General features: G+C 52.7%; 113 protein-coding genes, 2 tRNA genes, 3 rRNA genes and 3 pseudogenes (1 of these 121 cut by a window edge). 66 read left to right on the top strand and 55 right to left on the bottom strand.

Features of this window, described 5'->3' with window-relative positions; translation table 11 throughout:
* From purB to sstT, 3 genes are all read right to left on the bottom strand, one after another.
* Positions 1-43, bottom strand: partial view of an adenylosuccinate lyase gene (gene purB, locus RSJ68_10665; protein ID WNU96864.1) — the start only. The gene continues 1328 nt to the left of window position 1, outside the view; the window shows 43 of its 1371 coding nt (coding positions 1-43); the start codon lies at positions 41-43; its stop codon lies beyond the left edge, outside the window.
* A 100-nt stretch (positions 44-143) separates the two neighbouring features.
* Positions 144-737 carry a YdcF family protein gene (locus RSJ68_10670; GenBank protein WNU96865.1) on the bottom strand — a complete coding sequence of 198 codons (594 nt, stop codon included), beginning with the start codon at positions 735-737 and terminating at the stop codon, positions 144-146.
* A 469-nt stretch (positions 738-1206) separates the two neighbouring features.
* Positions 1207-2430, bottom strand: a complete 1224-nt coding sequence (gene sstT, locus RSJ68_10675) for a serine/threonine transporter SstT (protein ID WNU96866.1) — start codon at positions 2428-2430, stop codon at positions 1207-1209.
* 299 nt (positions 2431-2729) lie between these two features.
* Between sstT and RSJ68_10680 the strand changes: the two genes are divergently transcribed.
* The 5 genes and pseudogenes from RSJ68_10680 (at position 2730) to RSJ68_10700 (ending at position 10833) form a co-directional block, all read left to right on the top strand.
* Positions 2730-4568 carry an autotransporter assembly complex family protein gene (locus RSJ68_10680; protein WNU96867.1) on the top strand — a complete coding sequence of 613 codons (1839 nt, stop codon included), beginning with the start codon at positions 2730-2732 and terminating at the stop codon, positions 4566-4568.
* A gap of 84 nt (positions 4569-4652) precedes the next feature.
* Positions 4653-5498, top strand: coding sequence for a mechanosensitive ion channel family protein (locus RSJ68_10685; GenBank protein ID WNU96868.1), 846 nt, complete (start codon positions 4653-4655; stop codon positions 5496-5498).
* Between the two features lie 188 nt (positions 5499-5686).
* On the top strand, positions 5687-6181 hold the full coding sequence (locus tag RSJ68_10690) for a heme-binding protein (GenBank protein ID WNU96869.1): 495 nt from the start codon (positions 5687-5689) through the stop codon (positions 6179-6181).
* A gap of 122 nt (positions 6182-6303) precedes the next feature.
* Positions 6304-6414: pseudogene (locus tag RSJ68_10695) on the top strand (IS5/IS1182 family transposase).
* A gap of 210 nt (positions 6415-6624) precedes the next feature.
* Positions 6625-10833 carry a translocation/assembly module TamB domain-containing protein gene (locus tag RSJ68_10700; protein WNU96870.1) on the top strand — a complete coding sequence of 1403 codons (4209 nt, stop codon included), beginning with the start codon at positions 6625-6627 and terminating at the stop codon, positions 10831-10833.
* 89 nt (positions 10834-10922) lie between these two features.
* Here RSJ68_10700 and RSJ68_10705 read toward each other — a convergent pair whose 3' ends face one another.
* Both RSJ68_10705 and RSJ68_10710 read right to left on the bottom strand, forming a co-directional pair.
* The gene (locus tag RSJ68_10705) at positions 10923-11552 is read right to left on the bottom strand and encodes a DUF533 domain-containing protein (GenBank protein WNU98396.1); all 630 of its coding nucleotides are present in this window, start codon (positions 11550-11552) and stop codon (positions 10923-10925) included.
* Between the two features lie 258 nt (positions 11553-11810).
* The gene (locus RSJ68_10710) at positions 11811-12779 is read right to left on the bottom strand and encodes an IS110 family transposase (GenBank protein WNU98397.1); all 969 of its coding nucleotides are present in this window, start codon (positions 12777-12779) and stop codon (positions 11811-11813) included.
* A 319-nt stretch (positions 12780-13098) separates the two neighbouring features.
* On the opposite strand from RSJ68_10710, the gene RSJ68_10715 reads away from it, so the two are divergent.
* The 27 genes from RSJ68_10715 to RSJ68_10845 all read left to right on the top strand — a co-directional run bounded on the left by RSJ68_10715 (position 13099) and on the right by RSJ68_10845 (position 40681).
* A complete protein-coding gene (locus tag RSJ68_10715) occupies positions 13099-13455 on the top strand; it encodes an NADH-quinone oxidoreductase subunit A (protein ID WNU96871.1) in 357 nt (118 codons plus the stop codon).
* Positions 13446-13928 (top strand): NADH-quinone oxidoreductase subunit B family protein, encoded by a 483-nt coding sequence (locus RSJ68_10720; protein WNU96872.1) that lies wholly within the window; start codon positions 13446-13448, stop codon positions 13926-13928. The genes RSJ68_10715 and RSJ68_10720 overlap by 10 nt, the downstream gene beginning before the upstream one ends.
* 13 nt (positions 13929-13941) lie before the next feature.
* The gene (locus RSJ68_10725) at positions 13942-14535 is read left to right on the top strand and encodes an NADH-quinone oxidoreductase subunit C (GenBank protein ID WNU96873.1); all 594 of its coding nucleotides are present in this window, start codon (positions 13942-13944) and stop codon (positions 14533-14535) included.
* A complete protein-coding gene (gene nuoD / locus RSJ68_10730) occupies positions 14525-15781 on the top strand; it encodes an NADH dehydrogenase (quinone) subunit D (GenBank protein ID WNU96874.1) in 1257 nt (418 codons plus the stop codon). Before RSJ68_10725 ends, nuoD begins: the two co-directional genes overlap by 11 nt.
* On the top strand, positions 15781-16254 hold the full coding sequence (gene nuoE, locus RSJ68_10735) for an NADH-quinone oxidoreductase subunit NuoE (GenBank protein WNU96875.1): 474 nt from the start codon (positions 15781-15783) through the stop codon (positions 16252-16254). The genes nuoD and nuoE overlap by 1 nt, the downstream gene beginning before the upstream one ends.
* A gap of 316 nt (positions 16255-16570) precedes the next feature.
* Complete coding sequence (gene nuoF, locus RSJ68_10740) at positions 16571-17866, top strand: NADH-quinone oxidoreductase subunit NuoF (protein WNU96876.1); 1296 nt, start codon at positions 16571-16573, stop codon at positions 17864-17866.
* Between the two features lie 194 nt (positions 17867-18060).
* On the top strand, positions 18061-18417 hold the full coding sequence (locus RSJ68_10745) for an endonuclease domain-containing protein (GenBank protein ID WNU96877.1): 357 nt from the start codon (positions 18061-18063) through the stop codon (positions 18415-18417).
* A 371-nt stretch (positions 18418-18788) separates the two neighbouring features.
* Positions 18789-21050: an NADH-quinone oxidoreductase subunit NuoG gene (nuoG, locus tag RSJ68_10750; protein ID WNU96878.1), complete on the top strand. Its 2262-nt coding sequence runs from the start codon at positions 18789-18791 to the stop codon at positions 21048-21050.
* A gap of 2 nt (positions 21051-21052) precedes the next feature.
* Positions 21053-22129, top strand: a complete 1077-nt coding sequence (gene nuoH / locus RSJ68_10755) for an NADH-quinone oxidoreductase subunit NuoH (protein WNU96879.1) — start codon at positions 21053-21055, stop codon at positions 22127-22129.
* Positions 22130-22208: 79 nt separating this feature from the next.
* Positions 22209-22688, top strand: coding sequence for an NADH-quinone oxidoreductase subunit NuoI (gene nuoI / locus RSJ68_10760; protein ID WNU96880.1), 480 nt, complete (start codon positions 22209-22211; stop codon positions 22686-22688).
* 11 nt (positions 22689-22699) lie between these two features.
* On the top strand, positions 22700-23371 hold the full coding sequence (locus tag RSJ68_10765) for an NADH-quinone oxidoreductase subunit J (protein ID WNU96881.1): 672 nt from the start codon (positions 22700-22702) through the stop codon (positions 23369-23371).
* A complete protein-coding gene (gene nuoK, locus RSJ68_10770; GenBank protein WNU96882.1) occupies positions 23368-23673 on the top strand; it encodes an NADH-quinone oxidoreductase subunit NuoK in 306 nt (101 codons plus the stop codon). The genes RSJ68_10765 and nuoK overlap by 4 nt, the downstream gene beginning before the upstream one ends.
* 2 nt (positions 23674-23675) lie before the next feature.
* Positions 23676-25700 (top strand): NADH-quinone oxidoreductase subunit L, encoded by a 2025-nt coding sequence (gene nuoL / locus RSJ68_10775; GenBank protein ID WNU96883.1) that lies wholly within the window; start codon positions 23676-23678, stop codon positions 25698-25700.
* 192 nt (positions 25701-25892) lie between these two features.
* The gene (locus tag RSJ68_10780; GenBank protein ID WNU96884.1) at positions 25893-26198 is read left to right on the top strand and encodes a chorismate mutase; all 306 of its coding nucleotides are present in this window, start codon (positions 25893-25895) and stop codon (positions 26196-26198) included.
* Between the two features lie 224 nt (positions 26199-26422).
* The gene (locus RSJ68_10785; protein WNU96885.1) at positions 26423-26743 is read left to right on the top strand and encodes a cupin; all 321 of its coding nucleotides are present in this window, start codon (positions 26423-26425) and stop codon (positions 26741-26743) included.
* Positions 26744-26983: 240 nt separating this feature from the next.
* Complete coding sequence (locus RSJ68_10790) at positions 26984-28480, top strand: NADH-quinone oxidoreductase subunit M (protein WNU96886.1); 1497 nt, start codon at positions 26984-26986, stop codon at positions 28478-28480.
* A 9-nt stretch (positions 28481-28489) separates the two neighbouring features.
* Entirely contained in the window at positions 28490-29965 is a 1476-nt protein-coding gene (nuoN, locus tag RSJ68_10795; protein WNU96887.1) for an NADH-quinone oxidoreductase subunit NuoN, read from the top strand.
* Between the two features lie 327 nt (positions 29966-30292).
* Positions 30293-30592, top strand: a complete 300-nt coding sequence (locus RSJ68_10800) for a DUF2818 family protein (protein WNU96888.1) — start codon at positions 30293-30295, stop codon at positions 30590-30592.
* Between the two features lie 396 nt (positions 30593-30988).
* Complete coding sequence (locus RSJ68_10805) at positions 30989-32419, top strand: YfcC family protein (GenBank protein WNU96889.1); 1431 nt, start codon at positions 30989-30991, stop codon at positions 32417-32419.
* 80 nt (positions 32420-32499) lie between these two features.
* Complete coding sequence (gene proB / locus RSJ68_10810) at positions 32500-33624, top strand: glutamate 5-kinase (protein ID WNU96890.1); 1125 nt, start codon at positions 32500-32502, stop codon at positions 33622-33624.
* A gap of 536 nt (positions 33625-34160) precedes the next feature.
* Positions 34161-35444: a deoxyribodipyrimidine photo-lyase gene (locus tag RSJ68_10815; GenBank protein WNU98398.1), complete on the top strand. Its 1284-nt coding sequence runs from the start codon at positions 34161-34163 to the stop codon at positions 35442-35444.
* A 123-nt stretch (positions 35445-35567) separates the two neighbouring features.
* Positions 35568-36713, top strand: a complete 1146-nt coding sequence (locus RSJ68_10820) for an FUSC family protein (protein WNU96891.1) — start codon at positions 35568-35570, stop codon at positions 36711-36713.
* 54 nt (positions 36714-36767) lie between these two features.
* Positions 36768-37217: a hypothetical protein gene (locus tag RSJ68_10825; protein ID WNU96892.1), complete on the top strand. Its 450-nt coding sequence runs from the start codon at positions 36768-36770 to the stop codon at positions 37215-37217.
* A gap of 80 nt (positions 37218-37297) precedes the next feature.
* Entirely contained in the window at positions 37298-38266 is a 969-nt protein-coding gene (locus RSJ68_10830) for a TerC family protein (protein ID WNU96893.1), read from the top strand.
* Between the two features lie 256 nt (positions 38267-38522).
* Positions 38523-39080: a ribosome recycling factor gene (gene frr, locus RSJ68_10835; GenBank protein WNU96894.1), complete on the top strand. Its 558-nt coding sequence runs from the start codon at positions 38523-38525 to the stop codon at positions 39078-39080.
* Between the two features lie 57 nt (positions 39081-39137).
* Positions 39138-39884, top strand: a complete 747-nt coding sequence (locus RSJ68_10840) for an isoprenyl transferase (protein WNU96895.1) — start codon at positions 39138-39140, stop codon at positions 39882-39884.
* A 2-nt stretch (positions 39885-39886) separates the two neighbouring features.
* Positions 39887-40681: a phosphatidate cytidylyltransferase gene (locus RSJ68_10845; GenBank protein WNU96896.1), complete on the top strand. Its 795-nt coding sequence runs from the start codon at positions 39887-39889 to the stop codon at positions 40679-40681.
* 24 nt (positions 40682-40705) lie between these two features.
* Here RSJ68_10845 and RSJ68_10850 read toward each other — a convergent pair whose 3' ends face one another.
* On the bottom strand, positions 40706-40912 hold the full coding sequence (locus RSJ68_10850; GenBank protein ID WNU96897.1) for a hypothetical protein: 207 nt from the start codon (positions 40910-40912) through the stop codon (positions 40706-40708).
* Between RSJ68_10850 and ispC the strand changes: the two genes are divergently transcribed.
* The 8 genes from ispC (at position 40906) to pdxA (ending at position 50817) form a co-directional block, all read left to right on the top strand.
* Positions 40906-42090 carry a 1-deoxy-D-xylulose-5-phosphate reductoisomerase gene (gene ispC / locus RSJ68_10855; GenBank protein WNU96898.1) on the top strand — a complete coding sequence of 395 codons (1185 nt, stop codon included), beginning with the start codon at positions 40906-40908 and terminating at the stop codon, positions 42088-42090. The two genes, RSJ68_10850 and ispC, sit on opposite strands and share 7 nt — an antisense overlap.
* A 211-nt stretch (positions 42091-42301) precedes the next feature.
* Positions 42302-43642 carry an RIP metalloprotease RseP gene (gene rseP, locus RSJ68_10860; protein ID WNU96899.1) on the top strand — a complete coding sequence of 447 codons (1341 nt, stop codon included), beginning with the start codon at positions 42302-42304 and terminating at the stop codon, positions 43640-43642.
* A 4-nt stretch (positions 43643-43646) separates the two neighbouring features.
* Complete coding sequence (bamA, locus tag RSJ68_10865) at positions 43647-46046, top strand: outer membrane protein assembly factor BamA (GenBank protein WNU96900.1); 2400 nt, start codon at positions 43647-43649, stop codon at positions 46044-46046.
* 213 nt (positions 46047-46259) lie between these two features.
* Positions 46260-46712, top strand: coding sequence for an OmpH family outer membrane protein (locus RSJ68_10870; protein ID WNU98399.1), 453 nt, complete (start codon positions 46260-46262; stop codon positions 46710-46712).
* Between the two features lie 197 nt (positions 46713-46909).
* Complete coding sequence (gene lpxD, locus RSJ68_10875) at positions 46910-47953, top strand: UDP-3-O-(3-hydroxymyristoyl)glucosamine N-acyltransferase (GenBank protein WNU96901.1); 1044 nt, start codon at positions 46910-46912, stop codon at positions 47951-47953.
* Positions 47954-48079: 126 nt separating this feature from the next.
* The gene (gene fabZ, locus RSJ68_10880) at positions 48080-48529 is read left to right on the top strand and encodes a 3-hydroxyacyl-ACP dehydratase FabZ (protein ID WNU96902.1); all 450 of its coding nucleotides are present in this window, start codon (positions 48080-48082) and stop codon (positions 48527-48529) included.
* An 86-nt stretch (positions 48530-48615) separates the two neighbouring features.
* Positions 48616-49392, top strand: coding sequence for an acyl-ACP--UDP-N-acetylglucosamine O-acyltransferase (gene lpxA / locus RSJ68_10885; protein ID WNU96903.1), 777 nt, complete (start codon positions 48616-48618; stop codon positions 49390-49392).
* A 414-nt stretch (positions 49393-49806) separates the two neighbouring features.
* A complete protein-coding gene (gene pdxA / locus RSJ68_10890) occupies positions 49807-50817 on the top strand; it encodes a 4-hydroxythreonine-4-phosphate dehydrogenase PdxA (GenBank protein WNU96904.1) in 1011 nt (336 codons plus the stop codon).
* A gap of 76 nt (positions 50818-50893) precedes the next feature.
* On the opposite strand, the gene RSJ68_10895 is transcribed toward pdxA, so the two are convergent.
* Complete coding sequence (locus RSJ68_10895; GenBank protein WNU96905.1) at positions 50894-51568, bottom strand: YdcF family protein; 675 nt, start codon at positions 51566-51568, stop codon at positions 50894-50896.
* 22 nt (positions 51569-51590) lie between these two features.
* A complete protein-coding gene (gene arsC, locus RSJ68_10900) occupies positions 51591-51950 on the bottom strand; it encodes an arsenate reductase (glutaredoxin) (protein ID WNU96906.1) in 360 nt (119 codons plus the stop codon).
* A 188-nt stretch (positions 51951-52138) separates the two neighbouring features.
* Here arsC and RSJ68_10905 point away from each other — a divergent pair, with 188 nt between their 5' ends.
* From RSJ68_10905 to ftsX, 3 genes are all read left to right on the top strand, one after another.
* Positions 52139-52621, top strand: a complete 483-nt coding sequence (locus RSJ68_10905) for a TlpA disulfide reductase family protein (GenBank protein WNU96907.1) — start codon at positions 52139-52141, stop codon at positions 52619-52621.
* Positions 52622-52954: 333 nt separating this feature from the next.
* Positions 52955-53605: a cell division ATP-binding protein FtsE gene (gene ftsE, locus RSJ68_10910; protein ID WNU96908.1), complete on the top strand. Its 651-nt coding sequence runs from the start codon at positions 52955-52957 to the stop codon at positions 53603-53605.
* Complete coding sequence (gene ftsX / locus RSJ68_10915) at positions 53602-54519, top strand: permease-like cell division protein FtsX (GenBank protein WNU96909.1); 918 nt, start codon at positions 53602-53604, stop codon at positions 54517-54519. The genes ftsE and ftsX overlap by 4 nt, the downstream gene beginning before the upstream one ends.
* Positions 54520-54656: 137 nt before the next feature.
* Here the strand turns inward: ftsX and RSJ68_10920 are convergent, their stop codons facing one another.
* The 10 genes from RSJ68_10920 to RSJ68_10965 form a co-directional block, all read right to left on the bottom strand.
* On the bottom strand, positions 54657-55652 hold the full coding sequence (locus RSJ68_10920) for a site-specific integrase (protein ID WNU98400.1): 996 nt from the start codon (positions 55650-55652) through the stop codon (positions 54657-54659).
* Complete coding sequence (locus RSJ68_10925) at positions 55535-55861, bottom strand: helix-turn-helix domain-containing protein (GenBank protein WNU96910.1); 327 nt, start codon at positions 55859-55861, stop codon at positions 55535-55537. The genes RSJ68_10920 and RSJ68_10925 overlap by 118 nt, the downstream gene beginning before the upstream one ends.
* Positions 55858-56124 carry a lipopolysaccharide heptosyltransferase gene (locus RSJ68_10930; GenBank protein WNU96911.1) on the bottom strand — a complete coding sequence of 89 codons (267 nt, stop codon included), beginning with the start codon at positions 56122-56124 and terminating at the stop codon, positions 55858-55860. Before RSJ68_10930 ends, RSJ68_10925 begins: the two co-directional genes overlap by 4 nt.
* 9 nt (positions 56125-56133) lie before the next feature.
* A complete protein-coding gene (locus tag RSJ68_10935; protein ID WNU96912.1) occupies positions 56134-56610 on the bottom strand; it encodes a hypothetical protein in 477 nt (158 codons plus the stop codon).
* The gene (locus RSJ68_10940; protein WNU96913.1) at positions 56594-57418 is read right to left on the bottom strand and encodes a conjugal transfer protein TraL; all 825 of its coding nucleotides are present in this window, start codon (positions 57416-57418) and stop codon (positions 56594-56596) included. The genes RSJ68_10935 and RSJ68_10940 overlap by 17 nt, the downstream gene beginning before the upstream one ends.
* 144 nt (positions 57419-57562) lie before the next feature.
* Positions 57563-58090, bottom strand: coding sequence for a TrbM/KikA/MpfK family conjugal transfer protein (locus RSJ68_10945; protein WNU96914.1), 528 nt, complete (start codon positions 58088-58090; stop codon positions 57563-57565).
* A gap of 110 nt (positions 58091-58200) precedes the next feature.
* The gene (locus RSJ68_10950; protein ID WNU96915.1) at positions 58201-58395 is read right to left on the bottom strand and encodes a hypothetical protein; all 195 of its coding nucleotides are present in this window, start codon (positions 58393-58395) and stop codon (positions 58201-58203) included.
* Positions 58396-58762: 367 nt separating this feature from the next.
* Positions 58763-59035, bottom strand: coding sequence for a type II toxin-antitoxin system RelE/ParE family toxin (locus tag RSJ68_10955; GenBank protein ID WNU96916.1), 273 nt, complete (start codon positions 59033-59035; stop codon positions 58763-58765).
* The gene (locus tag RSJ68_10960) at positions 59025-59219 is read right to left on the bottom strand and encodes a hypothetical protein (GenBank protein ID WNU96917.1); all 195 of its coding nucleotides are present in this window, start codon (positions 59217-59219) and stop codon (positions 59025-59027) included. The genes RSJ68_10955 and RSJ68_10960 overlap by 11 nt, the downstream gene beginning before the upstream one ends.
* Positions 59220-60204: 985 nt before the next feature.
* Positions 60205-60933 (bottom strand): XRE family transcriptional regulator, encoded by a 729-nt coding sequence (locus RSJ68_10965; protein WNU96918.1) that lies wholly within the window; start codon positions 60931-60933, stop codon positions 60205-60207.
* A gap of 32 nt (positions 60934-60965) precedes the next feature.
* On the opposite strand from RSJ68_10965, the gene RSJ68_10970 reads away from it, so the two are divergent.
* Together RSJ68_10970 and RSJ68_10975 are read left to right on the top strand one after the other, a co-directional pair.
* Positions 60966-61178, top strand: a complete 213-nt coding sequence (locus RSJ68_10970) for a helix-turn-helix transcriptional regulator (GenBank protein ID WNU96919.1) — start codon at positions 60966-60968, stop codon at positions 61176-61178.
* 15 nt (positions 61179-61193) lie between these two features.
* Positions 61194-61955: a hypothetical protein gene (locus tag RSJ68_10975; protein WNU96920.1), complete on the top strand. Its 762-nt coding sequence runs from the start codon at positions 61194-61196 to the stop codon at positions 61953-61955.
* Between the two features lie 69 nt (positions 61956-62024).
* Here RSJ68_10975 and RSJ68_10980 read toward each other — a convergent pair whose 3' ends face one another.
* Complete coding sequence (locus tag RSJ68_10980; GenBank protein WNU96921.1) at positions 62025-62180, bottom strand: hypothetical protein; 156 nt, start codon at positions 62178-62180, stop codon at positions 62025-62027.
* Between the two features lie 471 nt (positions 62181-62651).
* Positions 62652-63065, bottom strand: a complete 414-nt coding sequence (locus RSJ68_10985; GenBank protein WNU96922.1) for a hypothetical protein — start codon at positions 63063-63065, stop codon at positions 62652-62654.
* Positions 63066-63725: 660 nt separating this feature from the next.
* Between RSJ68_10985 and RSJ68_10990 the strand changes: the two genes are divergently transcribed.
* From RSJ68_10990 to RSJ68_11025, 8 genes are all read left to right on the top strand, one after another.
* The gene (locus RSJ68_10990) at positions 63726-63983 is read left to right on the top strand and encodes a hypothetical protein (protein ID WNU96923.1); all 258 of its coding nucleotides are present in this window, start codon (positions 63726-63728) and stop codon (positions 63981-63983) included.
* 68 nt (positions 63984-64051) lie between these two features.
* Positions 64052-64339, top strand: a complete 288-nt coding sequence (locus RSJ68_10995; GenBank protein WNU96924.1) for a hypothetical protein — start codon at positions 64052-64054, stop codon at positions 64337-64339.
* Between the two features lie 13 nt (positions 64340-64352).
* Positions 64353-64775 (top strand): antirestriction protein, encoded by a 423-nt coding sequence (locus tag RSJ68_11000; GenBank protein WNU96925.1) that lies wholly within the window; start codon positions 64353-64355, stop codon positions 64773-64775.
* Between the two features lie 47 nt (positions 64776-64822).
* Positions 64823-65056: a hypothetical protein gene (locus RSJ68_11005; GenBank protein WNU96926.1), complete on the top strand. Its 234-nt coding sequence runs from the start codon at positions 64823-64825 to the stop codon at positions 65054-65056.
* Between the two features lie 71 nt (positions 65057-65127).
* Positions 65128-65307, top strand: coding sequence for a hypothetical protein (locus RSJ68_11010; protein WNU96927.1), 180 nt, complete (start codon positions 65128-65130; stop codon positions 65305-65307).
* Between the two features lie 49 nt (positions 65308-65356).
* The gene (locus tag RSJ68_11015; GenBank protein ID WNU96928.1) at positions 65357-65683 is read left to right on the top strand and encodes a hypothetical protein; all 327 of its coding nucleotides are present in this window, start codon (positions 65357-65359) and stop codon (positions 65681-65683) included.
* A gap of 448 nt (positions 65684-66131) precedes the next feature.
* The gene (locus RSJ68_11020) at positions 66132-66386 is read left to right on the top strand and encodes a type II toxin-antitoxin system prevent-host-death family antitoxin (protein WNU96929.1); all 255 of its coding nucleotides are present in this window, start codon (positions 66132-66134) and stop codon (positions 66384-66386) included.
* Positions 66383-66637 carry a Txe/YoeB family addiction module toxin gene (locus RSJ68_11025; GenBank protein ID WNU96930.1) on the top strand — a complete coding sequence of 85 codons (255 nt, stop codon included), beginning with the start codon at positions 66383-66385 and terminating at the stop codon, positions 66635-66637. Before RSJ68_11020 ends, RSJ68_11025 begins: the two co-directional genes overlap by 4 nt.
* Before the next feature lie 184 nt (positions 66638-66821).
* Here RSJ68_11025 and RSJ68_11030 read toward each other — a convergent pair whose 3' ends face one another.
* The 20 genes from RSJ68_11030 to RSJ68_11125 form a co-directional block, all read right to left on the bottom strand.
* The gene (locus RSJ68_11030) at positions 66822-68414 is read right to left on the bottom strand and encodes a DNA cytosine methyltransferase (protein ID WNU96931.1); all 1593 of its coding nucleotides are present in this window, start codon (positions 68412-68414) and stop codon (positions 66822-66824) included.
* Between the two features lie 52 nt (positions 68415-68466).
* Positions 68467-68958, bottom strand: coding sequence for a hypothetical protein (locus RSJ68_11035; GenBank protein WNU96932.1), 492 nt, complete (start codon positions 68956-68958; stop codon positions 68467-68469).
* A gap of 17 nt (positions 68959-68975) precedes the next feature.
* Positions 68976-70082, bottom strand: coding sequence for a traS protein (locus RSJ68_11040; GenBank protein ID WNU96933.1), 1107 nt, complete (start codon positions 70080-70082; stop codon positions 68976-68978).
* Positions 70072-70653: a plasmid mobilization relaxosome protein MobC gene (gene mobC, locus RSJ68_11045; GenBank protein ID WNU96934.1), complete on the bottom strand. Its 582-nt coding sequence runs from the start codon at positions 70651-70653 to the stop codon at positions 70072-70074. The genes RSJ68_11040 and mobC overlap by 11 nt, the downstream gene beginning before the upstream one ends.
* 62 nt (positions 70654-70715) lie before the next feature.
* Positions 70716-72338, bottom strand: coding sequence for a phosphoribosyltransferase (locus tag RSJ68_11050; protein ID WNU96935.1), 1623 nt, complete (start codon positions 72336-72338; stop codon positions 70716-70718).
* 66 nt (positions 72339-72404) lie between these two features.
* Positions 72405-74810, bottom strand: coding sequence for an LPD7 domain-containing protein (locus RSJ68_11055; protein WNU96936.1), 2406 nt, complete (start codon positions 74808-74810; stop codon positions 72405-72407).
* Between the two features lie 64 nt (positions 74811-74874).
* Complete coding sequence (locus RSJ68_11060; GenBank protein ID WNU96937.1) at positions 74875-76914, bottom strand: type IV secretory system conjugative DNA transfer family protein; 2040 nt, start codon at positions 76912-76914, stop codon at positions 74875-74877.
* Between the two features lie 62 nt (positions 76915-76976).
* Positions 76977-77360: a single-stranded DNA-binding protein gene (gene ssb / locus RSJ68_11065; GenBank protein ID WNU96938.1), complete on the bottom strand. Its 384-nt coding sequence runs from the start codon at positions 77358-77360 to the stop codon at positions 76977-76979.
* 177 nt (positions 77361-77537) lie between these two features.
* The gene (locus RSJ68_11070) at positions 77538-78635 is read right to left on the bottom strand and encodes an ATPase, T2SS/T4P/T4SS family (protein WNU96939.1); all 1098 of its coding nucleotides are present in this window, start codon (positions 78633-78635) and stop codon (positions 77538-77540) included.
* Positions 78636-78680: 45 nt separating this feature from the next.
* Positions 78681-80003 (bottom strand): type IV secretion system protein VirB10, encoded by a 1323-nt coding sequence (gene virB10, locus RSJ68_11075; protein ID WNU96940.1) that lies wholly within the window; start codon positions 80001-80003, stop codon positions 78681-78683.
* A 3-nt stretch (positions 80004-80006) separates the two neighbouring features.
* Positions 80007-80834, bottom strand: coding sequence for a P-type conjugative transfer protein VirB9 (virB9, locus tag RSJ68_11080; protein WNU96941.1), 828 nt, complete (start codon positions 80832-80834; stop codon positions 80007-80009).
* Positions 80831-81577 (bottom strand): type IV secretion system protein, encoded by a 747-nt coding sequence (locus tag RSJ68_11085; protein ID WNU96942.1) that lies wholly within the window; start codon positions 81575-81577, stop codon positions 80831-80833. Before RSJ68_11085 ends, virB9 begins: the two co-directional genes overlap by 4 nt.
* Positions 81578-81763: 186 nt before the next feature.
* Positions 81764-82237 carry a hypothetical protein gene (locus tag RSJ68_11090; protein ID WNU96943.1) on the bottom strand — a complete coding sequence of 158 codons (474 nt, stop codon included), beginning with the start codon at positions 82235-82237 and terminating at the stop codon, positions 81764-81766.
* An 11-nt stretch (positions 82238-82248) separates the two neighbouring features.
* Positions 82249-82689, bottom strand: a complete 441-nt coding sequence (locus tag RSJ68_11095; GenBank protein ID WNU96944.1) for a hypothetical protein — start codon at positions 82687-82689, stop codon at positions 82249-82251.
* Positions 82690-82710: 21 nt separating this feature from the next.
* A complete protein-coding gene (locus RSJ68_11100) occupies positions 82711-83685 on the bottom strand; it encodes a type IV secretion system protein (GenBank protein ID WNU96945.1) in 975 nt (324 codons plus the stop codon).
* A gap of 70 nt (positions 83686-83755) precedes the next feature.
* Positions 83756-84418, bottom strand: coding sequence for a type IV secretion system protein (locus tag RSJ68_11105; GenBank protein ID WNU96946.1), 663 nt, complete (start codon positions 84416-84418; stop codon positions 83756-83758).
* A 91-nt stretch (positions 84419-84509) separates the two neighbouring features.
* Positions 84510-86927: a conjugal transfer protein gene (locus RSJ68_11110; GenBank protein ID WNU96947.1), complete on the bottom strand. Its 2418-nt coding sequence runs from the start codon at positions 86925-86927 to the stop codon at positions 84510-84512.
* Positions 86869-87270, bottom strand: coding sequence for a VirB3 family type IV secretion system protein (locus RSJ68_11115; protein WNU96948.1), 402 nt, complete (start codon positions 87268-87270; stop codon positions 86869-86871). The genes RSJ68_11110 and RSJ68_11115 overlap by 59 nt, the downstream gene beginning before the upstream one ends.
* Positions 87271-87279: 9 nt before the next feature.
* Positions 87280-87630, bottom strand: coding sequence for a TrbC/VirB2 family protein (locus RSJ68_11120; protein WNU96949.1), 351 nt, complete (start codon positions 87628-87630; stop codon positions 87280-87282).
* A 70-nt stretch (positions 87631-87700) separates the two neighbouring features.
* Positions 87701-88318, bottom strand: coding sequence for a lytic transglycosylase domain-containing protein (locus RSJ68_11125; protein ID WNU96950.1), 618 nt, complete (start codon positions 88316-88318; stop codon positions 87701-87703).
* Between the two features lie 258 nt (positions 88319-88576).
* Between RSJ68_11125 and mutS the strand changes: the two genes are divergently transcribed.
* Together mutS and RSJ68_11135 are read left to right on the top strand one after the other, a co-directional pair.
* Positions 88577-91198 (top strand): DNA mismatch repair protein MutS, encoded by a 2622-nt coding sequence (mutS, locus tag RSJ68_11130; protein WNU96951.1) that lies wholly within the window; start codon positions 88577-88579, stop codon positions 91196-91198.
* Between the two features lie 993 nt (positions 91199-92191).
* Positions 92192-92728 carry a C40 family peptidase gene (locus RSJ68_11135; GenBank protein WNU96952.1) on the top strand — a complete coding sequence of 179 codons (537 nt, stop codon included), beginning with the start codon at positions 92192-92194 and terminating at the stop codon, positions 92726-92728.
* Between the two features lie 192 nt (positions 92729-92920).
* Here the strand turns inward: RSJ68_11135 and RSJ68_11140 are convergent, their stop codons facing one another.
* From RSJ68_11140 to RSJ68_11155, 4 genes are all read right to left on the bottom strand, one after another.
* Entirely contained in the window at positions 92921-93457 is a 537-nt protein-coding gene (locus tag RSJ68_11140) for a porin family protein (protein WNU96953.1), read from the bottom strand.
* A gap of 542 nt (positions 93458-93999) precedes the next feature.
* Positions 94000-94449, bottom strand: a complete 450-nt coding sequence (locus tag RSJ68_11145; GenBank protein WNU98401.1) for a DUF4149 domain-containing protein — start codon at positions 94447-94449, stop codon at positions 94000-94002.
* Between the two features lie 389 nt (positions 94450-94838).
* Positions 94839-96071 (bottom strand): PilT/PilU family type 4a pilus ATPase, encoded by a 1233-nt coding sequence (locus RSJ68_11150; GenBank protein ID WNU96954.1) that lies wholly within the window; start codon positions 96069-96071, stop codon positions 94839-94841.
* 171 nt (positions 96072-96242) lie between these two features.
* A complete protein-coding gene (locus RSJ68_11155; protein WNU96955.1) occupies positions 96243-97289 on the bottom strand; it encodes a type IV pilus twitching motility protein PilT in 1047 nt (348 codons plus the stop codon).
* 179 nt (positions 97290-97468) lie between these two features.
* On the opposite strand from RSJ68_11155, the gene RSJ68_11160 reads away from it, so the two are divergent.
* Together RSJ68_11160 and RSJ68_11165 are read left to right on the top strand one after the other, a co-directional pair.
* The gene (locus RSJ68_11160) at positions 97469-98176 is read left to right on the top strand and encodes a YggS family pyridoxal phosphate-dependent enzyme (protein ID WNU96956.1); all 708 of its coding nucleotides are present in this window, start codon (positions 97469-97471) and stop codon (positions 98174-98176) included.
* 53 nt (positions 98177-98229) lie between these two features.
* Positions 98230-98571, top strand: a complete 342-nt coding sequence (locus RSJ68_11165) for an RNA-binding protein (GenBank protein ID WNU96957.1) — start codon at positions 98230-98232, stop codon at positions 98569-98571.
* Between the two features lie 73 nt (positions 98572-98644).
* Here the strand turns inward: RSJ68_11165 and RSJ68_11170 are convergent, their stop codons facing one another.
* The 10 genes and pseudogenes from RSJ68_11170 to RSJ68_11215 form a co-directional block, all read right to left on the bottom strand.
* Entirely contained in the window at positions 98645-99607 is a 963-nt protein-coding gene (locus RSJ68_11170; protein WNU96958.1) for an IS110 family transposase, read from the bottom strand.
* Between the two features lie 508 nt (positions 99608-100115).
* A complete protein-coding gene (locus RSJ68_11175) occupies positions 100116-101288 on the bottom strand; it encodes a zonular occludens toxin domain-containing protein (protein ID WNU96959.1) in 1173 nt (390 codons plus the stop codon).
* Between the two features lie 2 nt (positions 101289-101290).
* Positions 101291-101572 (bottom strand): DUF2523 family protein, encoded by a 282-nt coding sequence (locus tag RSJ68_11180; protein ID WNU96960.1) that lies wholly within the window; start codon positions 101570-101572, stop codon positions 101291-101293.
* An 8-nt stretch (positions 101573-101580) separates the two neighbouring features.
* Positions 101581-102414 carry an IgG-binding virulence factor TspB family protein gene (locus RSJ68_11185; GenBank protein ID WNU98402.1) on the bottom strand — a complete coding sequence of 278 codons (834 nt, stop codon included), beginning with the start codon at positions 102412-102414 and terminating at the stop codon, positions 101581-101583.
* Positions 102395-103252, bottom strand: a complete 858-nt coding sequence (locus RSJ68_11190; GenBank protein ID WNU96961.1) for a hypothetical protein — start codon at positions 103250-103252, stop codon at positions 102395-102397. The genes RSJ68_11185 and RSJ68_11190 overlap by 20 nt, the downstream gene beginning before the upstream one ends.
* A 378-nt stretch (positions 103253-103630) precedes the next feature.
* Complete coding sequence (locus RSJ68_11195) at positions 103631-103942, bottom strand: hypothetical protein (protein ID WNU96962.1); 312 nt, start codon at positions 103940-103942, stop codon at positions 103631-103633.
* Between the two features lie 15 nt (positions 103943-103957).
* Positions 103958-104200 carry a hypothetical protein gene (locus tag RSJ68_11200; GenBank protein ID WNU96963.1) on the bottom strand — a complete coding sequence of 81 codons (243 nt, stop codon included), beginning with the start codon at positions 104198-104200 and terminating at the stop codon, positions 103958-103960.
* A gap of 170 nt (positions 104201-104370) precedes the next feature.
* The gene (locus RSJ68_11205) at positions 104371-104568 is read right to left on the bottom strand and encodes a hypothetical protein (GenBank protein WNU96964.1); all 198 of its coding nucleotides are present in this window, start codon (positions 104566-104568) and stop codon (positions 104371-104373) included.
* Positions 104569-104572: 4 nt separating this feature from the next.
* Positions 104573-104863 carry a hypothetical protein gene (locus RSJ68_11210; GenBank protein WNU96965.1) on the bottom strand — a complete coding sequence of 97 codons (291 nt, stop codon included), beginning with the start codon at positions 104861-104863 and terminating at the stop codon, positions 104573-104575.
* A gap of 45 nt (positions 104864-104908) precedes the next feature.
* Positions 104909-106257 (bottom strand): annotated as a pseudogene (locus tag RSJ68_11215) (replication initiation factor domain-containing protein).
* A gap of 258 nt (positions 106258-106515) precedes the next feature.
* Here RSJ68_11215 and proC point away from each other — a divergent pair.
* The 9 genes from proC to RSJ68_11260 all read left to right on the top strand — a co-directional run bounded on the left by proC (position 106516) and on the right by RSJ68_11260 (position 114923).
* A complete protein-coding gene (proC, locus tag RSJ68_11220) occupies positions 106516-107313 on the top strand; it encodes a pyrroline-5-carboxylate reductase (GenBank protein ID WNU96966.1) in 798 nt (265 codons plus the stop codon).
* A 2-nt stretch (positions 107314-107315) separates the two neighbouring features.
* Entirely contained in the window at positions 107316-107870 is a 555-nt protein-coding gene (locus tag RSJ68_11225) for a YggT family protein (protein ID WNU96967.1), read from the top strand.
* A gap of 193 nt (positions 107871-108063) precedes the next feature.
* Complete coding sequence (gene dksA / locus RSJ68_11230) at positions 108064-108480, top strand: RNA polymerase-binding protein DksA (GenBank protein WNU96968.1); 417 nt, start codon at positions 108064-108066, stop codon at positions 108478-108480.
* A 465-nt stretch (positions 108481-108945) separates the two neighbouring features.
* A 16S ribosomal RNA gene (locus RSJ68_11235) occupies positions 108946-110486 on the top strand.
* A gap of 101 nt (positions 110487-110587) precedes the next feature.
* Positions 110588-110664: transfer RNA gene (locus RSJ68_11240), tRNA-Ile, on the top strand.
* Between the two features lie 5 nt (positions 110665-110669).
* A tRNA-Ala gene (locus tag RSJ68_11245) sits at positions 110670-110745 on the top strand.
* A 431-nt stretch (positions 110746-111176) separates the two neighbouring features.
* Positions 111177-114068: ribosomal RNA gene (locus RSJ68_11250) — 23S ribosomal RNA — on the top strand.
* A gap of 93 nt (positions 114069-114161) precedes the next feature.
* Positions 114162-114275, top strand: a 5S ribosomal RNA gene (gene rrf, locus RSJ68_11255).
* Together the 16S, 23S and 5S rRNA genes with 2 tRNA genes alongside form the textbook arrangement of a ribosomal RNA operon.
* A gap of 348 nt (positions 114276-114623) precedes the next feature.
* Positions 114624-114923, top strand: coding sequence for a helix-hairpin-helix domain-containing protein (locus RSJ68_11260; GenBank protein WNU96969.1), 300 nt, complete (start codon positions 114624-114626; stop codon positions 114921-114923).
* 173 nt (positions 114924-115096) lie between these two features.
* Here the strand turns inward: RSJ68_11260 and RSJ68_11265 are convergent.
* Positions 115097-115237, bottom strand: a pseudogene (locus RSJ68_11265) (IS481 family transposase).
* Positions 115238-115343: the final 106 nt, after the last annotated feature.

Here is a 115343-nt window from a genome sequence, read left to right on the forward strand (position 1 = left end):
AGCGGCCGTCTAGGGGGGAAAGTGCAGCGATAGGGTTGATCATGTCGGAGTCCTGTCGGTAGGTCGGTCAAACGGTTAAATCAAACAGTCAAATTGTTTGCAATTATACATGATTTGACCCGGCAACTTCGGGTCGTCTGAAACTACAACCTTCCCTTCAAAGCGTTTTTGACAAACGCCGCCGACTCGCGCAATACCGTGAAACCATAGCCGCCGTAAGGCTCGGAACAAAACGGCGCGGCATACACCTGAATATCGTGTCCCTGCCACTGCTTGTCCGCCATCATCCGCGCCCGCGCCAAATGAAAACCGGCGCTGACAATGACGACGCGCGGGCTGTTTTCGATAAACTTTCGGCTGAACACGATGTTTTCAAACGTATTGCCCGCTTCCCGTTCCTGAATAATGTCTGCTTTCGATACACCCATTTTCTCCGCAATCATCTGCATATTGCCCGCAGAGGACTGCAAATCACGGCTGACTCCGCCCGTCATCACCAGCTTTTTCACCTTGCGGGCACGATACAGCTCGACAGCCGCTTCAACGCGCGCCACCAAACAAGGATTCAGACGACCTTTTTCATAAGCACGGGTCGAAAGCACAACCGCAGCATCCGCCGGACGCACCGTATCCGCATCCAACCGCGACACCTGAAAATCGCGCCACATGATCCACAGCGGCAAAAGCGCGGCGGTAAGGAACAAAACCAATATAAAAACGAGGACTTTTTTGAACATCCGAATCCTAAAATGATGAAAGTAGTTGGAACGCGGCTGTACGGGCAGGTTCCGATTATTCCTTAATTTTACGAAATTCATACAGCAAAAGGTCGTCTGAAAACAGGATTTTCAGACGACCTTTTATTTAGGTTTAGGTTATCTTTCTGTCGTAGCGGAAAGCTTGTGTGGCGTAAGAGGGTGGGAGTGCATGTCAGGGACCTATATCTGATTCAAAAATCCGACCTGCCTAAACTGCACAGTATATCGGTTTAAAATAGAAACCGCTCATGCCGTCATTCCCGCGCAGGCGGGAATCCAAAAGTTTGGCATTACGGCAACCTCCAAACATTTCTGAAAACTGAATGTCTGGATTCCCGCCTGCGCGGGAATGACGGTATGGGTATATGAATTCGATTTAATAGTATAGAAAAAAGGTCGTCTGAAATTTCAGACGACCTTTTTGACTTTTTGCGAAACAACCGAATCTTTAGTCTTTGCGGCGGCTGCCTAAGTCGGCGGCGGCGGTAAAGAGTACGTCGGTGGAGGAGTTGAGGGCGGTTTCGGCGGAGTCTTGGATAACGCCGATAATCATGCCGACGCCGACGACGCGCATGGCGAAGTCGTTGTCGATGCCCAAGAGGCTGCAGGCGACGGGGATCAGCAGCAGCGAGCCGCCGGCAACGCCGGATGCGCCGCATGCGCCGACGGTGGCGACGAGGCTCAGGAGCAGGGCGGTGGGGTAATCGACGACGATGCCTTTGGTGTGGGCAGCCGCCATGGCTAAGACGGTGATGGTAATCGCTGCACCTGCCATGTTGATGGTTGCGCCCAGCGGGATGGAGACGGAGTAGGTGTCTTCATGCAAGCCGAGTTTTTTCGCCAATGCCATGTTGACGGGGATGTTGGCGGCGGAGGAGCGGGTGAAGAAGGCGTAGAGTCCGCTTTCGCGCAGGCAGGTGAAGACCAGTTCGTAGGGGTTTTTGCGGGTTTGCGACCAGACGATGAGCGGGTTCACAACGAGGGCGATAAATGCCATGCTGCCGAGCAGGACGGCCAGCAGGCGTCCGTAGCTGAGGAAGGCTGAAAAGCCGGTTTCGGCAACGGTTTGGGAGACCAGTCCGAAAATGCCCAAGGGGGCGAAACGGATAACCCATTGCACGACGGTGGTCACGGCGTCGGAGAGGTCGGAGACGACTTGGCGGGTGGTGTCGGAGCCGTGGTGGCGCAATGCGGAACCTAAAACCAACGCCCATGCGAGAATGCCGATATAGTTGGCTTGTGCAATGGCGTTAATCGGGTTGGACACGAGCTTCATCAAAAGCTCTTTGAGGACTTGGACGATGCCGGAGGGCGGTGCGAGGGTGGAGGCGGCGACGTCTTTAAACACCAGCGCGGTTGGGAATGCCATACTGGCGGCAACGGCGACGGCGGCTGCGGCAAATGTGCCGACGAGATACAGAATAATGATGGGTTTGATTTTGGCTTCGCCGCCTTTGCGGTATTGCACCAGCGCGGCGGTTACTAAGACAAACACCAATACGGGGGCAACGGCTTTCAATGCGCCGACGAACAATTCGCCGAGCAGCCCTGCGCCTAAACCTGCTTTCGGGGAGATGGTACCGACCAATACGCCCAACATCAAACCGATGATGATTTGCGGTACGAGTCCGATACGATTGACTGCGTTTAGCAGTGGATTACCACTTGCCATGATACGTCCTCTTACTTTATGTGTTAAGAAACGTTGCATTTTAAAAGAAAATATCAATTATTGCGCAGGTTTACATATCAAATCGATTGTTGTGGCGGAAAATGCTTGATTTTTTAGAGAATTGGGCAGTTTGTGCTGTATTTTTCGGATTGGAGGGAGTTAATGTGTTTTGCTTCTGTCGCACAGAGGCAGGCGCATCCGCCTTTTCAGACGACCCCTCCGTCTCGGGCAGGTTTTAAACCCGATTGAAAATAATGGTAGAATTTAGAACCCTTCTGCCGTTGAAACATTTTTTTGCCATGACCAGACTGACTTCGCCCATTTTGATTGTTTCACTCGCCCTTGCCTACGGACACGCAGCCGCAGCCGATCTGCCGCGTGCCGAAGACTACGAACCGATTCCCGGTTTCAAGCAGGGCGGGCAATCCGAGCAGGCTGACAAAGTAGGCAAACTGACGCCCAAGTTTCCCGTCAAAATCGAAACCAAAAACAGCGAAGTCAAATCCATGCTCGAAGAATACCTGCCGCTGATTACCCAGCAGCAGGACGAAGAGTTGGACAAAGAGCAGGTCGGCTTCCTCGCCGAAGAAGCGCCCGACAACGTCAAAACCATGCTCAAAACCAAAGGCTATTTCAACGGCAGCGTCAATGTCCAAGACAACGGTTCGAGCTACACCGTCGCCGTCAATCCCGGCCCGCGCACCAAAATCGACAACGTCAGCGTCGCCATCCTCGGCGACATCCTTTCAGACGACAACCTTGCCGAGTATTACCAAAAAGCCATGCTCAACTGGCAGCAGCCCGTTGGCGAATACTTTGACCAAGACGGCTGGAGCGGCAGCAAAACCTCCGTCCTCAGCGCAGTAACCCGCAAAAAATACCCGCTTGCCAAACTCAGCAACACCCAAGCCACCGTCAATCCCAACAACAACACCGCCGATCTGAACGTTACCGTCGAAAGCAACCGCCCCATTTATTTCGGCGACTTTGAAATCACCGGTACCCGCCGTTATCCCGAAAACGTCGTTGCCGGCCTGGCACGCTTCAAACCCGGCGCGCCCTACGACCTCGACCTCTTGCTCGACTTCCAACAAGCGCTCGAACAAAACGGACATTACTCCGGCGCATCCGTTCAAGCCGACTTCGACCGCCTCCAAGGCGATCGTGTGCCCGTCAAAGTCAACGTTACCGAAGTCAAACGCCACAAACTCGAAACCGGTATCCGCTACGATTCCGAATACGGCCTCGGCGGACGCATCGGTTACGACTACTACAACCTCTTCAACAAAGGCTACATCGGCTCCGTCGTTTGGGACATGGACAAATACGAAACCACCCTCGCCGCCGGTATCAGCCAGCCGCGCAACAGCGAAGGCAAATATTGGACGACCAACACGTCCTACAACCGCTCGACCACCCAAAACCTTGAAAAACGCGCCCTGACCAGCGGCATTTGGCGCGTGCGTGACCGCAACGGCATCGAATCGCGCCTCGGTATCGAATTCATCACCGAAGACCGCAAAGTACCCGATACCAATTACGACCTCGGCCGCAGCCACGCCACCATGCTGACCGCCTCGTGGAAACGCCAAAACATCGAAACCGAGCTGCGTCCCGAAAACGGCTACTACCTCGACGGCAAAATCGGCGTAACACTGGGCAAGCTCCTTTCTTCCACCGCCATGGCGCGCGCCACCGCCCGCGCAGGCTATTTCTACACACCTGAAAACAAAAAACTCGGCACCTTCATCGTCCGCGGACAAGCAGGCTACGTTTACGCCCGCGAAGGTGAAAACGTGCCTTCCAGCTTAATGTTCCGCACCGGTGGCGCCTCTTCCGTACGCGGTTACGAACTCGACAGCATCGGTTTGGAAGGCCCGAAAAATTCCGTCCTCCCCGATAGGGCATTACTGGTCGGCAGCCTCGAATACCAGTTCCCGATTACCAAAAGCGTATCCGGCGCCGTCTTCCATGATATCGGCGACGTTACCAGCAACTTCAAAAACATGAGTATGCAACACGGTACCGGCGTCGGCGTGCGCTGGTTCAGCCCCGTCGCCCCGTTCTCCTTCGACGTCGCCTACGGACACCAAGACAAGAAAATACGCTGGCACATCAGCTTGGGCACAAGGTTTTAAGGTCGTCTGAAAATGTGGGCAGGCTTGCTGCAAAACCAATCAATATCCAAATTTCCAACCATTCTTTAACCATAAATAAAAATCATGAATTTCGATTTTGAAAACCTCTCTTCATTCTCAGGCTGGGAACGTCTCGTTGAAACCGGCATGGCATTCGGTACCAACCTCGTTGCTGCTCTGGCGATTTTCTTTGTCGGCAGATGGATAGCCTCCCGCCTCGTTATTTTGATGAAAGCCGCGCTGACCCGCGCCAAAGTGGACAGGACGCTGGTAAGCTTTCTGGGCAATGTAGCCAATATCGGTCTGTTAATCCTGATCATCATTGCCGCGCTGGGCAAACTGGGCATCCCGACCACGTCGGTTACCGCCTTAATCGGCGGTGCGGGTTTGGCGGTGGCTTTGTCGCTGAAAGACCAACTGTCGAACTTTGCCGCCGGCGCGCTGATTATCCTGTTCCGTCCGTTTAAAGTCGGCGACTACATCAAGGTCAACGGCTTCGAAGGCACGGTGAGCGAAATTAAAATGGTGCAGACTGCGCTGAGTACGCCGGACAACGAAGAAATCATCCTGCCCAACAGCGTCGTCATGAGCAACAGTATCGTGAACCGTTCTTCCATGCCGCTGTGCCGCGTGCAGGTGGTGGTCGGCGTCGATTACGCCTGCGATTTGAAGGCCGCCAAAGCCGCCGTTTTGAAAGCCGCCACCGAGCATCCTTTGTGCGTACAGACCCAAGGCAAAGAGGCAGTAACATATATTACCAACTTGGCCGACAGTGCCATCGAAATCACGCTTTGGGCGTGGACGAACGAAGCCGATTTGGGCGCGTTCCGCTTCGGGCTGAACGAGCAGGTAGTGGAAAACCTGCGTGCCGCCAATATCAATATTCCTTTCCCGCAGCGCGATGTGCATATCATCCAGCAGCAGGGGTAAGGGTAAGTTTCGGATTGGCGAATCCGACCTGCTGAAACCGTAGGCATACGGTGTTTGAAACCCAAAAGCCCATCCGAGGTCGTCTGAAAACCTGTATTATGGTTTTCAGACGACCTTTATTGTTCCCGCCGACAGGCATACAATCAAAAGTGCAGTACCTTTCATTGATTCAATACAAGGAGACAGTTATGCGCGGCATAAAATCAGTTGCATTGTTGTGTACTTTGGCATTGGGTGCGCCGGCGTTTTCGGCGGGTTTGACCAAAACACTACCGGGCGATTTGACGACGGCTCAGGCGCAGGCGGTGGTACAGGCTTCGATGAAAAAGGCGCGTGAAATCAAGGTGCCGATGAATATCGCGGTTATGGACGCGGGCGGTAATTTGAAGGCGTTTGCGCGTATGGACGATGCGTTTATCGGCAGCATTGATATTGCGCAGAAAAAGGCGAAAACGGCGCGTTATTTCAATATGTCCACCCGCGATTTGGGCAAGGCTTCGCAGCCGGGCGGTGAGCTTTACGGCATTGAGGTGACCAACGACGGTTTGGTGATTTTTCCCGGCGGTGTGCTGCTGGTGGATAAAAACGGCGTTATCGTCGGCAGCGTCGGCGTGAGCGGCGGAACGGTCGATGAAGACGAAAGCGTCGCGAAAGCAGGTGCGGCGGTATTGTCGGGCAGGTAAAGCCGCAGCTTAAGGCAACCCGACGTATTTCTTTTCATTGATTTGCGTTGGGTTGCTGAAATACGCAGAGGTCGTCTGAAAATGCGGGTCTAAACTCCCACAGTCTTTTCAGACGACCTTTTTATAGTGGATTAAATTTAAATCAGGACAAGGCGACGAAGCCGCAGACAGTACAGATAGTACGGCAAGGCGAGGCAACGCCGTACTGGTTTAAAGTTAATCCACTATACATTTGTTGGCATTTTACCGCTTTGAGCATGACATTCGGGCATATGGGGTCGTCTGAAACCTGAAATGCTGTCTTTCCCAAGCACAATTCGCCGCAATGGGATATGATTATCCTTTTTCAGACGGCCTGTCCTTAATATAGGTCGTCTGAAAAGTTGATTCCGTCGGGTGCGGCGGAGTCCTGAGAAGCCGTTAAGTCATACAAGAAAGTCAAGATGTCCGAAACAGCAGTCCAAGAAACCCAAGAAACGCCAAACAGTGTGCCTACGTCGTCTGAAACACAACCCACCCCGCCCAAGCGCAAGAGACGCTGGTTGCGGGGTCTGCTGCTGACATTGGTGGTGCTGGTGTGCGCGCTGGCGGGCTTTATCGGCTGGCTGGTGGGGACGGAATCGGGTTTGCGTTTCGGTTTGTACAAGATTCCGTCGTGGTTTGGCGTGAAGATTGCGTCGGAAACGCTGGAAGGTACGCTGGTTAAGGGTTTCCACGGCGATAAGTGGATGATTGAAACGGATGGGGCGGATGTGAAAATCAGCGCGTTCCGTTTTGATTGGAAGCCGTCCGAGCTGTTTCAGCGCAGCCTGCACATTACTGAAATTGTAGCGGCCGATATTGCGGTCGTGCCGAAGCCGACGCCGCCGAAAGAGGAAAAGCCGTCCAAAGGGCTGCCTGAGAGCATTGATTTGCCCGTGTTGGTGTTTATCGACCGTTTTGCGACGGGTAGGCTCAGCGTAGGCCAAAATTTTGACAATCAGACTGTCTATCTCAACCATCTGAATGTGGCATACCATTACGATCAGAAAGAACACCGCTTGGATTTGAAAACCCTCGAGACGCCGTGGAGCAATTCGACGGGTTCGGCGGTGGTTGGGCTGGAGAAGCCGTTTGCGCTCGATACGACGGTTCGGACGAAGGGCGAGCTGGAAGGTAGGACAATAGACAGTGCGGCGCAGCTGCGGGGAAGCTTGCAGGACGTGCAGACCGAAATTCTGCTGGACGGCGACGATGTGCATTTGTCGGCGAAATCTACGGTGCATCCGTTTGCCGCTTCGTTGGACAAGATGATCGGCGAGGTGCTGGTCAAGGGTTTCAACATCAATCCGACCGCTTTCCTGCCGTCGTTGCCCAAGGCAAACCTGACGTTTGACGCGACCGTCGTGCCTTCGTTTACGCACGGTATCGCGCTGGACGGTTCGCTCGACTTGGAAAACAAGGCGGCGGGTTTCGCCGATGACAAAGCCATTCCGGTGCGCAATATTCTGGCGGACTTCACGATTAACGACAACGGCGTAGTAACTGTCCAAGAGTCTGAAATCGGGCTGTTGGAGGAAGGTTCGTTCAATGTCGCCGGTACGGTCGATACGGTGAAAAACGCGCTGGCGCTCAAGATTAATGTGAACAACCTCGTTTCAGACGACCTCGTCCGCACCAATGTTGCCGGTCAGTGGAACGGATTTATCGGCGTCAACGGCGAAACCGCCTCGCCCGCTGTCGACTGGAATCTCGAAAGCGGCAACGCGCAACTTTCCGGCCTGCTGTCCTTCGTTACCGACAGACAACACGGTCAACGCACCCTCAAACTCGACCGCGTCCGCGTCGCGCCGCAAAACGGCGGCGAACTGACGGCGCAAGGTTCGCTCGAACTCTTCAAAGACCGCCTGCTCAAGCTCGATGTTTCCAGCAAGGCGTTCAATCCTTCCCGCCTAGACTCAAAACTGCCCGCCGGCAGCGTCAACGGTACCATCAATCTTTCAGGCGAACTGGCGAAAGAAAAATTCGCCGGCAAAATGCAGTTTGCGCCGAGTACGTTAAACAACGTCCCCCTCAACGGCAAAGCCGACGTCGTTTACGAATCCGGACACCTCCCGCGCGCGCTGACCGACCTGCGTTTGGGCAACAATATCGTTAAAACCAACGGCAGCTTCGGCAAAAAAGGCGACCGCCTCAATATCGACATCACCGCTCCCGACCTTTCCCGTTTCGGTTTCGGACTGGGCGGGCTGCTCAATACGCGCGGCTACATTTCAGGCGACCTCAAAGGCGGGCTGAAAACCTACGAAGCCGACCTCTCCGGCGAAGCGCGCGCGCTGCGTGTCGGCGAAGCCGTCAACATCCGCATGCTTGACTTCAAACTCAAAGGCACGCCCGACATCAACCGTCCGCTTGCCGCCGACATCAAAGGCAGCCACATCGCCCTTTCCGGCGGCGCGACCGTCATCGATGCGGTCAACCTGTCCCTCAGCGGCACGGGTGCGCAACACCGCATACACGGCAGCAGCAGCATGGCGTTGGACGGCAAACCTTACAAACTCGAAGTCAACGCGGCGGGCGGTCTGAACAAAGACTTCAATCAGTGGAAAGGCAGCGTGGACACGCTCGACATCGGCGGCGCGTTCAACCTAAAACTGCAAAACCGCATGAACCTCGAAGCAGGCGCGGAGCGCGTTTCCATGAGCGCGGCGCGCTGGAGCGCGATGGGCGGCAGCCTCAACCTGCAAAACTTCGTTTGGGACAAAAAGACCGGCATTGCCAGCAAGGGCAGTGCGCAAAACCTGCACATCACCGAGCTGCAAAATTTCGTCAAAATCCCCGTCGAACACAACTTGGTACTCGGCGGCGATTGGGATTTGGCGTACAGTCAAAACGCCCGCGGCTTCCTCAACATCAACCGCCAAAGCGGCGACATCATTCTGCCGAACAAAGACTTGAAAAAACAAATGCCCTTGGGTTTGAGCGCGCTCGCCCTGCGCACCCGTTTCCAAAACGGCCGCATCGACAGCACGCTTGAAGGCAATACCCGTTTCGGAAGCGTCAACGCCGATTTGGGCATCAGCCAGCAGTTTGGGAGCAAAATCGCCAACGCGCCGGTAAGCGGTAAAATCAATCTCAACATCCCCGACTTGGGCGCAATCAAACCCTTCCTGCCCGCCACCGCACAAAACATTACGGGTCGTCTGAACGCCGCCGCCACCATAGGGGGGCGTATCGGCGCACCTACCGTTGCCGCTATCCTGAAAGGCAACAGCAACTACGGCTCCGCCGATGGTACGGTAAACATCGGACAGGGTGCCGGCCTAGACGCCTCGCCTTTGAGCGGCAAACTCAATCTCAACGTTGCAGAACTAGAAGTCTTCCGCAATTTCCTACCCGTCGGACAAACCGTCAAAGGTCGTCTGAACGCCGCTGTCAGCCTTGGCGGACGCGTCGGCGATCCTCAGTTTTCCGGTACGCTCAACGGCGAAAACCTCTACTACCGCAACCAGACCCAAGGCCTTATCCTCGACAACGGCGTTTTACGTTCCCATTTGCAGGGACAACGCTGGATAATCGACAGCCTGAAGTTCCATAAAGGCGGCACGCTCGAACTCAAAGGGGCAGTCAATATTGCGAATTCCGACCCCGATGTTGATGTTGACGTGGTTTTCAACAAATACGACACCTTGTCCCGCCCAAACCGCCGTTTACGCCTTTCCGGCAGCGCGAAAGTGCTATACAACCGGGCCAGAGGCCTTATTCTCAACGGAACCTTAGACAGCGATTACGGTATGTTCGGTTCGCAAAAATCCTCTATGCCCACATTGGATGACGATGTCGTAGTGTTGGGCGAAGAGAAAAAACAAACCTCCGCCGTAACGCCCATCAGCCTAAACCTCATGCTCAATCTCAACGACAACATCCGTTTCGTCGGCTACGGAGCGGACGTAACCATAGGCGGCAGGCTGAACATCACTTCCCGACCGGGTGAAACCGTCCAAGGCGTCGGTACTGTCCGTGTTGTTAAAGGCCGTTACAAAGCCTACGGACAAGACCTCGACATCACCAAAGGTACGGTTTCTTTCGTCGGCCCGCTCAACAACCCCAACTTGAACATCCGCGCCGAACGCCGCCTTTCCCCCGTCGGTGCGGGCGTAGAAGTCCTCGGCAGCCTCTCCAATCCGCGCGTAACCCTTGTTGCCAAAGAGGCGATGAGTGAGAAAGACAAGCTCTCCTGGCTCATTCTCAACCGCGCCAGCAGCGGCAGCGACGGCGACAATGCCGCACTTTCCGCAGCAGCAGGCGCGCTCCTTGCCGGACAAGTCAACGACAGGCTCGGACTGGTGGACGATTTGGGCATCACCAGCCAACGCAGCCGCAATGCCCAAACCGGCGAGCTCAATCCCGCCGAACAGATGCTTACTGTCGGCAAACAAATCACCGGCAATCTCTACGCAGGTTACGAATATGGGATTTCGAGTGCCGAACAGTCTGTCAAACTGGTCTACCAGCTCACAAGGGCGATCCAAGCCGTTGCCCGCATCGGCAGCCGTTCTTCCGGCGGCGAGTTGAAATATACTATCCGTTTCGACAGGCTCTTCCGTTCGGATTATGAAGACGACCGCAAAATCGAAGAAGCGGAAAAGCAAAAAGCCGCGCAAATGCAATAATGCTTATAGAAATGAAAAGGTCGTCTGAAAACCCTAAATTGTGGTTTTCAGACGACCTTTTTTGTATTTGGTTCTGCCTACTTATTTTATTATTGAGCCAAGTCAAGCTGTTTTTCCAAATTTTCCACCAGATGGTCGTCTAAGTTCAAGGCTTGCGACAGCCGGCTTAAAAATACGATTTCTTTACGGGATAAATCGGCACACACCAATCTTGCCGCCAGATAGGTTTCCGCGGCCAAAGCTTCATCATTACCGACGGCTGCGGCGATTTCCTCGACTGTTGCCGGCCTTTCATATTCGGCGGCAAGCCAGGCTGCTGTTTCAGGATCCGAGCCGCTTTCACGCGCTATAGACTGTTTTTCTGCTTCATCAATCAAGCCGTCTGATGCAGCCGCTGCAATCATGGTGCGCAGGATGGTGCGGCTGTGGTTTTCGGCAGTTTGTCCGACAGGTTCAAATGCCTGTTTCGGCAATGGCGGTTGGTTGCGGTTTTGCTGCCAGTTTTGATAGCCTTTGTAGGCAATATAACCCAATGCGGCAGCCGAGCCTGCTTTAGCCAGTTTTTGGGTATTTTTTCTTTTCATCAGCATAGAAGCAAGCCCTGCTATCAAAGCGCCGCTGCCGAAAGAATTAAATTTAAATGGGGTGTCATGGGATGCGGAGCGGTTGTTTTTCTGCATCGTCCCTAAAATTTGATTGAGTAGGTTATTGAAATTCATCATAGTAATCCTTTTGTCGTAAGTTTATGAATAATATGGCCATTTACAGTAAAAACAAGATGTGGTGATGTTAAAGCATGCAAATGGTTTGTACAGGACCGGATTTCCTAAAAAAGTCGTCTGAAAATCATATCGGACAGATTTGCCTGGGAAACTGTAAAAAAGGTTTGATGAAGGGATGGCGCAAGAAATTTCTAGGAACAAAATAAGTAGCAACTGTATTTTTCACCCCGTCGGGCAAAAATACAAAAACTCAAATCAAGCCGTTCGGATACCGTTTTCGGTGGTACCGTTTTCGGCAAAATAATCACGCATCCGGGCATTCAATATCGTCAACAGTTTGCGCATACATGCCGTAACGGCAACCTTATACGGCTTACCCTTGGACAGCAGGCGCTGATAGAAATCCCGAATAAGCGGTTCAAAACGTGTCGCTACCACGGTAGCCATATACAGCGCCTTACGCACCGCAGACCTTCCGCCGAAGCAGCGGCTTTTGAATTTGGTTTCACCACTCTCCCTCGGGTGCGGGGCAATGCCGACCAAACTCGCTATCCGTTTGTGGCTCAACCGCCCCAATTCGGGCAGCATCGCCATCAGCGTAGCCGTCGTTATCGAACCGATACCTTTGATTTGCTCTGCCACTTGGGCTTTGCCGTCAAAATGCGTGTGGGTGTGGTCGTCGATTTGTTTGTCCAATTCGTCAATCAGCCGGTCAAAATGGGCAATCAGTTGTTTGACGCTTTCGACTTGCGTTTCATGAACCTGATGCAGACGGTTTTTCTCGGCAGTCCGCATATCCACCAGTTGGTTGCGGCGGTTAACCAATGCTTCCAACACTTCTTCCGCTTCGGTGGGCGGGTGGTAGAGCATGGTTTGCCAACCTTCTTTCTGCGTCATCATCTGTGCGAAGAAGGCGAGCATTTGGGCATCTTTGGCATCGGTTTTGGTCAGCGACTGCGATTGGGCAAACTGATGCGTCTGACGCGGGTTGGCGATGATCACGGCCATACCTGCGCGGTGGATGGCTTTGGCGGCGGGGATTTCGAGACCGCCGGTGCTTTCCATCACAACGAGGGCGACGTTGTGCTTTTTAAGGTATTCGATAGTATGGGCGATACCTTTCGGGTTGTTGGTTTCGGTTTTGGTTTTAGACAAAGACGAAACGGCGATGACGAAGTTTCGTTTGGCGATGTCGATGCCTGCGTAATTGTGTTGGGTACTCATCATAAACCTGCCTTGCATTCGGTTGTGTTGTCTGGCAACTGTCCGGTTGTGTCGATGGGTTGCCCGACCGCTCCCTAAGCTACTCAACGGTTGTTTGCCTTGGGTGTGTACGGATGGCGGCCGGGCGGTTTGTTGCTATGATACGGGAGTTCCGATATACAAGGTGTAATAAATATAAATAAGAATCGTTATCATAAACTTATTGAATTTATTAAGATTTTTTTGCAGGTTGGCCGACATTTACCTTTTAATGGATTTTGAAATTCGATAAAATAGCAGGATATTAAGATTTGTCTGTCAACCAGTTAGGCATAAACCCATGTTGGCCAGTTACTTTCCCGTCCTCGTATTCATCCTCGTCGGCCTTGCGGCCGGCGTGCTGTTTATCCTGCTCGGCACGATTTTAGGTCCGAAACACCACTACGCCGAAAAAGACGCGGCTTACGAATGCGGTTTCGAAGCCTTTGAAAACGCCAGGATGAAGTTTGACGTGCGTTATTATCTCGTCGCCATCCTGTTCATCCTCTTCGATTTGGAGGTTGCGTTTATGCTGCCGTGGGCGGTGGTGTTCAAAGATTTGGGCGCATACGGCTTCTGGTCTATGCTGGTGTTTATCGTCGTTCTGACGGTAGGCTTTGTTTACGAATGGAAAAAAGGTGCGCTGGAATGGGAATAGAAGGCGTTTTGAAAAAAGGTTTCATCACCACCAGCGCGGATACGGTGCTGAACTATATGCGTACCGGTTCGCTGTGGCCGGTTACTTTCGGTTTGGCCTGCTGCGCCGTGGAAATGATGCACGCGGGTATGGCGCGTTACGACCTTGACCGTTTCGGCATTATTTTCCGTCCGTCACCCCGTCAGGCCGACCTGATGATTGTGGCGGGTACGCTGACCAATAAAATGGCGCCCGCCCTGCGCCGCGTGTACGACCAGCTCGCCGAGCCGCGTTGGGTATTGTCTATGGGGTCGTGTGCCAACGGCGGCGGCTACTATCATTATTCTTATTCCGTCGTGCGCGGTGCCGACCGTGTTGTGCCGGTAGACGTTTATGTGCCGGGTTGCCCGCCGACTGCGGAAGCCCTGATTTACGGCCTGATGCAGCTCCAACAAAAAATCAAGCGCACTTCCACCATCGCGCGGGACGAGTAGGGGAGGGAACGATATGGCAAGCATCCACAAATTATACGAAACCGTCAGCCGCGTTTTGGGCAATCAGGCAAGCAAAGTTATTTCCGCTTTGGGCGAGGTTACCGTCGAGTGTCTGCCCGAACACTATATTTCAGTGATGACTACGTTGCGCGACCATGAAGAACTGCATTTCGAGCTTTTGGTCGATTTGTGCGGCGTCGATTACAGCACTTACAAAAATGAAGCATGGCAGGGCAAACGCTTCGCTGTTGTCAGCCAGCTTCTTTCCGTTAAAAACAATCAGCGCATCCGCGTGCGCGTCTGGGTTTCAGACGACGATTTCCCCGTGGTCGAATCCGTGGTTCCCGTTTATAACAGCGCAGATTGGTATGAGCGTGAAGCCTTCGATTTGTACGGCATCATGTTCAACAACCATCCCGATCTGCGCCGCATCCTGACCGATTACGGCTTCGTCGGACATCCTTTCCGCAAAGACTTCCCGATTTCCGGCTATGTGGAAATGCGTTATGACGAAGAACAAAAACGCGTGATTTACCAACCTGTTACCATCGAGCCGCGCGAAATCACGCCGCGTATCGTCCGTGAGGAGAACTACGGTGGCCAATAAATTAAGAAACTACACCATCAACTTCGGCCCGCAACACCCTGCGGCGCACGGCGTATTGCGCATGATCTTGGAGCTGGACGGCGAACAAATCGTCCGTGCCGACCCGCATATCGGCCTCTTGCACCGAGGTACCGAAAAACTGGCGGAAACCAAAACCTATCTGCAAGCCCTGCCCTATATGGACCGCTTGGACTACGTTTCCATGATGGTCAACGAACAGGCATATTGCTTGGCAGTAGAAAAACTTGCCGGAATTGATGTGCCTATCCGCGCCCAATACATCCGCGTCATGTTTGCCGAAGTAACGCGCATCCTCAATCACCTGATGGGCATCGGTTCGCATGCCTTCGACATCGGCGCGATGACCGCCATCCTCTACGCCTTCCGCGACCGCGAAGAGCTGATGGACTTGTACGAAGCCGTGTCCGGCGCGCGTATGCACGCCGCCTACTTCCGTCCCGGCGGCGTTTACCGCGACCTGCCCGACTTCATGCCCAAATACGAGAGCAGCAAATTTCGCAACGCCAAGGTATTGAAGCAACTCAACGAATCCCGCGAAGGCACCATGCTCGACTTCATCGATGCCTTCTGCGAACGCTTCCCGAAAAACATCGACACACTCGAAACCCTCCTGACCGACAACCGCATCTGGAAACAACGTACCGTCGGCATCGGCGTCGTCTCCCCCGAGCGCGCCATGCAAAAAGGCTTTACCGGCGTGATGTTGCGCGGTTCGGGCGTGGAGTGGGACGTGCGTAAGAAACAGCCGTATGAAGTGTACGACCAAATGGATTTCGACATCCCCGTCGGCGTCAACGGCGACTGCTACGACCGCTACCTCTGCCGCATGGAAGAAATGCGCCAATCCGTACGCATCATCAAACAATGCGCCAACTGGCTGCGCGTCAATCCCGGCCCGGTCATCACCACAAACCACAAATTCGCCCCGCCCAAACGAACCGAAATGAAAACAGGCATGGAAGACCTGATTCACCATTTCAAACTCTTTACCGAGGGTATGCACGTTCCCGAGGGCGAGACCTACACCGCTGTCGAACACCCGAAAGGCGAGTTCGGCGTTTACATCATTTCAGACGGCGCGAACAAACCCTACCGCCTGAAAATCCGCGCACCCGGCTTCGCTCACCTGCAAGGCATGGACGAAATGGCAAAAGGCCACATGCTCGCCGACGTTGTTGCCATCATCGGTACGCAGGACATCGTATTCGGGGAGGTTGACCGATAATGTTATCCGCAGAATCCTTAAAACAAATCGACATCGAGTTGGCGAAATATCCCGCCGACCAACGCCGTTCCGCCATCATGGGCGCGTTGCGTATCGCCCAAACCGAAAAAGGCTGGCTCGCCCCCGAAACCATCGCCTTTGTTGCCGACTACATCGGCATCACGCCGGCGCAGGCATATGAAGTCGCCACTTTCTACAATATGTATGACCTCGAGCCTGTCGGCAAATACAAACTGACCGTCTGCACCAACCTTCCCTGCGCCCTGCGCGGCGGCATGGATACCGGCGAATACCTGAAGAAAAAACTCGGTATCGGCTACGGCGAAACCACGCCTGACGGCAAATTTACCCTTGTCGAAGGCGAATGCATGGGCGCATGCGGCGATGCCCCCGTTATGCTGGTAAACAACCACAGCATGTGCAGCTTTATGACTGAAGAGGCGATTGAGAAGAAACTGGCGGAGTTGGAGTAGGTCGTCTGAAACGACGATTTAAACGTAGGTCGGATACTTGTATCCGACAGAGTGGGTAAAAAGGCAAAATGTCGGATTCAAGAATCCGACCTACGGAAATACCGAAATGCCGTCATTCCCGCGCAGGCGGGAATGACGGCAGACAAGCAAAGTGATCGAGATCCAACAAAAACGATTAAAGGTCGTCTGAAAATATCGATTTGATAAACCAATAGATTTCATTTCAGACGACGTTACAAGCCGATACACAAAGACATCTTAAAGGTCGTCTGAAACAGCGGCCGCAACCGATACGAAAACGAACAGGCACACCAAAATGGCTATTTACCAATCAGGCGTGATTTTTGACCAAGTGGATACCGCCAATCCCGATTGCTGGACATTGGACGAATACGTCAAACGCGGCGGTTACAGCGCCCTGCGTAGAATCCTGTCCGAAAACATCTCGCAAACCGACGTGATTGACGAAGTCAAAACCTCCGGCTTGCGCGGGCGCGGCGGTGCGGGCTTTCCGACCGGCTTGAAATGGAGCTTTATGCCCCGTTCCTTCCCCGGCGAAAAATACGTCGTCTGCAACACCGACGAAGGCGAACCGGGTACGTTCAAAGACCGCGACATCATCATGTTTAACCCCCATGCCCTGATTGAAGGCATGATTATCGCCGGTTACGCGATGGGCGCGAAAGCGGGCTATAACTACATTCACGGCGAAATTTTCGAAGGTTATCAACGTTTTGAAGCTGCACTCGACCAAGCGCGCGCCGCAGGTTTTTTGGGTAAGAATATTTTAGGTTCGGACTTCGAATTCGAACTCTTCGCCCACCACGGCTACGGCGCATATATCTGCGGCGAAGAGACCGCATTGCTCGAATCGCTGGAAGGCAAAAAAGGCCAGCCGCGCTTCAAACCGCCGTTCCCCGCCTCGTTCGGCCTGTACGGCAAGCCGACCACCATCAACAATACCGAAACCTTCGCCTCCGTACCGTTTATCGTCCGCGACGGCGGTCAGGCGTTTGCCGACAAAGGCATTCCGAATGCCGGCGGAACCAAACTGTTCTGCATCTCCGGCCACGTCGAACGTCCGGGTAATTATGAAGTGCCGTTAGGCACGCCGTTTGCCGAAATCCTGAAAATGGCGGGCGGTATGCGCGGCGGCAAAAAACTTAAAGCCGTTATCCCCGGCGGTTCGTCCGCGCCCGTATTGCCTGCCGACATTATGATGCAGACCAATATGGACTACGACTCGATTTCCAAAGCCGGCTCGATGCTCGGTTCCGGCGCGATTATTGTGATGGACGAAGACGTGTGCATGGTCAAAGCCCTCGAACGCTTAAGCTATTTCTACTACGACGAATCCTGCGGCCAATGCACCCCCTGCCGCGAAGGCACCGGCTGGCTCTACCGCATCGTCCACCGCATCGTAGAAGGCAAAGGCCGCATGGAAGACTTGGATTTGCTCGATTCCGTCGGCAACCAAATGGCAGGCCGCACCATCTGCGCCCTCGCCGATGCCGCCGTCTTCCCCGTCCGCAGCTTTACCAAGCATTTCCGTGATGAATTTGTGCATTACATTGAACACGGCGGACCGATGAAGCCGAATAAGTGGTGTTGAGGTTTCAGACGACCTGCGACCTGCGTATCGGTGGTGTTTGGGATTCTCACCAGCAAATTAATTCCCTCTCCCGCTCGCGGGGGAGGGTTAGGGTGGGGGTGGTGCTTGGAATATTTTGAAACAGATTTTTATACGGGCAAGATTCAGACGGCCTCCGTATAGGTCGTCTGAAAAAGGTTGAGGCCAACCCGGCTATGCGGTACAGCACAAGAAATACGGCATTAAAACAGAATGTCCGTAATCTGAAGCAGAATATGACTTTGGCCGAGCAGAAATTGTGGGGTCACTTGCGCGGCAAACGGGTGAACGGAATAAAATTCCGACGCCAACAGACAATAGGCGGATATATCGTCGATTTTGTCAGTATGGAGCATCGTTTGATTATTGAATTGGACGGTGGACAACATTCGGAACAGATTGAGTATGACGAGCAGCGGACGGCGTTTTTGAATGCTCAAGGTTATCGGGTGTTGCGGTTTTGGAATAATGAAGTTTTGCAGCAAACCGAAGCAGTACTGGAAAAGATTATCGAAATGTGCGGCGGAAAATAGGACAGCCGCAATGTTGTAAAGCCACCCCCATCCTAGCCTTCCCCCGCCGGACGGGGGAAGGGACAGACGGTAGCAGATTTGAATGTTTCGGGTTGATTCCTGAAATAAAGCAAATATAAAACATGATATTGAAAGACATTGCGGCGGAATCTGCCACTATATGTTCTGACAGAAACCTGTTTCCTCTCCCGTCAGGCGGGAGAGGGTGGGGGATAGGTTGTACTAGAATTTGGATTTTTTAAAATTAAGAAACGCCCATCCTAAAAATAAACAAGCAATAAACTTAATACTTTAAAGGCCGTCTGAAGCCCATTTTTCAGACGACCTCCATAAAAGATTATTTATCAAATACCCGTAACTAGGAACGAACCATGTTACAAATCGAAATCGACGGCAAACAGGTATCTGTGGAGCAGGGTGCGACGGTGATTGAAGCCGCGCACAAGCTCGGTACTTATATCCCGCATTTCTGTTACCACAAAAAACTTTCCATCGCCGCCAACTGCCGTATGTGTTTGGTGGATGTGGAAAAAGCCCCCAAACCTCTGCCCGCCTGTGCCACGCCGGTTACAGACGGCATGATTGTGCGTACGCATTCGGCAAAAGCCCGAGAGGCGCAGGAAGGCGTGATGGAGTTCCTGCTCATCAACCATCCGCTCGACTGTCCGACCTGCGACCAAGGCGGCGAATGCCAGTTGCAGGATTTGGCGGTGGGCTACGGCAAAACCACCAGCCGCTACACCGAAGAAAAACGTTCCGTCGTCGGCAAAGACATGGGACCTTTGGTTTCCGCCGAGGAAATGAGCCGCTGCATCCACTGCACCCGCTGCGTGCGTTTCACCGAAGAAATCGCCGGCTTGCAAGAAATTGCGATGGCGAATCGCGGCGAACACTCCGAAATCATGCCCTTTATCGGCAAAGCGGTGGAAACCGAGCTGTCGGGCAACGTCATCGATTTGTGCCCCGTCGGCGCGCTGACCAGCAAACCGTTCCGTTTCAACGCGCGTACTTGGGAGCTGAACCGCCGCAAATCCGTTTCCGCCCATGACGCTTTGGGCAGCAACCTGATTGTGCAAACCAAAGACCATACCGTCCGCCGCGTGCTGCCGCTGGAAAACGAAGCCATTAACGAATGCTGGCTGTCCGACCGCGACCGTTTCGCCTACGAAGGCCTGTATCACGAAAGTCGTCTGAAAAACCCAAAAATCAAACAGGGCGGCGAGTGGATGGACGTGGATTGGAAAACCGCGCTGGAATATGTCCGCAGCGCGATTGAATGTATCGCCAAAGACGGCAACCAAAACCAAGTCGGTATTTGGGCGAACCCGATGAATACGGTTGAAGAACTGTATCTGGCGAAGAAACTTGCCGACGGTTTGGGCGTTAAAAATTTCGCCACCCGCCTGCGCCAACAGGACAAACGTCTTTCAGACGACCTCAATGGTGCGCAATGGCTGGGACAAAGTATCGAATCGCTGGCGGACAACGAAGCCGTACTGGTGGTCGGTGCGAACCTGCGCAAAGAACAGCCGCTTCTGACCGCCCGCCTGCGTCGCGCTGCTAAAGAGCGCATGGCCTTGAGCGTGTTGGCAAGCAGCAAGGAAGAGTTGTTTATGCCGCTTCTGGCTCAGGAAGCGGTGCATCCCGACGAGTGGGCAGGTCGTCTGAAAAACCTGTCTGCCGATGCGGAAAACGCGATTACCGCGAGCCTGAAAAACGCTGAAAAAGCAGCGGTGATTTTGGGCGCGGAAGTGCAAAACCATCCCGATTACGCTGCGATTTACGCCGCCGCACAAGAGCTGGCGGACGCAACCGGCGCGGTGCTGGGTATTTTGCCGCAAGCTGCCAACAGCGTCGGTGCGGACGTATTGGGCGTGAACTCGGGCGAGAGCGTTGCCGAAATGGCAAACGCGCCGAAACAGGCAGTCTTGCTGCTCAACGTCGAGCCGGAAATCGATACGGCGGACGGTGCAAAAGCCGTAGCCGCGTTGAAACAGGCAAAAAGCGTGATGGCGTTTACGCCGTTTGTCAGCGAAACGCTGCTGGACGTGTGCGACGTATTGCTGCCGATTGCGCCGTTTACCGAAACCTCGGGCAGCTTCATCAATATGGAAGGCCGTCTGCAATCCTTCCACGGTGTCGTTCAGGGCTTCGGCGACTCGCGCCCGCTGTGGAAAGTGTTGCGCGTATTGGGCAATCTGTTTGACCTGCAAGGCTTTGAATACCACGATACCGCCGCGATTCTGAAAGACGCGTTGGACGTGGAAAGCCTGCCGTCCAAACTGAACAACCGCGCCGCTTCGACTCAAAAAGATTTTCAGACGACCTCAAGCCGCCTCGTGCGCGTGGGCGGAGTCGGTATTTATCACACCGATGCCATCGTGCGCCGTTCTGCGCCGTTGCAGGCAACCAGCCATGCCGCCGTGCCCGCCGCGCGTGTGAATCCGAACACATTGGCGCGCTTAGGCCTGCAAGACGGACAAACCGCCATCGCCAAGCAAAACGGCGCAGGCGTGTCCGTGATGGTCAAAGCCGATGCCGGACTGCCTGAAAACGTGGTGCATCTGCCGCTGCATACCGAAAATGCCGCGTTGGGTGCGTTGATGGACACTATTGAACTGGCGGGAGCTTGATTATGCAGGAATGGTTCCAAAACCTCTTTGCCGCAACGCTCGGTCTGGGCGATTTGGGCATCACCGTGGGCTTGGTGGTGTCCGTCATCGTCAAAATCGTGATTATCCTGATTCCGCTGATTCTGACCGTCGCCTACCTGACTTATTTCGAACGTAAAGTTATCGGCTTCATGCAGCTTCGCGTCGGTCCGAACGTAACCGGTCCGTGGGGTCTGATTCAGCCGTTTGCCGACGTGTTCAAACTCTTGTTTAAAGAAGTTACCCGTCCGAAGCTGTCAAACAAAGCCCTGTTTTATATTGGTCCGATTATGTCGCTCGCCCCGTCTTTCGCGGCGTGGGCGGTGATTCCGTTCAACGAAGAATGGGTGCTGACCAATATCAATATCGGCCTTTTGTACATCCTGATGATTACCTCGCTGTCGGTTTACGGCGTGATTATCGCGGGCTGGGCTTCCAACTCCAAATATTCGTTCTTGGGCGCAATGCGTGCCTCCGCGCAAAGTATTTCTTACGAGATTGCCATGAGCGCCGCGCTGGTGTGCGTCGTGATGGTGTCGGGCAGCATGAACTTCTCCGACATCGTTGCCGCGCAGGCAAAAGGCATCGCGGGCGGTTCCGTGTTCTCGTGGAACTGGCTGCCGCTCTTCCCAATCTTCATCGTCTATCTGATTTCCGCCGTTGCCGAAACCAACCGCGCGCCGTTTGACGTAGCAGAGGGCGAATCCGAAATCGTTGCCGGACACCACGTCGAATATTCCGGCTTCGCGTTCGCGCTGTTCTTCCTCGCCGAATACATTTTCATGATCCTGATTGCCGCGCTGACATCGCTGATGTTCCTCGGCGGCTGGCTGTCCCCGTTCCCGCAAAGCTGGGGCATTGTCGGCACACCTTCCGCATTCTGGATGTTTGTGAAAATGGCGGCTGTGCTGTACTGGTATCTGTGGATACGAGCCACCTTCCCGCGCTACCGCTACGACCAAATCATGCGCTTGGGCTGGAAAGTGCTGATTCCCATCGGCTTCGCCTATATCGTGATTTTGGGTGTGTGGATGATTTCGCCGCTGAATTTGTGGAAATAAGTTTCAGACGACGTATCAAGGTCGTCTGAAAACGCAGTTTTGAATATTTAACGGAATCCCTGTTTTGAGGGAACAGAATATGGCTAATTTAGTAAAAACTTTCTTGCTCGGTGAGTTGGTCAAAGGCATGGGCGTAACGCTCAAAAACTTTTTCGCCCGCAAAGACACGATTTATTTCCCCGAAGAGAAAACGCCGCAATCCGTGCGTTTCCGCGGTCTGCACGCGCAGCGGCGGTATCCGAACGGCGAGGAACGCTGTATTGCATGTAAATTGTGCGAGGCGGTGTGTCCGGCAATGGCGATCAACATCGAATCGGAAGAACGCGAAGACGGTACGCGCCGCACCAAACGTTACGACATCGACCTGACCAAATGTATCTTCTGCGGCTTCTGCGAAGAGGCCTGCCCGACCGATGCGATTGTGGAAACCCATATTTTTGAATACCACGGCGAGAAAAAAGGCGACTTGTACATGACCAAGCCCATCCTCTTGGCAATCGGCGACAAATACGAAGCCGAAATCGCCAAACGCAAAGCCGCTGACGCACCGTACCGTTAAGGAGCAGACGAATGACTTTTTCTGCGATTCTATTCTATATCCTTGCCGCTATCGTCTTATATGGCGCGTTGCGCACCGTTACCGCGAAAAACCCTGTCCACGCCGCTTTGCATCTGGTGCTGACCTTCTGCGTGAGCGCGATGATTTGGATGCTGATGCAGGCGGAGTTTTTGGGGATTACGTTGGTGGTCGTGTATGTCGGCGCCGTGATGGTGCTGTTCCTGTTCGTTGTGATGATGCTGAATATCGACATCGAAGCCATGCGCGCCGGTTTCTGGCGTCATGCGCCTGTTGCCGGTGTAGTCGGTACGCTGTTGGCGGTTGCCCTGATTCTGATTCTGGTTAACCCGAAAACCGACCTTGCTGCATTTGGCTTGATGAAAGACATTCCTGCCGATTACAACAATATCCGCGATTTGGGCAGCCGTATTTATACCGAATACCTGTTGCCGTTTGAGTTGGCGGCGGTATTGCTGCTGTTGGGTATGGTAGCCGCGATTGCGCTGGTTCACCGCAAAACCATCAATCCGAAACGCATGGATCCTGCCGACCAAGTTAAAGTGCGCGCCGACCAAGGCCGTATGCGCTTGGTAAAAATGGAAGCTGTGAAACCGCAAACCGAATTTGTTGAAGAGAGCGAAGTTTCAGACGACCTCAAGCCTGAAGGGGAGGGCAAAGCATGATTACCTTGACGCATTATCTGGTATTGGGCGCGCTCCTGTTCGGTATCAGCGCCATGGGCATCTTTATGAACCGCAAAAACGTGCTGGTATTGCTGATGTCCATCGAGCTGATGCTCTTGGCGGTAAACTTCAACTTTATCGCCTTCTCACAGCACTTGGGCGATACCGCCGGACAGATTTTCGTATTCTTCGTATTGACCGTCGCCGCTGCCGAATCCGCCATAGGTTTGGCGATTATGGTGCTGGTGTACCGCAACAGAAAAACGATTAATGTTGCCGATTTGGACGAGTTGAAAGGGTAATCATGAACGACATGACTTTATATCTCATCATTGCCCTCGTGCCTTTGGCAGGCTCGCTGATTGCGGGTTTGTTCGGCAATAAAATCGGACGTGCCGGCGCGCATACGGTTACGATACTCGGCGTGGCTGTGTCTGCCGTGCTGTCGGCTTATGTGCTGTGGGGCTTTATCGACGGCAGCCGCGCCAAGTTTGACGAGAATGTCTATACCTGGCTTACGATGGGCGGTTTGGATTTTTCCGTCGGCTTCTTGATCGATACGATGACGGCGATGATGATGGTCGTGGTAACGGGTGTGTCGTTGATGGTGCATATCTACACCATCGGCTATATGCACGATGAAAAAGTCGGCTACCAACGCTTCTTCAGCTATATTTCTTTGTTTACATTCAGCATGTTGATGCTGATTATGAGCAACAACTTCGTCCAGCTCTTCTTCGGTTGGGAAGCGGTGGGCTTGGTGTCGTATCTCTTGATCGGTTTCTATTTCAAACGTCCGAGCGCGATTTTCGCCAATCTGAAAGCCTTTTTGATCAACCGCGTCGGCGACTTCGGCTTTTTGCTCGGTATCGGTTTGGTACTTGCCTATTTCGGCGGCAGCCTGCGCTACCAGGATGTATTCGCCTATCTGCCCAACGTACAAAATGCCACCATCCAGCTTTTCCCCGGTGTGGAATGGTCGTTGATTACCGTAACCTGCCTGCTCCTGTTTGTGGGTGCGATGGGTAAATCGGCTCAGTTCCCGCTGCATGTCTGGCTGCCCGATTCGATGGAAGGCCCGACGCCGATTTCCGCATTGATTCACGCCGCAACGATGGTTACGGCGGGGCTGTTCATGGTATCGCGCATGTCGCCGATTTACGAAATGAGCAGCACCGCGCTGTCGGTCATTATGGTTATCGGCGCGATTACCGCCCTGTTTATGGGCTTCTTGGGCGTGATTCAAAACGACATCAAGCGCGTGGTTGCGTATTCCACCCTGTCGCAACTGGGCTATATGACCGTGGCTCTGGGCGCGTCCGCCTATTCCGTGGCGATGTTCCACGTCATGACCCACGCCTTCTTTAAAGCCTTGCTGTTCTTGGCGGCGGGTAGCGCCATTATCGGTATGCACCACGACCAAGACATGCGCCACATGGGCAATCTGAAAAAATACATGCCGATTACTTGGCTGACCATGCTGATCGGTAACTTGTCGCTGATCGGTACGCCGTTCTTCTCCGGCTTCTACTCCAAAGATTCGATTATCGAAGCGGCGAAATACAGCACCCTGCCGGGCAGCGGCTTTGCCTATTTCGCCGTCCTCGCCAGCGTGTTCGTTACCGCGTTTTACGCGTTCCGCCAATACTTTATGGTGTTCCACGGCGAAGAAAAATGGCGCAGCCTGCCCGAACACCATTCAGACGGCCATGGCGAAGAACATCACGGCTTGGGTAAAAACGACAATCCGCACGAAAGCCCGCTGGTCGTTACCCTGCCGCTGATTCTGCTTGCCATTCCGTCCGTCATCATCGGCTACATCGCCATCGAACCCATGCTCTATGGCGATTTCTTCAAAGACGTGATTTTCGTCAACGCCGACGCGCATCCGACCATGCACATCATGAAAGAAGAGTTCCACGGCGCATTGGCGATGGTGTCGCACAGCTTGCATTCGCCCGTCTTCTACCTCGCAATCGCAGGCGTATTGAGCGCATGGCTTTTGTACGTCAAACTGCCGCACCTGCCCGCCAAAATCGCGCAGACGTTCCGTCCGGTTTACGTTTTGTTTGAAAACAAATACTACCTCGACGCCCTGTATTTCAACGTCTTCGCCAAAGGCACGCGCGCATTGGGCAACTTCTTTTGGAAAGTCGGCGATACCGCCATTATCGACAACGGCATCGTCAACGGCTCCGCTAAACTGGTCGGCGCGATTGCCGCTCAGGTACGCAAAGCCCAAACCGGCTTTATCTACACCTACGCCGCCGCTATGGTGTTCGGCGTATTGGTCTTGCTCGGCATGACCTTCTGGGGCTTGTTCAGATAAAGGCGGATTTTCAGACGACCTGTTCATAATTGGTGTAGAGGTCGTCTGAAAAAGAAAACCATTCGAGTTGTAGGTCGGATACTTGTATCCGACATGAAAAAGAAAAATAGTACGGCATATCGGGATTGCTCAGGTAAAGATGAGATTTTCAGACGACGTTTAGGTCGTCTGAAAAAGGAAACATGAGAAACAATGGTTGAAGACAAATTACCGCAAACCCTAAACGAAGTCCGTGAAGCCATCGACGGTTTGGACAAGGAATTAATAGAATTACTCGCCCGCCGGCAGAAGCTGGTACGGCAGGCAGGCCGTCTGAAACCTAAAAACGATGTGCAGGCGGTTTCCGCGCCCGAACGGGTGGTGCAAGTGATTGCCTCGCGCCGTGCCTATGCCGAAAAGGCCGGTTTGTCGCCCGAAGTAGCCGAAACAGTTTGGCGCAGCATGATTGATGCGTTCATTAAACTGGAGATGGAAACCAACCGTGCCGACGGGGCGTAGTCAACATTTCGGTCATAATTGATTTACTTGGATAGATATGGAATTTGCCGACCGCCGTCATTCCCGCGCAGGCGGGAATCCAGACCTATCGGCGCATAAACCTGTCAAGGAAAAAGGTTTCCTAAAATCTACGTTCTGGATTCCCGCCTGCGCGGGAATGACGGGATTTAATAAACAGTTGTATCGACAGGTTTATCTAGATACAGAATCAAAGAGGCGCGAAAATGCCCGACACACAAACCATCCGCTCCGCCGAATTTACCGCTTCCCGCGCATGGGACGCACTCGACATCGCCAATATGAACGGCACCACCGTGCGCCTGCACTGGACGGACCAGCCCTACAAATGGCACGTCAACGACGGAGAGGAAGTGTTTGCCGTGATGGACGGCGAAGTCGATATGCACTACCGGGAAAACGGTGAAGAACACATCGTTCGGTTGAAAAGCGGCGACATCTTCTACGCAGGAATCGGCACGGAACACGTCGCCCATCCGTGCGGCGAAGCGCGGATTTTGGTGATTGAGAAAGAAGGCAGTGTTTGAGGTCGTCTGAAAAAGAAAACCATTCAAGTTGTAGGTCGGATACTTGTATCCGATATGAAAAAGAAAATAGTACAGCGTGTCGGATTCGAGAGTCCGACCTACGGCTGGAAGATTCGGCAGAATTAGCTTGAGACAAATAGCAGAAGCCTGAACAAACCTTTTTCAGACGACCTCCTGAAACGTCGTCTGAAAAACCAAACCACACAACTATATTTTTATTTTAACCACAGGTTAACCACTATGTTTTCCAACTACCTACTCAGCTTGGCAATATGGATACCCATCGCTGCGGGCGTGCTGGTTTTGGCGACGGGGCCGGACAGCCGTGCGCCACTTGCCCGCGTGCTCGCTTTAATCGGTGCGCTTGCCGGTTTCTTGGTAACGCTGCCCTTGTTTACGGGTTTCGACCGTTTGAGCGGCGGCTATCAGTTTACCGAGTTCCACGAGTGGATTCCGCTTTTGCGAATCAACTACTCGCTGGGGGTGGACGGTATTTCGGTGCTGTTTGTCATTCTGAACGCGTTTATCACGCTGATGGTGGTGCTGGCGGGTTGGGAAGTGATTCAGAAACGTCCGGCGCAGTATATGGCGGCGTTTTTAATCATGTCGGGTCTGATTAACGGCGCGTTTTCAGCGCGGGATGCCCTGCTGTTTTATGTGTTCTTCGAGGGTATGCTGATTCCGCTGTACCTGATTATCGGTGTATGGGGCGGTCCGCGCCGCGTGTATGCGTCGGTGAAGCTGTTTCTCTATACGCTGATGGGTTCGTTGCTGATGCTGGTGGCGATTGTGTATCTGTCTTACCAAGTGGGCGGCTTTGCGATTGAGGATTTCCAAAACATCAAACAGATTCCGCTGGGCGTGCAACAGCTTTTGTTTGTGGCGTTCTTCCTGTCGTTTGCGGTGAAAGTGCCGATGTTCCCCGTGCACACTTGGCTGCCGGATGCCCACGTTGAGGCGCCGACGGGCGGTTCGATGGTGTTGGCGGCGATTACGCTGAAATTGGGCGCATACGGCTTTTTGCGCTTCATCCTGCCGATTCTGCCCGATGCGTCGCGCTATTTCGCGCCGGTCATCATCGTTTTGAGCCTGATTGCGGTGGTGTATATCGGTATGGTTGCGCTGGTGCAGACCGATATGAAAAAACTGGTGGCGTATTCGTCCATCAGCCATATGGGTTTCGTTACCTTGGGAATGTTCTTGTTCATTAACGGCCAGTTGAACGACTGGGCGTTGAAAGGCGCGGTTATCCAGATGATTTCGCACGGTTTCGTGTCGGCGGCGATGTTTATGTGCATCGGCGTGATGTACGACCGCCTGCACACGCGCAATATTGCCGATTACGGCGGCGTGGTGAACGTGATGCCCAAGTTTGCGGCGTTTATGATGCTGTTTGCGATGGCAAACGCGGGTCTGCCGGCGACTTCGGGCTTCGTGGGCGAGTTTATGGTGATTATGGGCGCGGTCAAAGTGAATTTCTGGGTAGGCGCGCTGGCGGCGCTGACGCTGATTTACGGCGCGTCTTACACGCTGTGGATGTATAAACGCGTGATTTTCGGCGCGGTCGGCAATCCGCACGTTGCCGATATGAAAGACATCAACTGCCGCGAATTTGCGATTCTGGCGATTTTGGCGGTTGCGGTATTGGGTATGGGCCTGTATCCGCAGGCGTTTATCGAAGTGGTGCATCAGGCGGCAAACGATTTGATTGCCCATGTGGCGCAAAGCAAGATTTGAGGTGTGCGAATGAACTTGATTGATTTGAACTTAATGCCTGCCATGCCCGAAATCGTGCTGTTTGCGCTGCTGTTGGTGGTGTTGCTGGCGGACTTGTGGATTAGCGATAAAAACCGCTATCTGACCCATCTGATGAGCTTGGGTGCTGTCCTTGTTGTGGCGGTTACGCAGCTGGCAGTGTGGGAGCAGGGCAGTGTGTTGGCGTTTCACGGAATGTATATTGCCGACGGTATGTCGCGCCTGTCCAAGCTGGTGCTGTACGGATTGACCTTCGGGCTGTTTATTTACAGCAAGCCCTACAATCAGGCACGCGGTATTTTTAAAGGCGAGTTTTATACTTTGTCGCTGTTCGCCCTGTTAGGCATGAGCGTGATGGTGAGCGCGGCGCATTTCCTGACCGCCTACATCGGTTTGGAACTTTTGTCGTTGTCGCTTTACGCCATGATTGCGCTGCGTCGCGATTCCGGCCGCTCCGCCGAAGCCGCTCTTAAATATTTCGTCTTAGGTGCGCTGGCTTCCGGCCTGCTGCTCTACGGCATTTCGATGGTGTACGGCGCGACGCATTCGCTCGACTTCGCTACTGTTTTGGCATCGTCTTACAGCGAAATTGCCAACGAGTGGCTGTTGAAACTGGGGTTGGTGTTTATCGTCGTGGCGGTGGCGTTCAAACTGGGCGCGGTGCCGTTTCATATGTGGGTGCCCGACGTGTACCACGGCGCGCCGACATCCGTTGCCGCGTTTGTCGGTACGGCGCCGAAAATCGCCGCCGTCGTCTTTGCCTTCCGCATTTTGGTTACCGGTTTGGGAACGGTGCATCACGACTGGTCGCAGATGTTCGCCGTGTTGGCGGTGGCATCGCTTTTGATCGGTAACCTTGCCGCCATCATGCAGGCAAACATCAAACGTATGCTCGCCTATTCCACCATATCGCATATGGGCTTCATCCTGCTGGCGTTTATGGCGGGGGCGGTCGGTTTCGCGGCGGGTTTGTATTACGCCATTACTTACGCGCTGATGGCGGCGGTCGGTTTCGGCATATTGATGGTATTGTCCACCGACAATATCGAGTGTGAAGAAATCAAAGATTTGGCAGGTCTGAACCAACGTCATGCTTGGTTTGCCTTCCTGATGCTGTTGGCGATGTTCTCGATGGCGGGTATTCCGCCGCTGATGGGCTTTTACGCCAAATTCGGCGTGATTAAGGCTTTGTTGAGCGCATCGACCGCCCAAAACGCCGCCATGGCGGGCAGCACATACATCGTACTTGCCGTGTTCGCCGTGATGATGTCGTTAATCGGCGCGTTCTACTACCTGCGCGTAGTCAAAGTCATGTATTTTGACGAAGCCACCCATGACCAACCCGTCGGCAGCAATTACGCCGCCAAATTCTTCCTAAGCGTCAACGCGTTCTTGCTGATTTTGTGGGGCATCATGCCGCAAACGGTGATTGACTGGTGCGCCAGGGCTTTGGAAAACACCTTGTAAAGCGATGAACCGAAACGGCAGCCGTGTCAGAGGCTGCCGTTTTTGTTAAGATACGCAGCCCAAGATTGTTTTTTCAGACGACCTTTTGCTTGTTCAATACTTGGGTTTTCAATAAGGTAACCGAGCGCCTTCATTCCCGCGCAGGCGGGAATCCAGACCTGTCCATCCGAAAACCTATAGGGTAGAAAGTTTCCTAAATTCTACGTTCTAGATTCCTGCTGTAGCCTGCCCCCGCACAGGTGGGGACGGGAATGACGGGGTTTAATAAACAGCTTTATCAGAATTTACCTTAAAAAGGTCGTCTGAAAACAGGAAGACACATACATCATGACCGCATCCATGTACATCCTTTTGGTATTGGCGCTCATCTTCGCCAACGCCCCCTTCGTTACCACCAAATTTTTCGGCGTGTTTCCGCTCAAGCGCAAACATATCGGGCATCACCTCATCGAATTGGCGGCAGGCTTCATCCTGACCGCCGTCCTCGCCTATATCCTCGAATCCCGCGCCGGCGCGGTACACCAACAAGACTGGGAGTTTTACGCTACTGTAATCTGCCTCTACCTGATATTCGCCTTCCCCTGTTTCGTATGGCGTTATTTCTGGCACGCACGCAACCGCGAATGACGGTTTGTCGTTTTAACTCCGTTGAAACTGCGCTTTCAGACGGCCTGTCGGGAATTGCGGCAACTTCATATTCCGTCATTCCCGTGAAAACGGGAATCCAGGCCTTTGAAGTTTCAGTATCCTTTCAAATATTGCTGTAGCCCGCAGATTTCCTGGATTCCAGCCTGCGCGGGAATGACGGCTTATGGTTTTAACTTCGTTGAAGCTGCGCTTTCAGACGACCCCCATGAACTTTTTACCCTTTTTGCAATCCATACATCCATACCTTGCGGCGGTTGGCTGGCGATTCCGGCCAAGGTCGTCTGAAAAACAAAATACACGGTATTTGCTAAATCCGAACACGCACAAACCATTGCCGGCCGAACCTATCCGCTTCCCCGAATGAAAGGAACCTTTATGGACCGTCCCGGACAATACAACGCCGAAGCCCCGATTTCCAAAGCCACCTTCAATCCCGCGCTGATGATGCTGGCCATCGCCCTGATTGCCGCCGTGCTGACCTATATCCTGCCTTCGGGCGAGTATCAGCGCAACGGCAAAATGGTCGTTCCCGGCACGTACCGCGTGTTGGAAAAAGAGGTTTCCGCCCACGGCATCCTGACCTCGGGCGGTGAGAAGGCGCAGGCGGCGTTGGAAGCGGCGGACAAAGCCGCGCCGGTCGGCCTGTTCGATTTTTTCACCGCCGTCCCCGAGGGCATCGCCAAGCAGGCGGCGTTGGTGATTATGGTGTTGTTTGTCGGCGGCATGTTCGGCATTTTGAACAAAAGCGGCGCGGTGCAGGCGGGTTTGGAGCGGGTGCTGGCACTGACGCGCAACAATATCTATATCCTGGTGCCCGTGCTGATGCTGATTTTTTCGGTGGGAACCACGTTTCTCGGTTTCTCCAAAGAGTATCTGCTGATGATTCCGATTATGGTCGCGCTGGCCAACCGCATGGGGCTGCCCAACATCATCGGCCTGTCGGTGGTCGCGCTGGGGAACATGGTCGGGCATATGGCTTCGATTACCAACCCCTATATCCTCACCATCGCCCAACCCATGCTGGGCGTGCCGCTGTTTAGCGGTATGTGGCTGCGCGTCGTTACCTACGTCGTCATGCTGTCGGTGGCGACGCTGTTTGTTTTTTGGCGCATCCGCCGCAACGGCATGGTTTGCGCGGCGCAAAGCGTTGACGCGGCAGGCCGCCTGAGTACGCGCCAAGTGCTGATGCTGCTGACGCTGGCGGTCGGTGTCGGTTTCCTGATTTACGCCTCGCACAGCCTGCACTGGAAAGCGGTGCAGCTTTCCGGCTATTACCTCTTCCTTGCCTTGGTTATCGGCGCAATCAGCGGGCTGGGTGCCAACACCGCCGCCGACGCTTTCGTCTCCGGCGTGCGCAAAATGGTCATCGCCGCGTTGCTTATCGGGCTGGCGACCGCCGTCGAGCTGATACTGGCAAAAGGCAAAATACTGGATACCGTCATCTATTATCTGGTCGAAGCACTCGGCACCCACGGCCCCTACGTTTCCGCCTACGGCATCTTCGGTTCGGAAGTCCTGCTGGACATCGTCATCCCCTCGGCGGTCGGCAAAGTCGCCGTCAGTATGCCGATACTCGGCCCCTTGGGCGAACTGTCGGGCTTGCAGCCGCAGACGACGATTTTCGCCTTCCTGATGGGCAACGGCCTGAGCAATATGTTCGTCCCGACTTCCGCCGCGCTGCTGATTTTCCTCTCCGCCGCCGAAGTAACGTGGACGCAGTGGGTCAGATTCGTCTGGCCGCTGATTGCCGTGTTTACAGGGCTGATTCTCGCCATGCTCACATGGGCAGTGTATATCGCGTATTGACAGCCGTATAATAAAGGTCGTCTGAAACCCGTTTTCAGACGGCCTTTTTATCCACTGAACGCCCCCTTTCGAGGACAACCATGACCCAACAAAACCTCTCCAACATCCGCACCCTCGTCGTCAAAGTCGGCTCCAGCCTCGTTACCGCAGGCGGCAAAGGCATAGACCAAGCCGCACTCGACCGCTGGGCGGCGCAAATCGCCGAACTGGGCAAACAAGGCGTACAAACCGTCCTCGTTTCCAGCGGCGCCATCGCCGAAGGCATCAAGCGGCTGGGCTGGAGCAAACGCCCCACCGCCATCAACGAACTGCAAGCCGCCGCCGCCGTCGGACAAACCGGCATTGCCCAAGCCTACGAAACCGCGTTCGCACCGCACGGCATCCGCACCGCCCAAATCCTGCTCACCCACGACGACCTGAGCAACCGCACCCGCTACCTCAACGCCCGCAGCACCCTGCAAACCCTGCTGTCCAAAGGCATCGTCCCCGTCATCAACGAAAACGACACCGTTACCACCGACGAAATCAAACTCGGCGACAACGACACCCTCGGCGCACTCGTGACCAACCTCATCGAAGCCGACGCCCTCGTTCTTTTAACCGACCAAAAAGGCCTGTACGACAGCGACCCGCGTAAAAATCCGCAAGCCAAACTGATTCCGACCATAGCAGCCGACCATCCCGACCTCGAAAGCATGGCGGGCGGCGCAGGCAGTAGCGTCGGCACCGGCGGCATGTACACCAAAGTGAGAGCCGCCAAACGCGCCGCACTCAGCGGAGCCGCCACCGTCGTCGCATGGGGCGGCGAACCCGACGTCCTCGTCCGCCTCAAACAAGGCGAAAGCATAGGCACGCTCTTCACCAGCGCGCACAACCGCGTCGCCGCCCGCAAGCAATGGCTGCTCGGACACGTCCAAACCGCCGGCAGCCTGACCGTCGACAGCGGCGCGGCAAAAGCCCTGACCGAACAACACGCCAGCCTGCTGCCCGTCGGCTGCATCCGCGCGGACGGACATTTCCACCGCGGCGAACTCGTCGCCATCCTCGATACCGACGGCAAAGAAATCGCCCGCGGCCTGACCAATTACAGCAGCGGCGAAACCGCCAAAATCCTGCAAACCCCGTCCGAACGCATCGCCGAAAAATTAGGCTATACCCACGAAGACGAACTCATCCACCGCGACAATATGGCGTCGCATTGGTAGGGAAGGGGAAAAGTAAATATATAAGGTCGTCTGAAACTCAAAAATGCGGTTTCAGACGACCTTTGGTTTATTTGGGCAGACAAATTCAGATTGCAGGCCGGATATCCGTATTCGGTGGAGAGGTTGAGGTTTTCCCTGCTTCTTCACGACGATGAAATGTCGGCTTTGGAAATTCGATTTGCCGCTTCGAACCCGGTTAAAACGATAGTGGATGAACATTTAGCTAAATGACTTTATTTTCGATACGCAAATTATCGGTTTTCGTCATTCCCGCGCAGGCGGGAATCCATTTTTGAAACCCAGAAACTGTTTTTCAAATCAAGGTTTCTCAAGTTTCACGATGGATTCCCGCCTGCACGGGAATGACAGAATTTGATGATATGCCGGATTTAAAGTTAAGTATGTTTGCTATAGCTGCGTTATTCCGAATCCACTTTATCTGTTATCTGCCTAAAGGCCGTCTGAAAACCGTCCGCCTTGTCCTCGCAAAATTTCTGCTAAAATCAAACGCCTTATCCCTTTCAGACGACATCGCCATGCAAGCACATACATTGGTCTGGTTCCGCCGCAACCTGCGCATACGCGACAACGCCGCGTTGTCCGCTGCCGTGAAGCGGGGATTGCCTGTGGCAGGCGTGTGGGTGGCGCAGGGGTCGTCTGAAATCTCCAATCCGCGTCAGGATTGGTTTCATTGTCAGGCGGCGGCGGCTTTGCATGGCTCGTTGGCGGCAAGCGGCGTGGCTTTGTATGCGGTGAACCGTGTGGAAGAATTGCCTGCTTTGGCGACGCGGTTGAATGTTCAGACTGTAATTGCAGACGAAGCCTATACGTCGTCTGAAATCGGGCAAGATAACCGCATTTGGCGGATTTTGGATGAACAAGGCGTTGCGTTCGAGCGTGTTAACGACCGTGCCATATTCGCCAAGGCAGAAATCATGGGCAGTCACGGCGCGCCTTACACCGACTTCCCGCATTATAAAGAAGCGTGGCTGGCTTTGTTTCGGCAGCGGTTCGGCGGGCAGGATGCAGTTTGCCGTCAAACCGAAATTTTTCAGACGACCTCAGCCGAAATGCCGCCGTTTCCAGCGTGGAACGGGCAACAGGATATGGTTTCCGCACAGCGCGGCGGCGAAGATGAAGCGGACAAACAATGGCGGCAGTTTGAAGAAAATATCGGGTTTTATCCGATTATGAAGGATTTCCCTGCCAGAAAAGGCACCAGCCGCTTGAGCGCGTATTTGAGCGCAGGTTGCATTTCGCCGCGCGTGTTGGCGACTGAAGCCGCAGGGCAGGGCGCAGATGCTTGGTTGGACAATTTGATACGGCGCGATTTCTATCAGCAGCTTGCTTACCACCGCGCCCGCATCGAGCCTGAATCTGCTGCCGAATCTGCGCCGTTTTCAGACGACCTGACGGAATGCTGGCGGCAAGGGAAAACAGGTTTCCCGCTCATCGACGCCGCCATGCGCAGCCTGAAATCGAGCGGCTGGCTGCATCCCGCCCTGCGCTCCCTGACGGCAGAATTTTTGTGCGGCGTCCTGCATCAGCCGTCCGAACACGGCATCGTTTGGTTCGCCGCGCAGCAAACCGATTTCGACCCCGCGTTGAACGAAGGCAACTGGCAAACCGCCGCCCGAAATGCCCGCCGACGTTCCATCGATATTATCCAAACCGCCCGCCGGCTTGATCCGGACGGCACATTCGTCCGCCGCCACATCCCCGAATTGGCGCACTTACCCGTCAATCTCGTCCATACCCCGTGGCTCGCCTCGTCTGAAATTGACGCACACGGTTATCCGACGCCCGTCGTCGCGCCTTAAAGGTTATCTGAAAGCAGGATTGGAGGTTTCAGACGACCTTGCCTTCAATCCTGTCAGTATTGCCTGATTCCCGTTACAATACCGCCCGATAAACCCAAAAATCTCAACAAGATAGCCCCAATCATGAACGCCTCACAACGCGAACGCTTCGTCAAACGCTGGCTCAACTCCTACGAACGCTACCGCTACCGCCGCCTCATACACGCCGTCCGGCTCGGACTGGCCGTACTATTCTCTACCCTGCTCGCCAAACTCCTCCACCTCCAACACGGCGAATGGATAGGCATGACCGTATTCGTCGTCCTCGGCATGCTCCAATTTCAAGGCGCGATTTACTCCAAAGCCGTCGAACGCATGCTCGGTACCGTCATCGGCTTGGGCGCGGGTTTGACCCTGTTGTGGCTCAACCAACACTACTTCCACGGCGGCATTCTCTTTTACCTGACCGTCGGCACCGCCAGCGCAGCCGCAGGTTGGGCGGCGGTCGGCAAAAACGGCTACGTCCCCATGCTTGCCGGACTGACCATGTGCATGCTCATCGGCGACAACAGCAACAACTGGCTCGACAGCGGACTCATGCGCGCCATGAACGTCCTCATCGGCGCCGCCATCGCCATTGTCTCCGCCAAACTCCTGCCCCTTCGTTCCACGCTGATGTGGCGGTTCATGCTTGCCGACAACCTGACCGAATGCGGCAAAATGATTGCCGAAATCAGCAACGGCAAACGCATGACCCGTGAGCGGCTGGAGCAAAACATGGTCAAAATGCGCCAAATCAACGCCCGCATGGTCAAAAGCCGCAGCCACCTCGCTGCTACATCAGGCGAAAGCCACATCAGCCCCGCCATGATGGAAGCCATGCAGCACGCCCACCGCAAAATCGTCAACACCACCGAGCTGCTCCTCACCACCGCCGCCAAGCTGCAAGCCCCTACCCTCAACGAACACGAAATCCGCCTGCTCGACCGCCATTTCAACCGCCTCCAACGCGACCTGCGCCTGACCGTCCGCCTCATCAAAGGCCACTACGCCCGCCGCATCCGCATCGACACCTCCATCAATCCCGAGCTGGGCAAACTCGCCGCCCGCCTCCATTACGAATGGCAAGGCTTCCTCTGGCTCAGCACCAATATGCGCAACGAAATCTCCGCACTCGTCATCCTCCTGCAACGCAGCCGCCGCAAGTGGCTGGACAAACACGAACTCCAACGCCTGCGCGAACACCTGCGCGAAACCCGCGAAGGCGATTTGGAAGAAGAGGTCGTCTGAAAACGTCCGACTGATGATACAATTTCACCCGAATATCCCACTTGGAACACGGTCATGAGTCTCTACGCCATCGCCCACATCATCCACCTCTATTGCGCCATCGCCTTTGTCGGCGGCGTATTTTTCGAAATGCTGGTTTTGTCCGTCATGCACACCGGCCGCGTCTCACGCGAATCGCGCCGAGAAGTCGAACGCGCCATGTCCTACCGCGCCGTCCGCGTTATGCCGCCCGTCGTCATTACGCTTTTCATCAGCGGCATCGTCATGGTATTCAACCGATACCTGCCCTTTTTGAGCCAACCCTTCGCCACCTCATTCGGTACGCTCCTTACCCTCAAAATCCTGTTGGCAGTCAGCGTCCTCGTCCATTTCGCTATCGCCGTCGTCAAAATGGCACGGCACACCCTGACCGTCGGCTGGTCCAAATACATCCACGCCGTCGTATTTTCCCATATGCTGTTTATCGTATTTTTCGCTAAAGCCATGTTTTACTTGTCTTGGTAAGCTGTTTTCAGACGACCTTTCCCCGACGGGTCGTCTGAAAAGCCGCCATCCAACCACCTCATCACAAGGAATCCGAATACATGACCGAACACCCTTCCGTCGGCTCCCCCCTTTTCTACGGCGTGTTCTTCGCCGCCGTTTTCATCATGATCATCATCGACATGCTCTCGCTTAAAAAAAGCGGCGCGCATAAAGTCAGTGTCAAAGAAGCCGTCGCCTGGAGCTGCGTCTGGGTCGCCGTATCCTGCGCTTTCGCAGGCTGGCTCTATTTCGAGCTGGCAGGCAACCCCCTTTACGGCGCCGTCGTTGCCAAAGAAAAGACCCTCGAATTTTTCACCGGCTACATCCTCGAAAAATCCCTTGCCGTTGACAACATCTTTGTTTTCCTGATGATTTTCGGTTACTTCAAAGTTTCCCCGAAATACCAGCACCGCGTCCTCCTTTACGGCGTGTTCGGCGCCATCGTCCTGCGCGCCCTCATGATTTTTATCGGCGCGGCACTGGTGCAGCGGTTCGAATGGATTCTCTACATTTTCGGCGCATTCCTCGTCTATACCGGCATCCATATGATGAAACCGGAATCCGAAGAAGAGGACTTCTCGCAAAACAAGATTTTGGGCTGGCTTAAAAAAGTCATCCCCGTCAGCCATCAGTTTGAAGGCGAAAAATTCTTTACCGTCGAAAACGGCAAGCGCATCGCCACCCCGCTTTTGCTCGTCCTCATCATGGTAGAGTTGAGCGACGTCATCTTCGCCGTGGACAGCATTCCCGCCGTCTTCGCCGTAACCACCGACCCCTTCATCGTCCTCACCTCCAACATCTTCGCCATACTCGGGCTGCGTGCCATGTATTTCCTGCTTGCCGATGTCGCCGACCGTTTCATCTTCCTCAAATACGGCCTCGCCTTCGTCTTGAGCTTCATCGGCATCAAAATGCTGATTATGCACTGGGTGCACATCCCCATCTCCATTTCCCTCTCCGTCGTCTTCGGCGCACTGGGCGCATCCATCCTTACATCGCTGGTGTACACGCGTCAGCAGCAGAAATAAGTTTGGCGGATAAAGGAAGGTCGTCTGAAAGCGGAAAAACCGTTTTCAGACGACCTTTTTTGCTGATGCAGCCCTCTATACATCCTATTTGTAACGGCATTTAAATATCAGTTAAGAAACAATGCCCAAAACCGCCCCTGCCTTGTCGGAATCGCCGAATGACGGTACTATGCGCAGTTAACAGCTTGATTTGCCGTTCGGATGGTCATGCGTCCGGGCGAGGTTTTAAATTCAGTATCTTATTTGAAAGCAGAAAATGATTAACGATATTCAAAAAACAGCGGAAAGCAAAATGCAGCGCTCGGTAGAAGTGCTGAAAGAGAATTTGGCGAAAGTGCGTACCGGCCGTGCGCATACCGGTCTGTTGGACCAAGTGGAAGTCGAATACTGGGGCAGCATGGTTCCGGTCAGCCAAGTTGCCAACGTTACTCTTCTGGACGCGCGCACCATCGGTGTGAAACCTTTTGAAAGCAATATGGCGGCCAAAGTCGAGAAAGCCATCCGCGATTCAAACTTGGGTCTGAACCCGGCAGCCGTCGGCGATTTGATCCGCGTACCTATGCCCATGCTGACCGAAGAGCGCCGTAAAGATTTGATTAAAGTCGTACGCAGCGAAGCGGAAGAAGGACGCGTGTCCATCCGCAACGTGCGCCGCGATGCGAACGATCACATCAAAAAACTCTTGAAAGACAAAGAAATTTCCGAAGACGAAGCACGTCGCGGCGAAGAAGCGGTTCAAAAACTGACCGACAAATACATCGCCGAAGCCGACAAAACGCTGGCTGCCAAAGAAGAAGATTTGATGGCGATTTAAACCCTTGTCCGCGGCGTTTCAGACGACCTTTGAACCGCCGCGCTGCGAAAGGCAGAGATGAAGAGCAGCACGCAGACCATTTTGGAACATACTTCGGTTCCGAAGCATATCGCCGTGATTATGGACGGCAACGGCCGTTGGGCGAAAAAGCGTTTCCTTCCCCGCGTGATGGGGCACAAACGCGGCTTGGACGCGTTGGAAAATATGGTGAAGCATTGCGCCAAACTGGGTGTGCAATATCTGACCGTGTTTGCCTTTTCGACTGAAAACTGGCGCCGTCCCGAAGACGAAGTGTCGTTCCTGATGGGGCTGTTTTTGCAGGCTTTGCAAAAACAGGTGCGCCGTCTGCACGAAAACAATATGCGCCTGAAGGTGTTGGGCAGCCGCGAACGCTTCAACCGGCAGATTCTGCAAGGTATCGAAGAGGCGGAAGCCTTGACGGCGAACAATACCGGCCTGACCCTGAGCATCGCCGCGGATTACGGCGGCCGCTGGGATATTTTGCAGGCGGCAAACAAACTGATTGCCGAAGGCGTATCTGAGATTACGGAAGACGCGCTGGCGAAACACTTGATGCTGGGCGATGCGCCGGAACCGGATTTGTTCATCCGCACCGGCGGCGAAACGCGCATCAGCAATTTCCTGCTTTGGCAGATGGCGTATGCCGAACTTTATTTTACCGATACCCTGTGGCCCGATTTTGACAGCAAAGCCTTGGACGATGCTGTCGCCTCGTTCCAAAAACGCGAACGGCGCTTCGGGCGCACTTCGGAACAGCTGCCGGTAGAGCAGCAAAGGGGTTAAAAATGTTGAAACAACGGATTATCACGGCGCTGTGGATGCTGCCGTTGATGCTCGGTATGCTGTTTTACGCGCCGCAATGGCTGTGGGCGGCATTTTGCGGGTTGATTTCTCTGGTTACGCTGTGGGAATACGCCCGCATGAGCGGATTGGAAAAACTGAAAACCAATCATTATCTTGCCGCGACACTGGTGTTCGGCGTCATCGCCTACGCAGGCGGTTGGACGCTGCCGGATATCGTCTGGTACGCCGTTTTGGCGTTTTGGCTGGTCGTTATGCCTTTGTGGCTGAAATTCAAATGGAAATTGAACGGCGGCTGGCAGGCTTATACCGTCGGCTGGCTTTTGGTCATGCCGTTTTGGTTCGCACTCATGTCCCTGCGTCCGCATCCCGATTACGCCTTGTCGCTGCTCGCTGTGATGGGTTTGGTGTGGGTTGCCGATGTTTGCGCGTATTTCAGCGGCAAAGCGTTCGGCAAACACAAAATCGCACCGACCGTCAGCCCCGGTAAAAGCTGGGAAGGCGCAATCGGCGGCGCGATTTGCGTGGCAGTGTACATGACTGTGGTGTGGTGGGCCGGTTGGCTCACGTTTGACGTAGGCTGGTTCAATACCGTGTTAATCGGTTTGGTGTTGACCGTTGTCAGCGTATGCGGCGACCTGTTGGAAAGCTGGCTCAAACGCGCGGCGGGCATCAAAGACAGCAGCAATCTGCTGCCCGGACACGGCGGTGTGTTTGACCGCGTGGACAGCCTGATTGCCGTCATCAGCGTTTATGCCGCCTTTGCGAGTTTGTTCTGAAGCGGTTATAGTGGATTAACTAAATCAGGACAAGGCGACGAAGCCGCAGACAGTACAGATAGTACGGCAAGGCGAGGCAACGCCGTACTGGTTTAAAGTTAATCCACTATAAAAATCGTTGGAACACATCAAACACAATATCGAATAAGCGTTTTCAGACGACCTTTTTGACCTCAAGCCCAAAGGTCGTCTGAAATACAAATGCAGTACATAAAGAACACACCATGACACAACAAGTCCTGACCATATTAGGCAGTACCGGCAGCATAGGCGAAAGCACGCTGGACGTTGTCTCCCGCCACCCCGAAAAATTCCGCGTATTCGCGTTGGCGGGGCATAAGCAGGTTGAGAAACTGGCGGCGCAATGCCGGACGTTCCGCCCCGAATATGCCGTCGTTGCCGATGCGGAGCACGCCGCCCGACTTGAAGCCCTGTTGAAAGGCGACGGCATGGCGACGCAGGTTTTACACGGCGCGCAGGCATTGGTTGACGTTGCGTCTGCAGACGAAGTCAGCGGTGTCATGTGCGCCATCGTCGGTGCAGCGGGGCTGCCTTCCGCGCTGGCGGCGGCGCAAAAAGGAAAAACCATTTATCTGGCGAACAAAGAGACGCTGGTAGTTTCCGGCGCGTTGTTTATGGAAACCGCCCGCGCAAACGGCGCGGCAGTGTTACCCATCGACAGCGAACACAACGCTATTTTCCAAGTTTTGCCGCGCGATTACACAGGTCGTCTGAACGAACACGGCATCCGTTCGATTATCCTGACCGCTTCCGGCGGTCCGTTTCTGACGACCGATTTAGGCACGTTCGACAGCATTACGCCCGCCCAAGCGGTCAAACATCCGAATTGGAGCATGGGGCGCAAAATCTCCGTCGATTCCGCCACCATGATGAACAAAGGTTTGGAGCTGATTGAAGCGCATTGGCTGTTCAACTGTCCGCCTGATAAACTCGAAGTCGTCATTCATCCGCAGTCCGTGATACACAGCATGGTGCGCTACCGCGACGGCTCCGTGTTGGCGCAACTGGGTAATCCCGATATGCGTACGCCCATCGCTTATTGTTTGGGTTTGCCGGAACGCATCGATTCGGGTGTCGGCGACCTGGATTTCGACGCATTGTCTGCGTTGACCTTCCAAAAGCCCGACTTTGACCGCTTCCCCTGCCTGAAGCTCGCCTATGAAGCCATGAACGCGGGCGGAGCAGCGCCCTGCGTATTGAACGCCGCCAACGAAGCCGCTGTCGCCGCCTTCTTAGACGGACAGATTAAGTTTACCGACATTGCCAAAACCGTTGCCCATTGTCTCGCACAAGACTTTTCAGACGACCTCGGCAACATCGAAAACCTGCTGGCGCAAGACGCTGTTACCCGCAGACAGGCGCAGGAATTTATCGCCGCATTGGGATAAACCGTGCCGTAACGATAAAAAATGACAGGTCGTCTGAAAACCCGCCCATCCGTCATGTGTGGCGGACAAAACGGCAGACTGACTTTATAATCGGCAAAATAACGCCAATAATATTTTCTACACATTGCGAATGCTTTTCAGATGACCCCTGCCTTGATACGTCGTCTGAAACATCGACAACGTCAACCCATACCCAACCAGAGAGATTCTTTTGCAAACCCTTCTAGCTTTTATTTTCGCCATCCTGATTTTGGTCAGCCTGCACGAGTTCGGACATTACATCGTTGCCAGATTGTGCGGCGTCAAAGTCGTACGCTTTTCCGTCGGCTTCGGCAAACCGTTTTTCAGCAGAAAACGCGGCGATACCGAATGGTGTTTGGCGCCCATCCCCTTGGGCGGCTATGTCAAAATGGTCGATACGCGCGAGGGCGAAGTGGCGCAGGCAGACCTGCCTTACGCCTTCGACAAACAGCATCCCGCCAAACGCATCGCCATCGTCGCCGCAGGTCCGCTGACCAATCTCGCGCTGGCGGTTCTGCTTTACGGCTTGAGTTTTTCCTTCGGCGTTACCGAAATCCGCCCTTATGTCGGCATGGTCGAGCAAAATACCATTGCCTCAAAAGCAGGTTTTCAGCCCGGAGACAAAATTATTTCGGTTAATGGCGTTAACGTCGGCGAGTGGGAAAAAGCCCAGCAAGAAATCGTGTTGAACATCGAGTCAGGCAAGGTAAATGTTGCCGTTCAGACGACCTCGGGACAAGAAACCATGCGGATTATCGATGCCGCAGGTACGCCCGAAGCAGGTAAAATTGCGAAAAACCAAGGCTATATCGGGTTGTCGCCTTTTAAAATCACCACCCGTGTCGGCGAAATGAAAGAAAACAGCCCTGCCGAAAAAGCCGGTTTGAAAAAAGGCGACAAGCTGATCAGCGCCGACGGACAAGACATTGAGTCTTGGCAGCAATGGGTAGAAATTGTACGCCAAAGCCCGGGTAAGAAAATCGCATTGAGCTACGAGCGCGACGGTAAAACTTTTCAGACGACCATCCGTCCCGACAGCATCCAACAACCCGACAGAACGCTGGTCGGCAGGGTAGGCTTCGGTTCTCAGGGCGACGAAGAGTGGACAAAAGAAATCAAGCGCGAATATAAGCCGTCTGTCGTAGAAGCATTTGCGATGGGCTGGGACAAAACCGTCAACAACGCTTGGATGACGGTAAAATTCTTCGGAAAACTGATTACAGGCAATGCCTCCCTGAACCATATTTCAGGTCCGCTGACCATTGCCGACGTCGCCGGAAAAACGGCACAGCTGGGGTTTCAAAGCTATTTGGAATTTCTCGCATTGGTCAGCATTAGTTTAGGCGTGTTGAACTTGTTGCCCATCCCCGTGTTGGACGGCGGGCATTTGGTGTTCTACACTGCCGAATGGATACGCGGAAAGCCCTTGAGCGAGCGCATACAGGCAATCGGCCTACGCCTCGGACTGGCTGCCATGCTGTTAATGATGGCACTGGCTTTCTTTAATGACATCAACCGTTTGTTTGGATAATTTTATGAAATTGAAACAGATTGCTTCTGCTTTGATGGTATTGGGCATGTCGCCTTTGGCATTTGCCGACTTCACCATTCAAGACATCCGCGTCGAAGGTTTGCAGCGCACCGAACCGAGTACGGTCTTCAACTACCTGCCCGTCAAAGTCGGCGACCAATTCAGCGACGCACGCAGCGAAGAAATCATCAAAAGTCTGTATGCGACCGGTTTTTTTGACGATGTCCGCGTAGAGACTATGGGCAATCAGGTCTTGCTGACCGTTATCGAACGCCCGACCATCAGCACGCTGAACATCACCGGCGCGAAAATGCTGCAAAACGATGTAATCAAGAAAAACCTTGAATCCTTCGGTTTGGCGCAATCCCAATACTTCAATCCTGCCACGCTGAGCCAGTCTGTAGCCAGCCTGAAGGAAGAATACAAAAGCCGCGGCAAGCAGTCGGTCCAAATCACGCCGACCGTCACCAAACTCGCGCGTAACCGCGTTTCCATCGACATTGCCATCGATGAGGGTAAAACCACCAAGATTACCGACATCGAATTTGAAGGCAACAAAGTCTATTCCGACCGCAAGCTCATGAAACAAATGTCTTTGAGCGAAGGCGGTATGTGGACTTGGCTGACTAAGAGCAACCAGTTTAACGAGCAGAAATTCTCGCAAGACATGGAGCGCGTCAGCGAGTTCTACCAAAACAACGGCTACTTCAATTTCCGCATTCTGGATACCGACATCCAGACCAACGAAGACAAAACCAAGCAAACCATCAAAATCACGGTTGACGAGGGCGAACGCTTCCGTTGGGGCGACGTGCGCATAGAAGGCGACACCCGCGAAGTGCCGAAAGAAGAGCTGCAAAAACTGCTGACCATGAAAAAGGGCAAATGGTACGAACGTGCCCAAATGGTCAAATCGCTCGAATCCATCCAAAACCGCATGGGTACGGCAGGCTACGCGTTCAGCGAAGTCAATGTTCAGCCTGTTCCCAATGCCGAGACCCAAACTGTCGATTTCGTCCTAAATGTCGAACCCGGCCGCAAAATCTATGTGAACGAAATCAACATCACCGGCAACAATAAAACTCGTGACGAAGTTGTGCGCCGCGAATTGCGTCAGATGGAATCTGCGCCTTACGACACGTCCAAGCTGCAACGTTCCAAAGAGCGCGTCGAGTTGTTGGGCTACTTCGACAATGTACAATTCGATGCCGTGCCGGTTGCCAATACGCCCGACCAAGTCGATTTGAACATGAGCGTGAACGAGCGTTCTACCGGTTCGCTGGATATGAGCGCGGGCTGGGTTCAGGATACCGGCTTGGTCATGTCTGTGGGCGTTTCCCAAGACAACCTGTTCGGTACGGGTAAATCCGTTTCCCTGCGCGCTTCACGAAGCAAAACCACGCTCAACGGCTCGCTGTCGTTTACCGATCCGTATTTCACACCCGACGGCGTGAGCCTCGGTTACGATATTTACGGCAAGTCTTACGACCCGCGTAAAGCCTCTTCCAGCGCGAAACAATATAAAACCACCACCGCAGGCGGCGGTGTGCGCATGGGCATCCCCGTTACCGAATACGACCGCGTCAATTTGGGTCTGGCGGCGGAACACCTGACCGTGAATACCTACAAAGGCGCGCCTAAACGTTATGCCGACTTTATCAACCAATATGATAAAGGCACGGACGGCGTGGGCAGCTTCAAAGGCTGGCTGTACAAAGGTACGATCGGTTGGGGACGCAATAAAACCGACAGCGCATTGTGGCCGACCCGCGGCTACATGACCGGCATCAACGGCGAAATCGCCCTGCCGGGCAGCGACCTGCAATACTACACGCTGACCCACAACCAAACCTGGTTCTTCCCGCTGACCAAAGACTTCACCCTGATGCTCGGTGGCGAAGTCGGCGTCGGCAACGGCTACGGCAAAACCAAAACCATGCCGTTCTTTGAAAACTTCTACGGCGGCGGCTTAGGCTCTGTACGCGGTTACGAGAGCGGTACGCTGGGTCCGAAAGTTTATGACGAATACGGCGAGAAAATCAGCTACGGCGGCAACAAAAAAGCCAACGTTTCCGCCGAGTTGCTGTTCCCGATGCCGGGCATCAAAGATTCCCGCTCCGTTCGTCTGAGCCTGTTCGCAGACGCGGGCAGCGTATGGGACGGTAAAACGTATAACGACAGCAGCAGCAATACCTACTACACCAACAATGCCGCTCAAAACCCATACGGCTTAGGCAAGACCCACAAATCGACCTTCAAGGAAGAGTTGCGCTACTCCGCCGGTGCGGCAGTAACCTGGCTCTCGCCGCTGGGTCCGATGAAGTTCAGCTACGCCTACCCGCTGAAGAAAAAAGACAGCGACGAAATCCAACGCTTCCAGTTCCAATTGGGTACAACATTCTGACGTAGACAGAAAAAGGTCGTCTGAAAACTGAAATACCGATGGGTAAAACGTTTTCAGACGACCTGAAGGAAAAGGGGCAGGGCGTTCTGCCTCTTTTTAAAAAACAAACCGTCATCCCGCTGATGGGCGGGATACAAAATCAAGGAAATCCAGATGAACATCATTGCCAATGCCTTCCGCCTCGGCGGCGCGGCTTTATTGGGCTTCGGGTTGATGAACCAAGCTGTGGCGGCGGAAGCCGTGCAGAAAATCGGCTTTATCAATACCGAGCGCGTTTATCTTGAGTCCAAGCAGGCGCAACGCATTCAGACGACCTTGGAAAAAGAATTCCGCAGCCGTCAGGACGCTTTGCAGAAATTGCAGCAAGAAGGTGAAAAGCTCGAAAAATCCCTGACCGAAGGCAAATTGCAGGGCAAAGAGCGTGAAGCTGCGGCAAAACGCTGGGGCGAGCTGGTTCAGCAGTTCCGCAAAAAACAGGCGGAGCTGGCAGAAGACTACAACCTGCGCCGCAACGAAGAATTTGCCGCCCTCCAGCAAAACGCCAACCGCATCATCGTCGATCTTGCCAAACGCGAAGGCTACGATGTCATTTTGCAGGACGTGATTTACGTCAACGCGCGTTACGACATTACCGACAGCGTGATTAAAGCCCTGAATACGCGTTAATCGGAAGGCTGAACGAGATACAGCAAACCTGTTTTCAGACGACCTCTTTCACTCGAAGGGTCGTCTGAAAATCCAATAAACGATATAATTACCTGTCTTATCACTCCTGCCGGCATACGTTTTAGGCAAACCGTTCTGTCCGACTGCTCCCGCCCGTCCTTTTTCAGACGACCTCATCTCAAAGTTTACGAAACATCATGACTTCAAAAACCTACACCCTGTCCCAAATCACAGCGCAGCTTGGCGGCGAATGGCGCGGCAAGGACATTTCCGTTGCCGCCGTGCGCCCGCTCGCAGACGCGCAGGCGGAACACATCAGCTTCCTCGCCAATCCGAAATACAAAGCCGAAGTCCACGACAGCAGCGCGGGTGCGGTCATCGTTTCCGCCAAAGCAGTGGGCGAATTTGAAGGGCGCAACCTGATTGTCGCCGACGATCCCTATCTCTATTTCGCCAAAGTCGCCCGCCTGTTTTCACCCGTCGTCAAAGCGTGCGGCGGCATCCATCCGACCGCCGTCGTCGAAGAGAGCGCGACCGTTCCCGCAAGCTGCGAAATCGGCGCGAACGCCTACATCGGTGCGAATACCGTACTCGGCGAAGGCTGCCGCATCTTGGCAAACGCCGTTGTCCAACACGATTGCAAACTGGGCGACGAAGTCGTCCTGCATCCCAACGCCGTCGTTTATTACGGCTGCACACTGGGCAACCGCGTCGAAATCCACAGCGGCGCAGTCATCGGCGCGGACGGATTCGGACTCGCCTTCGCCGGCGATTCATGGTTTAAAATCCCGCAAACCGGCGCGGTAACGCTGGGCGACGACGTAGAAATCGGCTCGAACACCAACATCGACCGCGGCGCAATGAGCGACACCACCGTCGGCAACGGCACCAAAATCGACAACCAAGTCCAAATCGGACACAACTGCAAAATCGGTTCGCACACCGTCATCGCCGCCAAAACCGGCATCTCAGGCAGCGTTACCATCGGCAGCTACTGCATCATCGGCGGCGGCGTCGGTACGGTCGGACACATCGAAATCGCCGACAAAACCACCATCGGCGGCGGCACGTCCGTGACCCACAGCATTACCGAAAGCGGCAAACACCTCGCCGGCATCTTCCCGATGTCCACCCATAAAGAATGGGCGCGCAACGCCGTTTACATCCACCGCCTGAGCGAAATGAACAAACGCCTCAAAACATTGGAAAACCGTCTGAGCGACAGCGAAAAAGACGAATAATCCCACAATCGGTTTACATGGCGGATGCGCTTTAAATCCCGACAAAGCGGCAAAGCCTGCCGTTTTAAAGCCTGCCCGCGATGAAACCGCCCAGCCAACCCCGAAATACCAAGGAATACGACGAACATGGACGTACAACTCCCTATTGAAGCCAAAGACATCCAAAAACTCATTCCCCACCGCTACCCGTTTTTGCAACTCGACCGCATCACCGCCTTCGAGTCCATGAAAACCCTGACCGCGATTAAAAACGTCACCATGAACGAGCCGCAGTTCCAAGGCCATTTCCCCGACCTGCCCGTCATGCCCGGCGTACTCATCATCGAAGCCATGGCGCAAGCCTGCGGCACACTCGCCATCCTCAGCGAAGGCGGCCGCAAAGAAAACGAATTCTTCTTCTTCGCCGGCATAGACGAAGCCCGTTTCAAACGCCAAGTCATCCCCGGCGACCAGCTTGTTTTCGAAGTCGAGCTGCTGACCAACAAACGCGGCATCGGCAAATTCAGCGCCGTCGCCAAAGTGGACGGACAAGTCGCCGTCGAAGCCATCATCATGTGTGCCAAACGCGTGGTTTGAGTGTTCAGAAAAAGGTCGTCTGAAAGTTTTCAGACGACCTGTTGCCGTCGCGCATCTTCGCGGCAACACTACAGGAAAGGAAAAACATGACCCTCATCCACCCGACCGCCGTCATTGACCCCAAAGCCGAACTCGACTCCAGCGTCAAAGTCGGCGCGTACACCGTCATCGGCCCCAACGTCCAAATCGGCGCGAACACCGAAATTGGCCCGCATACCGTCATCAACGGGCACACCACCATCGGCGAAAACAACCGCATTTTCCAATTTGCCAGCCTCGGCGAAATCCCGCAGGACAAAAAATACCGCGACGAGCCGACCAAGCTGATTATCGGCAACGGCAACACCATCCGCGAATTCACCACCTTCAACCTCGGTACGGTAACCGGCATCGGCGAAACCCGCGTCGGCGACGACAACTGGATTATGGCGTATTGCCACCTCGCGCACGACTGCGTCATCGGCAACCACACCATCTTCGCCAACAACGCCTCCCTCGCCGGACACGTTACCATCGGCGACTACGTCGTCTTGGGCGGCTACACGCTGGTGTTCCAGTTCTGCCAAATCGGCGACTACGCCATGACCGCCTTCGCCGCAGGCGTACACAAAGACGTACCGCCATACTTCATGGCGGCAGGCTACCGCGCCGAACCCGCAGGCATCAACAGCGAAGGCATGCGCCGCAACGGCTTCACCGCCGAGCAGATCGCCGCCGTCAAAGATGTGTATAAAACCATCTACCACCGCGGCATCCCGTTTGAAGAAGCCAAAGCCGATATCCTCCGCCGAGCCGAAACGCAAGCCGAGTTGGCGGTGTTTAAAGACTTCTTCGCCCAATCCACGCGCGGGATTATCCGCTGAAAACAAAATCTGCCTGCCTGAAGGTCGTCTGAAAAATGTGGCAGGGTTGCCGTTTCAGACAACCTTCAACTCTGCTGGAACTGATGGGTCGGATTTTTGAATCCGGCCTTTTTGTAGCGGATTACAATATGGTTGATTCATTTGTTTTTTATAGTGGATTAACTTTAAACCAGTACGGCGTTGCCTCGCCTTGCCGTACTATCTGTACTGTCTGCGGCTTCGTCGCCTTGTCCTGATTTAAATTTAATCCACCATAATACGGACTCTGCCGTCATTCATTCCCGCGCGCAGATATGACGGGATGGCGGAGTCTTATTGGAATCCGCCCTATATTGCAAAGATGAAAACAAAGGTCGTCTGAAATTCCCATCAACCACTTTCAGACAACCTTTATCCAGATTAAGGAATCGCATCATGTCCCTTCCCGTATTGGCAGTTACCTCCGGCGAGCCTGCCGGTATCGGCCCCGATATTTGTTTGGATTTGGCGTTTGCCGAGTTGCCGTGCCGCCCCGTCGTTTTGGGCGACAAAGGCCTATTGGCGCAGCGGGCGGAGATGTTGGGTAAAAACGTTGTCTTGCGGGATTTTGTATCAGGTAATGCCGATAAAGTCCCGTTGTGCCATGGGGAATTGGAAGTTTTGCATATTCCGCTTGCCGCGCCTTGCGAAGCAGGCAGGCTCAATCCCGCCAATGCGCGTTATGTCTTGCAACTGCTGGACACGGCATATCAAGGCATTACCGAAGGCATATTCGACGGCATGGTAACCGCGCCGCTGCACAAAGGCATCATTAATGATGCAGGTGCGGCTGGCGGATTCTTCAGCGGACATACCGAATACCTCGCCGAAAAAAGTCAGACGGAACAAGTCGTCATGATGTTGGCAGGCGGCGGGCTGCGCGTCGCTTTGGTTACGACCCATTTACCGCTGCGCGCGGTCGCCGATGCCGTAACACAGCCGCTCGTCGAGTCCGTCGTCCGTATTTTGAACGCCGATTTGCGCGACAAATTCGGCATTGCCCAACCGCATATCCTGGTTACCGGATTGAATCCGCACGCAGGCGAGGGCGGACATTTGGGACACGAAGAAGCCGAAATCATCACCCCTGCGCTGACCCGCCTCAAAAGCGAAGGCATATACGTCAGCGGCCCATATCCGGCAGACACGGTGTTTCAGCCGTTTTTGCTGAAAGATGCCGATGCCGTTTTGGCGATGTATCACGATCAAGGGCTGCCGACGCTGAAATATGCCGGTTTCGGACAAGGCGTCAACATCACGCTCGGACTGCCGTTTATCCGTACTTCCGTTGACCACGGTACCGCGCTGGATCTGGCGGGAACAGGCAAAGCCGCCTCCGGCAGCCTGATTGAAGCTGTCCGCACCGCTTTGGAAATGGCGGCAGAAATCCGCAAAAAACAGCGTTAAACAAGACGGAATGCCGTTAAAAAGGCCGTCTGAAACCCGATTCCGTTTCAGACGGCCTTTTTTAATTTCTTCCGAACTATGTCTCTTCTTTCCTTTGCCGAACGGTCAGCCAGTCCCAAAAGTTTTCGCTCCATTTGCCGATGCGGTAGAGGAAGAGGGCGTAGCTTTCTTGAAGCAGGAATTTGTTTTTTTCCTTGCTTTGGTCGAACCGCGTGGTCGGCGTGGCGGAGATGTAGGCTTCGATGTCGAGGTCGGAGGCGATTTCGAGGGCGCGGGCGAGGTGGTAGGGGTCGCTGACGATGATGATGCTTCCGATGCCTTCGGCGCGCAGTATCGGGCGGATGTTACGGATGTTTTCGTAGGTGTTGCGCGAGGTGTTTTCAAAGAGGATGTTGTGCGCGGGTATGCCTTGTTTGAGGGCGTAGCGCCGACCGACTTCGGCTTCGGTCATGTAGCCTTTTTTGGGTGTTCCGCCGGTAAAAACGATTTTTTCAACACGGTGGCTTTGGTAGAGGGTGATGGCGTGGTTGATGCGTTCGCGGAAGATAGGCGAGGGCCGTTTGTCCCACGCGGCGGCGCCGAGCACGAGGGCGGCATCGGCGCGGACATGACGCGGCAGAGGCTGCGAGCCGGTGTGGTACACCTGCCATGCGCCCTCGCCGAATATGCCGAGTACCAACAGGATACTCAGGCCTATGCCGCGAAAGAGGTAGTAGCGCAAGCCGTTGCGGCTGCGGAACAGGGAAATCATGTAGGGACGGCCTTCCCGCGCTTTAATCCAGCAGGGCTTCGATGTTTTCGAGCGGTCTGCCGATGGCGGCTTTGTCCTGTGTGGTCAGGATAGGGCGTTCGAGTAGGGCAGGGTGGGCGGAGATGGCTTCGAGCAGGGCTTGGTTGTCGAGGTCGGGCTTGTCCAAACCGAGTTCTTTGTACAAGTCGTCTTTGACGCGCATCATGCCGCGTACGGACTCTAAGCCCAGCTTGGCGAAAATGTCTTTCAGTATCGCCAAGTCGGGCGGAGTGTCGAGGTATTTGACGACTTCGGCTTTGATGCCGCGCGCTTCGAGCAGGTCGAAAGCGGCGCGCGATTTGCTGCAACGCGGATTGTGGTAGAGCGTGAATTCAGACGACATAGGGTTCTCCAATGTTTTTAGATTTTGTTGATGGGCTTTATTATCGGCTGCCTTGGCAATTTCCTCAACTTATCACCCAATAATCGTCATTTTTTACCGCTAAAATCCAACATCTTCATTTTCTCCATAGACAGCACGCTGAAAGGGGTTACAATGCGTTCATCTGATTGATGCAAAGGATGGAACTTATGAAAAAATTATTGCTTGCCTCTGTTTTGATGACTGCAGCCCTGTCTGCCCCTGCGTTTGCCGCCGACCCGCTGGCGGGCTGGAACGACAACAAGCCGCAAAGCCTGCAATCGCTCAAAGCCCCCGTGCGCGTGGTGAACCTGTGGGCGACTTGGTGCGGTCCGTGCCGTAAGGAAATGCCCGCCATGTCCGCTTGGTACAAAGCGCAGAAAAAAGGCAGCGTCGATATGGTCGGCATCGCGTTGGATACTTCCGACAACATCGGCAAATTCCTGAAACAAACCCCCGTCAGCTATCATGTTTGGCGTTATACCGGCGCGGACAGCCGCAATTTCATGAAGTCTTACGGCAACAACGTCGGCGTATTGCCGTTCACCGTCGTCGAAGCGCCGAAATGCGGCTACAAACAAACCATCACCGGCGAAGTCAACGAAAAAAGCCTGACCGCCGCCGTCAATGCGGCTAAAGAGAAATGTAAATAAGTCGGGCTGAAACCGATGTGGAAGGTCGTCTGAAAAAGGATACGGCGGGTTTGATTGAAACGCCGAAATCCTTTTCAGACGACTTTTTGACATGTGGATAAGTATTTAGGCATTTTGCAAACGCGACAATCACGCCTGTAATATTGTGTTGTAAAGCCGTCAGTCCGACGCTTTGCCTACCGCCGTCCATATCCGGGCAAACTATCAAAAAAACGCCGAAATCTTTATAATTCGGCACATATCCTATTTTTCAGACGACCTATCTCCGATAGCGCATCCTTTTGTGGATTAACTGTGGATAAGTTTGTCCTGACCCCTTTCCAGGAATACCTTATGATCCGTTTCGAACAAGTTTCCAAAACCTATCCCGGCGGTTTTGAAGCCCTGAAAAACGTCAGCTTCCAAATCAAAAAAGGCGAAATGATATTTATCGCCGGCCATTCCGGCTCCGGCAAGTCCACCATCCTCAAGCTGATTTCCGGTATTACCAAACCCAGCAAAGGCAAAGTGTGGTTCAACAACCAAGACTTGGGCGAATTGAGCGACAACCAAATCGGCTTCATGCGCCAACATATCGGCATCGTGTTCCAAGATCACAAAATCCTCTATGACCGCAACGTCCTGCAAAACGTCATCCTGCCGCTGCGGATTATCGGTTATCAGCCGCGTAAAGCCGAAGAACGCGCCCGCATCGCCATTGAAAAAGTCGGCTTGAAAGGCCGCGAATTGGACGATCCCGTAACCCTCTCAGGCGGCGAACAGCAACGCTTGTGTATCGCCCGCGCCGTCGTCCACCAACCCAGCCTCCTGATTGCCGACGAACCCTCCGCCAACCTCGACCGCGCCTACGCGCTCGACATCATGGAATTGTTCAAAACCTTCCATGAAGCAGGAACCACCGTCATCGTCGCTGCCCATGACGAAACCCTCATGGCAGACTACGGCCACCGCATCCTGCGCCTCTCGAAAGGACGACTCGCATGAGCATCATTCACTACGTCTCGCTGCACGTCGAATCTGCGCGTACTGCGCTCAAACAGCTCCTGCGCCAGCCCGTCGGCACGCTGCTCACCCTCCTGATGCTCGCCGTCGCCATGACCCTGCCGCTTTTCATGTATTTGGGCATTCAAAGCGGGCAAAGCGTTTTAGGCAAGCTCAACGAGTCGCCGCAAATTACCCTCTATATGGAAACCGATGCTTCCAAAGCCGACAGCGATACTGTCCGCAACCTGTTGGAACGCGATGCCCGCCTCAACAAAATCCGTTTCATCAGCAAGCAGGAAGGCTTGGAAGAGCTGCAATCCAACCTCGATCAAAACCTCGTTTCCATGCTCGACGGCAACCCCTTGCCCGACGCATTTATCGTAACGCCCGATCCCGCTACACCGCCCGCACAAATGCAGGCGATTTATCAGGATATGGTCAAGCTGCCCATGGTCGAATCCGCCACCATGGATACCGAATGGGTGCAAACGCTGTATCAAATCAACGAGTTCATCCGCAAAATTTTATGGTTTCTTTCACTGACGCTGGGTATGGCGTTCGTCCTTGTCGCGCACAACACCATCCGTCTGCAAATCCTCAGCCGCAAAGAAGAAATCGAAATCACCAAGCTGCTCGGCGCGCCCGCATCGTTCATCCGCCGCCCCTTCCTCTATCAAGCCATGTGGCAGAGTATCCTCTCCGCCGCTGTCAGCTTGGGGCTGTGCGGCTGGCTGCTCTCCGCCGTGCGCCCGTTGGTAGATGCCATCTTCAAGCCCTACGGGCTCAACATCGGCTGGCGTTTCTTCCATTTCAGCGAAGTTTCGCTGGTGTTCGGCTTCGTCATCGCCCTAGGCATCTTCGGCGCATGGCTTGCCACCACGCAACATCTGCTGGGCTTTAGGGCCAAGAAATAAAATCATTGGATTGAAGCAAAGGCAAAAGGTCGTCTGAAACCTTGTTTTAGGGTTTCAGACGACCTTTTTATGATTTATGCCAAGTTGTTTTTATTTTTCAATAAAAACACTATGTTACAAACAGTTGAAATCTGATTCTAATTGAGCTGTGTCCATTTTGTGTCAAGCAGGCTGTTCAGCAGTCCTGCGTGCCGGTGGAGATGCTCGGGTGCGAGGTGGGCATATCTTTGCACCATGTCGAAGTCAGACCAGCCTCCCATTTCTTTCAGGGCATATAGGGAGACGCCGTTTTGCACCAGCCAGCTCGCCCATGTGTGGCGCAGATCGTGCCAGCGGAAGTTTTCGATTCCGGCATCCTGCAGGGCTTTTTTCCACGGTTTTTTTACGTCTTTGACCGGTTTGCAGCGGTTGTTTGTAAAGACGTACTCGGGATGCTTTCCACGCTGTTTCAGCAAAACGGCGACGGCGGCATCGTTCAGGGCTACGCCTAGGGCGCGGCCTGATTTGGTTTCGTCGTGATGAAACCATGCGACTTTGCGTTTGAAGTCGATTTGCTGCCATTTGAGGCCGAATACGTTGGATTTTCTCAATCCGGTATTCAGGCTGAACACAACCATCGCGGCGATGTAGTCGGGTAATGCGGCTATCAGCCTTTCGGCCTCTTGCGGTGTCAGCCAGCGGATGCGTTTTTTTGCTTCCTGATAGCGTGGCAGTTTGGGAGCGCCGTCCAAATACTCCCAGTCTTTGGCGGCTTTGTTCAGTAGTGCCTGTACAAAGGCCAAATATCGGTTTTTGGTGGCGTTGCTGCCTTCGAGTTTGGCGATTTCTGCCATGATGACCGTTTTGGTCATGTGGTGCAGATACAGCCCTCTGAATGCGGTCAGCCTGCGGATTTTGGTTTCGTCGTGTACAAGGCTTTTTTTGCCTTGTTTTTCGTCGAGCCAGCGCAGGCAGGCTTCGTCCCACAGGACTTTGGGCTTGTCGCCCAAATGTTGCTGCCGCCACAAATCGTGCTTCAGTTTGTCATGGTACTCTTGGGCTTCGGTTTGGCATGCCGTGCCAGTCGAGCGTCTAATGCGTTTGCCGCTTGGCGAGACGACATCCACATACCATGTGTTGTTTCTTTTATAGATTGGCATTTTTCTTCACTCCTGCTTTCGAGTGATGCCTGCACGGCATCATTTTCAAGGCCGTTGAGAAACACGTCAAGCGCGGCCTGGGTGATGCAGTAGCGGCGGCCGGGCTTGGATGCGTTCAGACGGCCGTCGCGGATATGCTCCCTGATGGTTTCGGGGTGGCATTTGCAATACGCGGCGGCCTCTTCTACGTTGTAGGTTTTCATGGCGCTGCTCCGGTTACGGTTTCGTACACCGCGAATGCGGCGTTTTGCAGATATTCCGACAGTCGGGCTACGGCCAAATGGCGTTTGGCCTTGGGTTCGAGTATCAGAAATTCTTTGGCCGAGACGTAAAAAAACAGGCAGTAGTATCTGCCTGTCTGCGTCTCGATGGGGATGAGCCGGTAATGCGGGTAGCTGTTATCGGGTGCGACAAAAGAGGGGTTGACCCGAACAGGCCGCACTATCGGCTTGGCTTCTGTCAGCATTGCTGCGTCCTATCCTGTTTTGCTTACGGTAAAAACCAGCCACACCACCGATACGGCCAACACGGATACGGCTGCCAGCGTTGCCGCCAGCAGGATTTTCAGACGGCCTTCCAGCCGTGCGTTGGCTTTGTCGATGTCCTGCGCCACGCGGCGCGAGGTCGAGGCGTAAATTTTCGGCTCAATCTCTTCGATATGACGGTCGGCCTGCCGCACAAAATCGGCCAGAATCTGCTCGCGGTAGCTTTCCAACTGCGCGGCGGCGGCCGTGATTTTGCGTTCGTGCGCGGCCAGCCGGTTGAGAAACTCCTGCCGCTGCTCTGCCTGATGTTCGGCAAATCCGGCAAAGGCCGTCTGAAACATCTGCCGCTGCATCAGCAATACCGCCATCACGGGGTCGTCGCGGGTCAGGCGCGTGCCGGTCAGGCGGAATACTTCGGCAATCACGGCATCTGCATCATCGGCGGGCGTGTCAGTTCTCATGCTCATCGGCCTGCTCCGCTTTATCGGCCTGCTCCGCTCCATCAGCCTGCTTCGTGTTTTTCGTGGCTAAAAACGGGACTTCGTCCAGTTGCTCGTACAAATCTTTCTGCACGGTTTTGATGCGCTGGCGCGGCATGATGCCCAATTCTTTCGATTCCACCGCTTGGGTCAGGCTCATGTTTTGGCTGGTAATGGCGCGGATGTCCGCACCGAAGGTGTCGGGATTACGTTGCGGCAGGGTTACGATGCCGATGATGTCGTCTTTGTGTGATTCATATACGGCAAATTCGGTAAACGTCTTACGTTTGTTTTCTACAATTTTTTCAATCTTGCCTTGGAACTCATTCAGCCACACTACCACCTTGGCAGAAACGCCGTTTAAGGTCTGGTTCAAACCGGTCATGCAGTCGTCCAAAGCCTGCCCGCCTGTTACCGGCACATGCACCACCAACCGCACGCCGTTTTCAGCCAGCAACTCAGGTACTTGGTTTTCGCTCAAATACGCCATCAGCGGTACAAACGTCGCCGCGCCGTTGTCCACAATGCCGATGCCTTTTTCATTAATCAGCTTTTCAATCAGGTCGTCAAAAAAACGCGAATCGATATTGTTGGTCTCGGTCAAAATCTCGACAACTGTAGGCTTAAATGCGTTGTATCTGGCAAAAGTCTGATTAACCGGATCGGTGTCAAAGTAATGCAGCTTCTCCCCTGCGGCCAACTTTGCCTTTGCAGCAAAATAATCCGCCAAAAAAGCGGCTGTCAGCGATTTGCCGACCCCGCCTTTGCCTTGGACAATAATATGAGCTTCTTTCATGGCATAAACCTTTCTGTTATCCATCGTTTTTACAAAAAGAAACCTGCTCGCAAACAGGCTTTCGTTTGTAAAAAAGGCAGCCCGCAGGCTGCCGTCAAGCTGCTTAAACACTTATGCCGAATGTGAAAGCAGGAGGAGAAACCCTTAACGCCTGTCCACCCAGCGGCCGCCGTTTTTCTCGTCGCCGACGTACTCCACACCCTCATCGGCCGTTGTCCACTCATGGTCGAAATACGCCTTGCAGTAAGACGGCTTTTGCGGCCGGATATACGTTTTAGGCACGAGCGGGCAGGAATCGGTGTCAAAGCGGCCGCGTCCGTAGCGCGGACATTGCCGCTCCATAACCGTATAGCGCATCACGCGGTTTAACTCCCGCGCATCGCAGCGGCCTGCGCCGTTGACCAGCGCGTCCACCAGTTGCGGCATACCCTGCTCGCGCGAAGACGGGCACAGGTTTAAAAAATCACGCCGCGCCCGCAAAGTTTTATGCGGCTTCTTATGGCGGATACTGAAATAACGGCGGATAGACTCGTTGCACTCGCCCGGCCGGTGCGCCGACGACAGGCACAAAACAGCCTCGCAGGCCAGCTTCGCATCGCCCGTCAAAAGGTCGTCGGCGTAAACAGGAAAAGCGGCAGACAGAGCCGCTGCCAAAAACAAAACTTTTTTCATACCCACTCCCAACGGATATTGCATTTAAAAACAAAAAAACGGATAATCAACGCACCTCTACGGATGATTACCCGTCCGAGAAAAGCCCGCTTTCGCAAGAAGCGGGTTTTTCATTGCCATACCACCGTCTGCACGGCAAACTTCCCGTCGTTGCGGATGATATTCGCACACAACTTCTTATCCTGCCGCAGCATCTTGTCGATGCAGGCAGAGGCTTCCTGAATGGAAGAAAAAGTCTCGATCAGACGGATTTTGCCGCGCTTGCTGCCTTTGCTGCGGTTGGGTCGGCTAAATTTTGCAAACATGATTAGCTCCTTTAAAAAGTAAAAAGGTTGGTTGGAAAATTTTGATGTAAAAAGGCCGTCTGAAATGTTCAGACGGCCTTTTCTCGAAGCAGGCTTGAAAACCTGCCAACCGTGCTGTTCCCGGCAGTCAAACCATGCCAACGGTTACAGATTCAAATAAAAGCAGGTTGGCAGCCCGCTTCTCCGATTTTTCCAAGGCTGACGCTACTGTTCGTCGGTTCGCGCCCAAAGTGCTTGTTCAAAACATCACACACGCTACGGTATCGGAAACCGCCCGCTGTTTGGCTCAAGTACACGGGGACTTGCCGCCCTACGGCGGAAAGAAAGGCCGTCTGAAGTTTCAGACGGCCTTTTTAATATTAATCTGCTATGGGTATCTCTGCCGCGTGTGTTTCACACCCAAAATCAACACCGTGTTATCCGCTATTTCATAAATAACAAAATAGTTTCTATTGATAACCAATTCCCTTGTATCGGCAACCTTTCCGTATCTTCCTGCCAGCGGCATTTTTTCCAACAATCTGATCGCATTGCGTATCAGGTCATCCGTTTCCAAAGCCGCAATCGGATTTTCCTCAAAAATATAATTGACGATACTTTCCGCCTCATTCAAGGCTTTTTCCGACCATTCAACGCGCATTTTTCAATTTTTCCAACAAACGCGCACGGTTTGCATCTAAACGGTTTGTAGCTTCCTCGTTGCTGATGACGGGAGCGCGACGGGCTTGGGCAATTTCATTTTCAAGCCATTTGCTGTAAGTATCCGCCTCGCTTTCGCTGTCAAACTCATAAACCAGCGGATTAAGTTTTATTACAGTGTTCATATCCGTCTCCAAATCTGTTGCACCATCGCATAGATTATACCATTGAATAAAATAAGAAACTCTAAAATAATCAATGTCAAAAGCAAATCCAAAAGACAATAGCCTTACCATTTGATATAATCAACAAGATTATAGTTAAATCCGCACACCCAAACTGAAACCCGCTTCTTGCACAAACGGGCTTGGATTTAGATGTGTCATCTATAATTAAAGACGGCGTTTGATGCCGTCTGACAAGTGATGTCTTACCGGAATAATCCGGCAAAATCCTGCTCAAGGCAGGGCATATACAGTCATACAGTCATGTAGTTTGGCCGCTTTTCCGTAGATTACGGCCGCATCGGAGATACGCCCCGATTAAAAAAATACGTCCACCCGCAGGCTGGCCGGACGCTCATGCGCTACCCGGATGCTGTCTCTGCGTTTGTCTTTTCGGCAGATGGATGCTGCCTGCAACCGTTTGTTCGATTTACCCAAAGGCCGTCTGAAAGCGATTTCAGACGGCCTTTTCTTCCTATATCCGCTTTAAAAAAGCAGTCCTGAAGGCCGGTTGCTACGTTTCCCAACTTTTAAAGAGCTTTTGCGTATTACGCAATCTATAAATTGCATTTTACCTATTTTTTTATTTGCGTCAAGTGCAAATTTAATTTTTGGACTGAAATTTTTATGGGAACTACCAAAAAAGAAAAAGCCCCGCATTTTGCGGGGCTTTCTGTATCGGTTTTGGGCTGATGAACAAAAAGCCCCGTTGCAGGGGGCTTTTTGAGAAACATCGCCCTAGAAAGGAGATGTTTCAACATGAAACGCACCTGCACTAAAGGTCGTTCATGGCTGAAACTGCGGACGGCAGTTAAGATTAACTTAGCTTTGTTCCTGTTTTTGGTCAACTGACGACTAAAATAAAACCTCGGTTTTCCCGCCTGCCTGTAAAGGCGGGCGGTTTTTCTTAGAAAATAATTCCAAGCTCAGGTTATAGTAATCATATTTATAGTCTGTTTCGTCTTAGTCTTCTGTGCTCAACCATGACTCCCAGAATTTTTAACTCGGAGCTTGTAGATGACAATATCTCAAAATCATCATTCAAAGGATGAAGCTCATATATAAAGCTACCATCATCAGAGATCCCTCGCTGTTTGTATTTTCTCAGAAGAACATCTCTATTCACAGTTGCAACTAAGACAATATCTCCAGCTTCGGGAGTTAGCTCCGGATCTATTATGACTAGTTCACCTTGTTTAAACTCAGGCATCATGCTGAAATCCATAATCTTAAATCCGAATGAATCCGTTGAAATATCAGCAGAGGAAATCAGCCAATCAGAAATATCCAACTCTCCTGTATGGCTCTTCAGCTTATCCCAATTAAATGCCTGTATGGCATCCAGCAAGGGAATACGAATAAATCCCAGCGGTAACGGTGGTTCGGATACTTGGGTTTCTTCCACCAATAAGTCAGCAGGTCTGCATCGTAATGCTTTTGCATATAACTCAATTTTGTCGAGCGGAATACCCTGTTTCCCATTTTCTACGCGCGATAAATTACCCGCATCTGAATTTACTTCAAGTGCGAGTTCCTCTTGAGTCATATTTAATTGCTTGCGACGTTGTCGAATAATTTTTCCAATCTCCATAAAATTTATTTTCAAGCGTTCCCCAAAAAACAACAACGCGGAAAACGCAAATGCTTTCTTGCAAAAAAGTTGCAAATAACGCAAAATTAAATCTTAATTACAAGTGGTAGCATGAAATGAATACACCTTTGAAAATCGCGCGAAAGCGAAAGAACCTAACACTTATGCAGGTTGCAGAGCTTATTAAATCAGACGCTGGCAACATCTCCCGAATCGAACGCGGTCAACAAACACCAAGTAAAGAGCTTGTTGAAAAACTCGTCGCACTCTTCAAAGACGAAGGGCTGACCGAACTACATATTCTCTTCCCAGAGCGTTATACCGATTAATAAGCGGTCATCTTTATGCTCATCACCGAAATCCGCCCCCTTCTCAGCCAAACCTTCGACATCGTGTATCACGAGTTCGATGCGCTTTGTCGCGGCAATCTGCCTGCGTCAAGGCTGCTGGCGTATTTGTTCGGGCTGACGGAGGTGTTGGAAAACAATCCCAAATACGCCGTGCGCGAAGGCTGGATTTACAAGAGCGGCCGCAATCTTTGGGAAGACCTCGGCCTGACCCGTCGCGGCTATGAAAAGGCGCGGGATTATTTGGTGGACTTGGGCTTGGTGGCCTACAAGCGCGCGGGCGTGCACGGGATTATGAACTGGCGTTTGATGAAGCAGACGCTGTTGGCCAAGGTCTATGCGCTCAAAGGGAAGGATGCGCCGGATTTTGAATCGGGCTTGCAGCAGGACGCGCAGGGCTTTCATCTGCCCAAGTGGGTGCCGCTCAAGGAGTGGACGGCTTTTGTGGCCATGCGGTTGAAGATGGGCAAGCGTTTGCTGCCGCAATCGAAAAAGAAACTGCTCGAACAGCTTGAAACGCTGCGTAATCGCGGCATCGATGTACGGCAGGTTATGGAAAAGTCCGTTGCGGCAGGCTGGGCGGGCTTTTATGTGTCGGAGCGCAATCCGCCCGCCCAAGCTCCGGCGGCAAGTGCGGCCGACATGCGGCGGGAGCTGGAAAAGCAGATGGCCGAGCGAAACCAACCGCCGCCGCCGAAATCCGACCCTGACAGCGAAGGCAGACAAGCGTTGCTGGATAACCTGAAAAAACTCAAATAACCGACCATCAAACAGGCACGGCAGCTTTGCCGTGCCTTTTTTTGCCCTAAAACGGGGCAAAAACGGCTTTCAGACGGCCTTTGGGGCGAAATCCGACCCCAAGGCCGCTTTTTTGCGCCCGCGGGATGTAGTGGCGGCTGAAAGGCCGTCTGAAAAGCGGAAAAATATCCGATAGGGATAGAAATCCGCCCGAATCAGCGCGTAAATTTTGTCTTTTAAAATCATATCTTTGTACAAAACGTACAATGTACTTTGTGCAAAACGGGCAATGTACTTTGCACGGAATGTGCAGTTACTCTATATATAGATAACGACAGAGATTAAAGACATTGCGCGGCCGCGCAGATGTGTTTTGATGTGATTATTTTTTAAGCAGGGGAAGATAGGGTTTGACGGGGATATGGCCGCTTGGGGAGAAATAGGAGTTATGCACGGATTTTGTGGATGTGATGCCGAAGCCGAAAGCTATGATGTTTGGTTTCGTGCGAAAGTTGAAAAATCTATTACCGATCCCGCCCCGGCAATGCCGCATAACGAGGCGATGGCCTTTGTAGATAAGGAGCTTAAGCGTAGGAATGACGAGCGTTTGGCGGAATCTATCGCACAAGCCGAACGCGGCGAGTTTGTCGAAGTTGAGTTATAGCCCTGTTGCAAATGGGTAGAAAGGCCGTCTGAAAAGGTTCAGACGGCCTTTTTTTAATACAAGTTTTCGCTACTTACGTCTTCCGGCGGCCATTGGAATTTCTTTTTTCGGGGGTTGGGCGCAGGCGCGGTTTTTTCAACGTCTTTTTTGTCCGCTTCCTGTTTGACGGTGGGGGCGGGGTTAGCTGGCTGGTTTTCTCTTACCGCCTGTTTGATGGCGGGAGCGGGCTTTTCAACTTCCTTTTTATCCGCTTCCTGTTTGTTCAACCGTGAGCGGATGAATCGGTTTAAAGCCTGTTGGCTGATGGCTAGATTCTTTTTTTCTTTCAAAAATTGCAGCATTACTTTCTCAGTAAATCCCATTTTCCGCATTTTCAAAAGTTCGTCCCGGTACGGCTCCAAAACCGATCGGTTCACTCGTTTTGGCTCATGGCCATGCTCTTTGATGAAGTCATCCAAATCATCCATATCAGCTTCCTTTTGCATACAACATGGCTACAACACGAATACAACTTTAACTCTATTCTACTACTTAATACAACATTTAAACAATACAAAACAACAAAAATAACAACAATACAACAATACTAAAACAACTAAAAAACTCTACTTACTCGTATAAACAACATATAAACAATTTAAAAACAACTAAAACACAATATGAATACAACAATATCACAATACTAAACAACAATCTCCCCCTCCGCGCGAACCTCACCCCTGCAAAAAACGTCCAATTTCTACTTAAACCCACTATTTTCAAACTACACGCAGGATAGGCACAGGGTGCCAAAAAACGCCCTAAGGCGTTTTAAAAAATTCCGCCCGAAGGCGGAAACGCCGCCAAGCGGCTGCCCTGAAAAACAAACATCGGGAGGCTTGCGCCGCCGCGTTGTTGCGTGATGTCTAAATTCCCAAGCCGCCAAAGTCCAGACCAAGACGAGCGTCTTTGCGCGGATTCCACCTTTTCCACACCGCTTTAGGCGGTTCGGACAAAGATGAAATCCGCTCAAAGCCGGTCTGGACTTTGGCGGCTTGGGAATTTTTAACGACATCACAACGCGGCGGCGCAAGCCTCCCGATGTTTGTTGTTACGTTAAGCATAGTTACTTAGGAAAGGATTCAGCAATGAAAACTGCCAAGCTCAAACGCGCCCGTACCATCGCGGCCGTCATCGCAGAGTTGGACGCGGAACGCTGCAACCGCGTTTACGCATCTTGCTACCCGTTTGCTACGGGAACGGAATGGATTGCCGACCATATCCGCAAAAACTACTTTGCCGAGCTGAAAGCCGAAGGCTGCAACAGCCAAGAAGTATTGCGCCGCGCAAAACGGCGCGTCGTGAGTGCCAACGGCGGCACGGCCGCACAATGGCACGCCGTATAGGCAGTTGACCCCAAAAGGCCGCCTGAACGGCGGCCGCCGATACCTGTTTAAACAGAGAGGATTAAAAAATGACACGACAAAAACCAATCAAAAACCCGTTTGCCAAACTTACCGCCGCTTTGGATGGCGCGTATATCGGATGGCTGCCGCCTGTTACCGCATTTGCGCCTACCGGCAATATAACAACCGTATATTTGAAACTGGTTATCGAAGATTCTTTTGTGTTCCTGCCCAAGCCCGTGCAAAAGCTGGTCAGCAAGTTCAAACACAACCGATGCTTGGGCGGGATGGAGGTTTACGCCGAAGTACCGGTAGCGGAATACCGGGCGGTATTGGATATTTTTTATAACAAATGAATGGAGACGGAAAATGACGAACCCGATTACCCAAACCATCACGATGACCGTTGTACCCAACTCAAAACGCCCGGCATTTCTGCCGGAAAAAACCAGCGCGGCCTATTTGGCGTTTGAGACGGCTTTATACGGCATTGCCGACAACTTGAGCCGCGACTACGACGGCGGTTATTGGGAATTCTGCGAATTGTCAAACGGCGGTTTTTACTGCTGTCGGGATACCGAAGATGATTTTGACTGCGTGAGTTCCAACGGTTTTGAATGCCGCATGTCTGCCGATGCCTTCGGCATTACCGCCACGCTGTTTGCCCTGAATTGTGCGATGGACGGGCAAAGCGGTGCGACGCTGGAAAAGCTGGTTGACGGTTATTACCGTCTTAGGGATTACGCGGCCGGACACGAAGAGGCGGCTCGGATTTTCAGGATGATTGACTAAAACGGCTTTCAGACGGCCAAAAGGCCGTCTGAACGGAGGATTAAAAAATGACCAGATATACCCCCAAAGAATTTCAAGACCTTGTTCACGGCATCGCACACGGTTACGGCTGTATTGAAGTTGTATGTCATATCGGCGACAAGATCATTATCGAGGTGGGCGGAGAGAAATTTCCGTTGCGCGATAAGGTACTAGACCTTGACCGTGCAGGGGTTACGAAAATCGTCCGGTATCTAGTCAACCTACATTGCGCCGTTTTTACGCGCGATTATTTGGCTTGATTTGATGATTGACTAAAACGGCTTTCAGACGGCCTAAAGGTCGTCTGAATGGCAACAGGAGCAAAAAGATAATGGCAAATTACCGAATCAACGCTTACGACAAAAGCGGCCGCGCATATGGCGCGATGGTTTTTAGTGGCTACACCCGCAGAGAGGCGGAGCGACAATACCGGCGGCACAAGCTGCTAAAAAACAAACGGCTGAATTTATACATAGGGCAGATCGGCGCGATTTCCAATCTTGGCCGCTAAAACAGACCAAAGGCCGTCTGAACGGCGGCCGCAAACGGGAGATGAAGAAATGTTTGAATCTTACAATGACGTATCCCACAATTTTTACAACTGGTGCGAAATTTTAGAAGAATTGGGTGGCAACGGTAATTATGATGATGAAATTTGGGAGTTGGTACGCGCTCATAATCATTGTCCGCATTTGGGCAACGTCAGACAGGCGGTTATTTTGTGGAATTTGGAAAGTGAAATTTATGCGTTATACCCGTCGGCTAAAGTGGATTTTTATATCAATGCCATCGATAGCCATCTGTATATTAACGATAACATCATATCGGATATGAGGGATTTCAGACGAATCACAGCGCAATATGAAGCCGAAAATCTAGCGGCCTGATGATTTGGTTGTATAAATGATACAAAAAACGGGCGAAAACCAACCGCAAAACAATTAATTTAGGTAAATTAAAAGTTAATTTGCGTTTAATTTTCGCCCGTTTTCGGCTGTTCAGACGGCCTTTGGCATGGAAAAATGCCCGCCGCAGCCCCGTTACCGTCTCTCAGGGTTCGACCGAAACGGCCCCACGCCCCCAAGTGAAAAACAGACTTAGGCGGCTTTTCCGGCACCTGCGGCAGCCTGCAAAACCGCCATGCCTGTTTTTCACTTGCCCCCTACGGCGGGCATTTTTTATAGCAGATTGCTATTGTCTTGCAGCGGGGCTGTTGTCTGGCAGGCGGGCTGTTTGGCAGACGGGCGTGAAAAAACCACCTGTCCATCAAAGGCAAGATGGTTTGAAATACGCAATAGTTGTACAATAATGCGTACCTATTTAAGGAGTATCGTAATGGATGTTATGACTTACAGCGCGTTTCGTGCCGAGCTGGCGGGGACATTGGATAAAGTGGCCGACGACCATCGGCCTGTTTTGATTACCCGGCAAAACGGCAAACCTGCGGTTGTGATGAGTTTGGAGGATTTCCATTCCTATGAAGAAACGGCCTATTTGACGGCAAGCCCCCAAAACGCGCAACGATTGAATCAGGCTGTCGAACAAATCCGGCAGGGGCTGGCGGTTGAACGCGGCTTGGCAGAATCATGATCTTGGCTTGGGCAGACTATGCTTGGGAGGATTATCTATACTGGCAAACCCAAGACAAAAAGACTCTGAAACGCATCAATCTGCTGATTAAAGACATTATGCGCCATCCGTTTGAGGGCTTGGGCGAACCCGAACCGCTGCGGCATAACTGGCAGGGGTTTTGGTCGAGGCGGATTGATTTGGAGCATCGCTTGGTCTATCAGGTACGCGGCGATACATTGTTTGTCGCGCAATGCCGATACCATTATTAACCGTCGAACGCTTAAGGCCGTCTGAAACGGCGGGCATGCCGTTTCAGACGGCCTTTTCAAGCTTTAATTGTCCATATGCAAATTGTCCACCCTATTTGGCCGGTTTGTGGGGTGCGGACGTAAAAAAACAGCCTGCCGCCACACGGTATCTGTGTGGCGGCAGGCTGTTTGATGTCATGGGCGGTCAGGCCGCCTGTTGTTCGTCCAATGCTTCTTCGGGGCGGTAGTTTGCCCGTATCAGCGCGGCCATCGGCGGCGGCGATACGGAATTGCCGCACATTCTTACTTGGGCGGTTTTGGTCAGCGGCCGTCCGCTGCCGTCGCGGTCGTAAATGTAGCTGTCGGGAAAACCTTGGGCTTTGTACAGCTCTTTGGGTTCGAGCATCCGCAGCGTGATGTCGGTAATGTAGTAGGGTTCGCCGCCGATATGCAGCGTTACCGTTTTCAGACGGCCTTCCGTGTCAAGGCCGTCTGAAAAGCCTTCGCCGTAACGGATCAAAAAATCGGCTACGCGCAGGGCGCGTTCTTTTGCGCTGCCGAGTTCGCACACGGCCAACGAGGTTTTGCCGCCTCCGCCGTCGCTCATGACTGTGCCGACAGGTTCGGAAATGTCGCTGCCTGTGCTTGCGCCGAACTGCCGGATCAAGCAGGCGGAAATAAGCTGCTGCTGGCTGCCGCTGTTGGTAATGGTGGTCAGCGGTTCGGCCGCATCGCGCCCGAAGGTACTGTTGAATCCGTCGTTGGCCTGCATCAGGTAGGCGCAGGCAAGGGCGTGGCCGCCGTTGCCGGAGGCCGTTACCGTGCCGACGGGCTGTGTGATGTCGTGGCTGCCGATACCCCGCCGCCTGCTTGCGCCGCTGCCTTCGCCGTGCGCGGCATTGATTAATACGGCTGCGCGGGTGCCGGTAACAAAGGGCTGCGGGTTGTCCAGCACAAACTTTTTAATGCCTTTGGCGATGCGTTTCAGGGTGTTTTCGGCCAGCGGTTTGGGACGGTCGAACACGGATTTTCCGGCCAGCGTCCAATCGATGCACCCGGCCGCGCCGCGCCATTTCTTTTGGCCTTTGGCAGGCCGTCTGAAATGGGTGGGTTCCGGCCATACAATCGGCAGCCCGTCGCGCCGTGCCACCATGAACAGCCGCTCGCGGGTGGTGGGTGCGCCGTAGTCGGCCGCACACAAGATGCGCCATTCGACGGCATAGCCCAGTTTTTCCAATTCGTGCACGAACTTTTGCCAGCGCTCTCCCGTGCGTTTGGGATCGGGCACGAGATATTGCTGCCGCACGGGAACGCACTCTCCGGCGGCCGCGATTGTGCCGTCGGTTTTGATCACGCGGCCGGAGGCTTTGTCGCGCTTGGCCACCAGCCGCCCCCAACGGGTAATCTGCTTCACGTTTTCCAGCGTGATCACTTCCGGCCGCACCTGCGCCGCCCAGCGTTTGCCGACCCAGCTTAACGAACGGACGGCATTGCTGCGCGGCTGCCCGCCCGCCGCCTGACTGTGGTGCGTACAGTCGGGGCTGAGGTGCAGCAGCCCGACCGGGCGGCCGCCGCAGGCTTGAGCCGGATCGACATCAAACACGTCGGTCTGGAAATGGCGCGTTTGCGGATGGTTGGCGGTGTGCATGGATATGGCCTGCGCGTCGTGGTTGACGGCAATATCGACATACAGCCCGGTAGCCTGCTCGATGCCGCAGGATGCGCCGCCGCCACCGGCGAACAGATCGCAAATGAGCTTGCCGCGCAGGTCTAGGGTAAATTGCTTGGGCATCCGCATGGCCGGCTGTCTCCTTTCATTGCATTGCTTTGAGTCATGTTGTTTGTCTCTCTTACGGATTAATGCAATATTTCAATGCAGTAATGATTCTGTAGAGTTCGTGCCGCTCGTCTTCACTAAGGTTTTCAATCCCAAAATCGTGTGCCTTCAGGACAACCAGCTGCTCAATGTCGTTGAGCCGGACAGTACATTCCCGTTCGGGAGAAATCAGGTGGCCATAGTCGGCCTTGGCGGCTAATGCCGTCAGAAAATCTTTTGAATCAGTTATTTCGCCCGTGCCGCCAAGTGTGTCGGCGCGGCCGCACAGCGACAGCAGTTGGGCAAAGGCGGGATTGTGGCGGAAGTCTTCGCCGCCGATGCTGCCGACAGTCAGGATGTCTATCAGGCTTTCGATGTCGGAACGGATAACCGCCCCTACGGAAGAGGCTTTGTCCGACGGAGGCAGCTCCTTCAAAATCTGTCTGGTAAATGCGATGGTGTCGGACAAATGGGCGATGATGGCGTTGAGGTCGATTTCTGCGATGTTTTTCTCTTTTGTATTCATGGTTCTGCCTTTCTGAATCAGCGTGAAATGTCGGTTTGGGGTTTGTTTTCGTCCAAGCGCTGCTGCATCCGGCTGATGGCGCGGCGGTTGCCGTGCAGGCGGTCGTAGCTTTGTTGGGCTTGGGTGTCAAACGGCTGCGCGGCGGTTTCTTTGGCCAGTTTGCTGACAATGCGGGCTTCGGTTTTGTGTCCCATCTTGTACAGCTCTTTGGCGATTTTGCCGTATTGCTCCAAGATGATGCCGCGCGTCTGCATGGTTTCTTTTAAAAACGGATGCGTCGGCCTTTGGCTGCTTTTGAGGGCGGACATCAGCTCTTTGGCCTGCTGCCTTGCGGTGCGGCTGAGTGCGCCGCGTTGGCGCATGGCGCGTTGGATGCCGTCTTCGGGCTTTTGCACCCGGCCGCGGTGTTGCCGCTTGGTGGCGGCGCACAATACGCCTTCGTCGCGCAGCTTTTCGGCAAAGCGCACGCGCCACTCGAAGAGGTCGTTTTTGCGCGGGTTGAGCCTTTGGCCGAAGCCGTCGCGGATTAATACGCACAGATGCACATGCGGGTGCGCGGGTTCGCCGGGTTTTTCGCTTTCGTGGTGCAGGCCGAAGGCGTATTGGTGGTTGCCAAACTGCTCGGCGGCAAAGGTGCGGGCGGCGTTTAACACGGCTTGCGGCGGCGTGCCTGCGGGCATGGACAGCACGATATTGACGGCTTCTTTGTGTTTGCCCTCTTCGGGAATGCCGAGTTTCTGCCAGTCGTCCAACAGGCTTCGCACGGCTTTTTTGCCCTCCAGCCGCTCGCCGTCTGAAGTTTCCAAACTTACTTCGCCGTTGCGCGAGACGTAGTCCAAATGGTTGCGGATGCCGCGCATTCCGTTGGATTTGTTGCTGAGACGCTTGGGGATTTTGACCATCACTTCGGGATGTTTGAGCGCGGCGGCTTTCAGGTTGGTCAGGGCGCTGCCGCTTTTGAGCGGCGGCGGCGGGGCATGGCGGGCGGACTTGCCGCCTTTGCGGCCGTCTGATGTTTTACCGCCGCGCTTGGACGCTTTGCCTAGCACGAGGTCGTCTTTTTTGCCGTAAACGGCGCGGGTTTTGCCGAGAAACCAGTCGTCGGCATGGCGGTTAAGGCTCATGGGCTGCCTTTCTCGTCGTGTGGCCGCGCTTGCGGCGGCGGTGGGTTTGCAATACGGCGGCGACTTTGCTTGTGTGCGCGTCGATATAGGCTTTGAGCGCGGCAATGTCGTTGCCGGTAAGGGAGGCATTTTCGCCCGCATTCAGACGGCGTGCGATTTGGTTGAGGTTGCGGCCGATGGTCAGCAACTGGTAATTGCTCTGATACAGCGCGTCGGCCTCGTGGGCAGAAATCATGGGGTGTTGGTAGATGTGCGACTGGATGATGTCGCGCACTACGTCGTTGATGCTGCCGCGCCGCACGGCCGCCGCCGCTTCGAGATAGGCGCGGTCTTTGTCGGGCAGCCGCAGCGTGATGCGGCGGGCGCACTTGGGCGGCGGCAGCTTGAGCGGCTCGACGGTTTGAGGCTGTTGCAGCTCTGCCTGAAGCAGCTTTTTAGCCAACAGCGACAGGCTGGCTTTGCCGAAGCGTTGCCGCGCCAGCCCGCGCAGGGCGGCCTGCTCGTCGGTGTTCAGGCCGAATACCCGCACCGGCGGGCATTTGGCCGTATCGTTTGCATCTGTTCCGTCCATGTTTCACTCCTGCAAAAAAAGGCCGTCTGAAAGGTTCAGATGGCCTCAAACGGCAAAAAAAATCAGCGGTCGAACTTAAGCTCGTGCTGATTTGCGCTTCTTTCAGGCTGTGGCTGCCTGATTTGGTTTTCATAAAAATTGATGCGGGCAAGCATCTGCGTTTGCGGCGACAAACCTTTAATCAGGTTTTCCATCGAACGCTCCAGCATGGCCTGCCAACGTTGTTCCAACTCACTCATTGAGGCCGTCCGGGCACGGTATTGCGCTTTAGCCGCATCGAGGCGTTCGGCAGGGTCGGGGGCTTGGGGGCGGGTTTCAGACGGCCTTTCGGCCTGATGTGTTTTTTCCGTCCGTATCGGATGGTTCAGTAAGGTTAGTGTCAAGGCGCGGCCTGTTTCACTAAACCGGTAATCCCAACCGTTGCGGCTATTGGGTTCGGATACCAAAATACCTGCCTGTTCAAACTGTTTGATGTCTTGCATCATAAAGTAATGGCGGGCATCAATCGTCCGGCCTGCTTGGGCGTTTTGCTTGAGCATGTCGGACAGCGTGCTGGTCATCGTGCGATGCGCCAATGCCTGCCCGTATTGCGCGGCCACAGCCGTATCCATATTGCGGAAATCCAAGCCGCCCTCCATAAAATCTGCCTTTTGCCGCAGTACATAATCAACAGCCGTCTGCTGTAACTGTTGCGCTTTACTCATCATTTGCTCCTGCACGGGGCGCGGCGTACCGCCGGACAAAGAAAAAGCCGCTGCATTTTGTGCGGCGGCTTGGGTTGGAGAATCTGACGGCTTTACGCCTTGGGTAACTTTGGGGCGTTCTGCTCCGTGTTGCGGTCGCGTAGTTTCATGGGATTCCTGCGCAGTTCCTCTTTTGCCCACTCGTGAAAGCTCTCGAAGTCTTGCTTGAGCGATTCGATCTCGGATGGCGTCAAAAGTCGGGGATGATCGAATTGCGCCTGCCTCACCTCGAGTGAGTTGGTCGATGCTGTAGCCGAAGGTTTGTAGCCAGTAGTCATTAGGTGCGTCTCCGTGTTTTCTTTGGATTTCGTCAAGCTGTTTTTGTGTCGGTACAATATTTAGACCGGTAGCGCGTGCGCTCATCACAACTGCGCCAAGCACATGGCCGCCACGGTTTTCAATATAGCCCCGCAGTCCGGCAATAGTGCCACCCATCGTGGAATTGTCATCTACAATCAGGTAATCACGGCCGGACTGAACATTGCCGCCAAATATGGCAGGAAAGGCAAGCCGGTAACTGCTGTCGCGGCCGGTACGCCCTGCATAACTGACCTGATACAGACTGCGGTCGGTTTGCCAACCGGTATGTTCGGCCAATACTTCGGCCATCATGGCAGGAATACGGTTGCGGCCGGCTGATTCCTCTGCCCGGATACCCACGATAAGCGGTGTTTTATCTCCTACCATTTCTTTAACTGCATCAACAGTTTGTTTGGTAAGCAGGGATTGTACCAAAGCCAATGCAGCCTTGCCATTGCCCGCTTTGGCAGCACGGTAGCTTTCGGCGCTTTGCATTTCGGCCAACGTGCCGTTGCGTATCAGCGGCGGAAAATCCCGCCACGGCGCACGCTCGGAACGGGCAGAGGTTTGTTCCGCATCCTGCACGGCATTAAGGCCGTCTGAAACTTCAGACGGCCTTGTTGTTTTGTTCGGGTCGGTCATGGTGGTATCCCTGTCAAAAAGCAGCCAGCCCGAAGCGGGAAGCTTTGGGCTGGCGTGTGTTGGCGTTTACCGGCTGATTTCGGGTGCGTTGCCGCGTTCCTGCGCCCGCGTGTCGCGCTGCTGCTGCGGGCTTTGTGCCTGCGCGGGAATCTGCATGGGTTTGGGCAGGTTCAGCTTGCTGCCGCTCATTTTTTCAGCCGTATGCTCGTAGTAGTTTTTCAAAGCCAGCGTGCGGGCATCGCCTTTGAGGCCGCTGATGGTATCCATCATGCTGCGCTCGTGAAACGCCAAAAGCTGCTTGTTGGGCTTGGAGAGTTTTTCCGCTTTGCGCGTATATACCGATTTGGCCGATTCGTAACCGGTTTGCAGCGCGGCCGCTTTCATTTGCGCGGCCGCTGCGGCGGCTTCGCTTCGGATTTCGCCCTGTCCGATGGCCTGCATGGGCGCGCCCAAATGGGTGTCGGCTTCGTGCGATGCGTTGATGACGGCATCGCTGGGCAGCCCGCTTTGCGCCAGCATTTTGTCGGCTTTGGAGATGGCCTCTACGTCGGGTTTGCCTGAAACCGGCGTATCGCCGCTGCGGCCGGGCTGTTCGGACGGCCTGCGCTCCTGTTCCTGCTCCTGCTTCAGACCGTCTGAAACGCCGCTGCGCCGCTCTTGGCGTGGGGCGGTTTCGATGCCGTTGAGCGCGTACTCTTGACGCAAACGCTCCACCATCGCCAGATCTTCGGGCTTGGGACTGTAGCCGGAAGTGCGGATGCCTTGGCTTTCGGCCATCACAAACATCAGGGATTTGAACTCTTTGCTGCCCTTGATTTTGATACTGTCCCAGCCTTTGTGTTTGGCCACTTCCAGCATGTCTTTGACGGTTTGCAGGTCGGATTTGGCGGTGGTCAGTTTGTTGCCTTTGTCGGTAAACAATACGGTGCGGTAGCTGTCGGGCGAAGCGTATTGTCTGCTCGGCGAAAGCAGCCTGCCCTCAAACGTGATATAGCGGTTTTGCAGGCTCTCGGGCGTGGTGTAGTTCAAATCCAATACGATTTTTTTATCCCTGCCCTGCAACAGGGCGGCGGCATCGGTTTGGCCGGGTTCGCCCTTTGGGGCTGCGGACGGTTCGCGGGTGGGTTTTTCGGACTGTTCGGGTTTGAGGCCGTCTGAAACGCCGCTACTTTGCTTTGGGCGCGGCGTATCGCCGTTTGGGCTGTCTGCGCCGTGCTTGGGGGCGTTTTTTTCCACTTCTGCGCGGCGGCCGTCAAACTCGATGCCGTTGGTTTGCGCGGCTTCGGGTGTTTCGCGCGGGGTGTCTTGTTGTGCCATTGCATTGCCTTTCATATCGGGTGTTGCGCTTTCAGACGGCCTTTTCCGCTGTCCGCGTGCCTGCATTCTGTCCTGCCACTCGGTCGCTTGGTCGGCGGCCGCCTGCGCGAAGCCGTCGCCCTGCGGTGCGAGGTTGACCCCTTCGTCCAGCGCCTGCCTGACCGCCGCGATACCGGCGAGCTTGTGCAGGTCGTTGAAGTCGCTGGGCAGCTTCGGGCGGCCTTGGCTGTCGAGGCCGTTTTCGCGTTGGAACTGCTGAATCTGCGTCATGGTAAATTCGGGCTGCACGGCTTTGGCTCTGTCGCCGAACAGGGCGGCCGCCTGCCGCGCTTTGGCCAAGCCGGTGCCGGATGCGTCGTTGTCAACCGCGATGGTTACGGGGATGTCCGGCGGCAGGTTTTTGGCCAGCGTCTCGGACACCGTAACCATATTGCCCGCGTCAAACGCGACAACCACGGGTTTGCCGGTGGCCTGATGAATGCTGGCGGCGGTGGCGAAGCCTTCGGCAACCACAATGCCCCGCGCGGTATCGGCCGCGTCGCCGACCACGGTGTAGCCGCCCGACTTGAGGCCGTCTTTCAGAAAGTGCTTGCCGCCGTCCGGCGAAATGGATTGCAGGTTGTACAGCGTGCCGTCGCGGTAGATGGGGATTTGCAGGTTGAGTACGCCCCGATACTCGCTTTGGCGGATGCCGCCCAACACGGCCGGGTCGGTAATGCCTTTGGCGGCCAGATAGGGATGCGCCAAAGTGGCGGGAGCGGCGTTGCGCCAAATCCGCTGCGCCGTTTTGCTGACGCGCAGATGGTTTTCCTGCTGCTGCCTCTGCGCCGCCTCGCGTGCCGCTGCGGCTTCGGCCTGACGGCGTGCCTGCTCTTCGGCCGAAGGCGGCGTATAGGGCGTGTCGGGGCGGTAGCCGTTGGCGCGTGCGTCGTAAAACAGCGATGCGATGGTGCGGGTGGGGTTTTTGATGCTTTTCCACACGCTGCGTGCGTCGCGGCTGCTGTAGCTGTCGGACTGCTGCGACCATCTGTCCCACATGTCAAACGCCTCTTCGCCCAGCTCGTGTTTCAGCGAATAGGCAGTATTGACCCACACGTCGCGGTCGTGCGGCTCGATGTAGCTTAGGGCTTTTTCGATTTCGTCGCGGTTGCTCATTATGTTGTCTCCTCACAAAAAACAACGGCCGCCGCATGAAGCGGAGGCCGTCTGAAACGGAAAATCAGGCCGTCTGCGGCAGGTCGGTAGGATTGATGCCTGCGGTGTCCTGCAGGATTGCGGCAATCACGGGCAGGCTGCCTTCGCCCCAGTTCTGCGCCACCACCGGCACCAGTTCGGCCACATACTCCGGCGGACTGCCCGGCGGCACAATTGCGGCCAAAATCGAACGGGCGAAGTCTTCGGCGTTGGCACCGTCCTGCCAATGAAAGCCGTCCAACTCTTCGGGCGCGAGGTATTCGGCCTTGACTGCTGCCTGCGGTGCCGCCCGTTTGGGCGCGTCAAGCTGCAACACGGGCACTTCCGGCAGCGTCAGGTTGGCGCGTTTGGACAACACGGGGTCTTGCCAGTACACAATCTTTTGCGCGTATATCGGCCTGCTGCTGCCCAAGCTGATGATGCAGTCTTCTTTGGGCATCATTTTCAGCTCGTCGGGATTCATGACCGCGCGTTTCTGATCGCTCACGCTGTTGCTGCGGCTGCTGCTTTTGCCGTGCGAACGCGACGACGATTTGGCTTTGAAAGTCTGATAGCCCACAAGGCGGCTGTATTCCTCCGCATCCGACTGGTCGCGCGGCGGAAATACGATTTGGCAGCCGAAGTTGGTAAAAAACGTGCGCTGACCGGTTTTCTGATACAGCTTTTCCATCTGCGAGGGCGTTTGGAAAATCGGCAAAAGCCGCATGTTGTAACCGGCAAGGTACGACACGCCGTGTTCGATAGCGGGTACGACACCCAGCGCGGTAAATTCGTCCATCAGCATCAGGCACTGGTATTTCAAAATGCCCGGGTTGTTTTCCGGCAAACCCTGATAAACGTTGACGTTGGCCAACAGGCTGAAAAACAGGTTGGTCAGCCGCGCAAAAACGGCGGTTTCGGTAGGCAGCACGCCCAAATAAACCGTCATGCGCTTTTTGCGCACGTCGTCCAAACGGAAATCATCGCCGCCGGTGGCCGCTTCGACCACGGGATCGATGAAGATGCCCAAAGGCGCGGTTACGGTGGCCACAATATCCGCGCCCGTTTTGGCGTTGCCGTTGGCAAAGTCGGATAAAAGCGTGATGCAGTTGCCGCTCAATTTGACCGCCTGCGGCGAACGGGAGCGCAGCTCGATTTCGTCGCGTATCCATTCTGCCAGCGTTTTGCCGTTTGTCGGGGCGCACAGGCGGAACAGGTTGGCCATCGTGGTGCGGTTTTCCTGCAGGCTCAAATCCCGCTCCGGCTCTGTTTCAATCAGATACATCAACAAACCGGCAAACAGCTTGCGGGCGGCTTCGGCGAAAAACATCGCGCTGCCGCCCGCATTGACCGGATCGGGATACATGATGGCAGCCACGCCCAAAGCGTCTTTGTAGGTATAGGTCGGATTGCGGCGCACATAAGTGAGCGGATTCCAGCGGTGGCTGACCAGCGGCGCATTGGGATTGCGCTCGTGTTCGGGCATCCGTCCGCCTGGATTGAACAAAAACACCTCCTGCCCGTGTTTGGCACGAAAGCCCGCCGTGATTAAGAAGTTTTCCATTTTCGGGTCGTACACCACCACCGAATCCCGATAATGCAGTAGGTTGGGAATCACGATGCCCACACCCTTGCCCGAACGGGTCGGCGCGGCCAAATAGGCAAACTCTTTGCTGCTCCAGCGCAGAAACTGCCCGCCGTATTTGCCCACCAGCAAATCCGGCGCGTCTTCGGGCTGAAACTTCTCTTTGAGCAGGCCGGTTTTTTTAATCTCGCTGCGGTTGGCAAAGCGTGCCGAACCGTGCAGCTCGCGGCGCGGCTTGGCAAACACCGCTACCAGCGACAACACCGATACCGCCAGCGGAATCGCGGCCGCCAACGCCGTCGAAACCTGCAAAGGCAGCATCATGGCCGCAGGCAGCCGCGCCGAATGCGCCCAATAGGCAGGCAGCAGCATCACGGACGGCCCGGTTTTCAAACCCAGCCATTGCGTGTACACCACCGCGCCCAAATACATCCCGCCGCACGCGGCCGCCGCCGTCAGCACGCCGGTTACGCCGAACACGGCCAAATAATTCCGTTTCATGTATCGCCTCTCCAAAGACCGTTTGAACAAACAAAAAGGCCGTCTGAACGTTTCAGACGGCCTTACCGCATCATGTCGTGCACGCCGCCGGATACGGCTGCCTCCTGCGTTTCGCGCGTGCGGATAATCTGCACTTCCGAGGCGATAACTTCGGTAATGTGGCGTTCGATGCCGTCGCGGCCGGGATAGGAGCGCGTGCGGATTTTGCCGTACACCAAAATGGTGTCGCCCGATTTCATATAGCGGCACACCGTTTCGGCCAGCTTCTCGTAAAGCAATACCGGCACCCACTCGACGTGTTCTTTTTGCTCACCCGTGGACTTGTCCGTCCACTTTTCGGATACAGCCACTTGGATTTTAGTGGCCGCCTTGCCGTCGGGCAGATAACGCAGTTCGGGGTCTTTGCCCAAATTGCCCATGATTTCGATTTTGTTGACGTATGGCATGATAAACAATCCTTTATTCTTAAATGTGATTGTAAAATGAATGATAATAAATATGATGATTTGGACGCAGAAGATGCAGAAACTCAGTTTTGTTTGAATCGGTATCCATGTTTTTCCCTTTTTACGGTTAAAAGAAAGGCCGTCTGAACGTTCAGACGGCCTTTGGTGTTGCGCTGCCTATGCCCTGCCGCGCATGGCGTAGTATTTTTCAACAGGATCAAAATACAGCTCGGTCATGCGGGTTTTCTCGAAATAACAGACGATGTCGATGGTAGCGCGGACGGTGTTGAGGATGTAGGAGTGTTCCATCGAACGCCCCGCCGGAGATTCCATTGCCAATTGCGCAATACGGTAATGGACGCTGCGTGCATCGTTGGCGTGTACCGAAGTTAAGCCGCCCGGGTGGCCGGTATTGAGCGCAGACAGGTAGTCCCATGCTTCGTCGCCTCGCAGCTCGGTCAGGAAGATACGGTCAGGCTTCAAACGCATACAGGCCGCGACAATCATCTTGGCCGTGATATGTTCTTTGTAAAAAAGGTGGGCATGGTTGGGATGTTTGGGCAAAGACAGCTCGTGTGTGTCTTCAATCGTAATCAGCCGCTCTTGCGCCGGGATTAAGTCGGCCAATGCTTTGGTAAATGTGGTTTTGCCCGAACCCGTGCCGCCGACCATGCAGATATTGAGCCTGCGTTTGACAGCCTCCTGAAAAAACGCCGCCAAATCGCCGTTTGCTTTGTAATCGAGCATTTTGTACTGCCAGTCGGCCAGCTTCACATCGTGCGGCAGTTTCATTTTGTCGCATACGTCGCGGACGTAACGGCTGTCTGTTTCGATCTCCGCTGTCGTGCGCCGCTCAGGCACGCCGTAGGCGGAAACGTCGCTGAAATTTTGCAGACGGCCGGTATCGAGATAATCGCTCAAGCTGAAGCGGCTGGATGACGGTTTGCGGAAGGCAAAAACCATTGTGCCGTCTTCGCACGAGGGCGGCATCATGATATGCCCGCGCTCGCCGTCGGGCAGGGTTACGGAATGGATGGGATTTTTCACAGTCAGCGCTTTACCGTTGAAAACGCATAACACGTTGCCCAGTTGCTTAAGGTTGTCCAGCGTCAGGACTTCGCTTTCGTAACGGGTAAAGCCGCTGCTGTCTTCGGTAAACATTTCGCCGCTGCGGTTGATCAGCACTTCGGTAATGCCCGGCCGGTTGAGTTTTTCTGTAACGCCCAATTTGTCCAGCAAGTTGCGGGCGGTTACGTCGTTGTGAAATTCGCTCATGTATTCTGCCAAAACAATGCCGCCCCGTATCGGGGCGGCGTTTGGTTAATCGGTATGGACAAGTTCGTAAACATTGCTGAAATCCACGTCGCGGGCAACATACACCATAATCCGCTCGCCTTGGTTGACGTAGCCGGTAGGAGGAATGTTGATGCTGTTTTTCAGCACTTCGGTAGCAATATCCTGCGCCGCTTCGGTTGTTGATTCAAACGATACGTTGTTGGACGAACCTTTGTTGCTGCTGCGGCGGCCGTAGGCATTGATGGTGTCGTCCACCATGCTGATCATGACCGCGCCGCCGATGCGCTGCCAAAAATGGCTGTTGATTCTGGCCGGATGGCCGGAGCCGCCCAACGGATCTGCACCGAGGCTGTCGATGCTGACGCTTACGCCGTTGGGCGTTTCGATGGTTGTCCATGCAACAAAAACCCGCGCCTGTCCGTGCGTCAGGGCAGACTGCTGCTCGCCGTGGATGACAGACCCTTTTTCCACCAGCAATACTTTGCCGTTGGCCGAATATACGTCATTCATGACTTGGCATTTGGTAATGCCCGGATAGGTAGTAACAATACGCGTCATCAATGAGCAGGAAATGCCGGTTGTACGCCCCAACAGGAAATCCATATTGCCGCGCAATGCTGCGCTGCCCGGTGTGAATACCGACGCATTCAGACGGCCTGCCAAACCTTTTTGCTGGCTTTGGCCGCCTGCTCCGCCAAGAGAGCTGTCGCTGTCGGGAAAGGCTGTAGGATAAGGGGAAGCCTGCGTCAAGGCTGCGCTGCCGTCTGCTCCGCCCGCCGCCAGCCTGTCGGCCGTTCCTCCGTCTTTGTCAAACGTCAACGGGCTGGTCAGACGCAAATCAGGCGGCGGTTCGACCACAGCCGGAGCAGGTGCATTTTCGGGTGTTTCTTCCTGCGGCATTGTTTCGGGTTCTTTTTTCTCTTCAGGCTCGGATGCTGCCACTACTTCGGGCATCTCGTTGGCTTTCTCATCCAACACTTCGCGCTGGCTTCTGCCGAAGTCGTGTTTCTGCCCTCCCTCTGAGGCCGTCTGAAACTGCTCGGGCTTGGGTTCTTTCTTAAACCAGTCCTGTCCGTATCGGGCAACACCGGCAACCACCAAGCCGACGCCGAAAATCCCGACTACCAGCATACCGACTTTCTGCATGGTGGAGATTTTCCGCACGCTCAAATCTTGCGGAATGCCGCGTTCGGCCTCGCTGCCGGGTAAGGAGTCTTTCAGGTTCTGATGCGGCCGGAAGTCTTCGTTATGGCGTGTTTGCGCCGTCAGGCTGTTTTCAGACGGCTCAATCGAACCTTGGCTGCCGTCATCGTACTCGTCAGGTTGTTTGTTGGGATTCAGATTCATGGTTTACTTTCCTTTTTTCATACGCACGGCACCGGCAACGGTCGTACCCCGATAATTGAATTTGCCCTTGCTGTCGTAGCTGCGGTTTTCTACACCTAACACTTTTTTGCCCAAACGCAGGTAATAAAGCGCGGAAGTATCGTGAACGACCAGCGTGTCTTGCTCCATATGCGTATTGACGGTGGATTCCGTACCGTCGGGGGAAACTTTGAATACCGTCGGCATCTCACGGGCATCATCAAACTTGAGATAGGTAAAGCGGCCGTCGTCCCACATTCCCGACGGGGCAAGCGTCTTTTCTCCGTATGCCCAGTAGTTGTAGTTGGCACCGGACAAAGCCTGTCGGCCGTTGCTGTGCATTGCGGCCAACCGGCGTGCTTCCTGCCGTTTTTGTGCTTCGGCCTGTCGTAGGCGGGCGGCCTCTTCGGGATAGCGGAAACGCAGGATGTAGGTAGGCGGCTGCTTTCTGCCTGCCATACGCAAATCAAAAGCATAAGTGCGCTTGTTGGTGGAAATCAGCAGGTTGGTTTCAGGTGTTTCGGTTGTGGGCTTGAAAAAAATATTGTTGCCAGACGTTTTTAGCTTCCAAGCCCCCGTATTACCTGCCACGATGGCATTGTTTTCGCCTTCGACCCGCTCGTCTTGGGCAAGCTGCACCAGTACCGCACGGCCGATTTCGGCACGAATGACAACCACATTGTCAGGGTTGTAGTTTACATACTGGATGCGTTTATCGTAGGCCGCACCCTTGGGGATGGCAGCCGCGTGCGCCGAAAACGCAAAAAAACCGGCAGCAAGGCCGGTTAAAAGATAGGCTTTTTTCATGTTCATGACTGGACATTCTCCACTTCAACCTGATAGGAATCGACGATAAAGCCTACGGGATTGTAATCCCGCTCCTCTTCTTTTGTCGGCGGGTTGTCATAATGGTAGGCAATGGTGGCAATCTGATGCTCGGTAATAGGCTGGACACCCGAAGAGGGATTGACCGGCAGTTTGGTTTTACTGAAGCGAACTTGAGCTGTTTCTCCAACAAACGAAATGGACTTGATTTCAACCTTGACGCGGAAATCCTCTTTTAAGATTTTATCCGGGCCGACACCGTCCTGATACGGTTTGGAATATCTTGCCTGCTCCTGCGGCGAACTCATGGCAATAGTGGTATCGTAAGTGTCTTGGATGGTGTACCAATCGTAACCTTCACGGTTGACAACATACCTGCCCAACCAATGCTTGTTCAGCACTTTGTCGTTATCTACCGTCTGATGCTCCAGCGTGGTAATCACATTGGTTTTGCCGGTATTGGAATCCACCAGCAGGATATACGGCTCAACCCGAACAAGCGGCTGCATGGCCGCGACGGTAAAAACAGCGGCAACGGCAACCAAGGCGGCAGCACCGGTTACAGTCCAGGCGATTTTTTCCCGTTTTTTGACATTGTCGATTTCCGATTTCTCAAAATCGGCGGCTGCTTGGATAAATTCGTTGCCTTCCTTATAAGGGGACTTGGGTTTTTCTTCTTTGTGCGCAACAGCAGCCTGCTCAGCTGCTTTTTTTCTGCCGAATAGCTTCATATTTATCTGCCTGTCTGATAAGTCGTGTTAATCGGAAAAGCCTGACCGGAGGGCTTTTTGGGTGTGTGCGAGCAGGCCGTTGCCAATACGGCCGCCATCAGAATTAAAGCGGTGGTTTTCATTGCAAAGCTCCAAAACAAAAAACGCTCCCGGAAAAGGGAGCGTTTTAATGGGGAAAATAAAAAATCAGTATTTGCGGACAGTAACCTCAAATTTTGAGGTATCTACCCGCGCCTGTTTGGATAATTGGGATCTGCCGTCAATATGGATTTTGGTTTTTTCGTGCGGCGGGATACTGAGAACCTCCCCAATCAGCGGATGGGAATAAAAGCCGTCTTTATTATATATGGGCATTGAAATAACAAGGCTGATGGAGCGCGATGTCTTGTTATAGGCTTCGCCTGTCAGGAGAAACATTCTCTCCAAACCGGTTTCCGTCTTGGATAACTGCATATTGCGCAAAGCATATGTTGCAGTCTCTTTGTCGGGTAAACGTTGTCCGCCGGTCTGACCGCCAGTAGGAGTCCCCGACAGCGTGCTGTTGACGCTACCGAGCGCATCGTTGATCTGCGCCAAACCGCTGTTTAGTTCGGCGCAGCCCGTAAGCATGGAAAAAGCGGCAGCCGATACGGCAGCGGCTGTTTTAAATTTAAATAACATTGGTAATATCCTTATTTTGCTTTACCGAAAACATCGTCCATCCACTCAAAATCAACATGATGGTTGAGCATGGTAACAAGAAATGCAATGATTGCAGGAACAGCTTGAAAAGTGTAATGGAGAACAGTATGGGTAAATGGGGCAGACGGAGGGGGCAGATTGGGCATAAAGAAACCAACAAATTTCCAAGTTACATACGCCCAAATTCCGCTGAAAAATACCGCCATCCAAAAACGTGGTGCCCTGTATTCGGAACACCAAAGGAAAAATACAAAACTTGAAATGCCGACAACAAAAAACAGAAAAAAGCTGAGCAGGCTGTTTTCAGCTGCATTGGCTGCAAAAATAGCAGCTACAAACGGTACTATGGTCATTTCTGCCGATAACAGACCGCTGTTGCGCTCTATCATATTGGCCTGCAGAATGCCTTTTCTTACATCATTATGATCCATAATTAAACCTCCGTGGCTAAGTTATCTACCCGGTTTGATACCGTTTCCCCGCAACTTGTCTTTTAATGCATTGTATTTTTTTCCTGCATAACCCTTGGCTTTGTTTGCGCCATAACCGGCTTTGGACAATGACTGCCGCGCCATACTGTAAACAGTCCGCATTGCCCCCTGAAGCGCACTACCGCCGGTAAGTGCAGAAGAAATCTGCGGAGTCATCCAAATCAGCAAAACGAAAACAATCAGCGTAAACAGCAGCACGGTTCCCGTAGCAAGGGCAGCACCAATGTTGTCGACACCCACAAGGTCGATGAAGATGGAGGTAAACTTCAACATCATCGACCCAATGACAGCCAGTAAAACAACATTGAAAATATAGTTCAGGCATTGCCCGACCCAGTTCATTGCATACTGTCTTGTTGCCGGAAACATACCGAAACCGATAAACACCGGACCAATCATTAAAATCATTGCCAGTGAGACTTTAGCCAAAATGTAGTAGGCAAACATGACACCCAGTAAAATCATCATGGCTATCTTAAGCTGCCAAATGGCAATGATATAAGTCCAAATCGGTCCGACTTCATAGAAATCTAGTTTATTTTTTTGAAGCTCCAGCGTTTCCACCGCGACATTGGTGTCATCCATGACTTTATCCAATGCGCCACCGGCATAATCAGTATTACTCAGAGCTTTTGCCAAGTCATCAGGTAGGACATAAATTAAGTTGGCAAGTTCTGCATAATAAGAAGCGTTGAATGCCAAAGTAACCAAAAACGTCATGGTTATCATGCGTTTAAGAAAATCGACAAACATCTCGTCCAAGCCACCGCCCGACCAATACGAAACCATTATCATTAGCAGGTAGATACCGAACATGGTGGAAAAAACCGGAGCGACATTGGAAATCAGATTGCTTGCCGTATCAAACAGATTGCTGCCCATATTGTCGGTAATAAACTGCGTCATATCCACAAAAAATGTTGATTTTTCAGCCATAACTTTTCATTTCGTCAAAAGCCGCCACTTTGCCTGAGGCAAGGCGGCGGCTGTAGGTTGGCAAACGCTGTCAGATCGTACCGCAGGCTTTACGGTCGGCTTTGGATTTGGCCGTGATTTGGCAGGAAATGATATTTTGCTGCTGCGCGGCGCGGATTTTTTCCTCCTGTTTGGCCAGTCGGTCAGCCAAATCCAAGGCAACCTGACTGTTGGCAATCTGCCCCTGCGTAATAGCGATGCGGTTTTGCAGATCTGCGGCAGCCTTCGCATCTTGCGTAAGGTTGATTTGCCGCATCAGGTCATTCAACTCCTTAACGCGCGTTTGCGTATTTACAATAGCTTCATAGGCATGGTTGTAAGTATCAACCAGCGACTGTCTGTGTCCGTCTGTTTTATAGGCGGACTTGTCGGTCAGGGATTTGTAGTTTTTGTCTTTTATATCCCGGTAAATACCCTTCCATTCGTCAGGCACTTGGTTCAACAAATCGTTTTTAGCAATTTGCCCAAGATTGCGCGAGCCGGTCAGCGCCTTGACTTGCTCTTTGAGCTGCTTGATCTGATCAAGCTGGTTGTCAATCTGCTGTTTCATTTGGATACCCTGCTTAATGGCCTGCGCCACCGCAGCGCCGTCATACGTAAGGATGCCGCCCGCAACTGCCGGAACGGTTGTTCCCAATGCCAATACGGCGGAAAGTACCGCCGCAGCGGCGGATTGTCTGAATTTGGATTTCATGAATCGTCTCCTTGCAAAGATAAAATAAAGCCGCATTGCGGCCGGAAGCAAAAAAGGCCGTCTGAACGTTTCAGACGGCCTGTTGCCGGATTTAGACAGCCAGTAGGCTCTCGGCCTGTTTCTGCCTTGCATGCGCTTCCCGACGCATCTGCTGGAATACCGGCAGCCAGTCATCGGGTTTTTCGCTGCCGCATGATTTCATGGCTTCGTGCATGATATGCACGTTGGCGGAGTTGCCCGACAAAACAGCGATTTCCTCATCCATACCTTGCAGGTTGAGCTTGGCCAGCGAGCTGCCCATGTTTTGTTTAACCAAGAATGTGCGGCTTTTTTCGCCCAATCTCACCATTTCCCTAAACTCTTTTTCCGTCAGGCCGATGCGCGAGTAATTGCCTTCGTATTCGGCAGCCGGGTTGGGCAGCAGAATTTTGGTTACGGTCTGCTCTACTACCGTATCGAAGATAGGCGAATCGATGGCATCTTTTGGCGATTGCGTCGGCAAAACCAGTAGGCCGCCCAATTTACGGTCGGTTTTCAGGCCATCGAGAATAAAGCGGGCAGTCGTCGGATACGACGCAGGCAGCCAAAACTCCTCTACCACGGTAAACAACGCGCTTCTGGTTTTTGCCACTCGATCCAGCATGATGTTTTTCATGTAGAACAGGCAGGCAAGCAGCGGCTCGGTCGGCCGGTAGTTGGTTTTCAGGATGTCAGTCAAGTCAAAGCCGACGCGGAAAAACTCATCGGGATTGAACAGGTTTGACGGATTGTCGAAACACCAACCAAAACGGCCTTTGCCACACCAAATTTCCAAGCGTGTCAGCAGACTGTTTTCTTCAGAGCTGGGTGGGATGGAGTGCAGCAGCGCACCCATGCGGCGGTGTTGGAAATCCAAATTCATAACGGTATCCACCGCCATCTGAATCTGTTTTGTCTCTTCCGCCGTATTTTCCTTATGCCCCTGACGCACGCATGAACCTACCAAGTCATACAGGAAATCGCGTAGTCTCGGCGAATCAGGCCACTGGAACGGATTTAACCCTGTCGGAACACCCGCATCAAGCGCAAAGTATGTGCCGCCGATAGCGCGGATAAAAATTTCCAGTCCCTTGTCTTTGTCCATCGCAAAAATAAAAGGGTTGAACCGCTCGGCAAAGCTCAACAACGCCGCTACTGTAACGGTTTTACCCGTGCCGGTTTTACCCAAAATCAGCGTATGCCCGGCAGGATACTCTCCATTGACAACAATTTCTTTAGGGTCGGTGTAATGGAAGTTAAAGTCATACAGCGTGCCGCCGTCGGTCTTCAGCGGCATTACGGCAGAGCCGTCTCCCAACGGATTGCCCCTGCTTTTGCCGTGTGCATAATTGAACATAGGAAATGATGCGGCCAAATTGGTTGTCGCCTTGGGAAACGGGCGCGGCTTGACCGAAGCGGCCGGAAACTGGCTGAAAAAAGTAAACTCCGCCGATAAAGAGGCGCGGACAAAACGAAAACCGCCCGTATTGAGAAAACGGGCGGAAACGGTTTGGCCGTTTGAATAAGCCTCTTTCGGCGTATCGCCAAACACGACCAAAGCACCATGATAGTCGCCAAACATCAATTCCTCGGATGCCATATGTCCTTTGGCCTCAGTCAGCTCGTCATGCTGAAAAGTTGCCTGATCGTCAACCGACTCAAGTTTGTTGAGCTGGTCGTCGATTTTTTTCATCATCGTCGCTTGGCGGATGTAGGTAAAACTTTGGGTAAACACAAACTCGCAAGGCAGCGAAAGCGTATCTGTCAGCATCTTGGGTTTGGTTTGTCCAAACTCTTTCAAGTCATATAGCGTGGCATAGCGGGTTTTGTCCGAACTGCGCATTTCCAGCAGCTCCGCGCCGAAATGCAGGTTGGCTGACGGAATCGTGCGGTAGGCATTTGCCGTACCCAAGGGAATAGGCTCGTAAGTGCCGTTGCACAGCATCCCGATGAACTCGTAAAACTCGGAAAACAAAATACCTTTACTGTTTTTGTACACCTTTAAAACATACGGATCGTATTCCTCCAAGTGTTCGCGCAGCTTCGCAATCAGTTCTTCCGCTTCCGCTACCGCATCATCGATGTCTTCATACTTGAGAACACAGGTAATGTAGTAGATATTTTCAAAATACCTGTCCTGCCGGATTTTTTCCATATAACGCTCATAAAACGTCTGCGTAAACAGGGTATTGAAGCTGTATTCCCGATTCAAATCGATACGCTTGCGATGGTGTGTCAACCAGAGCGCGAGGCGGCTGCCTTTTTCTTTGCCGACAGCTGCCAAAGTCTGATTCAGATTGAGATACTGCAACACAATATTGCGGTCGTTGACACCTTCAAAATGCCTCCCTTCGAGGCGAAAGGTAAACGCGACGCGGTTGTTTTCCAGCAATACCACATTTTCGCTGATATGCTGCTTATAACGAGGAAGGCTATCTTCCTGACCGCGTTGCCGCTTTAGAATCTTGCTCAAAAAATCGTTTGTAATCATCTCGTTGTCTTCCGTATTTGCTGCCTAAAACCGTATTGGTCTTGCCAAACAGCCGGTAATTGCGGCGGCGCAATACACTTAAAGTTGAAAGGCCGATAATGCGTAAAGCCTTGTCGTCCTGTTGTGTCTGCGTATAGATAAAAGCCAAAACCGGCAGCGGAAACAGCAGCAGTAGAAAAGCCTTGGCCTGAAAGAAAGGCAACAGCATCATGGTTATCAACAGCGGCAGTCCGACAGACATAACCACCGGCACCATCGGCATCCCCAAAAATGTTGCCTCACGTTCCAAAGCCTTGTATGACGGCAGATCGGTATCGACGTCAATAAAGTCGTTATTTCCCATAACCCCGCCTCAAGAGCCGTAAAGCGACCACAGATAAGTAACTAATGTCGGGACAGCAGCTACCACAATTACTTTTAAACAAGCCTCTCCAAAATCACTCCAACTGCCTTTGTTTGACCAAATTCTTACCCCCGCAAACAACAGATAAAGGGTGGCACAGGTGCCGATAAAGATGTAAATGTTCTTACTCCAGTCTTTGCCCTCGGAGTTGAGCTTGGACAAACCGCCGCCACCTGCCGCGTACGCATCCACCGCAAACAAGAGCGCGAACGCTGCCAGCGGCAGCAGATATGCCCACTTACCGACCGAAGCCGGTTTTCCTGCAATATGGCCGGTTTGCTGTTGTTGAATTTCATTCATTTTGATTCCTTCATACAAAAAAAGCCGCGCAAAGGCGGCGGACAAAAAAACCGGCATGACACCGGCACTATTAAAACTCTTGGAAAATATCCCATTCTGCATACTGCTTCTGACGCTGGGCATACACGGCCGTCTGAACGGCAGGCTGCACCGAAGCCGGTACGGGCTTGGGCTTGTAAGCCGCTTTCATTAAAGTGCCGCTGTCCGTATGGGTATAGGCAGGATTACCGCTCAACTTCGCATAGCGGTATTTCACGTTTTTCACATACGCCCGCGTCTCCGCATACGGTGGAATCCCGCTGTATTTCTGCACCGCGCCCGGGCCTGCGTTGTAACCGGCCAAAATCAGGTCAATATTTCCCCTGAACATTTGGCTCAAATACCGCAGATAGCGCGTTCCCGCGATGATGTTCTGTTCGGGGTCGTACAGCATTTTGGGCGATACCCCCATCTTGGCCGCCGTCGGCGGGATAACCTGCATCAGCCCCCGCGCATCTTTGTGCGACAAAGCAGTAGGCTTGCCCGCGCTCTCACGCCCGATGACCGCCCATACCAAATTTTTATCCAACCCCTGCGCCGCTGCGTGTTTCTCAACCAACGCCGCGTATTGCGGAAAGGTCAACTGCTCCGCGTGCGCCGAAAACGCAAAAAAACCGGCAGCAAGGCCGGTTAATAAAGTTCTTTTCATTCACTCTCCTTTTGCCCAAAAAAAGCAATACTTAACCCTCCCGACAATTGGGATGCTTAAGTATTGCTTCTAAAAATATGCATTTAAGCGCCAAACTTGTGTCAAAACTGTGCCTGAATGTCTTTTGTATTGACTGTATCAGACTGTGTATGCAGACATCACTTATTTTAAAATCAAATGGTTATATTAATACCGTCTATTAGGGTTTCAGACGACCTTTTGCTACAATAAGGCTTTTCCGTTTTGCAAGGCATTCCCATGAGCAAATCCGCCGTTTCCCCGATGATGCAGCAGTATCTCGCCATCAAATCGCAGCACGCCGACAAGCTGGTGTTTTACCGCATGGGCGATTTTTACGAGCTGTTTTTGGATGACGCGGTGGAAGCGGCGAAGCTGTTGGACATCACCCTGACTACGCGCGGGCAGATGGCGGGCGTGCCGATTAAGATGGCGGGCGTGCCGTTTCACGCGGCGGAGCAGTATCTGGCGCGGCTGGTGAAGATGGGCAAAAGCGTGGCGGTGTGCGAGCAGGTGGGCGAAGTCGGCGCGGGCAAAGGGCCGGTGGAGCGCAAAGTCGTGCGCATCGTTACGCCCGGCACGCTGACCGACGCGGCGTTTTTGGAAGACAAGGAAACCAACCGCATCGCGGCGGTGAACGCGGATAAAAAACACATCGCCATCGCGTGGGCATCTTTGCAAAGCGGCGAATTCAAAACCAAGCTGACGACGGCGGACAAACTCGCCGACGAGCTGGCGCGTTTGCAGGCGGCGGAAATCCTGTTGCCCGAAGGCAAAAGCCTGCCTAATGGTTTTCAGACGACCTCCGCCAACATCACGCGCCTGAATTCGTGGCAGTTTGCCGCCGACGCGGGCGCGAAATTGCTGACCGAATACTTCGGCTGCCAAGACCTGCACGGCTTCGGTTTGGACGGCAAGGAACACGAAGCCGCCGTCGGTGCGGCGGGCGCGCTGTTGAACTACATCCGCCTGACGCAAAACCTGATGCCGCAACACCTCGACGGCATTTCGCTCGAAACCGACAGCCAATATATCGGTATGGACGCCGCCACGCGCCGCAATCTCGAAATCACGCAAACCCTCTCCGGCAAAAAATCGCCGACCCTGTTTTCCATACTCGACGGCTGCGCCACCCACATGGGCAGCCGCCTCTTGGCACTCTGGCTGCACCACCCCTTACGCAGCCGCGCCCACATCCGCGCCCGCCAAGAAGCCGTTGCCGCACTGGGTTCGCAATACGAAACCCTGCAAGGCCGTCTGAAAAACATCGCGGACATCGAACGCATCGCCGCCCGCATCGCCGTCGGCAACGCCCGCCCGCGCGATCTCGCCGCCCTGCGCGACAGCCTGTTTGCCCTGTCCGAAATCGAACTGTCCGCCGAGGGCAGCAGCCTTTTGGAAACCCTCAAAGCCGTTTTCCCCGAAACCCTGCCCGTCGCCGAAACCCTCAAAGCCGCCGTGATGCCCGAACCCGCCGTCTGGCTCAAAGACGGCGGCGTCATCAACCAAGGCTATTCCACAGAACTCGACGAGTTGCGCCACATCCAAAACCACGGCGATGAATTCCTGCTCGACCTCGAAGCGCGCGAACGCGAACGCACCGGCCTCTCCACCCTCAAAGTCGAGTTCAACCGCGTCCACGGTTTCTACATCGAGCTATCCAAAGTCCAGGCCGAACAAGCCCCCGCCGACTACAAACGCCGCCAGACCCTGAAAAACGCCGAACGCTTCATCACCCCCGAACTCAAAACCTTCGAAGACAAAGTCCTGACCGCGCAAGAGCAGGCATTGGCATTGGAAAAACGCCTGTTTGAAGCCCTCCTCAAAGACATTCAGACGACCCTTCCCCAGCTTCAAAAAGCCGCCAAAGCCGCCGCCGCCCTCGACGTACTCTCCACCTTCGCCGCTACCGCCGCCGAACGCGGCTTCGTCTGCCCAGAGTTCGCCGACTACCCCGTCATCCATATCGAAAACGGCCGCCATCCCGTCGTCGAGCAACAAGTGCGCCACTTCACCGCCAACCACACCCGCCTCGACCACAAACACCGCCTCATGCTCCTGACCGGCCCCAACATGGGCGGCAAATCCACCTACATGCGCCAAGTCGCCCACATCGTCCTTATGGCGCACACCGGCAGCTTCGTCCCCGCCGACGCCGCCCAAATCGGACCCATCGACCAAATCTTCACCCGCATCGGCGCTTCCGACGACCTTGCCTCTAACCGCTCCACCTTCATGGTCGAAATGAGCGAAACCGCCTACATCCTCCACCACGCCACCGACCAATCCCTCGTCCTCATGGACGAAGTCGGACGCGGCACCTCCACCTTCGACGGCCTCGCCCTCGCACACGCCATCGCCGAACACCTGCTGCAAAAAAACAAATCCTTCAGCCTCTTCGCCACCCACTATTTCGAGCTGACCAAACTGCCCGAAGCCCACGCAACGGCGGTCAACATGCACCTCTCCGCACTCGAACAGGGACAAGACATCGTCTTCCTCCACCACATCGAACCCGGCCCCGCCAGCAAAAGCTACGGCATCGCCGTCGCCAAACTCGCCGGCCTGCCCAACCGCGCCCTCAAAGCCGCTCAAAAACATCTGGACGAACTCGAAGCCCAAGCCGCCGCCGTCCGCCCGCAGTTGGACATCTTCAGCACCCTGTCGTCTGAAAACGAATACAGCGGGTTTAGTCCAGACGAAACGGCGGATATAGAATCCCAAACCGCCGCAAGCCAAGAAAACCCCGTCCACCACGCACTCGCCGAAGCCCTAAACCAAATCCGCCCCGACGACCTCACCCCACGCGAAGCCTTGGATGCTTTGTATCGTTTGAAGCAGATTGCCGAAGGCGGGGAATAAACGCGTTGGTTCATTGAAAAAGGTCGTCTGAAAATTTTCAGACGACCTTTTTAGTAGCGTGGGCTTTGCACGCGAAATATAGTGGATTAACTTTAACCGGTACGGCGTTGCCTCGCCTCAGCTCAAAGAGAACGATTCTCTAAGGTGCTGAAGCACCAAGTGAATCGGTTCCGTACTATCTGTACTGTCTGCGGCTTCGCCGCCTTGTCCTGATTTAAATTTAATCCACTATAAATAACAGACACAGTTCCCGATTCAGACAACCTGCTCCCTCTCCCATCCGGCGGGAGAGGGCTGGGGAGAGGGTGGCTTTATGGGCTACACGAAGCCGATTTTGCCTAAACCCACAAAACCACCCCCATCCTAACCTTCCCCCGCCTGACGGGGGAAGGAACAGGTTACCGTTGCAGCCACCCGTAGCGTGGGTTTTATCCACGAGATAAATAACAGACACGGTTTCCGGATTCGGGTTGTCAGATAGTGGATTTCGAGGGCAAAGCCCACGCTACGGGTTCAGTTATCCCAAACCAGTTTTGATTGAATAAACGAGGTCGTCTGAAAACGAGCATGAACAAGTTTTTCTAAACTAAAATCTCAAAATTTTCAGACGACCTTAATTTTAACCTGCAGCCTGCCCCCTCGCCCGTCTGGCGGGAGAGGGCTGGGCAGCGGGTGGATCTTACGGCTACACAAATCCGATTTTACCTAAACCCACAAACCCACAAACCCACCCCCATCCTAACCTTTCCCCGCCAGACGGGGGAAGGGATAAGTTACCGTTACAACCATCCGTAGCGTGGATTCTACCCACGAGATAAATAACAGGTATAACGGATTTAGATTTGCAGACGGCAAGTTCGCAGGCAAAGCTCACGTACTTGAGTTTTCCCAAACCAACTTTCATTTCATAAATGGTCGTCTGAAGACCAAAATTCAGGTTTCAGACGACCTTAAAAAGACTACAATCAGTGTTACTCATAAAGGTTAACCATCATGAAACACATATTTCAAACTATCCTGACCGCCGCCTTAATCCCTCTTCTTGCCTCATGCGGCTTCTCAACAGGCAAACACCGTCCGACGGCCAACACCCACGCTTCTGCCCGAAAAGTCCAACCCGTCCGCATCAGCAATATCGACCACACACAAGGTTCGCAAGAGCTGATGCTGCACAGCATGGGTCTTATCGGTACGCCGTACAAATGGGGCGGCAGCACTACTTCTACCGGTTTTGATTGCAGCGGCATGATTCAATTTGTCTATAAAAACGCCCTCGGTGTCAGCCTGCCGCGCACCGCCCGCGATATGGCGGCGGCCAGCCGTAAAATCCCCGACAGCCGCCTTAAGGCAGGCGATCTCGTTTTCTTCAACACAGGCGGCGCGGACAAATATTCGCACGTCGGCCTATACATCGGCAACGGTGAATTCATCCATGCGCCAAGCAGCGGCAAAACCATTAAAACCGAAAAACTCTCCAGCCCGTTTTACGCGAAGAATTATTTGGGCGCGCATACCTTCTTTACCGACTGAAAAACAGCAAATCAGCAATCGGTATAACGGTCCGTTTGGTTTTTTATGCGGTATCTATTATCATCATTCCTGCACACGAATGATGAGCTGAGCAGTCGGCTATATCGTCAATCCAAATCGGAAATGCTGATAAAAAAGGTCGTCTGAAACCAAGATTTGGGTTTCAGACGACCTTTGTCTGTTTAAAAAAGATTATTTGAAGCGGTAGCCGACAGTAGCCATGTAGCTGTTATTGCGGACTTTCAAGCCGTCTTTTTTATAACGGGTTTGCTCCCATTCTGCGCCGACTTCGACATTCGGTGCAACGGCGTATTTCGCGCCTACGCCGTAGCCGAGACCGTTCATATTGTTGCGTTTCGCGCCCAGATTGTCGAAGCGGCCGTAGTGGTAGCCGACTTTACCGTAGGCCATCACATCGTCATTGAAACGGTAGCCTTGGACGTAGGAAACGTTGGCATCGACTTTTTGTTTCGCATTGCCTGCGATTTTGCGGTTCAGCGGTTTGACGCCGGCTTCAACGCCGCCAATCCAGTTGGTTTGTCCGAATTGTGTGTTGTAGCTGCCGCGTACGGCGACGTCGCCTTTGGTTTTTTCGTTCAGATTGACATTGCGGACATCGCTTTTGGTTGCGCCCGCGCCGACTTCCAAGCCTGCGCCGGTAAAAGAACCGTCAGCGAAAGTGATGGCGGAAGCGGTAGCCAATAAAACAGTCAGTAGGGTTTTTTTCATGATAATGCTCCTTCACGGATAAACAGGAAGCGTGTTTCTGCTTCCGACAAATCCAGTATCGGATGCTTGCGGATGAGCCGCAACCGCCTTTGCCGAGGCGTTACCCATTTTCGCAAGTACTTAACGTTTGTAATTTGTTGGAACTGCTGAATTTGTGTCGTCTGAAAAATCAGATGCGTGATTTTTAATTTGCGTAAAGTACGATGAAAAGTATCAAGATTTATGAACGTTTTTGAGTGAAGATGGAGCAATCGGTTACGACTTCGGGTTATATAAAAATGATGGTAGGTTGAAAGTCGGTTTACATTGGTTAGTGTGGCTTTATTGCCATAAGGGAGAGAAAGGTCGTCTGAAAATTTTGTTTTGAGTTTTCAGACGACCTTTGTTATGTCGGGCTTGAATGGTTTCTCTGATTTCTTGATACGAAGGATAAATCATGGAGTAACCCGCCGCCGAAGAAATGAAAAAATTCTGATGAAGAAGCTCGAGCTATTAAAGAACAAGGCAAGGTTTTTTAAAAGGAAATGCGACCATATAGATAGCTAATTGTTTTCGAATTTCAAATAACGCCACAGCAAACCTAAGCCCAAGACGCTGCATATCAGATAAATGATGCTGGAAATGCCGTGCCACATGCCGAAAGAGCCGCCCAATAACGAAAGCAGCCAGTTTTCCGTGCCCGCCTTGTGTGCTGCGATAACAGGACTTATCAGGAATTGGTTGGACGCGGTCAGCAGCAGAAGGAGGATAATGAATTTCGGCGCGACTTTGCCGTTGTCGGAAAATGAACGGTTGCGCTCACTCCGCACTACCAGCCAAGCCATTGTCCAGGCGAGTAGGCCGAAATAATTGTTGATTGAAAACAGCACGCCGGCGATATTGCCTGCTTCCTGTTTGCCAAGCCGTTCAAATAAAATCGGGGCGGCAACATAGCCCGCCATTACCTGCATACCCAGCCACAAGCTGGTCAGCAATGTGCACAATCGGTTCATCATTTTGTCCTGAAATTCAAATCTGCCGCATACTAACATAGTTTTCAGACGACCTGAGGCTCACGCCGCCTTACGCCAAATCCGATCCGTCCTGCGGATGCGGATAAATGCAAACCCAGCGAGCGTAAAAGCAAATCATCCCTATAACTAAAAGAAGGGAAACAACAGCATCCGGTTTGCTGGACGAAATGATCAAAGGTCTCGAGGAAATATAGTGGGTTAACTTTAAACCGGTACGGCGTTACCTCGCCTTGCCGTACCGTACTATCTGTACTGTCTGCGGCTTCGTCGCCTTGTCCTGTTTAAATTTAATCCACTATAACAAAGGTCGTCTGAAAACTTGGTTCTTGGGTTTTCAGACGACCTTTGTCTTACCTGAAATCGGGTGTTTACGAAATCAGGTTCAAATCGCTGATGCGGTCGTAGAGGCGGTCGGGGTCGTTGCCTTCTTCGTGCATTTGGATGCGCAGGCGCAGGTCGTTGGTGGAAACGGCTTGACGCAGGGCTTCGTCGTATTCGATTTGACCTTGGATGTAGAGTTCGAACAGGTGTTGGTCGAAGGTCTGCATGCCGTCTGTGCCGGAGCGCATCATGAGTTCGCGGATTTCCATGAGTTCGCCTTTGAAAATCAAATCCTGCATGGCGGGTGTGTTGAGCAGCAGGTCGACGACGGCGGTACGCTGGCTGCGGTTTTTCTTGATGGCGAGGCGTTGGCCGATGATGCCGGTCAGGTTGAGCGCCAAATCCATGAGGACTTGTTTGCGTCGGTCTTCTTGGTAGAAGTTGATGATACGCTCGATGGTTTGGGCGGCGGTGTTGGCGTGGATGGTGAAGACGCACAAGTGGCCGGTTTGGGCAAGCTGGAGGGCGTATTCCATACTGGCTTCGCTGCGCACCTCGCCGATACAGACGACGTCAGGCGCTTGACGCATCGCGCTTTGGACGGCGATTTTCCAGTCGTTGGTGTCGATCCCGACTTCGCGCTGGGTGAAAATGCTGCGGCGGGGTTTGTAGATGAATTCGATCGGGTCTTCGATGGTGACGATATGGCCGGGCATTTTGTGGTTGCGGTAGTCGAGCATGGATGCCATGGTGGTCGATTTACCGGAACCGGTCGGGCCGGCAAGGATCAGCAGGCCGCGCGGGGAAAGGGAGAGGTCTTTGAGTTTGGCGGGCAGGCCGAGGCTCTCCATTTCGGGGATTTCTTGGTTGATGCGGCGCAAGACCATGCCGACGCGGCCTTGTTCGTGGTAGGCGTTGACACGGTAACGGGTGTTGCTGCGGGATTGGACGGAGTAGTTGAGTTCCCATTCGCGGTTGAAGGTTTCAAGCTGCTCGGGGTTCATGGTGGATTCGACGATGGCGGCTGTGTCTTCGCCGGTCAGGGCTTTGTGCGGGACGGGGGTTAGGGTGCCGCTGACTTTGACGGCAGGCGGGAAGCCTGCGCTGATGAAGATGTCGGATGCGCCGCGTTTTTCTGCTTCGACGCACATGCGGTCGAGCAGGGGATGGAGGTGTGTGCCGATTTCGGCGGGGGTGGGGATGTGCGGCGGTTGGTTTTTTTGCGAGTAGGCTTGCACCATTTCGCTGAGTAAGTCGTGTAAAGGAGTTGTTTCGCTCATTTTGTGTACTCTTTATCAGTAAGTGAATATTGAGACCGGCGGGCGGTTTGTTTGTTATTGGGTGTTGTGCCTGCCTTGCGGAGGTCGTCTGAAAACGGGAAACGGGCTTCCTCGTTGTGTAAACTGCGTTTTCAGACGACCTGGTTTGTTCCCGATAATGGAATGTGTTTATCAGACGATGGTCATGCTGTCGCTGTTTTGCGCTTTGCTGCGGGCTACGTCGGGGCTGATGGTACCTTGGCGGACGAGGGTTTGCAGCGCTTGGTCTAGGGTTTGCATGCCGTGTGATTGACCGGTTTGCAGCGCGGAGTTGATTTGGGCGATTTTGTTTTCGCGGATCAGGTTGCGCACTGCGGGGGTGGAGATGAGGATTTCGTGTGCGGCGACACGGCCGTTGCCGTCGCGGGTTTTCAGCAGGGTTTGCGAAATGACCGCGCGCAGGGATTCGGACAGCATGGAACGTACCATTTCTTTTTCGCCGGCAGGGAATACGTCGACGATACGGTCCACGGTTTTGGCGGCGCCGGTGGTGTGCAGCGTACCGAATACCAAGTGGCCGGTTTCGGCGGCAGTCAGCGCGAGGCCGATGGTTTCGGGGTCGCGCATCTCGCCCACGAGGATCACGTCGGGGTCTTCACGCAATGCGGAACGCAGGGCGTTGGCGAAGCTGTGGGTGTGTTGGTGCAGTTCGCGCTGGTTGACGAGGGCTTTTTTACTTTGGTGGACGAACTCGATCGGGTCTTCGATGGTGAGGATGTGTGCGGGTTGGGTTTCGTTGATGTAGTTGATCATTGCCGCCAGCGTGGTGGATTTACCGGAACCGGTCGGGCCGGTTACCAATACCAAGCCGCGCGGGTTGTCGGCGATTTTTTGGAAAATACGCGGTGCGCGCAGGTCTTCCAGTGTCAATACGTCGCTCGGAATGGTACGGAAGACGGCGGCAGGGCCGCGGTTGGAGGTAAATGCGTTGACACGGAAACGGGCGACGTTGGGCAGCTCGAAGGAGAAGTCCACTTCCAAATCTTGTTGGAACAGTTTGCGCTGGTGGTCGTTCATGACCGAAGTAACCATGTTGCCGACTTCTTCGGCGGACATTTCGGGCAGGTTGATGCGGCGGATGTCGCCGTGAACGCGGATCATGGGGGACATTCCGGCGCTTAAGTGAAGGTCGGAAGCTTTGTTTTTGACGCCGAAAGCGAGTAAGTCGGTAATCTGCATAATGTGGCCTTGTTTTAGTTTAGAATAATGAGGCGGAACCCGATTTAAAATGCGGACGCGGAATGCCGGGCATTTCCCTGTTCAGGTTCCGATAAATTGTATTATTTTAAATACATAAACCGTTCAGACCAAGTAAAATTTTCAAAATCGCTGTAATTGATGTAATAAAGGAAGAAATCATGTCGGTATTGCAACAAAATTATGCGGAGGTGTGCCGCCGCATTGCCGAAGCCGAGCAAAAGGCGGGCAGGCAGGCGGGCGAAGTGGGTCTGATTGCCGTCAGCAAAACCTTCCCTTCAGACGACATCCGCGAGGTATATGCCGCAGGGCAGCGTGATTTTGGCGAAAACTATATTCAGGAGTGGTACGAAAAAACGGAAACGCTCGCGGATTTGCCCGACATTGTTTGGCACGTCATCGGCGATGTGCAGTCGAACAAGACCAAATTTGTCGCCGAACGCGCGCATTGGGTGCATACGATAGGTCGTCTGAAAACCGCCCGCCGCCTGATTGAACAGCGTCCGCCCGAAATGCCGCCTTTGCAGGTGTGCATCGAAGTCAATATCGCGGGCGAGGAGGCGAAACACGGCGTTGCGCCCGATGAAGCGGTCGTGCTGGGGGTAGAAGTAGCGAAGTTGCCGAATGTGGTTGTGCGCGGGTTGATGTGTGTCGCCAAAGCTGACAGCGATGATGAAGCATTGCGTGTTCAGTTCCAAACCATGCAGCAACTGCTCGCCGACCTGAACGCGGCGGGTGTCCACGCGGATGTATTGTCGATGGGGATGTCCGGAGACATGTCTGTGGCAGTCGCATGCGGCGCAACGCATGTGCGCATTGGCAGCGCGATTTTCGGCAGACGGGAACCAAAAGGGAAAGACAGTCAATAAAACAGATTATCTCGGTTGTTTTGCTTGGTTTGTCCTTAACGGGTTGTCGGTTGATGGGCTGGTATCCATGTGAGTCCTTATCGGGCTGGTGTAAGCCCAAAAAGCCGGCAGCAATAGATTTTTGGGAAATTAAAGGCGAGCCGCCGCCTTCTATCGAGGATTTCCGCGGAACACGTTTGGCAGACGGGAGTTATTCTGTTGACGATAATGCTTACCGTACCGCAGCTAATGATTATTTCATGAGGAAAATCAAAAAGTTTGAAGCTTGCGGACTGGATTGGCACACCCGCGATAAACGCCCTTTGGCGGAAACTTTCAAACAAGAAGATACTACTTTAGTTGACAATATCATCTTTACACTTAATTTACAAACCATTGATTTGCATAATATTTAAATTGAGTAATATTTGCACGCAATGATGTCACGGCGTTTCATTTTTTTGAAATGCCGTGATTTTTTTGGTTCATTCACGCTGCTTTATATCGGGTCGGGTCGTAGTTTTCGCCTTTCTTGTGGACGTGGTAGGCGATGACGGCAAGTTTGCGCATGATGGCCGCAAGGATGACCTTTTTGGGTTTGTTCTTGGATTCAAGGCGGGCGATGAAATCGGGGAATGCCTTTATCCGATAGGCGACCATGGCGGGCATGAAGAGCAAGGCGCGTAGTCTTCGGTTGCCGTACTTGGTCAGGCTTGGTTTGCCTCTTACCGATGTTCCTGAATCTTTGATTTGGGGCGTTAATCCGGCGAACGCTGCAAACTTGTTTGATGTTTGGAAATCCGCGCCCGAAAGGTAGTTCAGCAGCATGACGGCGGTCAGCCTGCCGATGGCGGGTATGGTGGCCAGTCTGTCGGTCTGTTCTTTCAATGCGGGTTGCTTCGTGAGTTTCTCCAGTTCTTTTTTGACTGCCTTTATTTGCCGCTGCAAATGCTTGATGTTGCTTTCGCAGATTTTGACGACAAAGGTGTCTTTTGCGGCTTCGAGTCTGTTTTTCTGGGCGGTGCTGTCTGCGGTCAGTTGGGCATAGAGAGCGGAGAGCCGTTTTAGTTTGTAGCCTTCGTTTATGACTGGTTTTCTGATCACGAGGTCTTGGGCTTTGGCTGTCTGACAGTATTCGGCTATCAGTTTGGCGTCTTGTTTGTCTGTTTTGGTTCGGGTAAACCTGCTTTCGGCGTATTTGCTGATTTTCAGCGGGTTGACGACTGATACTTTGTACAGGCTGCCTATGTAGTCGGCTATGCCTTCGTAGTAGTTGCCCGTCGCTTCCATGCAGATATGCGCGTCAATACAGCCTAATTCTGTCAGCCAGTGCTTGAACTGCTCAAAGCCTTTGCTGTCGTTATCAAACTTGGCTGACCTTTCGATACCGCCAATGATGGCGGTTGCGTCAAATGTGGTCTTTGATATGTCAAGTCCTACGGCGTTTCGCATAGTTGATTACCCTTACTTATTCAGAATCTCAGTTCTTTGATACTACTCAATTTCACAAACAATAAAGCCGTCCGCCTAATCTTCTTGACAGCCTTTAGGCTTGGTCGTTGTCAGGATGGACGGCTTCGGCATAGGGTAGCTAATCCTTTGCCGAGTTTCAGTATAGCATTAAGTTTGCCTTCGGCGACCCTCCGGGGGCGTTCGCCACGTGGCAGGCGGGCAGGAAATAAAACCCTTCCTGCCCACCTACCACAAGCGTAATTTTGTGCTTTAAAGAGTAAAGGGGGTATTCATAAAGATTGGGCAAAAAACACTCCCAATCTTTACAAAACTTCCCCCTTGACTCTTTAAATCCCAATTCCTTAAAAATAAAAATCGCCTTTTAGATATATTAATGAAAATTTCGCCAGGCAAAAACCATATCATTGAAACCAAACAAAAAACATAATATTTATCTTTAAATAAAACATAATAAAAAAGGTTGTCTGAATTTCAGACGACCTTTATTTCATTGAGTACCTACAACCCCGCCGCGTTGTGCAAACTGTTGTCCTGCTTCGGCGTAACCGTCGTACATCAAATTTTTGGGGCTTTGCCCGCCCATTGTGATGACTTGGTTGTTTTCAGGCTCATAGGCGGTCTGTTGGGCTGTTTGGGACTGTTGTACGGTTTGCTGCTCATCTTTGTAAGGATTAAACGGCAAGCCGTTTTTGGCATAGTCTTTGCACATTGCCTTAGTGATTTCTTTCAGCGGTGTGCCCTGGCTTGAATAACAGGTACAGCCGCTTTTGCCGCCATCAACGCAGCCAACAGGGTACTCAAATGTTTTGACTTGGCGGACACCGTTGTAAATGGGTTTGCTTTCGGGCTTTTCGGCGAGCGTTGGAACGAAGTCTTCAGGTTTTAGGTTTTGCCCCTGAATTCCGCTTTGCGGCATCATTTCCTTTTGGCTTTCAGGGTCAAGCGGATTTTTAAAACCTGTATCTTGTTTTGCTTCTTCGGCCTGTGCCGATATTCCTGCTTTTTCTTTGTAGCCCTGATACATCTTATAGCCCATGAATCCGACCAAACCTAAGATACACGGCAGAATAAACAACATGGCAATTATTACGTAATACCACCTTGATTTGACATGCGAATGGGCGGTATGCACTTCGGCGGATTTGTAGTATTCAAAAACCTCCTGTCTGATTTTATGCGAACTGGACAAGGCGTTTCTTGCCTGTTGAGTTGGGTTTAAGGCTACTTCGTTCCATTCCAACCTTGTCAGGCCACCCATTTTGTTTGCAGCTATATGGATATGCTTATTCACGACTTCGCGCAAATTCACGTCAAGCAACTTGGGCGATTGTGTGATTAGTATCATGTCGATACCGTAATGGCCGTGAATGTTCAAAAAGGCGACGTTTTCAGGCATTTTTGAACCGCTGGAACGTGTCGGGAATAGATATTGCACTTCGTCATATATGACGACAGAGCCTATATTCTCTCTCCATTTCAGCCATTCATGCATGTCTTCCCAGCTATGCCCTTCCGGCGGTTTATGATGGTCTATCAAAAGGCCGTTGATGTTGGAGAAAATTTTTCGACCTTTATAGAAGTCATCAAACATAAGCAGTTCGACAGCAAAAGCGGTTTTGCCTATTCTTGGTTTACCTGTAATCAGGGTAATGGCTGCCATCTTTATCCTTTCTTGCCGAAGCTTAATTTAGACAGGGTTTTAAAAGTAACGACAAAGGCTAACATCCCAAACATGATGTTCAAAACCACGCCGCCACCTGCGATATAAAAAATTTGGATCGCGCCGGCGGGAACCGCCCCCATGCTGCTTATAAATTGATTTTTGAGATTACTCATAAGGGCGTCAAAACCAACATAGGTAATTATAGACACCCCTAAGGCAGTCAGAATGTATTTGACAACATGGTTTATCAAATATGGAGCAAGAGCAGCTAAAAATTTCATAAATCCCCCTATGCGTTATTTCTGACAACTCTGGCCACGAAGAACGAAGCCACCAGCCAAGCCATTGCGATAATAAAGGGGCGCATCATGGCAGCTAAATTACACGCCGGCTCAAGACTGATTTTGTATTCCGCGCCCAACGCCTGAAACGTTACGGGAGCAGGGCATTCGCCATACTCGCTAAAGGTATTGTCAGGTGTGAAGTTCAAATCGATAGTTTCTTGAGGAATCTCTAAATTGGGTTCTTCTTTTTCGGGCAATTCATCACAGGCCAAAATGTTCGGGAACACTTTACAGAGCAAACCTCCGTCCTCCTTTGGCTTATCGTCCTCTTTAGGTCTTTCGTCCTTTTTTGGATAGTCTTTGCCGTCAGGGTCGGGCTTATCGTCGGGTTTTGGTTTGTCTTTGCCGCTAGGGCTGTCGTCGGGGTCGGGTTTAGGGTTGTCCTTCGGATTGTCGTCAGGTGTTTTATTCGGCTGTCCATCGGGTTTGCCATTATCGCCCGGTGTTGTTGTAGGGGTTGTTGCAGGCGGAGGGACGGGAGCAGGCGTGTAATTCGGAGCGGCAGGACTGCCCGGTGTGAGGTCGGGTCGCGGGGTTACTTTTACGTCTGCCGATGTATTGCCGTCTGAACCTGTTCTAAAATTGATTGTTACCTGTACTGGCTTATTATCAGGTCCGGTTGCAGGGCCGAGGGTTACTACTGTGCCATTCGGTACGGTTGGATTTCCCTGTGATTCGCCCGGAACACTGCCATCTTGATTTGCGGTTGCGTTGACATATTTAGACGGGCTGGCGTCTGCCGACGGTTGGACGGCTTTATCAAATACGCTTTGCGGTATGGGGCTCTTTGACTTTGGGTACTCGTTCCATTACACGTGTTTCCGATGTGGTCGTTTTGCCCGGACTCAAAAAACCGACTTCCTTCAAAACATTAAACTCAACCTCACAGGTATCTTTTCTTGCGTTGAATTTTGCGTCTTTTTTACTAAAACGGTCGGGATATTCAAAACCGAAATGCTGAACATCTAATTTAGAACACAGTTTTTTATTGATTTCGGCATCTGATGGATTGGGTCCCATATCCGCGTATACGGCTTTTGGATTCATGACTGTTTCTTGAACTCGCTGGTCGGTACATACGCCCGAACTTGCCACGCAATAGACATAGGTTACGGGCTTGACGAAGTCTTCGTATTTTTCGTCATAGTAATAGCCTTCGCTAGCTGCGTGCGGGGCGGCAAGGTCATATGCTGTCAGAGCCGCGGTTATTGCCCACCCGGCGGGACCGCCTAAAAGACCTGCACCGAGTTTGCCCGCGGCGCGTTGGACGGCGTATTTGCCGCCTAATCTTGCACGGGATAGGAGGTTTCTGAAGACTGTGGATTTTGAGACGCGGCTTTCGATGGTTACGGGAACTGTTGAGGCAGAGCGGAGGCCTGTGGAGGCTTCGCGGACAGCTAAGGATTTACTACCAATTTCATGATAGAACATATTCCCACCCATGCCGCCACGACCGTTATCTAAATAACGCCAAGTTCTAACGCCATTCTGATTAAATCCGCCAGTAGGCACACGAACTCTTCCATTCGGTTCAACAACTAATTCAGCATGAACTTTAAAATTAAATCCTAATAGAATAACGGCCATAATAATAAGCCGTTGAAATTTGACCATCATAGAACTCTTTGCATTCAAAGCCATGTTCTAAAAACTGAAATTTCAAATACGAGCCATCTTCAAAAAAAACTAACATATCATCAAGATATGTCCTATTTAAAAAATATTGGGCTGCGCTTTTTTACCATGTTCTTAAAATCAGAAATTGGATAAATTTCTTTAAGTCTGAACATTTCAGCTATAAACACATGACACAATTTTTCATTTAAATAATCGGGATTCGTATCTTTTTTGAATCTCAATTCTTCTTCTGAAATATAAAACATAATCCTAACTTTCTTAACAGTTGCAGAAAGTCGGGATTATACCCTTTTTGAATATCAAAAAAATATCAGCGATGCCAAACAGACCGCGCCAAATCCGTATAAAAACCAAAAGTCAATCATCTACACCCCCTTGATTCTCCGTAACCGATTCAATCAGCCGTTTTATCATCCTGATACCGAATACGAGCACCAATAAGACTATGAACGGCGCGCCGACCAATACGCCGAATTGTATTTGTTCGGCTATTTCGCATTGCGGAAAGCTTAAATTTATTTTCTGCTCGTTCAAATACCAGTCTTTGCCGTTTTTGTAAGGGCGTACGACTTTGCCATCCGCCGTTACGGTAGGTAGGACTTGAGACAATACATAATCATGCGCTTCTTCCGTTGTAGAAAAGCATTGCAATCCGACGCGATACCCCATGTCCTACCCTTTCAGTTATTTGGCCGTTTTAACCATGCTGAAGGCCATGCGGAAGCCTTGCATCAACACGATAACCGACAGAACGGCAGCACCGATTGCGGATACCATTACGGCAAATTTTGCAATCTCGGTGGCAGCGGTCGTACCGATACCGGACAAATCGACGCCGTCGGCAGCAGCCAAAGCGGAAGCGGTTGTCAGGGCTGTTGCAGCAATAACTTTATTGCCATATTTTTTTGCTACGTTTAAGAGTTTCATAGCGTTTTCCTTTCAATAAGGGTTGATAAAAAAGTGATGCGGTTGTTTTGAGACTGACCGCAAGTCTTTTAACCGTACAGGTACCAAACTGATGCAATTAAAACCAGTAGGAAAAAAACCAACCCGCCCAAACTTAATTTGAATGAGAGGGGCACTTTCTGTTTCATTTTTCAATCTTTCAAAAATCCGAATACGACAAATTCGTATTGATTGCCGATTTCTTCTAAGCCGGCGTTCACGGCTTCTTCGAAGTCGTAGAAATAATCGGCGTTCGTGATTAATTTTGTATGTCCGATGTCGCCCGTTTCAGGGGAGAGATACAGAAAGTCCCCTGTTGATACGGACTGGACAACATAGACTTTCTGCATTCAATCAGCCTTTCTTAACGGCTTGAAAACCGATGACTTTCAGTTTTTGAGTCTTGCCCGTAGTGACGATTTCTACGTTTAGGTTTGCTTCGATCGGAAATTGGGCGTTTCGGAACTGCTCGAAATTTGCAGAGCCGCCAAAATCGTATTCAGTGGTAGAACTGCCCAATGCGTTACCTTGGGAGCTGTCTAAGGGCGTGGCGACAATCAGGCGGCAATAATCGAAGTTCTTGCCTTCGATTTGTCCGCTGAATTTTTTAACGCCGACGATGTGGCCTTGAAGTTGGATATTCATTTTTTGGTTTCCTTGTGTGATTAAACGTCTTTGCGGGCAGACGCTTTAAGCCCATGAAAACGGTAATCTTGCGAATTTGTCGTAGATAAAGTTGTTGTAGCTTTCTTCATTTGTGACGTCTTTTTGCTGCTCAAGCTGCTTTTCAAGATTCTCGTAATATGCGTACATATCGAAAGGGTCTTTATACGGTTTGAATGCAGGCTGCTCATGAATGGCTTGGGCTTTCAAAAAGGCGCAGTCATAGGCTTCGGGTGCCAAAGACTTTGGCAGCTTGTGATGATTCGGCTCAATCAGTTCAAACAGTTTGGCTTTGTCCAATTCGGGAAAAATGAATTTCAGACCATTCGCCGCACGTCCGAACTGCTTCTTCACCCATTCAAGGTAACGGTCGGCTGAAATGACCTTATCTTCCTTAACCGCGTGTATGCGCGTTGCCTTTTGTGCGAAGCGTTCGCAAATCGGATATGCACCGCCGAAATATTCACCCGGATTCTGCAAAACTTCGAAAGGGATAACGATGTCTTTGCTTTGCTTTGAATTCAATTTCAAAGCGCGTCCATTTGCTTGTTTTATCGCCCAACTGCTTGCCTTTTTCATAGACGCGAACGTATTTGGACGATTCACGGGAGCCGATACCGTAGGTCTTGCCTTTAGTCATTTTGGCTTCGTCGTCTTCTTCCCAGTCGGAACCCAAACATTCGCCTTTTGGTTTGACGTGATGGCAGGTAAACAGACCTTTATTACGGTCTTCACGGGCTTGGTTCGGGCTGTATTCGCCGTTAAAAAAGTCTTTGGCTACGTCAACGCGGGTTATTTTTGGGCGGATTGCATTGGTCAGGAATGCGAAAAGTCGGGATTCCCAGCCTTCTTTTGCGACGCCGCAACCTGTGCCGGTGAGTTCGAAAAGAATGGTATTTTGTTGGCCGCCAAAATGGACGCGACCGTACAGGGCGTCTTCCGAACCCATCAACCAGCAACGCTCATAGAAACGACCGCCCGAACCTTTGGACTCTTTGTAGATACCGAAACCGAAAACTTCTTTCGGCGAGCATGGAGGCAGCGCGGATGAAATCTTCGTCTTCCAAAAGGCTTACACGGACACCGTATTTGTCGAAAAAGGTTTTTTCGTGAAATGAAAAACTGATTTGGTCGATAAAGGCTGAATCGGATACACCGCGACGGAGCGGAACGCCTAAGAGGTTGCCTTTACCGTCTAAGATATAGGTTTCGTAACATTCAAAGGCTTCTTGGAATGTGCCGACGTCTTCGGATTCTGTACCCCCTGTTAGATAAGGGGGAAGATTTGAAGCGTCTGCCGCCGCCTTGCCGTCCGCTTGCGCGTCCGCCATGTCGGCGGCAAACGCTTTCTTGATATCTTCCATCTTGTCTTTCATAGCGGTACCCCTTAAACGACGGGCAACAAAAAAGCCCTGTTACTTTCAAAGTAAAAGGGCGTTAAATATTGTTAGCCGTCCCTTTGGGATGGCAATATATAAGGATTGGATTGTTTGGAAAAACAGGGTTTATACCGAACATCGTTGCCCGAAAGCGTCCGTTGGTAAAAAGGTCGTCTGAAATTTTTCCGGTTGGGTGGAAACGGCATTTCAGACGACCTCAGCAAATGTATCTCATTTAAAAAATTAAGGAAATTTATGAACATCTACTTTTTAGGCGGCGGCAATATGGCAGCTGCCATTGCGGGCGGATTGGTCAAGCAGGGCGGATACCGCATCCACATCGCCAACCGCGGCGCGGAAAAACGCGAGCGTTTGGCAAAGGAATTGAATGTCGAAGTTTCCGAATCCCTGCCCGAACTGCTTTCAGACGACGTTTTGATTCTTGCCGTCAAGCCGCAGGATATGGAAGCCGCGTGCCGCAACGTTCGTGTCAACGGCGCATTGGTGCTATCCGTCGCTGCCGGTTTGTCTATTGATACCCTCAGCCGCTACCTTGGCGGAACGCGCCGCATCGTCCGTACCATGCCCAATACGCCGGGAAAAATCGGTTTGGGCGTATCCGGCATGTTTGCCGAAGCCGAAGTATCCGAAGCCGACCGTGCCGCCGCCGACCGGATTATGCGTTCCGTCGGTTTAACCGTTTGGTTGGACGAAGAAGACAAGTTGCACAATATCACAGGCATTAGCGGCAGCGGCCCCGCCTACGTCTTTTACCTGCTTAGCGCGCTGCAAGCCGCCGCTCAGGCGCAAGGGTTCAGTGAAGAAGATGCCCGCGCCCTCAGTCTCGCTACGTTCAAAGGCGCAGTCGCCTTGGCAGAACAAAGCGGCGAAGACTTCGCGCGATTGCAACAAAACGTTACTTCCAAAGGCGGAACCACCCACGAAGCCATCGAAACGTTCAAATCATGCCACGTCGCCGAAGCCATTGCCCAAGGCGTTGAAGCCTGCGTCAAGCGTTCGCAGGAAATGGCACAACAATATAAGGTCGTCTGAAAATGCGCGGAGATTTATTGATATTGCTTGCCGACGGCATCGTTATCCTGTGTTTGGCACGTCTTTTCCTGCAAGCGGCGGGATTGAGTGAAAATCATGCGCTCTTGGCGTTCAGCAAGCGATCAACCGATTGGCTGGTCAACCCGCTGCATAAAATTCTGCCGGTTAAAAAATACGACCCAGCCTGCCTGTTGTCAGGACTGTTGTTATATTACATCGTATTTACCTTCATCACTTTAGTGGCGCAGCCTACCGCATTCAGCGCAAAAATCATCATCGCCAATTTTATACTGGCAATATTGAATACAATTAAATCAGCAGCTTATGTGTTGTTGATAGGGTTGTTTATCCGCATGGCGCTCAGTATTAAAGATCCCTATTCCCAACTTTCCGTCGCGTTGGAATGGATATATCGCCCCATACTTTCTCCCGTGCAGTTTTTAAAGTACGGACGCTACGATTTTTCAGGTAGTATATTGGCATTATTACTGTGGATCTGGTTAAGCAGTCTATCGCCCCAAATTACCCGCCAAATCAACTTGTGGCTACTGCAATAGACAGCGAGTTCATTAAGAATTTGCAGTATGACGTAAGCAAAATGCAAAAAAGTGAAAATCAAAAACACGACTGTGAAAACATGGTATCATGCCGCCATTTCCAAACGGGCTTGAGAAAAGAAGTCCTAAGAAATCAATAAAATAAACCACTTGAGTAGCATTTCGTTTCCCGCAATAGATTGAAAGAAAAATTATGGCAAAGCTGACAGAACAAGACATTTTGAATTGGGACGGCCCGGAAGAAGATTACATGAATAGCGACCAGTTGGCATTCTTCCGCGAACTGCTGGTAAAAATGCAAGACGAACTGATTGAAAACGCATCTGCCACCACCGGCCACCTGCAAGAACACGAATCGGCTCCCGATCCTGCCGACCGCGCCACTCAAGAAGAAGAGTACGCGCTGGAACTGCGCACCCGCGACCGCGAGCGCAAACTTCTAGGTAAAGTACAAGCAACCATCCGCAGCATCGACGAAGGCGATTATGGCTTCTGCGCGGATACCGGCGAGCCCATCGGCCTCAAACGCCTCCTTGCCCGCCCGACTGCGACACTTTCCGTAGAAGCACAAGAACGCCGCGAACGCATGAAAAAACAGTTTGCCGACTAAGTATAATGAAATCGGCTGATTGAATTAGACAGTAAGAAAACAGCAAAGGTCGTCTGAAAGGGATTTCAGACGACCTTTGGTGTTGATTGAGTTTGGTTTGAGAATATTTTGAAATAAAAGTCTTTGTATTTCAGGTTGTTGTCAGGTTTTTTGGAATTTTTTGCGGTTTGGGGGTTGACGGTTTTTGAGGGGAGGGGTATAGTTCGGTTCTTCGCTGCTTCGGCGGTGATTGAACGAACAGGCAAGTATATCACAGTTGGTCTGATTTTTCGAGGTTTTAAGAAAAGTTTTGATTGACAATGAGATGAAATGCTTTATAATTCGTTTTCGCTCTTTAACAAAACAGATTACCGATAAGTGTGAGTGCGACAGCCTCACACTGTTTGAAAGACAGACAAGATGATGTTTTAGACATTGTCCTGTCGGTTTCTTTGAAGCAGACCAGAAGTTAAAAAGTTAGAGATTGAACATAAGAGTTTGATCCTGGCTCAGATTGAACGCTGGCGGCATGCTTTACACATGCAAGTCGGACGGCAGCACAGAGAAGCTTGCTTCTTGGGTGGCGAGTGGCGAACGGGTGAGTAACATATCGGAACGTACCGAGCAGTGGGGGATAACTAATCGAAAGATTAGCTAATACCGCATATATTCTGAGGAAGAAAGCAGGGGACCATTTGGCCTTGCGCTGTTTGAGCGGCCGATATCTGATTAGCTGGTTGGTGGGGTAAAGGCCTACCAAGGCGACGATCAGTAGCGGGTCTGAGAGGATGATCCGCCACACTGGGACTGAGACACGGCCCAGACTCCTACGGGAGGCAGCAGTGGGGAATTTTGGACAATGGGCGCAAGCCTGATCCAGCCATGCCGCGTGTCTGAAGAAGGCCTTCGGGTTGTAAAGGACTTTTGTCAGGGAAGAAAAGGGCGGGGTTAATACCCCTGTCTGATGACGGTACCTGAAGAATAAGCACCGGCTAACTACGTGCCAGCAGCCGCGGTAATACGTAGGGTGCGAGCGTTAATCGGAATTACTGGGCGTAAAGCGGGCGCAGACGGTTACTTAAGCAGGATGTGAAATCCCCGGGCTCAACCTGGGAACTGCGTTCTGAACTGGGTGACTAGAGTGTGTCAGAGGGAGGTAGAATTCCACGTGTAGCAGTGAAATGCGTAGAGATGTGGAGGAATACCGATGGCGAAGGCAGCCTCCTGGGATAACACTGACGTTCATGCCCGAAAGCGTGGGTAGCAAACAGGATTAGATACCCTGGTAGTCCACGCCCTAAACGATGTCGATTAGCTGTTGGGCAGCATGACTGCTTAGTAGCGAAGCTAACGCGTGAAATCGACCGCCTGGGGAGTACGGTCGCAAGATTAAAACTCAAAGGAATTGACGGGGACCCGCACAAGCGGTGGATGATGTGGATTAATTCGATGCAACGCGAAGAACCTTACCTGGTCTTGACATGTACGGAACCCTCCAGAGACGGAGGGGTGCCTTCGGGAGCCGTAACACAGGTGCTGCATGGCTGTCGTCAGCTCGTGTCGTGAGATGTTGGGTTAAGTCCCGCAACGAGCGCAACCCTTGTCATTAGTTGCCATCATTAAGTTGGGCACTCTAATGAGACTGCCGGTGACAAGCCGGAGGAAGGTGGGGATGACGTCAAGTCCTCATGGCCCTTATGACCAGGGCTTCACACGTCATACAATGGTCGGTACAGAGGGTAGCCAAGCCGCGAGGCGGAGCCAATCTCACAAAACCGATCGTAGTCCGGATTGCACTCTGCAACTCGAGTGCATGAAGTCGGAATCGCTAGTAATCGCAGGTCAGCATACTGCGGTGAATACGTTCCCGGGTCTTGTACACACCGCCCGTCACACCATGGGAGTGGGGGATACCAGAAGTAGGTAGGGTAACCGCAAGGAGCCCGCTTACCACGGTATGCTTCATGACTGGGGTGAAGTCGTAACAAGGTAGCCGTAGGGGAACCTGCGGCTGGATCACCTCCTTTCTAGAGAAAGAAGAGGCTGTCGCATTCACACTTATCGGTAAACTGTAGAAGATGCGGAAAAATGCTTGAGTGAAGACAAGGTTCGCTTAAGAAGAGAATCCGGGTTTGTAGCTCAGCTGGTTAGAGCACACGCTTGATAAGCGTGGGGTCGGAGGTTCAAGTCCTCCCAGACCCACCAAGAACGGGGGCATAGCTCAGTTGGTAGAGCACCTGCTTTGCAAGCAGGGGGTCATCGGTTCGATCCCGTTTGCCTCCACCAATACTTTCCAAATCAAAGCGAGTTAAAAAGGCAGTGTAACTGCTTTCTTTTTTTCTAAAGAGAAGTCTGCTGACGAATCAGTTTGACGGAAAAAGAAAGGCTGCTATAATAATCAGCTCATTTTGATTTGCGAAGTAAATAGCAATATTGAACGCATCGATCTTTAACAAATTGGAAAGCCGAAATCAACAAACAAAGACAATGTGTCTGTTTTTGATGATTGGCCGATTGCAAACGGTCAGTTGTCTCCCGAACAGGAAAAGAAAAACAGGTACAGTATTTGGGTGATGATTGTATCGACTTAATCCCGAAAGACAAAAGGCGGGATTAAGACACAACAAGCAGTAAGCTTTATCAGAGTAGGAAATTCAAGTTTGATGTTCTAGTCAACGGAATGTCAGGCAAAGTCAGAGAAGTTCTTGAAATGATAGAGTCAAGTGAATAAGTGCATCAGGTGGATGCCTTGGCGATGATAGGCGATGAAGGACGTGTAAGCCTGCGAAAAGCGTGGGGGAGCTGGCAATAAAGCTATGATCCCGCGATGTCCGAATGGGGAAACCCACTGCATTCTGTGCAGTATCCTAAGTTGAATACATAGACTTAGAGAAGCGAACCCGGAGAACTGAACCATCTAAGTACCCGGAGGAAAAGAAATCAACCGAGATTCCGCAAGTAGTGGCGAGCGAACGCGGAGGAGCCTGTACGTAATAACTGTCGAGATAGAAGAACAAGCTGGGAAGCTTGACCATAGTGGGTGATAGTCCCGTATTCGAAATCTCAACGGTGGTACTAAGCGTACGAAAAGTAGGGCGGGACACGTGAAATCCTGTCTGAATATGGGGGGACCATCCTCCAAGGCTAAATACTCATCATCGACCGATAGTGAACCAGTACCGTGAGGGAAAGGCGAAAAGAACCCCGGGAGGGGAGTGAAATAGAACCTGAAACCTGATGCATACAAACAGTGGGAGCGCCCTTGTGGTGTGACTGCGTACCTTTTGTATAATGGGTCAACGACTTACATTCAGTAGCGAGCTTAACCGAATAGGGGAGGCGTAGGGAAACCGAGTCTTAATAGGGCGAAGAGTTGCTGGGTGTAGACCCGAAACCGAGTGATCTATCCATGGCCAGGTTGAAGGTGCCGTAACAGGTACTGGAGGACCGAACCCACGCATGTTGCAAAATGCGGGGATGAGCTGTGGATAGGGGTGAAAGGCTAAACAAACTCGGAGATAGCTGGTTCTCCCCGAAAACTATTTAGGTAGTGCCTCGAGCAAGACACTGATGGGGGTAAAGCACTGTTATGGCTAGGGGGTTATTGCAACTTACCAACCCATGGCAAACTAAGAATACCATCAAGTGGTTTCTCGGGAGACAGACAGCGGGTGCTAACGTCCGTTGTCAAGAGGGAAACAACCCAGACCGCCAGCTAAGGTCCCAAATGATAGATTAAGTGGTAAACGAAGTGGGAAGGCCCAGACAGCCAGGATGTTGGCTTAGAAGCAGCCATCATTTAAAGAAAGCGTAATAGCTCACTGGTCGAGTCGTCCTGCGCGGAAGATGTAACGGGGCTCAAATCTATAACCGAAGCTGCGGATGCCAGTTTACTGGCATGGTAGGGGAGCGTTCTGTAGGCCGATGAAGGTGCATTGTAAAGTGTGCTGGAGGTATCAGAAGTGCGAATGTTGACATGAGTAGCGATAAAGCGGGTGAAAAGCCCGCTCGCCGAAAGCCCAAGGTTTCCTACGCAACGTTCATCGGCGTAGGGTGAGTCGGCCCCTAAGGCGAGGCAGAAATGCGTAGTCGATGGGAAACAGGTTAATATTCCTGTACTTGATTCAAATGCGATGTGGGGACGGAGAAGGTTAGGTTAGCAAGCTGTTGGAATAGCTTGTTTAAGCCGGTAGGTGGAAGACTTAGGCAAATCCGGGTCTTCTTAACACCGAGAAGTGACGACGAGTGTCTACGGACATGAAGTAACCGATACCACGCTTCCAGGAAAAGCCACTAAGCTTCAGTTTGAATCGAACCGTACCGCAAACCGACACAGGTGGGCAGGATGAGAATTCTAAGGCGCTTGAGAGAACTCGGGAGAAGGAACTCGGCAAATTGATACCGTAACTTCGGGAGAAGGTATGCCCTCTAAGGTTAAGGACTTGCTCCGTAAGCCTCGGAGGGTCGCAGAGAATAGGTGGCTGCGACTGTTTATTAAAAACACAGCACTCTGCTAACACGAAAGTGGACGTATAGGGTGTGACGCCTGCCCGGTGCTGGAAGGTTAATTGAAGATGTGAGAGCATCGGATCGAAGCCCCAGTAAACGGCGGCCGTAACTATAACGGTCCTAAGGTAGCGAAATTCCTTGTCGGGTAAGTTCCGACCCGCACGAATGGCGTAACGATGGCCACACTGTCTCCTCCCGAGACTCAGCGAAGTTGAAGTGGTTGTGAAGATGCAATCTACCCGCTGCTAGACGGAAAGACCCCGTGAACCTTTACTGTAGCTTTGCATTGGACTTTGAAGTCACTTGTGTAGGATAGGTGGGAGGCTTAGAAGCAGAGACGCCAGTCTCTGTGGAGCCGTCCTTGAAATACCACCCTGGTGTCTTTGAGGTTCTAACCCAGACCCGTAATCCGGGTCGGGGACCGTGCATGGTAGGCAGTTTGACTGGGGCGGTCTCCTCCCAAAGAGTAACGGAGGAGTTCGAAGGTTACCTAGGTCCGGTCGGAAATCGGACTGATAGTGCAATGGCAAAAGGTAGCTTAACTGCGAGACCGACAAGTCGAGCAGGTGCGAAAGCAGGACATAGTGATCCGGTGGTTCTGTATGGAAGGGCCATCGCTCAACGGATAAAAGGTACTCCGGGGATAACAGGCTGATTCCGCCCAAGAGTTCATATCGACGGCGGAGTTTGGCACCTCGATGTCGGCTCATCACATCCTGGGGCTGTAGTCGGTCCCAAGGGTATGGCTGTTCGCCATTTAAAGTGGTACGTGAGCTGGGTTTAAAACGTCGTGAGACAGTTTGGTCCCTATCTGCAGTGGGCGTTGGAAGTTTGACGGGGGCTGCTCCTAGTACGAGAGGACCGGAGTGGACGAACCTCTGGTGTACCGGTTGTAACGCCAGTTGCATAGCCGGGTAGCTAAGTTCGGAAGAGATAAGCGCTGAAAGCATCTAAGCGCGAAACTCGCCTGAAGATGAGACTTCCCTTGCGGTTTGACCGCACTAAAGAGTCGTTCGAGACCAGGACGTTGATAGGTGGGGTGTGGAAGCGCGGTAACGCGTGAAGCTGACCCATACTAATTGCTCGTGAGGCTTGACTCTATCATTTGAAGAACTTCAAATAAAAAGCTTACTGACTGATTCAGTCATCACCGGATATATTGATTGAGGCTTTGCCGATTTGTACAGTTTAAGTTTGGCGGCCATAGCGAGTTGGTCCCACGCCTTCCCATCCCGAACAGGACCGTGAAACGACTCAGCGCCGATGATAGTGTGGTTCTTCCATGCGAAAGTAGGTCACTGCCAAACACCTATCCTAAGCCCCCGACAGATGTCGGGGGCTTTTACTTTGTATCGTTGACGGGTTTGGCGAACCGGACATCCCTGCCTTGTATGGCGGCGGTGGGCAAAATGGGGTGATACGCCGAATGCTCCGGTTGCAGAAGGATGGACGCTTGATGATGCGGGCGGGTACGCTCCGAAATTGAGGCGGGCTAGCAGATGTTGCGGAATCAATACATTTGGAGATAGTAAGGTTGGAAATATTTAAAATTGTTTGAGTTGAAATAATGGAAAGGATATGATAATAAGATATACAGTGGTAACGCATTCCGGGCGTTGCCGTCCATATTAACGAAACGATAGGAAAACGTCCTTATGAAAAAATTCCTCTTTGCCGCACTCTCCGTTTTGACCGCCTCGCTGTCGCTGGCAGCCGTCAACATCAACACCGCTTCCCCGTCCGAATTGGAAGCCCTGCCCGGCATCGGTCCGGCCAAAGCGAAAGCCATTGCGGACTACCGCCAGCAGCACGGTGGCTTCAAATCGGTGGAGGAGCTCAAAAACGTCAAAGGCATCGGCGAGGGCATCTTCTCCAAACTGAAGGCCGAAGCAACCGTCGCGCCCGCACCCGCAAACCCAAAAGCTAAAAACGCCGTCCCGGCACCTAAAAAATAGCCTTATTTGCGTATTCATGGAATTGAAGGTGAATACGATGGCAAAACTAAAAAACGTCCAATCCCGGAAGGGAGCGGGCGTTTTTGTTTGTTGAACCGATCTTGTTACCGTCGCTCAGAGTGGGAAAAGGACAATGTAACGCTTCGGCAGGTTCTACAATATTGTGACTTACTCCTTACGGCCTTAAACGCGTGGTAGATGGTGACGCGGCTGACTTGGTAGCAGCGGGCTAGGGAGGTAACGCTTTCCTTTTCCTGTGAGTAGGCCTGCCAAATGGCTTGGTGGTATAGGATGAAGCAGGTGTTTTTGTGGATGTTCCTGTTTCAGTATTTCCCTGAAAATACTGTAAACAACGCTTCTGGTTTCTATATGTAAGGATTGCAGGCTTGTTTGGAAAGATTCATCGTAAGGGTGTAGATG

The sequence above is a fragment of the Neisseria sp. DTU_2020_1000833_1_SI_GRL_NUU_006 genome, assembly GCA_032388755.1.
Classification (GTDB): domain Bacteria; phylum Pseudomonadota; class Gammaproteobacteria; order Burkholderiales; family Neisseriaceae; genus Neisseria; species Neisseria sicca_C.

Excerpts from the sequence above, each read along its gene's own strand:
- RSJ68_10670 (WNU96865.1), bottom strand. The coding sequence starts at position 737 with ATGTTCAAAAAAGTCCTCGTTTTTATATTGGTTTTGTTCCTTACCGCC.
- sstT (WNU96866.1), bottom strand. The coding sequence starts at position 2,430 with ATGGCAAGTGGTAATCCACTGCTAAACGCAGTCAATCGTATCGGACTC.
- RSJ68_10680 (WNU96867.1), top strand. The coding sequence starts at position 2,730 with ATGACCAGACTGACTTCGCCCATTTTGATTGTTTCACTCGCCCTTGCC.
- RSJ68_10685 (WNU96868.1), top strand. The coding sequence starts at position 4,653 with ATGAATTTCGATTTTGAAAACCTCTCTTCATTCTCAGGCTGGGAACGT.
- RSJ68_10690 (WNU96869.1), top strand. The coding sequence starts at position 5,687 with ATGCGCGGCATAAAATCAGTTGCATTGTTGTGTACTTTGGCATTGGGT.
- RSJ68_10700 (WNU96870.1), top strand. The coding sequence starts at position 6,625 with ATGTCCGAAACAGCAGTCCAAGAAACCCAAGAAACGCCAAACAGTGTG.
- RSJ68_10705 (WNU98396.1), bottom strand. The coding sequence starts at position 11,552 with ATGAATTTCAATAACCTACTCAATCAAATTTTAGGGACGATGCAGAAA.
- RSJ68_10710 (WNU98397.1), bottom strand. The coding sequence starts at position 12,779 with ATGAGTACCCAACACAATTACGCAGGCATCGACATCGCCAAACGAAAC.
- RSJ68_10715 (WNU96871.1), top strand. The coding sequence starts at position 13,099 with ATGTTGGCCAGTTACTTTCCCGTCCTCGTATTCATCCTCGTCGGCCTT.
- RSJ68_10720 (WNU96872.1), top strand. The coding sequence starts at position 13,446 with ATGGGAATAGAAGGCGTTTTGAAAAAAGGTTTCATCACCACCAGCGCG.
- RSJ68_10725 (WNU96873.1), top strand. The coding sequence starts at position 13,942 with ATGGCAAGCATCCACAAATTATACGAAACCGTCAGCCGCGTTTTGGGC.
- nuoE (WNU96875.1), top strand. The coding sequence starts at position 15,781 with ATGTTATCCGCAGAATCCTTAAAACAAATCGACATCGAGTTGGCGAAA.
- nuoF (WNU96876.1), top strand. The coding sequence starts at position 16,571 with ATGGCTATTTACCAATCAGGCGTGATTTTTGACCAAGTGGATACCGCC.
- RSJ68_10745 (WNU96877.1), top strand. The coding sequence starts at position 18,061 with ATGCGGTACAGCACAAGAAATACGGCATTAAAACAGAATGTCCGTAAT.
- nuoG (WNU96878.1), top strand. The coding sequence starts at position 18,789 with ATGTTACAAATCGAAATCGACGGCAAACAGGTATCTGTGGAGCAGGGT.
- nuoH (WNU96879.1), top strand. The coding sequence starts at position 21,053 with ATGCAGGAATGGTTCCAAAACCTCTTTGCCGCAACGCTCGGTCTGGGC.
- nuoI (WNU96880.1), top strand. The coding sequence starts at position 22,209 with ATGGCTAATTTAGTAAAAACTTTCTTGCTCGGTGAGTTGGTCAAAGGC.
- RSJ68_10765 (WNU96881.1), top strand. The coding sequence starts at position 22,700 with ATGACTTTTTCTGCGATTCTATTCTATATCCTTGCCGCTATCGTCTTA.
- nuoK (WNU96882.1), top strand. The coding sequence starts at position 23,368 with ATGATTACCTTGACGCATTATCTGGTATTGGGCGCGCTCCTGTTCGGT.
- nuoL (WNU96883.1), top strand. The coding sequence starts at position 23,676 with ATGAACGACATGACTTTATATCTCATCATTGCCCTCGTGCCTTTGGCA.
- RSJ68_10780 (WNU96884.1), top strand. The coding sequence starts at position 25,893 with ATGGTTGAAGACAAATTACCGCAAACCCTAAACGAAGTCCGTGAAGCC.
- RSJ68_10785 (WNU96885.1), top strand. The coding sequence starts at position 26,423 with ATGCCCGACACACAAACCATCCGCTCCGCCGAATTTACCGCTTCCCGC.
- RSJ68_10790 (WNU96886.1), top strand. The coding sequence starts at position 26,984 with ATGTTTTCCAACTACCTACTCAGCTTGGCAATATGGATACCCATCGCT.
- nuoN (WNU96887.1), top strand. The coding sequence starts at position 28,490 with ATGAACTTGATTGATTTGAACTTAATGCCTGCCATGCCCGAAATCGTG.
- RSJ68_10800 (WNU96888.1), top strand. The coding sequence starts at position 30,293 with ATGACCGCATCCATGTACATCCTTTTGGTATTGGCGCTCATCTTCGCC.
- RSJ68_10805 (WNU96889.1), top strand. The coding sequence starts at position 30,989 with ATGGACCGTCCCGGACAATACAACGCCGAAGCCCCGATTTCCAAAGCC.
- proB (WNU96890.1), top strand. The coding sequence starts at position 32,500 with ATGACCCAACAAAACCTCTCCAACATCCGCACCCTCGTCGTCAAAGTC.
- RSJ68_10815 (WNU98398.1), top strand. The coding sequence starts at position 34,161 with ATGCAAGCACATACATTGGTCTGGTTCCGCCGCAACCTGCGCATACGC.
- RSJ68_10820 (WNU96891.1), top strand. The coding sequence starts at position 35,568 with ATGAACGCCTCACAACGCGAACGCTTCGTCAAACGCTGGCTCAACTCC.
- RSJ68_10825 (WNU96892.1), top strand. The coding sequence starts at position 36,768 with ATGAGTCTCTACGCCATCGCCCACATCATCCACCTCTATTGCGCCATC.
- RSJ68_10830 (WNU96893.1), top strand. The coding sequence starts at position 37,298 with ATGACCGAACACCCTTCCGTCGGCTCCCCCCTTTTCTACGGCGTGTTC.
- frr (WNU96894.1), top strand. The coding sequence starts at position 38,523 with ATGATTAACGATATTCAAAAAACAGCGGAAAGCAAAATGCAGCGCTCG.
- RSJ68_10840 (WNU96895.1), top strand. The coding sequence starts at position 39,138 with ATGAAGAGCAGCACGCAGACCATTTTGGAACATACTTCGGTTCCGAAG.
- RSJ68_10845 (WNU96896.1), top strand. The coding sequence starts at position 39,887 with ATGTTGAAACAACGGATTATCACGGCGCTGTGGATGCTGCCGTTGATG.
- ispC (WNU96898.1), top strand. The coding sequence starts at position 40,906 with ATGACACAACAAGTCCTGACCATATTAGGCAGTACCGGCAGCATAGGC.
- bamA (WNU96900.1), top strand. The coding sequence starts at position 43,647 with ATGAAATTGAAACAGATTGCTTCTGCTTTGATGGTATTGGGCATGTCG.
- RSJ68_10870 (WNU98399.1), top strand. The coding sequence starts at position 46,260 with ATGAACCAAGCTGTGGCGGCGGAAGCCGTGCAGAAAATCGGCTTTATC.
- lpxD (WNU96901.1), top strand. The coding sequence starts at position 46,910 with ATGACTTCAAAAACCTACACCCTGTCCCAAATCACAGCGCAGCTTGGC.
- fabZ (WNU96902.1), top strand. The coding sequence starts at position 48,080 with ATGGACGTACAACTCCCTATTGAAGCCAAAGACATCCAAAAACTCATT.
- lpxA (WNU96903.1), top strand. The coding sequence starts at position 48,616 with ATGACCCTCATCCACCCGACCGCCGTCATTGACCCCAAAGCCGAACTC.
- pdxA (WNU96904.1), top strand. The coding sequence starts at position 49,807 with ATGTCCCTTCCCGTATTGGCAGTTACCTCCGGCGAGCCTGCCGGTATC.
- RSJ68_10895 (WNU96905.1), bottom strand. The coding sequence starts at position 51,568 with ATGATTTCCCTGTTCCGCAGCCGCAACGGCTTGCGCTACTACCTCTTT.
- arsC (WNU96906.1), bottom strand. The coding sequence starts at position 51,950 with ATGTCGTCTGAATTCACGCTCTACCACAATCCGCGTTGCAGCAAATCG.
- RSJ68_10905 (WNU96907.1), top strand. The coding sequence starts at position 52,139 with ATGAAAAAATTATTGCTTGCCTCTGTTTTGATGACTGCAGCCCTGTCT.
- ftsE (WNU96908.1), top strand. The coding sequence starts at position 52,955 with ATGATCCGTTTCGAACAAGTTTCCAAAACCTATCCCGGCGGTTTTGAA.
- ftsX (WNU96909.1), top strand. The coding sequence starts at position 53,602 with ATGAGCATCATTCACTACGTCTCGCTGCACGTCGAATCTGCGCGTACT.
- RSJ68_10925 (WNU96910.1), bottom strand. The coding sequence starts at position 55,861 with ATGAAAACCTACAACGTAGAAGAGGCCGCCGCGTATTGCAAATGCCAC.
- RSJ68_10930 (WNU96911.1), bottom strand. The coding sequence starts at position 56,124 with ATGCTGACAGAAGCCAAGCCGATAGTGCGGCCTGTTCGGGTCAACCCC.
- RSJ68_10935 (WNU96912.1), bottom strand. The coding sequence starts at position 56,610 with ATGAGCATGAGAACTGACACGCCCGCCGATGATGCAGATGCCGTGATT.
- RSJ68_10940 (WNU96913.1), bottom strand. The coding sequence starts at position 57,418 with ATGAAAGAAGCTCATATTATTGTCCAAGGCAAAGGCGGGGTCGGCAAA.
- RSJ68_10945 (WNU96914.1), bottom strand. The coding sequence starts at position 58,090 with ATGAAAAAAGTTTTGTTTTTGGCAGCGGCTCTGTCTGCCGCTTTTCCT.
- RSJ68_10950 (WNU96915.1), bottom strand. The coding sequence starts at position 58,395 with ATGTTTGCAAAATTTAGCCGACCCAACCGCAGCAAAGGCAGCAAGCGC.
- RSJ68_10955 (WNU96916.1), bottom strand. The coding sequence starts at position 59,035 with ATGCGCGTTGAATGGTCGGAAAAAGCCTTGAATGAGGCGGAAAGTATC.
- RSJ68_10960 (WNU96917.1), bottom strand. The coding sequence starts at position 59,219 with ATGAACACTGTAATAAAACTTAATCCGCTGGTTTATGAGTTTGACAGC.
- RSJ68_10970 (WNU96919.1), top strand. The coding sequence starts at position 60,966 with ATGAATACACCTTTGAAAATCGCGCGAAAGCGAAAGAACCTAACACTT.
- RSJ68_10975 (WNU96920.1), top strand. The coding sequence starts at position 61,194 with ATGCTCATCACCGAAATCCGCCCCCTTCTCAGCCAAACCTTCGACATC.
- RSJ68_10980 (WNU96921.1), bottom strand. The coding sequence starts at position 62,180 with ATGATTTTAAAAGACAAAATTTACGCGCTGATTCGGGCGGATTTCTAT.
- RSJ68_10985 (WNU96922.1), bottom strand. The coding sequence starts at position 63,065 with ATGGATGATTTGGATGACTTCATCAAAGAGCATGGCCATGAGCCAAAA.
- RSJ68_10990 (WNU96923.1), top strand. The coding sequence starts at position 63,726 with ATGAAAACTGCCAAGCTCAAACGCGCCCGTACCATCGCGGCCGTCATC.
- RSJ68_10995 (WNU96924.1), top strand. The coding sequence starts at position 64,052 with ATGACACGACAAAAACCAATCAAAAACCCGTTTGCCAAACTTACCGCC.
- RSJ68_11000 (WNU96925.1), top strand. The coding sequence starts at position 64,353 with ATGACGAACCCGATTACCCAAACCATCACGATGACCGTTGTACCCAAC.
- RSJ68_11005 (WNU96926.1), top strand. The coding sequence starts at position 64,823 with ATGACCAGATATACCCCCAAAGAATTTCAAGACCTTGTTCACGGCATC.
- RSJ68_11010 (WNU96927.1), top strand. The coding sequence starts at position 65,128 with ATGGCAAATTACCGAATCAACGCTTACGACAAAAGCGGCCGCGCATAT.
- RSJ68_11015 (WNU96928.1), top strand. The coding sequence starts at position 65,357 with ATGTTTGAATCTTACAATGACGTATCCCACAATTTTTACAACTGGTGC.
- RSJ68_11020 (WNU96929.1), top strand. The coding sequence starts at position 66,132 with ATGGATGTTATGACTTACAGCGCGTTTCGTGCCGAGCTGGCGGGGACA.
- RSJ68_11025 (WNU96930.1), top strand. The coding sequence starts at position 66,383 with ATGATCTTGGCTTGGGCAGACTATGCTTGGGAGGATTATCTATACTGG.
- RSJ68_11030 (WNU96931.1), bottom strand. The coding sequence starts at position 68,414 with ATGCGGATGCCCAAGCAATTTACCCTAGACCTGCGCGGCAAGCTCATT.
- RSJ68_11035 (WNU96932.1), bottom strand. The coding sequence starts at position 68,958 with ATGAATACAAAAGAGAAAAACATCGCAGAAATCGACCTCAACGCCATC.
- RSJ68_11040 (WNU96933.1), bottom strand. The coding sequence starts at position 70,082 with ATGAGCCTTAACCGCCATGCCGACGACTGGTTTCTCGGCAAAACCCGC.
- mobC (WNU96934.1), bottom strand. The coding sequence starts at position 70,653 with ATGGACGGAACAGATGCAAACGATACGGCCAAATGCCCGCCGGTGCGG.
- RSJ68_11050 (WNU96935.1), bottom strand. The coding sequence starts at position 72,338 with ATGACCGACCCGAACAAAACAACAAGGCCGTCTGAAGTTTCAGACGGC.
- RSJ68_11055 (WNU96936.1), bottom strand. The coding sequence starts at position 74,810 with ATGAGCAACCGCGACGAAATCGAAAAAGCCCTAAGCTACATCGAGCCG.
- RSJ68_11060 (WNU96937.1), bottom strand. The coding sequence starts at position 76,914 with ATGAAACGGAATTATTTGGCCGTGTTCGGCGTAACCGGCGTGCTGACG.
- ssb (WNU96938.1), bottom strand. The coding sequence starts at position 77,360 with ATGCCATACGTCAACAAAATCGAAATCATGGGCAATTTGGGCAAAGAC.
- RSJ68_11070 (WNU96939.1), bottom strand. The coding sequence starts at position 78,635 with ATGAGCGAATTTCACAACGACGTAACCGCCCGCAACTTGCTGGACAAA.
- virB10 (WNU96940.1), bottom strand. The coding sequence starts at position 80,003 with ATGAATCTGAATCCCAACAAACAACCTGACGAGTACGATGACGGCAGC.
- virB9 (WNU96941.1), bottom strand. The coding sequence starts at position 80,834 with ATGAACATGAAAAAAGCCTATCTTTTAACCGGCCTTGCTGCCGGTTTT.
- RSJ68_11085 (WNU96942.1), bottom strand. The coding sequence starts at position 81,577 with ATGAAGCTATTCGGCAGAAAAAAAGCAGCTGAGCAGGCTGCTGTTGCG.
- RSJ68_11090 (WNU96943.1), bottom strand. The coding sequence starts at position 82,237 with ATGTTATTTAAATTTAAAACAGCCGCTGCCGTATCGGCTGCCGCTTTT.
- RSJ68_11095 (WNU96944.1), bottom strand. The coding sequence starts at position 82,689 with ATGGATCATAATGATGTAAGAAAAGGCATTCTGCAGGCCAATATGATA.
- RSJ68_11100 (WNU96945.1), bottom strand. The coding sequence starts at position 83,685 with ATGGCTGAAAAATCAACATTTTTTGTGGATATGACGCAGTTTATTACC.
- RSJ68_11105 (WNU96946.1), bottom strand. The coding sequence starts at position 84,418 with ATGAAATCCAAATTCAGACAATCCGCCGCTGCGGCGGTACTTTCCGCC.
- RSJ68_11110 (WNU96947.1), bottom strand. The coding sequence starts at position 86,927 with ATGATTACAAACGATTTTTTGAGCAAGATTCTAAAGCGGCAACGCGGT.
- RSJ68_11115 (WNU96948.1), bottom strand. The coding sequence starts at position 87,270 with ATGGGAAATAACGACTTTATTGACGTCGATACCGATCTGCCGTCATAC.
- RSJ68_11120 (WNU96949.1), bottom strand. The coding sequence starts at position 87,630 with ATGAATGAAATTCAACAACAGCAAACCGGCCATATTGCAGGAAAACCG.
- RSJ68_11125 (WNU96950.1), bottom strand. The coding sequence starts at position 88,318 with ATGAAAAGAACTTTATTAACCGGCCTTGCTGCCGGTTTTTTTGCGTTT.
- mutS (WNU96951.1), top strand. The coding sequence starts at position 88,577 with ATGAGCAAATCCGCCGTTTCCCCGATGATGCAGCAGTATCTCGCCATC.
- RSJ68_11135 (WNU96952.1), top strand. The coding sequence starts at position 92,192 with ATGAAACACATATTTCAAACTATCCTGACCGCCGCCTTAATCCCTCTT.
- RSJ68_11140 (WNU96953.1), bottom strand. The coding sequence starts at position 93,457 with ATGAAAAAAACCCTACTGACTGTTTTATTGGCTACCGCTTCCGCCATC.
- RSJ68_11145 (WNU98401.1), bottom strand. The coding sequence starts at position 94,449 with ATGAACCGATTGTGCACATTGCTGACCAGCTTGTGGCTGGGTATGCAG.
- RSJ68_11150 (WNU96954.1), bottom strand. The coding sequence starts at position 96,071 with ATGAGCGAAACAACTCCTTTACACGACTTACTCAGCGAAATGGTGCAA.
- RSJ68_11155 (WNU96955.1), bottom strand. The coding sequence starts at position 97,289 with ATGCAGATTACCGACTTACTCGCTTTCGGCGTCAAAAACAAAGCTTCC.
- RSJ68_11160 (WNU96956.1), top strand. The coding sequence starts at position 97,469 with ATGTCGGTATTGCAACAAAATTATGCGGAGGTGTGCCGCCGCATTGCC.
- RSJ68_11165 (WNU96957.1), top strand. The coding sequence starts at position 98,230 with ATGGGCTGGTATCCATGTGAGTCCTTATCGGGCTGGTGTAAGCCCAAA.
- RSJ68_11170 (WNU96958.1), bottom strand. The coding sequence starts at position 99,607 with ATGCGAAACGCCGTAGGACTTGACATATCAAAGACCACATTTGACGCA.
- RSJ68_11175 (WNU96959.1), bottom strand. The coding sequence starts at position 101,288 with ATGGCAGCCATTACCCTGATTACAGGTAAACCAAGAATAGGCAAAACC.
- RSJ68_11180 (WNU96960.1), bottom strand. The coding sequence starts at position 101,572 with ATGAAATTTTTAGCTGCTCTTGCTCCATATTTGATAAACCATGTTGTC.
- RSJ68_11190 (WNU96961.1), bottom strand. The coding sequence starts at position 103,252 with ATGATGGTCAAATTTCAACGGCTTATTATTATGGCCGTTATTCTATTA.
- RSJ68_11195 (WNU96962.1), bottom strand. The coding sequence starts at position 103,942 with ATGGGGTATCGCGTCGGATTGCAATGCTTTTCTACAACGGAAGAAGCG.
- RSJ68_11200 (WNU96963.1), bottom strand. The coding sequence starts at position 104,200 with ATGAAACTCTTAAACGTAGCAAAAAAATATGGCAATAAAGTTATTGCT.
- RSJ68_11205 (WNU96964.1), bottom strand. The coding sequence starts at position 104,568 with ATGCAGAAAGTCTATGTTGTCCAGTCCGTATCAACAGGGGACTTTCTG.
- RSJ68_11210 (WNU96965.1), bottom strand. The coding sequence starts at position 104,863 with ATGAATATCCAACTTCAAGGCCACATCGTCGGCGTTAAAAAATTCAGC.
- proC (WNU96966.1), top strand. The coding sequence starts at position 106,516 with ATGAACATCTACTTTTTAGGCGGCGGCAATATGGCAGCTGCCATTGCG.
- RSJ68_11225 (WNU96967.1), top strand. The coding sequence starts at position 107,316 with ATGCGCGGAGATTTATTGATATTGCTTGCCGACGGCATCGTTATCCTG.
- dksA (WNU96968.1), top strand. The coding sequence starts at position 108,064 with ATGGCAAAGCTGACAGAACAAGACATTTTGAATTGGGACGGCCCGGAA.
- RSJ68_11260 (WNU96969.1), top strand. The coding sequence starts at position 114,624 with ATGAAAAAATTCCTCTTTGCCGCACTCTCCGTTTTGACCGCCTCGCTG.